We start from the raw sequence: 114256 nt of genomic DNA, 5'->3' as shown, positions 1-114256 counted from the left end.
GCGCTGACGCCGGCGGCGCCGGCGAGGAGTCCGGCCGCGGCGAGCAGTCCGACGAGCCCTCGGCGCATGGTCTGGTGCTTCACGTGGTTCCCCGTTCTTCGCACGGGTGGTCGTCCCGTGGCGGTGAGGCTGGATCCGTGCAATCTATGACGGGACGCGACCAACCGGCCATACTCTTCAAGGCTGTTCGAAGCGTAACCGCCGAGACCGACCTCATACCGGACGCTGCGCGACAGGGGCCCGAACAGCCTTGAGCTGAAGGTGTTCGGCCGGCGAGCGTTTCCAGCCGGTTGAGGATCTGTGCGGCAACGACCCGGGGAGGATGGGTGCGCCGACGCGCCTGGGGGCGAGGTAAGAGTTGATGCAAGAGTTGGTTTGCGTGAGTGCTGTGCTCCGCCGGGAGGTTTGGGTTTAGAGGAGCTGTTGTGGGGGATGGTGCCGTCTTGCGTGGTGTGCGGCTGGGAACGGGCTCGGCGGCAGGGCGGAGCCTTGGAGGCGGGGGACGGTGGGGGAGCGTCATCGGTTAACGCGCGTGCAGCGGTCTTTGGTTGGGGTGGTTGGTGGCGGTGCGCTCGTCATCGCGGGAATCGGCTTCGCGGGTTCCTACGCGGCCGTGCGCGAGCTGGCCCTCAAGAAGGGCTTCGGGAACTTCGCGTACGTCTTCCCGATAGGCATCGACGCGGGTATCTGCGTCCTGCTCGCCCTGGACCTCCTGCTGACCTGGATCCGCATCCCCTTCCCACTGCTGCGCCAGACGGCGTGGCTGCTGACGGTCGCGACGATCGCCTTCAACGGCGCGGCGGCCTGGCCGGACCCGCTGGGCGTCGGCATGCACGCGGTCATCCCGGTCCTGTTCGTGGTCTTGGTCGAGGCGGCCCGGCACGCGATCGGCCGGATCGCGGACATCACCGCCGACAAGCACATGGAAGGCGTCCGCCTCACCCGCTGGATGCTCTCCCCGCTCCCCACCTTCCTCCTGTGGCGCCGTATGAAGCTGTGGGAGCTGCGCTCCTACGAGCAGGTCATCAAGCTGGAGCAGGAACGTCTCGTCTACCAGGCCCGCCTGCGCTCCCGCTTCGGCCGCGCCTGGCGCCGCAAGGCCCCGGTGGAGTCGTTGATGCCGCTGCGCCTGGCCCGCTACGGCGTGCCGCTCGCCGAGACCGCCCCCTCCGGCCTGGCCGCCGCGGGCATCGAGGCGCCGATCCTGTTCACCCTCGAACGGGTCCCCGACCCGGTCCAGCCGGAAGGTTCTGCGCTCGAAGCGGCGGCAGACGGTGAACAGGAGGTGGCGGAGCTGGAGGAATCAGAGCCGCGACCGGTCCAGGTTCCAGCCGCCGCGCCCGAGCGGGTACTTGGGCCACGGGATTCGAGTGAGGATGCCGCCGAGCGGTTCGCGGGGGCCTACCAGGAGTTCATCGCGCAGTTCCAGGTCGAACCAACTGCCGCGCAGTGGGCGTTTTGGCTCCGTGACCAGTACGGCATCTCCACCGGGGCCAGCGATCCGCTTTCCGAAGCGCAGCTGCAGCCCCTGCTCCAGGTCCTCCAGAATCGGTGTGCGATTCCCGCCGTGGAGACCACCGGCGTCAAGGAGCCGCAGCAGACCGATCAGTCGTGGTACGACTACTTCTGCAGCGCCTGGCGCAGCTACGAGCAGGAGCGCGGCGACTACCCCGATGCTGGCGCCCTCGCGGCGTACGTGTACGAGCGGGACGGCATCACCGGCGCGGGTGAGGACTTGGACGACTTCGTGGTGAGCTTCCGGCGGCGTGAGTTCGACGACGCGGAGCTGCCTGCCGAGGAGGCTGTCGCCGATTCCGGCGAACAGGAAGTCGACGGACCCCTCCCAGAAGCAGAAGTTCCGTCATCGGTGCCCGCCGGCGCTGCGGCACAGGCCGCGAAGGAGCAGCGCCGTCCCCGGGTGGATGCTCCCATCGATGAGCCGCCGCCGGCGCCGGCGGGCGCAGTGGAAGAGCGCGTTGCCCTCACCACGGTCGATCGCTACTACCTGGCATGGGTGGAGTACCAGCAGCAGCGTGGTGCCGAGCCCAACGGTGATGACCTGTCGAAGTACTTGGGTGAGAAGGGCGTGGTCGGCCGTAACGGACGGGACGCCGCTGCAAGCACGCTACGCCGCTACCTGCTGCCCTTCCGGACCTACAGTGTCTGGGCCGAGCACCGAGTGCGCAGTGAACAGCCCTCGTTGAAAGCCGTCGCCGAGGCCTGCGCAGCCCGGGTAGTCACCCTCCAGTACAACGAGCCCATCACAGCGGCAACCATCGCAGAGCACACCGCAGACTTCGAGCGCCGCTGGCACGCCGTCATCCGCCACCGCACCGACGCCGTTGCGCGATCACGCTGAACGAATGCGCCGTGCACAGCCCACCGCGATCACTGGGCAGTACCCATTGCTGCACCAAGGGCGGCCCGCATGCAGGCACTCCGCGTTGCTTCCGACACGACCGTCATCGGGCTAACGCTGCCCGACCTGGATACGCGGCGGGCGATCCGGGAACACTCGGATCCCACAGGTGCCGCCGACCAGGCCGTGTATCACCGGCCTGTCCTCCTGCACATCCACGGCAACGGACAGTCGATCGGACTCCAACAAAACCTGGCCGCACGGGTCCTGGCGAGCCCTTGGCGGGGAATGAGTCTGTACCCGCTGCACGGACCGGTCGCCATCGCCGGCCGTAGCCAGGACGGGGGAGTGGCACCACTGGACGATGACCTTGCGCAGCACGTTCGCGCTGTTGCGTAGACCGTCCGGGAGACGTTGATCGAGTGGCAGGCGCGGCACCCGGCAACCAGCGAGGCGGCCATCGCCGAGCTCCTCGCCTACGTCTTCCGTGACGTGACCGCTGACCGGTAGTGCGCACCGTGCACCGCATTGTCCGCAGCGGCCTGTTGAAGTTCACTCGCGGCTGCAGCGGCCGCGTTTGGTGAGGGCGTCCGTGTGGCGTGCAGGGTCACCTACCTGGACGCCCTATCCAGGGGGAAACCTCGATCGAGCCCAAATTCGACGGATGGCGCTGCCAGGTCCGGGCCAGATGCTGTCTCGTCGTCCGCGGTCATCAGGCGGCTCCTCCGGGCATGGGGACGACGTTGGTGGTGTCCACGGCCCGGCGAACGGCCTTGGCGAGGCTGACGGCATCGCCTACGGCCCAGTAGTGGACGAAGAACAGGCGTGGTTCGTCGGTGAGGTTGTGGTGGTGCACCTCGACGAGTTCGACCCCGCCGTGCCGCAGGGCCACGAGGACGGGCTGTACCTCCTGGGCGATCATGACCAGGTCACCGCTGAGGGCGGCCCTTCCGCCGCCGAGCGGTTGGAAGTTGACGGAGGTGGTGGTGCCGAGTCCCGGAGGCAGGATCACAGGGCCGTCGGCGACGGTCTCGCGGCGGACATAGGTGCACTTGTAGATCTCGCCGTCGGTGGTGCCCTTGACGCCCATGGCGGCGTCGATCGCGGCGGTGTCCAGGTCGACGGGCGGCGAGGAGGTGGCGGGTTCGGCGGGCGGGGTGCCGGTGCAGTCGAATGCGGCGCGCAGACCGCGGGCGACGGTGACCGGATTGTGTCCGTGGGCATGCAGATGAACCCACCAGACATCCGGCTCGTGGGCGAGCAGGTGCTTGTGGATGGCGGTCTGCATGATCCCGTGCTCCTGCAGGACGTCACCGAAGTGCTGCAGTTCGCACTCGGTGACCACGGCGTCGCCCATCAAAAGCGTGCTGTGGTCTGCGTACCGGACGAAGGACACGTGCGAGCCCAGAACGAGCGCGGGGTTGATCCGGATGCCGCGAGAGAAGACCGTGAGGTCCCAGCGCGGCAAGCCCGTGTGGTACATGAACCGCTTTATGTCACCGGGGCGGCCGAGAGCCTTGCCCACGTCCGCCCAGTCCGCCAGCTTGGTCATTACCGGTTTGACCAGGGCGCGGGCCTGCGGTCCGGGGACAGGGCGCGGGCCCCGGCAGGCACCCCGGTGAGTACGGGAGCAAGGGCGGCCGCGGCCAGCACGCGGCGCCGGGAGCGGGTGTCCTGCTGCCGATCGTCATCCATGTCCTATGCCTCCTGGCGCGATGGAAGCACAGGAGACCTTGTGGACCGCTGATCGGCACGGCCGCATGCGGCCAGGTGGGCTAACGGCGTTGTCGGCTATTGAAGATCGGGGCCAGAACCGTGTGGCTGAGAACCCGAACGGCTGACTGGGGATGGTGGTTCGGCTGCTGGTGAACGCCAATCTCGGGCAGGACCCGTCCGCATATCCTCCGGACATGGTTGATCAACGCTCGGTCGACGTCGGCGAGGTCCGGCTGGCTTATCAGACGTCGGGTCCTCCGGATGCTCCGCCACTCGTCCTGTTGCACGCGCTGGGCGAGGATGCCACCGGCTGGGAGGCGGTTGTGCCCGCCCTCGCCCGGCGTCGAAGGGTGTATGCCCTCGATCTTCGCGGTCACGGCCGAAGCGACTGGCCGGGGGTCTACTCACTTGAACTCATGCAGGCCGATATGCTCCGGTTCCTGGACGTACTGGGACTTGGACCAGTGGATCTAATCGGGCACTCCATGGGCGGGATGGTGGCCTACCTGCTCGCGGAGGACCATCCGCAGTGGGTGAGTCGGCTCGTCCTGGAGGATGTGCCGGTTCCCCGCCCCCGGGAGCCCAACACCCCGGCCAAGCCGGACGGCGCCTTGACCTTCGACTGGGAGATGGTGCTGGCCGTCAGGCGGCAGATCGACCAGCCCGATCCCAGGTGGCTGGAGCGACTCGGCCAGATCACCGCCGAGACCCTCGTGCTCGCCGGCGGCCCACAGAGTCATGTTCCCCAGGACGGTGTCGCCGAGCTCGCCCGCCGCATCCCTGGTGGGCGAGTGGTCACCATCCCGGTTGGACACCTGATCCACCACGCAGCGCCAGAGGCGTTCACCGAGGCGGTTTCGGCGTTCCTGGAGGAAAACTTCCCCCCTGCTCGCCAAGTATGAGCGCGGTCACAGGCCGTGACGTGTGGACGGCCACATGGGTTCTCCGAATGTGACCAAGGAGTGGGCCCGTGCAGCTTTGTCCCATCCTGCCTTTACAGGCGTCTCGCGTGTACATCTCGGCGGTTTGATCGAGGAGTTGGTCGGGCCGTGGCAGGCCTGGCGGGAATCGGCATTGCATCAGCGGCGGGGAGGGAAGCGTCGCCGTGCCGCTGGGGCCAGCCGCAAGCACGAGCTGGTGTTCACCGACCGAGTGCTGGTCGCGCTGGTCCACTTGCGCACTCAGCTCCCGCACGCCGCGCTCGCCGAGTTGTACGGGGTCGGCCGCACCACCGTCACCGAGGCCATCGGCGAGATCCGCCCGCTACTCGCCGACCGATCAGTGCGCCGCCGAAGAAGCCGAAGGAAGACGCCCCGCTCGGTGACCAGTACGCCTGGCGTGAGCAACGGCGCCCGCCAGTCCGCGGCGCGGATCTGCGTCGAACACGCCAACGCGGAGCACAAGCAGTGGCGCCCACTGCAGCGATTCCTTGGCCGCCGCGAGCACCACCCAGTCACGCACCGGGCCATCGCCGGCCTGGTCTCCGACCGAGCCGCCCAGCGGCCCACCCGCCGCAAACCGAGCACCGAACTCGTGCCCGTCAGCCCGATGACCTGCTAAATCACCCACCAGCCGAACTCTCAGGTCATCACGCCTCAACATCAATAGCCGACGACGTCGTAACTGGCTGCCGCCTATGGACCGCAGCTATACAGCAGCTCGCCGCCGAGCCATCGAGCCGCTCCCAACCTACGACGCCCGCGCCGCCCCGACTCCGTTGATAGGCAGGTGAAACCGGCGCGGAGTCCCGGGATGCGGATCCACGGCGGGTACTGACAGATCGTGCCGCCCTTCGACCTTCCCGTCCCCCTGGCGCTGTGCCGTTCCGTCGATCACGTCCTTGGCCATCCCCACACCGCCGCGATCGAGCCCAAGTTCGACGGATGGCGCTGCCAGGTCCTCGCTGGCGCGGGCCGGTTGTGGAGCCGCCACGTCACCGACCTGAGCGCCTCGTTCGCGGACATCGCCGAGGCGTCGCGCGCGCTGCCGGACTGCGTCCTGGACGGTGAGCTGGTGGCCGTCCTCGACAGCGGTGAGCTGGCGTTCGGAAAGCTGCAGTCTCGCTCCGGACGCGGCCCGCGGTCCCACGTGGGCTTCACGGTTCACCTGGCCGCCTTCGATGTCCTGGCCGTCGGTGACACGGACTGGCGGCCGAAGCCGTACTCGGAGCGCCGCGGGCGGCTGCTGGACCTGCTGGAGGGCGGACCGCCCGTGATCCGCCCGGTTCCGGTCACCGGCAGCGTCGCGACGGCCCTGGACTGGGTGGGCGCCCTGGGCGGCGTGGAGGGCATCGTGATGAAACCAACCGCCTCTACGTCGCAGGGCGCGGCTCGGGGTGGCTGAAGTGGCGGCAGATGCACACCAGCGAGGCCGCAGTCCTCGGAGTGAGCGGCCGTACTCCCGCAACGCAGTGCTTCATCCTCGGCCTGCCGCACCGCGGAGGCCAGATGCGGATGCGGGCCGTGGGAGTGAGCCTCCCCCTCGGCCAGGCGGTACGCCACGAGCTGCTCCCGCTGCTGCGGCCGGCCGGGGACACGGAGGCGGAGCTGCCCGGGACCGTGGGCGGACTGCCCGGTGCCGATCCGGTGTACTACCGGCCCGTGATCCCCGACGTGGTCGTGGAGATCGAGGCCGACCAGACCGGCCCCCGCGAGTTGGGGCGGTTCCGGCACCGCCCCCGCGTGCTGCGCGTCCGCGGCGACCTCACGGCCGACAACCTGCCCTGCGCTCCCTGAGCCGCAGGGCCGGCGGCTCCGTCCGTGAGTGCGCGGTCACCGCACCAGGCGGCAGGTGCGCCAGCCTCGCCCGTCGCGTGCCACCCCACGGCGCGGGCCTGGCGGCGCAGCTCCACGCGCGCCGCCGGTGGTCCGTCCCGGGCCGGACCAGTACGGGTGAAACAGCAGCCGGCCGGACAGGGTCTGCAGGCGGCGGCGCAGTGCGGTGGTGTGCACCGGGTGCGGCACGGCCAGCACCGCATACGTGAGCTGCCACTCCGCCTGGAGCTCGATCAGGTCAGGGGAGAAGGGTGCGTGCTCCATGCCCATGATTAGGCCACGTGTTCGATTTTCTGCCAAGTCGATGCGCTGGCCTGCCACCGGCGCCCGTGTCCTGTGCCATCGGATCTTGAGCGCGTGCCATCGAATCTTGACGGCCGCGAGTGCGTGTCACCGAAGATTGAGCGGTGAGGGCCAGGCGCCCTCCGGCGAGCCGCGTATGTAGTCAGGCGTGGCGGCCGGGTCTACCTGACCGGGCCTTCATCTTCTCCTGGCTGCGCGTCAGGCATCGGGTGTACTGAGGGCTCTCTGGGGGTGGGGCCGGGGCCACGCTAGGGGGGGCCATGAGTACGGTGAGGAGCCTGCTCAGGTCATCCGTGGATAGCGCCAGGCCCAGGGTCTGCACGATGCGCAGAGCACAGTCCCGGATGGACTGAGCGTCCTTCTCGGGCGCCGCCATGCTCCCAATCTCGTCACACACTCGGCTGAACTGTTCAGCGCTGATCATCGGTCGACTTATCGGTTGCGCCATGGTGCGCTCCTCCTGGAAGAGCGGGCGGTTCCACCCGCTCTTCCAGAAAGCGCTCAGCACACCCCAACGGCAACTGGAGAGAACCAGCGCGCAGGCGCTCGACCAAAGCCGCTCAGACTTCGTTGGCACGCGCTCAACGTGCACTGTCACAGGACAGCCCGCCGTGGCTCGTTGGACCGTGTGTGACGACCGCTGAGATGACCGACGTCCTCGAGTGGGACGCCCGCACGCTCCTCGAGGAGTACGACGGCGGGGGGCCCGGGTGCGGGGGAGCGTCTCCTCGCCGAAGGGCTGGCCCGGGCGCAGTGAAGAGGGTCGGCCTTCCGGGCCTCGCTGCGCGATGTCCCGGAGTCCGTGCGGGCCGGGCGCCGGATCGACGTCCTCGGTCCGGCGGCGGCAGTCCTGGAGCCCGCCGACCTGTCCGGGGTACGGCCGGCGCTACACGGGTTTCTTCGTCACGACATGGATCGCAGCGGGGGGTAGTTCGTCGTGATCCCCGGCGGCTGGAGCAGGGGCGGGAGTTCGGGGCCGGGGTCCTCGGTGACGACGACGCCGGCGGCCGCATGGTCGAAGCCGGCGGGCCAGCGGGTGAGGTTGCTGGCCAGGGCGTCGGTCAGGCGTGCCTGGAGTAGGTCGGCCGTGCTCAAGTCGGTGCCGCGCAGGTCTGCCAGGCGCAGGTCGGATCGGCGGAAGACCGCACCGCGCGCGTTGGCCTTGCGCAGGTTCGCCTCGCGCAGGTCGGCCTCGGTGAAGTCGGCGTCCCACAGGTCGGCCTCGGCCAGCCGCGCGCCGCGCAGGTCGGCCAGTGCGCAGCGGGCGCGGCGGAGGATTGCGGTCTTGAGGTCGGCGTGCCGCAGGTTGACCGAGACCAGGGATGCCTGGGTCAGGTTGGCGTGGTACAAGCCTGCCGCCTCCATGCAGGAGCGGTCGAGATTGACCTCGGGCAGCCACAGCCCGTCGCAGTCGGCCCGGCGCAAGTCGCTGGCGCTGAGATTGACCCAGGACTGCTCCCGGCGCCGGCACAGCACGCCGAGGCCGGTCAGCGCCACCTGTGAGTCGGCGGCACGGGCCTCCAGCGGTGCGATGTCGTTGATGGGCACGTCCGCCGCCGGCGCGTCCGGCCCGGTGGGCGGCCAGGGCAGGTGCGTGCGCAGATACGCGGCCTGGATGGAGATGACGGCCTCGCGGTCACGGGCGGACTGCTCCGCGACCCGCCACAGCGCGTGGAGCCCGCCGACGCGCACATCCAGCTTGTCACTGCCGAGCTGATCGACCGCCCGGCTGAACCGGTCGGTGACGTAGCCCTCCTGGGAAGCGCGCAAGCCATCCTGGCTGACCCGGAGTTGCCGCCACGTGGCGTAGGCGCCGAAGAGCACGACCAGGCCGCCGATCATCTGCAGAAGAGTGGTCCGGACATCGTTCACGGCCTTCAGTCGATCCTGCGGCACGACGGCTGCCCCGGCGAGATCGTGGTCGACCACCACACCCGGCAGAATGACGAACACGGTTCCCAGAACGGCCAGTCCCACCACCCCGGCCAGCAGCGGCACGACGGCACGACGACCGACCGGCCGCTCGCGCCACGGCCGCTGGCCATGGTCCTGCGCCCCCGTCTCCATGGGCACGGGAGCCTATGCGCACCTCAGGAGACGATCAAGAGGGACCAAGTGGAGCGGCAGTACTGGGGTGTTCTGTGCTCGTCGGCTGGTCAACCATACTCATCGGTACGCCCACGGCTGCTGAAGATCGACAGCGTGGAACGATGGTCGCCATGTCTGGTCAGGTCTGGGTGTCACTCATATCGTTGGGCGGCGTTGCGCTCGGTGGCGTGCTGTCCTTCCTCGTTCAGTTCGCTACGCAGCGGTCGGCGGAACGAACGGAACAGCGGCGGCAGCAGACCGAGTTGTCGGAGGCCCGGCGGGCGGAGCGGCTTGCGCTGCGGTTCGTCGAGGTGGGGGCCGAGGCGGAGCGCGCCGCCTTCAGCCGACCGCGCGAATGGGACGACACCAGCGCCTGGTTCCTCACGACCCAAGACGCCATGAACCGGCTGTGGGTCGCCGAGCGGCTGATCCGTATCCAGTTCCCCCTTCCTGTGCATGACGCAGCACGCAAGTACTTCCTCGACCTCAACCGGACCGTGTGGGAAGGCTTGCCCGACGGCGAGAGCGTGCGTGACTACCTGGAAGACAACAGGCTGGCCTTTCTCGACGCGGCCCGAGCAGTCATGGGATAGCCCGCTGCGGACCCCGAAGCTTCCTTACAGGACAGCCCGCAGCAGCCCGGTTGCGGCTTCGACAGTTTCTGTTCCTGGCAGCTGACCACTGCCTCCGCCACTGCCTTGGCCCCGGGTCCGGCTGCGCGGCGCAGGGCTGCGGAATCCGGGCCATGCCCGGACAGTGGCCACACGGGGGTGGACTGTCACCATCTGTGCCCTCTCCCGTACAGTCCGTGGTGCCAGTACTCCGTTACGGCCAAGCCCAGCGGTTGACCAGGAGAAAGAAACATGGACACCGAAGCCACTCTCGGCTCCCTTCCGTACGTTCCCGGAACGGGGCGGCCGGTCCCCGAAGCCGAGCCCCAACTCGTGGAGCAGTGGCGATCGGGAGGAGGCGAACTGGTCGAACTGCTGTCCCAGGTGCGCGAGCGGTTCGGCGGCATCGCCGCGTTCCGCCTCGGGCCGGCCCCCACCGTTCTCGTCACCGCCCCGCAGGCGGTCCAGTACGTACTCGCCCGGCACCCGGAGCGGTACGTCAAGCGCTCCCACCGCGCCCGAGTGCTGATCGGCGGCGGCGTCCTCGCCGCCACCGGTGAGGCATGGAAGCGCCAACGCCGCTTGCTGCAGTCCCAGTTCACCGGTACCGGGATGCGCCGCTACGAACAGCGGATCACCGAGGCCGCCCGGACCACCGCCGGGCGCTGGGACGGCTACGCCCGTACCGGGCAGACCTTCGACGTCGGGCAGGAGATGCGCCGCTTCGCCCTGGACGCCATCTGGCGCTCTCTTACCGGGCACCCCCTCGACGACGGGACCGAGCACGAACTGGCCGCCGTGGCCGCCGTGGCGACAGCCCTACCGACTCTGCCCGCTGACGTCACCGACGCCCAGGACGCCGTTGCCGCCGATCTCGCCCGGATCGACGCGGTCGCCCGGCACGCCATCGAGGCCGCTCGCAGCGGGGCGGCCGGCCCCGACGGCCCGGGCCTGCTCCACGTCCTGACCGACGCCGCCACCGAGCGCCCCGAGTACACCGACCAGCTGATCCGCGACGAGCTGGTCACGTTGCTCGTGGCCGGGCACGAGACCACCGCCACCACCCTGACCTGGCTCTACCTGCTCCTCGACCAGCACCCCGCCGCCCGCGAACAAGTGCTCGCCGCCGGCGGCGAAGGCTCAGCTGGGCGCCGCCAGGCCATCCAGGCTCTGGTCCACGAGACGCTCCGGCTCTACCCGTCCGCCTGGATCCTGCCCCGCCACGCCACCGAGGACGACACCCTTGCCGGCTACGCCGTCGAAGCGGGCACCGACCTCCTGATCTGCCCGTACCTCACGCACCGCGATCCCGAACTGTGGCCAGACCCAGAGCACTTCGACCCCCGGCGCTTCCTCACCCCGGACGGCCGACCTGCCCACCCGGGCGCCTACTTCCCCTTCGGTATCGGTCCCCGCGCCTGCCTCGGTCTGCAATTCGCGCTCCGCGAATCGACCGTCGTGCTCGAACACCTGCTTCCGGTCCACACCCCGGCCTTCTACTCCACCCCCACGAAGGCGGTATACGGCATCACCGTCCGCCCCGACGGCCCCACCCCCGCAACCTTGGTATCGCCACTCACCTGAAGCGGAACGGTACGGAGGATGGGCAGCGCATCCTCAGAAGGGATTGAAAGAGCCCAGCGGGGACCGGTACTACGCATAGTCATTGACAACGGAGTTGCGGATCCTAGATGCGTGGAGGGTCCGCGAATTCGTGAGCACTGGTTCCTGCGGAAACGCCGGAATCCGGTGCTCGATGCGCACTCGTCGTGTCGGTTCAGTTACGGCAGCTGTAGATAGCCACTGCTGAGCTTTTGATCATGGTGCGGTGTCGGCGTATGCGTGCCATCGGTGGTGGCAGAGGCGGGCGCGGAGTTGGTGGCGGCGCCAGGTGGACCACCACAGCAGGTGTTTGGGGTCTCGCCGGGGCGATGGAAGGATCAGGGCCCGTAGCAGGCGGAGGAGTTCGTGGCTGCTACGGGGGGCGAGGTCGGCCTCAGCAGGATCGTTCCGGCCAGTCTGGGCGGCGCGTTCGAGGGCGGTGGTGACGGCCAGGAAGGCGTAGGCGACCAGGGCGATCACGCTCCAGCGGTGCCAGGAGTTCCAGCAGGTGACCTGGCCTTTGTCGAGGTGGCAGACTTCTGTCTGCACGTCTTTGGCGTGGAGCCTGACGACCCCGAAGATGGGACCTGCCCGAATGGCTGTGACACGTACCGTATAAACGAGGCCCATAAGCCTGTTCCGCAGGCCGGGAACTGACTGCCGGGTCCGGCCTGGAGCTGGCCTGCGGGCGCCCGGTCTGCCGTAGCCGGACGCGGGCGGTGACCGGCGCCGTCGGCGGGCTCCTGGTCAGTCCGTGTGCTGCTGCGGTTCGGACTGCCCGGTGCCGTTCTCGGTGAGAGCCGTGCGCGCGGCCTGCAGCAGTTCTTCGGAGAGCGGGTTGCCCCGGGTGGCACGGGCGAGGACGAGGGCGCCGACCATCGTGCAGAGCTGGGCCATGCCGTCGTCGTCGCCGGTGGCCAGCCGGGCGGCGCGGTTGCGTACCCCGTTGATGTAGTCGTGGCGGGAGTGGGCGGCCTGGTCGGGGTCGCGTCCCAGGTCGGCGGCGAATCCGGAGACGGGGCAGCCGTCTCCGGGGTGATCGCGGTGCCAGACCGAGAGGTAGTCCTCGATCATCCTCCGTCGGGCGGCCTCGTGTTCCCCGGCGTGTTCTCTGGCATGTTCCTCAAGGGCCACCGCCGAGTGTGCTGCCTCCTTGCCGAAGGCGTGGGCGATGGCCTCGTCGACCAGGTCCTCCTTGGAGGCGAACTGCTTGTAGAACCCGCCATGGGTGAGTCCGGCGGCCTTCATCAGGTCGGCGACGCTGACCGTGGTGCCTTTCTCGCGGAACATCCAGGAGGCGGTGGCGACGACCCGCTGCCGGTTCTCTTGTGCTTGCGCCCGGGACACGCGACCCATGGATCCACTCTCCTCAGATGAATGTCGCTTGCCATCTATCCTAGACCTCTGTTTAGATTTGTAGCGACATCTATTTGATGCCGCTGGGATCACCCGGCAGGTCAGGCAGGGACTTGCGCTGCCTCCCGCCGTCTGAGGACGACGGCCTCCGCCCGGCAATCGCAGAACCATCGACAGCACTGGAGACCCTGTGGCATCGCCGCCCACCCCCGCCGAGTCCTCCACGCCCGGGGCGTCCACCCCACCCGCGCCGACTGCCCAGCGGCGTATCTCCGAGGCGGTCCACCGCCGGCGCTGGGCCATCCTGGCCGTGCTCGCGTGCAGCCTCCTGGTCGTGATGCTGGACAACTCGATCCTCAACGTGGCGACGAAGACCATCGCCCAGCCCGCTCCCACCGGACTCGGCTCCACCCAGAGCCAGCTGGAGTGGGCGGTCAACTCCTACACGCTGGTCTTCGCCGGACTGCTCTTCACCGCGGGTCTGCTCGGTGATCGGCTCGGCCGCAAGAAGGTGCTGCTCTTCGGCATGGCCGTGTTCGGTGTGGGATCCGTACTGTCCGCGCTGTCGGACTCCTCCGGGCAGCTCATCGCCTTCCGCGCCGTGATGGGCTTCGGCGGCGCCTTCATCCTGCCCGCCACCCTCGCGATCATCATGAACGTCTTCGAGCCCGCGGAGCAGCCCAAGGCCATCGGCATCTGGACCGGTGTGGTCGGCTTCGCCATCGCCGCCGGCCCCATCACCGGCGGCATCCTGCTGCAGCACTTCTGGTGGGGCTCGGTCTTCCTGGTCAATGTGCCGATCGTGGTCGCCGCGCTGGTCGCGATGGCCGCGATCGTCCCCGACTCCAAGGACCCCCGGCCCAACAGACTTGACCCCGTCGGCGTGCTGCTGTCGATCGTCGGTCTGGCGGTGCTGGTCTACGGCATCATCAAGGGCGGCCAGCTGGGCGACTTCACCCGGCCCGAGGCGTGGGCGACGATCCTGGGCGGCCTGGCGATCCTCGCCGGTTTCGTGGTGTACGAGGCCCGCAGCGGCCATCCGGCCCTCGACGTCACCTACTTCCGCAACCGGCGGTTCTCCGCGTCCGTCGCCGCCATCGGCCTGGTCTTCTTCGCCCTCATGGGCGTCACGTTCTTCAGCGTCTTCTACAACCAGAGCGTTCGGGGCTACAGCGTCCTGCAGTCCGGTCTGCTGGTGGTGCCGCTGGCCGTGTCCCAGATGTTCTTCGCCCCGCGGGCCCGGCTGGTCGTCGACCGCTTCGGTATCCGCGCCGTGTGTGCCAGCGGCCTCGTCCTGACCGCTGTGGCCTTCGCCGGCTTCCTGCTGCTCGGCCAGGACACCCCCATCTGGGTGCTGGAGGTGTTGTTCTTCCTGATGGGCACGGGTATGGCCCATGTGATGCCGCCCGCCACCGTCATGATCATGTCGTCGCTGCCGCGGGAGAAGGCCGGCTCCGGATCCGCGATCAACAACACCTTCCGGCAGGTCGGTGGGGCCATGGGGGTCGCCGTGCTGGGATCGCTGCTGTCCACCACTTACCGCAACGGCATCGACGGCCACCTGGGCGTACTGCCCGCCTCCGACCGGCACGCCGCAGGTGAATCCGTCCAGGCGACCCTGGCCGTCGCCGAGAAGCTGGGACCGGCCGGCAGGGCACTGGTGCGGCCCGCGCACGACGCCTTCATCCACGCCATGCACATCACCGCCATGGGGTCGGCGGCCGTCGCCCTGGTCGGCGCGGTCGTCGTGCTGCTTTTCCTGCCGGGCAAGAACCCCGCCCCGGCCGTCGGCAGTGCCAAGTCCCAGCGCCAGACCGCCTGAGCCGGCCCACTGCACCGGCCCACGCCACCACCGGCGGTGCGGGCCGGCCAAGCCGGACTCCGCTGCGCAACGGCGTGCTGCAGTTCTTGCGCGCCCGAGGGCACTGTCACGTTGACTGGCCGTCGCAACCTGACCAGGGCCGACACCAAGGCGGCCCCGTCGCCGGACCTGGCCGGGACCACGCCGATTCCCGTGGGGCTCACGGGGCGCCGCGGGTGACCGCGAAACTGCGACGCGGGGGCAGGCGGATCAATCGGAAGAAGGTCGAGCGGATCTCCCCGGCGAGCTCGTCCTCGGCCGCCTGGCGCACCTCGGCGGCGGGCCGCGCGGCAAGCCAGACGTAATACGCCGATCGCGCCACCTTCAACGCCCGGCACAGCAGACTCACGCCGTAGCCGCCGGGATTGTCCTCGGATGCCTTCTCCGCGTCGATGAACCGGTAGCGCGCGGTTACTTCGTCTTCTGCTGCGCGAAGAAGGCGGTCGCTTTTCCCAGCACCTCGATCGTCTGTTCCTGCTCGCGGACCTTGCGCCGCAGCCGGACCAGCTCCTCCCGCTCAGCGGTGGTCAACACCCCGGCCGGTCCCTCGCCCCGATCGATCCCGGCCTGCCTGACCCAGCCCCGCAGGCTCTCGGAACTCACCCCGAGCTCTCGCGCGCTGCGCAAATGCAGGGCGTGGCCGGTGATGCGACGGGAGGCGCTCCTTGAGGCCCAGGCGTCCGGTCGTGCGGGTCGGATTCCGGCACCCGCTTTGATCGGCTAAGGAATAGCGCAACAGAGTCGCCCGCCGGCCTCGGCACGCAGCGGCCGCGGCGTTCACGCAGCCGGGAGTCCTGCTGAGCCATCCACCGCGACGCCAACTCGGCGCTGGGAAACCCAAGTCGGCGCTGGGAAATACCCGTGCAGATACGATGCGAGACAGCCGTACGGGCAAAGGATCGCTTCACAACCATCCAACCCATACGGCTCTCCTCACGTTCCCGACGCTCACGCCAATCTTCTGCGTCAAGCGAGAGTCCATCACTTCTTGTGGATCAGGCGTGCACAATGGGTGACCCACCTTCCTCCCCGTGGACGCGTTTGCGGGAGGTGGCTTCCTGCTGCGGTCACCGTGGCAGGCCAGAGCGGTCGCCTTGCCGTTCCCTCGCCGGGGCGGCCGCCTACCGTCCCGGCGGCCCTACCAGCGCATGCGGAGAGCGTCGAGTTCCGCGCGGCGCTCGAGAGTGAGTTTCGAGGCCCCTGCGGCGGGTGTTGTCGAGGAACCCACCCAGTTTGACCGGGACGCCCCCGATGTCTTCGACTTGCTTGCGCGGCACGTTCAAGTGCCCCTCGCGGGCGTGGAACTGACGAGCCGCAGTGAGATGGCCGGCCCACCGGTCGGCTTGCGTGCGGCGTGCAGGCGGCTGCTCCGCCTCGCCGGCGGGCTCAAGTCCCAGGGCGCTGTCGAGCATCCACTGCTGCGCGGGCGTCAGCGCATCCCAGCCGACCCACTGCGCCATCGTCCAGGCTCCGAGGTCGTCGCCCTGCACGAGCACCTCGCCCGCCCGTACGGGCAGCGCCCCGCCGGCCGGAGGTGGAAGCCCCGCTGCCAGTCGATTCCCCAGGCAGGGCACCACGCCGGATCGATCCCGTCCAACGCGTCCGTACGGCTCTCCGGCAGTTCCCCGGCACCGGGCCCCCTACATCGCCAGTTGCGCGCCGTTCAGGTCGGTGACCGCTGTTGCCAGACGGAGGTGAGCGCTGCGACGGGGTCGGTGTCGGCTGGTGCCGCGGGCCACCATTCGCCGTCGTCGTCCTGGAGGTAGGGGTACCAGCGGGCGTCGGGGCCCAGACGCAGCTGGATGCCCTGGCCGGGGAGGGTGAGGCGGTTGCGCCAGGCCCTGAGGGGGACAGGGGTGGTGGCCATCTCGGCGAGGGTCGTGGTCAGGGCGGTGCGGGCGGCCGCTATCACCGCTGGGTCGGGGGTGTGGGGTTGTTCGGCGACGGTGAGGCCGGTGGGACCGCCGTGGCGCCAGGCGCGGACGAGGCGGGCGAACGCGGTCGGTTTGGTGCCGGTGTTCTGGATCAGGTTATGGAACCACTCGGGTCCGGGGCTGCTCACGGCGATCCGTACGGCGTCCTGGTGCTGGGTCAGGTGCAGGCAAGTGGTGTCGCCGGACAACAGCTGCGTTGTGCGTGCCGCTGCGTCGGCCATGAGCCGTTCCAGGTCTGTGAGGGACAGGCCGCTGTCGGACGGTGGGGGGACCGGCAGGGCGGCGGCGTGGGGGGATGGTGCGGGGAGGTCGGGCAGCTTGGGGGTGTGTTCGGCCCAGGCGGCGTAGGCGCTGGCGGCGGGGATCCCGGCCGGGGCTGGCGGGGTGTCCGTCGCCGGGCTCGTGGTGCGGCGTGCGCGCAGTTGGGCGAGGACCTCCTCGCGGCTGCGACCGCGCAGCGCGAAGAGCACGAACGGGTCGGTGTCGATGGTCGCGGCGATGGCGTAGCAGAGCGCGGCGGCGTGCTTGCAGGGGTATCCCCAGTCGGGGCAGGAGCAGTCCGGGTCGAGTTCGGTGGGCTGCGGCAGCAGTGGGACGCCTGCCTGGCGGGCGGCGTCGACGAGTTGGGCGGGCATCTCGCCGTCGAGGAGCGCGGCGAGATGCCCGGCACGGGCCGCGACGGCATCCAGCAGTGTGTCCCACTGGGCGTCGGTGAGGACGGGCAGGTGGACCGAGGATCGGTAGGGGCGCGGCTGGCTGCCCTGGACAGAGGCCTTGATATGGCCGGGGGCGATGGTGGTCGGGCCGACCATGCCCTTGCGGGCGTAGGTGCGTCCGCGGGACAGACGCCCGGCGTCGAGAGTGGAGTCCTCCAGGGCGGTTACCCATGCCTGGCCCCACCAGGTCGCGGCGAAGGCGTGCCTGCCGCGGGCGGGCGCACGGCGCTGGCCGGGCAGCGAGGGGCTCATGACTGCCTCCCCAGGGCGACGAGTTCGGCGAGGTCGGCGTCGGACAGTTCGGTCAGGGCGGCCTCGCCGGAGCCGACGACGGCGTCGGCGAGCGCGCGCTTGGATTCCAGCAGCTTGGCCACCTTGTCCTCCACGGTGCCCTCCGCGAGGAGCTTGTGGACCTGGACGGGTTTGTCCTGGCCGATGCGGTAGGCGCGGTCGGTGGCTTGGTCCTCGACGGCAGGGTTCCACCAGCGGTCGTAGTGCACGACGTGGGTGGCGCGGGTGAGGTTGAGGCCGGTGCCTGCCGCTTTCAGTGACAGCAGGAATACCGGTACTTCACCGTGCTGGAAGCGGTCCACCATGTCCTCGCGTTGCGCGACGGGGGTGCCGCCGTGCAGGAGGAGGGTGGGGATGCCGCCTTCGGCGAGGTGTTTTTCCAGGAGGGCTGCCATCTTCGTGTACTGGGTGAAGACCAGGACCGACTCGCCCTCGGCGGTGATCGTGTCGATCAGCTCGTCGAGCAGGTCCAGTTTGCCGCTGCGGCCACGCAGCGGCGTGGACTGGCGCAGGTACTGGGCCGGGTGGTTGCAGATCTGCTTCAGTGCGGTGAGCAGCTTCAGCACCAGGCCGCGCCGGGCGATGCCCTCGGACTCCTCGATTTTCGCCATGGTCTCGCGGACCACCGCCTCGTACAGGCTGGTCTGCTCGGCCGTCAGCGACACGACGCGGTCGGTCTCGGTCTTGGCCGGCAGTTCGGGCGCGATCCCCGGGTCGGACTTCCTGCGGCGCAGCAGGAAGGGACGGACGAGACGGGACAGGCGCTCGGCGGCCTCGGGGTCCTCGCCCGTCTCGACCGGGCGGGCGTGCCGGTCGCGGAAGGTGGAGAGCGGGCCGAGGAGTCCGGGGGTGGTCCAGTCGAGCAGCGCCCACAGTTCGGAGAGGTTGTTCTCCACCGGGGTGCCGGTGAGGGCGACGCGGGCGAGGGCGGGCAGGGCGCGCAGCTCGCGGGCGGTGACGGCGTAGGGGTTCTTGACGTGCTGGGCCTCGTCGGCGGCGAGAAGCGACCAGGCCGTCTCGGCGAGGGCTTCGCGGTCGCGGCGCAGCACCCCGTAGGTGACCAGGACGATTTCATCGCCGGCCAGGTCGCCGAGGTGGCGGCTGCCGCCGTGGTAGCGGCGCACGGGCGTGGACGGCGCGAACCTGGCCGCCTCGCGCTGCCAGTTGCCGAGCAGGGAGGCGGGGCACACGACAAGGGTGGGGCCCGCGGTGGCGGGGTCGGTCTGGCGGTGCAGATGCAAGGCGAGGAGGGTGATGGTCTTGCCCAGGCCCATGTCGTCGGCGAGGCAGCCGCCGAGGCCGAGCTCGCACATCTCGGCCAGCCAGGCAAGGCCCCGCTTCTGGTAGTCACGCAATGTGGCCTTGAGCGCGGCCGGCTGCTCGGCAGGGGTACGGGATTCGGGATCGCGGATACGAGCGACGAGGTCGCCGAACTGTCCGACCGCCGCGCAGGGGATCGGCTCGCCCTCCCTTTCCACCTCGCCGGTCAGCGCGGCGCTCAGCGCCTCCATGGGGGTGAGCGGTTGCATCCGGCGGCGTCTGGCGCGGGCCACCAGCTTCGGGTCGGCGACCACCCACTGGTCACGCAGCCGGACGAGGGGGCGGCGGGCCTCGGCGAGGGCGTCCATCTCGGCGTCGGTGAGCGGCTCGCCGCCGAGCGAGATCTGCCAACGGAAGTCGAGGAGGGCGTCGGCGTCGAGAAGACCGCCGGCGCTGGAGCCGGGGGCGGTGCGCTGCCCGATCTCCCCGGTCGCGGTGAGTGCCTTGACCAGCTCGCGCGGCCAGTGCACGTCGATACCGGTCGCGCGCAGCGCGTCGGTAGCGTCGCCCAGCAGGTCGAAGGCTTCGTCGTCGGTCAGCCGGAGTTCCTCGGGGGCGGCGTCTTTCAGCAGCCGCTGCAGCGGGGGCCAGACACGAGCACCGTGGCGCAGCGCGAGCAGCGTCTCGGTCTCGGCACGCGGACCGAGCAGCCGCTCGACCTCGGCCGGCTCGCTCCACAGCCGTGCCGCCTGGACGAGGAGTGCTGGATCCGCCGCGGTGTGCAACTGCAGGACGGCCCTGAACTGCCGGCGCCGCCCCTCGGGCAGGTCGACGCGCAGCGAGACACCGACCTCGGCGGTGAGCGCAGCGGTGGTCTCTTCGGACCACTCGCGCAGGGCGGGCACGGCACGCACCTCACGCCAGGCGTACGGCAGTGCTCCCACGGCGAGTGACGCGGCCGGGGTACGGACCAGGTCGTCGGCGACCGCGTCGCAGAACTGGCGTACCAGGGCCGCCGGTTCGGCGATCCGCAGCGGTGGCGGACCCGGTTCCGGCAGGCAGTGGGCGTGCGGCGGGAACGCGGCGGCCAGGGAGTCCAGCGTCTGCCGCTGGGCGGCGGTGAAGGGGCCCGCCTGCCAGGTGTCGTAACCGGCGGGGGTGAGGGCCGGGTGGAGGCGGCCGTCGGCGAGCAGCCGCAGCGCGAACCGGGCGGCGGCCTGCCAGGCGATGGCGGACGGATGCGGCGGCCGCGCCCCCTGCAGGGCAGAAACGGCGACAGCGACGGGCAGCGCGTAACCCTCCACCCTGCGCCGTCTGACCGTGCGGCCGTGCGGCAGCACCAGTTCCACCGAGTCGGTCTCCACCCTCGGACGCATGCCATTGTCCTCGGCGACCGCCCCGGCAGGCTGCCAGAGCAGCACACGCCCGAGACGGGCCGGCTCTCCGGGCAGGAACACCGCCGCCCAGCCCCCATCGAGCAGCCCCCGTGCCCAAGTGGCAGCCTCGGGGGCGGCCAGCGACGGTGTGCTCGTCGTGCCCGTGCCCGGTTCTCGTACGACGATCCGTGCCACGCTCTTCCGCTCCATCGCCATCCGGGGCGGTCCTCACCGCACACGCCCACTACCGGACTTCACCACGCACTGTCACCCACCGGCAAGTTCGGGCCATACCGTCACGGTGGGGAGGAGATTTTACCGGCCGCGGGCCCGTAGAGGTCGGGCGGATGGGGACACCCCGCGAGCCAGGGCGGTCGCTGAGTCAGTGCTCATGGTCACCCGGATTTGCTCGGACAGTGCTCATGAGCACGCGGAATTGCTCAGATCGTGGACCCTGCATTGCGCACCGCCGTATCCGGGCCTTTGAGCAGTTCGTTGATAAGCAGTTCGGTCTCGATCTCTAGTGAGCAGTCCAAAGCGCGGTTGACCTGTTGGACGCGGGTGATGGCGGTGTGGAGGCCCTGTCGGTTTCCGGCGGCGTGCTCGATTCGCATCCAGTCCCGGTACAGCAGCTCTGCCGCGTCGTCCACGTCGAGACCGGTCGCGACGGCCTGTCGGGCCGCGCTGAGGTAGTGGTGCGGACCCGCGGGGGTGCGGTAAGTGGCCACGGTGTGCGCCACGTCGATGATCCGGGTGATCATCTCCTGCTGGTAGGGCTCGGCCCAGGGCAGGGGCCTGCCTCCAAACGGCCGGCCCCGCACCAGAGCGAGCGCTCTCTCCAGGCCTGGCAGGCCGGCCGGGCCCGGGGGCAGGGCGCGTCGGCGAGTTGAAGGAAGCGAGTCCAGTCGCAGCGCACGCCGGGGCACAGCCGGTAGGGGTCCTCGCCGGACTTGCGGCGCGGCACGTAGGGGTGGCCGGCGGGATCGCTGCCCAGGGAGCGGCGCAGCCCCTGCAGCCGGGCATTGAGGGTGCTCGCCGACCAGGGGCTGACAGGATCCATGTCAGCGCACAGCACGTCCGCGCTGCGCCCGGGCCGGAAGTACAGCAGCGCGGCGAGCTGGGCGATCCGCGGGCCGTGGCCGGTGCTGTCCACGCCCGTCACCTCGACCGGGCCCAGGACCCGGATCTCCGGCGCGTGCAGGTCGTGCGCCTCGCTCTCCTCAACCTCCTGCGCCGTGCTCTCCTCGCCGGAGTTCTCGCCCCCGTCCGTCTCCGGACGTGCGGGAGAGACGGGCGTCCAGCTCGCCCAGGTCGCGGGGCCCCCGGCCGTACGCACCCGTGGGTGGAGAACGTCGAGGCAAGTCAAACTGGTGCCGGATGCCGCGCAGGCATCCGCTGTCGGCGCGACCTTGCACACGGTCAATGACCGGGCCAACTGGGTGTCCGGGGTGGCTTTCGCCCGTGGTGTGCCGCGCGAGTACGAGCTGCGCAAGCACACCTACGCCGAGCTGAAAGCGGCCGGTCTCGGAGCGCAGGCCGCGCAGCACACGATCAGGAAAGTCGTGGACGCCTACACCACGCTGCGGGCGAACCTGCGGGCGGGGAACCTCGGCAAGCCCGGCTCGAAGCGCCGGAAGAAGGCCGAGTCCAAGCCGGTCGCCTTCCGCCCTGAGGCCGCGCACCCGTTTGACGACCGATGCTTGTCCTGGCAGTACGACGCGCAGACCGTCTCCATCTGGACCACCGTCGGACGACTCAAGAACGTCCGCTTCGCCTGCTCCCCGGACGCGCTGAAAACTTTACGGGAGTACCGCAAGGGCGAATCGGACCTGATCGAACGTGACGGCGTCTTCTACCTGATCGCCGTGTGCGAGGTTCCCGAGGCCGAGCAGTATGAGCCCGGCCAGTTCATCGGCGTGGACCTAGGCATCGCCAACATCGCCACCACGTCCACCGGATACCGGGCGGCCGGTCGCGGCCTGAACCGGCACGGTAAGCGGCAGCTCGACCTGCGGAAGAAGTTGCAGGCCAAGGGCACCAAGTCCGCCCGGCGACGGCTCAAGAACCGGCGCCGCAACGAAGCGCGGCACGCCGCTAACGTCAACCACATCATCGCGAAACAGATCGTGACCGAGGCTGAACGCACCTCGTCCGGCATCGCCCTGGAAGATCTGGGCGGGATCCGGCAGAGGGTACGGCTCCGCAAGCCCCAACGGGTCACGCTCCACTCCTGGGCCTTCCACCAGCTCGGGCAGTTCGTTGAGTACAAGGCACGCCGGGCAGGCGTCCCGCTGGTGTACGTCGATCCGGCGTACACCAGCCAGGAATGCGCCGAGTGCCACCACATCGAGAAGAAGAACCGGGTCGACCAGGCCCTCTTCATTTGCCGGAAGTGCGGGGTCGTTGCCCACGCCGACCGGAACGCTTCCCACAACATCGCCGCTCGCGGTGAGGCTGTGTGGATTGCGGGGCGTGAGTCACGCGTCCCAGCACCTTTCTAGGTGTCTGGACGGAGGAGGCCACACCACGGCCAGTGGTGCCCTACCGCCAAGCCCGCTCGTTAACAGCCGGGTCAAGTTGACTGCAGCCCCTACCTGTGCCTGGAGTTCGGCGAATTCGGGTCCGTCGTCAGGGCAGATGATGTCCGGGGTCGGGTGCTCCACAGATCTTGGCGTGCCGGATCAGGTCGGTGAGCCTCCAGTCCGCGCGGAAGCTGTCTCCCCGCACTTGTTCGACCTCGCAATACAGGTCGGCCACCCGCGGCCGCCGTCTGGAGGAGAGCAGCGTGTCGTGGCGTGAGGCGTAGACGCACAGGGAGCAGGAACAGCTTTCCGGACTAGGGAGGGGGGCAGCGATCGGACCAGATCGGCCGGGCCTAGGCTGCTTGCCATGGCGCGATTCGACGAGATCAAGGCGGCGTTCTGGGGCGACGGTGACTACGGCGTCCAACTGCCGCTCACCGAGGAAGCAATGAGGGAGGCCGAACGCGTGCTCGGCGTGACGCTGCCCGCCGTGCTGCTCGACCTTCTCCGTGTCCGAAACGGTGGCAGCGTTGCCCCTGGTCTCAACGCCTTCCCCACCCACCGACCCACGTCGTGGGGTGAAGGCCACGTGCCCTTTGAAGATCTGATGGGCGTCGGGCGACGCGAGCGGATGACATCGTTGCTCGACACCCCCCTATCTGGTCAGAGAGTGGGATCTGCCAACGTCGGTCGTGCTTCTCTCTGGTGACGGGCACTGCTGGATCGGTCTCGACTACCGGGGCTGCGGCCCGAACGGTGAACCATCGGTCACCTGGTTCGATACCGACCTCGACATCGAACTCGCACTTGCGAGTGACTTCAGGGCGTCGTCGAGAGCCTCACTGCAGGCAGCACCTTCGGTGGCGACCCTGGCGACTCCGCATCGGCTTGACACGGGCCTCCTCTGGGACAGAGCGGCGCTCATCGTACTTCTCCGGAGATGATCGGCATACCCAGGGAGACCGGGGTGCGGTTGCGGTTCCGGGTGAGGCGGTCGAGCGAAGCGAGTTTGTTGCGCGCGGCGTCGAAACTGATCTGGAGTCCTTGGACCTCGCCGAGCCAGCCGTTGGCGCGGGCTTCCTCGATGCGGTCACCGAGGTTGCGGATGATCTCTTCCAGTCGACGGCGCTGATGGGGGTCGCCACGGAGCATCGGACATCGAACGCAGGCTTCTCTGAACTTCGCTGCTTATGCACTTTGGTTGCCGTAGGCGCGAGCGATCAACATCGTGATGTGACTCAGGGGGATACCTGCCGATCCCGCTCCCCCTTGATCCCCGCAGCCGCGTCTGACTAGGTTTGCCGCCAGCAAGCGACGATCAGGCAGGTGGGGCGTATGGCGGGCTTGGATGGCCTGGTGCAACTGTTCGGTCCGCCACCGGTCCGAGCCCCATCCCCCGACGACTGGGCCGAGGTCGAGAGCTATGTCGGCTCAGCGCTGCCAGGCGACTTCAAGGCGTTCCTTGACGCCTATGGCACCGGTTTGATCTGCGGAGAGCTGGTGGTCTTCCACCCCTGCGGGTCCAGCCCACTGCTTGATCGGATGCGGAAGATCCACGAATCGTTCAGCCAGTCGTGGCGACGTGACTTTGACGAGTACCCATTCCGGTTCCACCCCGCCTCGGGCGGCCTGATCTCCTGGGGATACGACTACTCCGGCGACGAGCACTTCTTCTGGCCATGCGACCCGGACCCTGACCGCTGGAAGATCGTCACGAACATCAACGGGGCCGACCCCGAGGTCTTCGATGGACCGTTCACCGACTTCGTGCTCGCCTTCGTCAAGCGCCTGCGCGACGTGGACCCGCACCACGGGATCGACCCAGATGCCCTGGAGTTCCTTGAGCCGGAAGACCTGAACGAACTGGCAGAGCACGGCGAGATTGGTCCGGTCGGGCCGAGCTTTGAACCGTTCTGATCCGGCTGCCTCACGGGGGCCTGCCACTCTGAAGCAAGTGATGGGGCGCATTATCGGTCACTCCGCAGCATCGGCATCGGGAGGTCGACCGCCGCGCTCGTGGCGCTTCTGGCCAGCTGGGAGAGCTTGTCTTCGGCGCCGGCCAGGCTGACTCGAAGCCCCTCGACCTCGCCGAGCCAGCCTTCGCGCTCGGCCTCGGCGATTCGGGCAATGAGGTTGTCGCGGATCTCCTCCAACCGGCCGAGCTGGGCCAGGTCTGGCCGGAGGAGCGAGCAACGAACGTCCCGTTGACCGAACTAAGTTGGACGCTTCCTGGGCTCGTGCTGAGGTCAACGCATAGTGATCGCGTGGGGGGTTGCAGCTGCTGCTTCAACTCCGTGGTAACTGCGGGTGTCGGGGCGGATCTGGTCTGATCTCCTGCGACGGCAAGGGATGCCCGCTTGAGTGGGATTCCCAAGTTGGCGGCGGTGCCTGTCGGCAAGAGGAATGCGGACGTAGGTACCCCCGCACTTGTCGCGCCAGGGCAGGCAGCGGATGCCTGCCGCGCGCAGCTGGGCGAGCGGCGCGCTGTAGACGTAGCCGTCCGGCCGAGCGGCCGTACGCTCGTGTGGCGGCTTCGTGTCAGTTCAGGCTGAGCTCACCCACAAGCACACCGGCCTCAAGGACCTGTTCTACGCCCTGGTCAGGGGCCGCGCCCCCCTTCCCGAGACCGTGCCCGAGTCGGCGCGAGCCCGCGCGGACAAGCAGCAGCAAAACCTGACCCGCATCCGCGCCGAACGCGACGATCTGAGCAATGCTCAGGACTTGTGGATCAACCCCGGAGGGCACGCGGAGGGCGTACCTTCCCGAATGATCCTGTGATGGTCACCGAGTAGGCCCGCGTTCGCGGCGCGGGTCGGGAAGGCACGCCCGTGCTCAGCGTAGTGAGTGCCGAGGGTTCCACCGAGTCCGGCTCCATGATCGATGAGATCGTCCGCGAGGGCGCCAGGCGGATGCTCGCCGCCGCGCTGGAGGCGGAAGTCAACCAGTACATAGCCGAGTTGGCTGCCGAGCGTGATGAGCTCGGGCACCGCCTGGTGGTGCGCAACGGCCGCCACCGGCCCCGCACCGTGGTCACTGCGGCCGGCCCGGTCGAGGTGGCCGCGCCCCGGGTGAACGACCGGCGCGTGGACGAAGCGACCGGGCAGCGCAAGCGGTTCTCCTCGAAGATCCTGGCCCCGTGGTGCCGCAAGTCGCCGAAGGTGAGCGAGGTACTTCCGCTGCTCTACCTGCACGGACTGTCCTCGGGAGACTTCGTGCCCGCGCTGGAGCAGTTCCTCGGCTCGGCGGCCGGGCTCTCGCCGGCGACCGTGACCCGGCTGACGAAGCAGTGGGGCCAGGACCACGCCGCCTTCCAGGACCGGGACCTTTCGGGGTGCGACTTCGTCTACGTGTGGGCCGACGGCGTGCACCCCAAGGTCCGGCTCGGACAAGCCCACTCCTGTGTGCTGGTGCTGCTCGGGGTGCGACTGGACGGCACCAAGGAGCTGGTCGCGCTGGCGGAAGGGCTGCGCGAGTCGACGGAGTCGTGGGCCGACCTGCTGCGCGACTGCCGCCGACGTGGCATGCGCGACCCCGAGCTGGTGGTCGGCGACGGCGCGATGGGGTTGTGGAAGGCCCTGGCCGAGGTGTTCCCCGCCGCCCGGCACCAGAGGTGCTGGGTCCACAAGGCCCGCAATGTCTCGAACACCCTGCCGAAGTCCGCGCAGCCGGGCGCGACGAAGGCGATGCAGGAGATCTACAACGCCGAGGACCGCACGCACGCGGAGAAGGCGATCGAGGCGTTCGCGAAGACCTACGGCACCAAGTGGCCCAAGGCAGTCGCGAAGATCACCGACGACCAGGAAGAGCTACTGGCGTTCTACGACTTCCCAGCCGAGCACTGGGTCCACCTGCGGACCACAAACCCGATCGAGTCCACGTTCTCCACGGTCAAGCTGCGGACCAAGGTCACCCGCGGGGCCGGCAGCCCGGCCGCGGCCCTGGCGATGGTGTTCAAGCTCGTCGAGTCCGCCCAGGACCGCTGGCGAGCGATCACCGGAGCCCACCTCGTCGCCCTGGTCCGCTCCGGCGCGAGGTTCGAGAACGGCATCCTGGTTGAGCGCGGCGAGGCGGCGGCATGACCGGCACCCACCCCGACCTCGCCTTTGCCCACCGCCTGGCCGATGCCGCCGACACGATCGCACTGCAGCGCTTCAGTTCTGTCGACACCGCGTGGCGCGCCAAGAGCGATGGCAGCCCCGTCAGCATCGCCGACGAGCAGATCGAGCACACCCTGCGCAACTTGATCCAGCGAGAACGCCCCGACGATGGCGTGCTCGGCGAGGAATTCGGCACCTCCGGGCGCGGGAGACGTCGCTGGGTCATCGACGCCATCGACGGCACCGCCAGCTTCCTGGCCGGCGAACGAGAATGGAGCACCCTGATCGCCCTCGAAGAAGACGGGACCGTTGTGCTGGGGCTGGTCACCGCACCGGCCCTGCGTCGCCGATGGTGGGCAGCACGAGGAACCGGCGCGTGGACACAAGCCACGGATCCCGCCGCCTCCACAACCGTCCAGCGTGTGACCATCACTGGCGCGAGCAGCCTCGGCGAAGCGGCCGTCGGCATCTGGCCCCCGCCCGCGCGCTTGAGTCCATCCAATCTAGCCATCGCCGCCCGCCTCGCCGCCGCCGTCCGTCGCACCAGTCCGGAGACGGACTGGACCGACGCCGCACGTTCATCCAGCCCGATCCGTAAGCCCTCCACGGGCACCGGAACTTGCCACGGCGCTCTGCTGGTCGCCACTGGACAACTCGATGCGTTCCTCCTGCTCGGGCCGGCCCTGGGACATTGCAGCGCTCGTCCCCATCATCGAGGAGGCAGGCGGCACCTACGCCGAACTCGCCGACACCCCCTCCGCTGACACTGCGTCCGCTCTGTTCACCAACCCCGACCTCCATCAGCAGATCATCAACATTGCGAACCACAAGTTTTGACAATTGCTCGACGATCTCTGCGTAGCCAGGCGCAGCTCTTGGCCCGGATCGTCCAGGTCCTGGAGATCGAGAACCACCAGCTCAAGGAGGCCAACACGAATCTGCGCGGGCAGGTGGCCGTCCAGGGAGCAGTCCGCGACCTGACCCGGCGACGTCGAACCTGACTCCGCGCGACGAGACGCAGGGGCAACCCGACGCTGGATTCGACGCCTTTGTGCGAAATATGCCCCCGCCCGGTATCCACCGGGCGGGGGCATGGCACGGCCGGACCACATCACGGTCCGCGATAACTGACGGTTACCGCGTTGCGGTGGCCAGTGCCGCGCGGATGGTGTCCACGCCGGCCGGCTGGCCCTTCTCGTTCGAGTACGGCCCGTACGGTGTTCCCCACACCGGCGTGCCCGTCGCCTGCCGCCAGCTGTCGGCCAGCGTTCCCGCGTCCACCACGCTGTAGCCGATGGAGTCGATGAATTCGGTCACCGCCGCCTTCGCTGGTGCGGAGTCACCGGCGGTCGGCAGGTAGGAGCGGTCGGCCGCCCCTGCCGGGCGGGCGAGTGACAGCAGGTGCTTGAAGAAGATGTTGTTGATCGCCTTTACGAGCAGGGCGTCCGGGGCGTACCGCAGCAGCAGTTCGCTCGAGGTGAGGGATTTGTTGTCGAGCTCGGGGATGTGCCCGTCACGCTCGGGGCCGTAGTTGCAGGTGTCGATGACCGTCTTCCCGGCCAGTGGCGCGGCGGGCACGTGGGGGAAGGCGCTGACCGGCACCGTGACCACGACAATGTCACCGGCCGCTGCGGCCTCTTCGCTCGTCGCCGCGGATGCCCGCGGCCCCAGTTCCGCGGCCGTGTCCACGAGCGTTTCGGGACCGCGCGAGTTGCTGAGCACCACCTGGTGCCCGGCCCCGACAGCGAGTCGTGCGAGGGTCCTGCCGAGGCTTCCGCTTCCGATGAATCCCACAGTCGTCATTATCTCAACGTCCTTCAGAAGAGCCGAACTTGCCGGTTGCCGGGCTCGTTTCGATCCCGGTTCCCGCTGTCAGCCGGCGGGGAAATAGTGGCCGTTGTCCAGATCGGCGAGCAGGCCGGGCTGGGCGGGTTCCCAGCCGAGGGTCCGGCGGGTGATGAGGTTGGACGCCGGGTAGCTCTGCGTGACGATATTCGCGAGGAACCCGAAGTACCCCGGCGTCATCAGGGCATCGTTGGGAACGCTCACGGCGGGCAGGCCCAGGCGGCTGGCGATGGCCTCGGCGATCTCGCGGAACGGGATGGCCCCGTCCCCCACCGCGTGCCAGTATCTGCCAGCTGACCCCTTCTCCAGCGCCAGGCGGAACAAGGTGGCGGCATCGCGGATGTGCACGGCGTTCCACAGGTTCGCGCCGTCGCCGGGGTAGCCGACGAACCCCTTTTCCTTCGCGAGCGCGATCAGCGTGAGGAGGAAGCCGGCACGATCGGTCGTGCTGTGCGCGATGTTGGCGATCCGCACGACCGAAGACCGCACCCCCTGCTCGGCGAGGTCGATTACGGCCCTTTCCACGACGTTGCGGATCCGCAGGGTGCCTTTGTGCTCCTCGCCGGCGGGGAGGGCCGGGTCCTCCTCGGTGGCCGGCCGGCCCAGGTGCTGCCCGGGTGAGCCAATGCTCCCCGCCGTGACCAGCGGCTTTCCGGTTCCCGCCAGCGCCTCGCCGTACGCGAGCATGATCGGGAGCTCCGCAGCGGCCACGGCGTCCATCCCACCGGAGGGAAGCAGATCCTGCCTGTGGGCCACGTGGATGACGCCGTCGGACCCCGAGGCTGCCTCCTTGAGCCCGTCGAGATCCTGGAGGTCGCCGCGACGCACCTTCGCGCCGAGCGCGGACAGGGCCGCCGCGGCCGCGTCCGACCGGGCCAGGCCGGTGACCTCGTGCCCGGCGGCCATGAGGTCGGGGATGATGTACGAACCGGAATGGCCGGTCCCCCCAGAGACGAAAACGCGCATTTAACTGTCCTTGTGAGAGTAGGTGCAAGGTCTTTTCGTGCCGCAAGTGAACTGGCGTAACGCGGCACGAAAGGCAGGGGTAAGGGGTGTTCTCAGCCGAGAAGGGTGATGCCGAGGGAGAAATTGGCGTGCTTGACGGAGTGGTTCATGAGGCCCAGCTCCAGCAGGCCGACGTTCTCCAGTGCCCGCGCCATGAAAAGGTCCCCCGTGTCCCAGGAGCGCAGCCCCAGGCTCTCGACGAACGCCGACACGCGTGCCTTCGCCCGCGCGTCGTCGCCGGCGATGAACACGTCCAGAGGACGATCCTCGGCCGGGCCGACCTCCAGAACGTGGGAGAACACAGTGTTGAACGCCTTGACGACATGCGCGTCGTCGGGAGCCGCCTTGGCGATCTCCTGTGCGCCGGAACTGTCGTCGGGTACGACAAAGCCCTGCAGGTCGGGGGCTACAGGGTTGGTGATGTCAACGATGATCTTGCCGCGCAGTGCGTCCCCGTACTCCCTCACCACCGCCGCAGCGCCGGCGTACGGCACGGCGAGGACAACGATGTCCCCGGCCGGGGCGGTGCCGGCCGTCCCGACAGTGGCGCCGGCGAGCGCAGCGGCCAATTCCTTGGCCTTGGCCGGGTCGCGGCCGGTGATCTCGACTGCGTTGCCGCCGGCGAGCGCCCGGGCGGCCAGTGCGCGGGCCACGTTCCCCAGGCCGATAATGCTGATGCTGCTCATGGAGTTCCTGCTTTCTGGAGCTGGGATAGGACGCCATGCCCACCCCGTCGTTGTTAAGGGTTGTGTCGTCAACGCCGTCGAATGACGCGATGGGGGGCGTTCAATTCCTGATGTGCTCATTCTGGGCCTGGGCCTCCGATGTCGGATTCTTGTGCCGAATTCGCTCGGATTATTAGGTACCTATTCAGGTTGCCATTGGCCTGAGCGGGCGTCCAATACTTCTTTCAGCCGTGGCGATACCCTGGAGGCATCACCGACTGGGAGGCGCCATGGATCTGGACCTGCGCAAACTGCGTTATTTCGTCGCTGTGGCCGACCGGTTGCACTTCGGCCGCGCCGCCGATGAGCTGCACATCGCGCAGCCGGTGCTCAGCCGGCAGATCCGTGCGCTCGAGCAGGATCTCGGCGCCTCGCTGTTCACCAGGGATCGCCACGGCGTGGAGCTGACAGATGCGGGTCGGCAGCTGCTGGCCGACGCCGGTCCGCTGCTCGCCTCAACCCACGCGGTCCGCCGCCGGGTGGCCGCGGCCGCCGGCGGCAAGCGGCGGCTGATGGTCGGTTTCCGGGCCGGCGTTGCCGTCACCCCGGCGGCCCGTGCGTTCGAGGACCGGCACCCGGACGTGGTCGTGGACGTGCAGCGGATCGAAGGGGACGACCAGGCTGCGATGCTGCTCGACGGCCGCATCGACGTCGGCTACGTGCGGCTGCCCATCGACGAGGCCGGCCTGCGCGTCACCCCGCTGTACACCGAGCCGCGGGTAGCGGTACTGCCCGCCGGACACCGGTTTGCCGGCAAGGAGGAGGTCACCGAGGCCGACCTGGCCGGCGAACCGCTGGTCTGGCACGGTGACCCGAGCACGCAGCCCACCAAGCGCCCGCACCCTAATGCCGGGTACCCGGTGCGCGGGGTGGACGAGACGCTCGAGCATGTCGCGGCCGGCCGGGGCATCTCCTTCCTGGCCCGTTCGGCGTCCGTGTTCTACTCGCATCCAGACGTCGTCTATGTGCCCATCCCGGAACTGGCGCCCGACCAGGTGTGCCTCGCGGTGGCGGCATCTCACACCTCACCGGTCGTAGATGACTTCGTCACTGCGGCTCAGTCGACGGCCGAGATCACGTCAGAATGTGGGAACTACGAGATGTGGCAGCTTGGAGGCGATGCCGCCACAAGGCACGCTTGAGCACTTCGACTGACCCCGTTCATCATGCGCTGAAGAGTGAAATGGCCTGACGGAGTTGTGCTGTTGCGGCTGACCTCTGAGACGGTTCCGTTCTTCGGCCAGCAGTTGTCTGCGGGGGCCCGGAAGCACCTGAGACCGACTGAGCGTATTTCAACTTGAAGTTGCAGGTCGTGGGGCTGGTGTGGGTCGCGGCTGGGATGCTCGTGCCGGTCGGGGACGTGATCGGTAGGAGGTGATCGTCCGTCAGCGGTGGACCTCGGCGTTCGTCAGCACGAGGAGCGCCCGCAGCAGCGTGGTCGCGTGTCGGGCATTCATGCGGACCTTGGTGAGGATCCGCCAGTTCTTCAGGTCGGTGAAGCCGTGCTCGTTCGCCGCTCGCTCGCGGCTGACCAGCCGGTTCGCCTCCTTCTGGGCGGCGGTGAGCGGATGGCCGCGGGTCGCCCGCCGGCCGGTGACGATGACCGGGTCGTCGGGGTCGTCGTCCAGGCCGACGAAGCCGAGATCGGCCAGGGCACCCAGGCTGGCCTCCCGCAGGTGACCGGTGATCTTGTTGTGACGGGCGGTGGTGATCTCGCTGGAGCGCCCCGGTTCCGCGGCCGAGATCCCTACCAGGTTGCCGCACACGTCGGTCAAAGCGATAAACAGCAGGCCATGGGCCTTGTGCTTGCCCGAATGTGCGCCGTGAGGCGCTCGTTGTTCGAGTGGCGGTGAAAGGACGCCACCACCGTCCTGTCGCAGCAGGGCGGTTGAAGCTGGGGGCAGCCTGAACCGGGAGGTGCCGGGGAGGGCGGGAAGCAGCCCCGACAAAGCCGGGACGTGCCAGTACTGCCAGATGGTGCGGGTCCGGCAAGCGAGACGGAGAGGAGTACGCGAGGAACCGGCGTCTACGCCTCCTTAAGGCACGCCAGCTCGAACCTGGTGGATGAGGGCTGGATGCGGTGCGTCCCTGCTGGATATTCGGCTGGCGGGGAACTTCCCGGGTGGTCTATTTCGGTCGCGAGGGGAGGCCACGGTGAAGTGCTGCGGGGTAGCCGTGGCGAGGCCGCGGGGGCATAGCCGGGCTCCTACTCCGACGATCGAACAGCGAGCGAACACGGGAACCGTCCCGGTTCCGCCCTCCTGCCGCGTGTCCAGCTCGGGCGGAGGGCTGGGTCCATCGTCGGCCGATCAGACCGGGACGGGGCGGAGCCGCCGTAGTACTCCGAGCCGGGGAGAGCCCGGCACATGGGGAAGGGCGGCAGCGGTTTCGAGGAGGGAAGGAGGCTGCAATGCCGAAAGACGCACCGCTGAACAGTGGTGCTCCCGAGGCCCCGTTGGGGTCTCATCAGCGGGTATCGGGGATGCAGACCAAGCTTCACCGTTGGGCGGTGGCTGACCATGGCCGCAGGTTCGACGATTTGTTCAACCTCGTATGCGACCCGGCGACGCTGCTCGTGGCGTTCGAACGGGTCGCGGGCAACAAGGGAGCCCGGACCCCGGGTGTCGACGGCCTCACGGTCGTCAACGTCGAGCGGGAACTCGGTCTCCCGGGCTACCTGGAGGACCTGCAACGCGTACTGAAGACGGGTGAGTTCCGCCCGTTGCCGGTACGCGAACGCAAGATCCCCAAGCCCGGGGGAAGCGGGAAGGTGCGCAAGCTCGGCATCCCGACCGTCTCCGACCGGGTGGTCCAGGCAGCCCTCAAGCTGGTGCTGGAGCCAATCTTCGAGGCCGACTTCCTGCCGGTCTCCTACGGTTTCCGGCCCATGCGGCGCGCGCACGACGCGATCGCTGAGATCCACCGCTATGGCACCAGCGGCTATCGCTGGGTGCTGGATGCGGATATCGAGGCGTGCTTCGACTCCATCGACCACACGGCCCTAATGGACCGGGTGCGCGCGAGAGTCAAGGACAAGCGCGTGCTGCGGCTGGTCAAGGCGTTTCTCAAGGCTGGCGTCCTCACTGAGGGCGGCGGCCGCGAGGAGACCTTCACCGGCACTCCGCAGGGCGGCATCCTCTCCCCGCTGCTGGCGAACATCGCCCTGTCCGCGCTCGACGAGCACGTGATGGAGCCGTGGGAGCCGGGCGGGAGGATGTCCACCAGAGGCAGGCGGGCACATCATCGTCTCCACGGCCACGCGAACTGGCGCATCGTCCGCTACGCGGATGACTTCGTCGTCCTGGTCGACGGCAGCCGTGATGACGTCGCCCGTCTGCGCGAGGACATCGCCGACGTACTGCACCCTCTCGGGCTGAGGCTGTCACCGGCCAAGACGCAGATCGTGCACATGTCGGACGGGTTCGACTTTCTTGGGTTCCACATCCAGTGGCGCCGCAAGCGGGGCTCGAACAAGTGGTACGTCTACACCTTCATCGCCAAGAGGCCCATCCGGCAGCTGAAGGACAAGGTCCGTGCCCTGACGAACAGAACGTCGCAGCAGGACCCGGGGACCGTGCTGAAGAGGATCAACTCGATTCTGCGCGGCTGGGTCAACTACTTCAGGCACGCGGTATGCAAGACCACCCTGAAAGCCTTGGACCAGTTCGTATGGCGACGGGTGACCAGCTGGTGGATGGTGCTGTATCGCTGGAGGTGGAAGGACGTCCGCAGACGCTTCACCGACCGCAACGGCCGGTGGCACAAGCTCTCGGCGGACGGGATCGAACTGTTCCCCATGGTCTCGATCGCGGTCACCCGCTACCGATATCGGGGCAACACGATCCCCAACCCCTGGACACTCGACCACGCTTGAACGGCAGAGACCGTGGAGAGCCCGGTGCGGTGAGAGCCGCACGCCGGGTTCGGCGAGCGGCACGGAGAAACGGACCGGTGGCAACACCGGCACCGCGCTCCGTGCCGACTCAACAGTTCGGCCGGTTCTTGTCCCCGCTCCGCCAGCCGCTTCAGCTTCGCGCGCACCGCCTCCACCTGGCCCGGCAGGGTTCCCTTGCCCAAGGCGACGCTGACCTCACCAGCCTTGACCGGCTCGGCCGCCCGGGCTACCACCTGCATGATCACCTGATGGTCCTCGGGCAGCAGGTCCGCGTGTATGTCCGGCTCGCGCGGCGGAACCAGCAGCATCCCGCCCGCTCCCAGCGTGCTGGTCACCTGCTCCAGCTCCGCATCCATGGCCGGATGGTCCACACAAGCCGTCCCTCACGCCCGTGAACTCCCCATTTCCCACCGACCGTAGGCGCCACAGACCGTCACGGCGCACGTTTCCGACAAACCAGCCCCACGGCAGACGATCACCTGCTACCGATCACACACCCGACCAGCACGAGCAACCTCAATCCCACCCACACCAACCCCGTGACCAGCAACTTCAAGATGAAATGGCCTCACTGGGGTACAGCACCCTGTGATGAAGCCGGTCGGTCTTGACTGCACGGGCTTGTCCCAGTTCTGCGGAGATGCGGACCGAACAAGGTGGTGTAGTCACTGTGATCGTCAGCATGCCCGGAATGGGCCCGTTGCCGGGAGCGGAGTTCATCGCCTGCGGCGGAGGGGGCATGGACGCCTTCGGCGGTGCGGAACGGCTCGCTGGAGTCGCCGACGGGGGCATTGTTGTCCTCATCCAGCAGCGCACTAGGATTCCGGCAACGGCTTCGGAGTACCGGAGGATTGGGCCCAGGTCAGCAGTTCGGGGGCATGCAGCGCCGGTAACCATAGGTCGGCCCGAGTGGCGCCGTCGCCCTGCGGCCTGGGGCCGACGCCAAGAACCCGCAGTCCAGCGCGGTGGGCCGCTTCCACACCCGTCAGGGAGTCCTCGATGGCCAGGGCTCGGTGCGGGCGGACACCGCAGAGCCGGGCCGCCACGGCATAGGTGTCCGGGTGCGGCTTGGGGCGCACGCCGTCCCCGGTGTCCGGGACGACGATGTGCTGGAAGTGCGCGCGCAGCCCGGCCCGTTCCAGGCTGCCTTCCACCACCACCCTCGGGCAGTTGCTGGCGACGGCCAGGGGCAGCCGGCCGGAGAGCAGCCGGACGAGCTGGACTGCGCCCGGCATGGTCACCGGGTCGTCGGTGACCAGGGCCAGGAAGTGGTCGAGAAGCGCGGCCGTCAGGTCTTCCGCCAGTTCGGGCTTGTTCACTGTCCGCGCCATCAGCCGGCCACAGTCCTCGTAGTGCAGACCCGTGGCTTGTTCCGCGAATCCGGGAGGTGGCTGGAGTCCGTACTCCCGGAAGGCCCGGCTTCGGGCTTCCTGCCAGTGGCGTTCGCTGTCCATCAGTGTGCCGTCACAGTCGAAGACGACGGCTTCGAGCGACCAGGCGAGCAGGCCGTGGGGCGTGGTGGTCACAGGGGCTCCTATGCGGTCGTACGCATGAAGTGCGGCTTTCCGCCTATCCATAGGAAGCAGAAAGATAATGACGCTACGTTATTTCAGACTGATAAATCAGGCAATGACCCTATTTAGTGACTCGACTGCTCCGGGATCCTGACGTATGGCCGTGCGGCCGGGACAGCAGGCGATCGGCGATCGGGACCGTCAAAACCGCTGTTGCAACAGGGAGTTGACACATGCCACGGGACCGTCCGACACCTGGGGCGAACCGTGCTCCTTATCACTCGCCCGCACTTCCTTTCGGAAGAAATATGTAATTACCGCATGCGTGTGACCGCTTGTACTCCAGGCGTACGCTGGCGCACTAAATTCGTGACCGACGGAACAACCCAGCGAGGGCGGACGGGACGTTGCAGGAACGGGCGAAGGAAACCCGCAGATCACTGCTGGAAGCGGCTGCCCAGCTCTTCGCCGAACAGGGGTACGCGGCCACCAGCGTCAACGGCATAAGCGCCCGATCAGGCCGGACCAGCGGCGCCATCTACTTCCACTACGAAGGCAAGGAGGGCATCGCAGTAGCCGTCGTCCAGAGCCGGTTCGCCACCTGGTCGCAGCTCGCCGCACGCTACGCGGACGATTCGGTCCCCCCTCTCGAGCGGCTCGTCGCTCTCAGCTACGACATCGCCCATGCCCTCGCCGAGGACCCGGTGACGCGGGCCGGCGCCCGCTTGTGGGCCGAGCGCGCCACCATCAACGCTTCCCTTCCCCATCCATTCGCGCTGTGGTCCGCCGCCGCCACGCGACTGCTCGCGCAGGCCCGGCTCACCGGCCACCTGAACGCGCATCTCCGCCCCGCTCGCACGGCCCGGGCCTTGGTGCGCGCGTTCTTCGGGCTGTGCGCCCTTACCGAGGCGCTCGAAGGGACGGCCGTCGTCACCGAGCGCCTGACCGACTGGTGGCACCTGACTCTGCCGTCCCTCCAGTCACAGCCTGTGCGAGAGGATTCCCAGTGAGGCCATTTCATCTTGAAGTTGCTGGTCATGGGGTTGGTGTGGGTGGGATTGAGGTTGCTCGTGCTGGTCGGGTGTGTGATCGGTAGCAGGTGATCGTCTGCCGTGGGGCTGGTTTGTCGGAAACGTGCGCCGTGACGGTCTGTGGCGCCTACGGTCGGTGGGAAATGGGGAGTTCACGGCGTGAGGGACGGCTTGTGTGGACGATCCGGCCATGGATGCGGAGCTGGAGCAGGTGACCAGCACGCTGGGAGCGGGCGGGATGCTGCTGGTTCCGCAGCGCGAGCCGGACATGGACGCGGACCGCGCTGAAGAAAATCGCCCGCAAGGGTGGCGTCGTCGTGCTGCTCGACGGCACTCTCATCCGCACCCGCCGGCGCACCGGGGACAAGAACCGGCCGAAAACCCGACGGCGGGTTCCAGCCGGACGTGTTGGCTGCCCGCCTGTTGGCCTTCGTTTCGGGCTGGCGTGGCCGAGATGGGCCGCTCACTGATGATCAGCGTGAACGGTTCAGCTGGCTCGGTCCAGAAGTCAAGGCCGTGCTGCCCCGCGGGAGAGCACCGCGGTGGAGTGGATGAGGGGGGTGGCAAGTCTCCACCTCTGCCAGCTGCGTACGAGTTCTTCATGCGCCACCGCGTACGGATGTATGTGATCAGCCGTCCGTTCGAACCGGCGGCGCGTCAGCGCCCTGGGCCGAGACGACGGCCTCGAACTCCTGCAACCTTCGAGGGCCGCCATTCCCCGGCGGCTTCTGCTGCGGCCTTCAACAGGCGGGCGGGGCGGCCAGTTCCGTAAAAGCCGGCAATGCCAGGTGCCGGGCGGCCGGTATCGCGTGCCGGCCGGTGCAGCCGCGTGACCGGTAGCGCGTCCAGCCCGGCCGCGATGTGCCCCGTTAACTCGACACTTCCTCCCGTCGCCGGTCATCGCTGGCTGTGGCGGGGATGGCGTTGTCGATGAGGACGGCGGCGATGGCGGCGGCGGTGGGGAAGGCGTCGGCGTTGAGGACCCGGGTGCGGGCCGCGGCGCCGTCGATGAGCAACGCGAGCTGCTCGCCGAGCTGTTCAGGGTCGGCGGCGCCGGCTTCGCGGGCGGTGTCGGCGAGCCGCGCGGCGACGGCTTCCTTGTAGTCGCGCGCGTACTGGGACGCGGGGTGCTGGGGGTCGTGAAGTTCGACGGCGGCGGCAATGTAGGGGCACAGGGGAGTGGTGGGGGGGACGTCGAAGGCGGCGAGGAGCCGTTCGCGGGGCGTGAGGTCGGTGCGGTCGAACACGCCGGACAGAACGGAGGGGTCGAACCGGCGCAGGTACTCGGCGACGAGTTCGTCCTTGCCGGCGAAGTGCTGGTAGGCCGTGCGCTTGGACACCTGGGCCGCCGCGCAAAGCTGGTCCATGCCGGTGCGGTTGATGCCCTGCTCGCGGAACAGTTGCTGGGACGCGCTGATGATGCGCTCGCGGGCGCCCCGGCCGCGGCGGCGGCCCGTGGGGCCCTTCTCCAACTCCGTCATGGCTCCATCGTACCGCAGCTAGGTAACGACCGGTGTACATAGTTTGCGTCTCGCCCGCCTGCCCCGTACCGTAAGCACACAGGGCGGTATACATAACTCCGTCGCCCCAGGTACACACGGCACCACCGACTCAAGGGAACGACTATGGGAAAGCTTGACGGCAAGGTCGCGGTCATCACGGGCGGCACCACCGGCATGGCGCTGGCTGGCGCGAAGCTGTTCGTCGACGAGGGAGCGCACGTCTTCATCACCGGCCGCCGCCAGGACGCCCTGGACGAGGCCGTGAAGCAGATCGGCCGCAACGTCACCGGCGTCCAGGGCGACGCCGCCGACCTGGATGACCTGGACCGCCTGTACGACACCGTCAAGCGGGAGAAGGGAAGCCTCGACGTGCTGTGGGCCAGCGCCGGAGGGGGCGAGCCCGCCCCGCTCGGCGAGATCACCGAGGCCCACTTCGACGCCGCGTTCCACCTCAACGCCCGCGGCACCCTGTTCACCGTCCAGAAGGCCCTCCCGCTCTTCAACGACGGCGGTTCCATCCTCATGACCGGCTCCAACGCCTCCCTCGGCGCCTTCCCCGGCTGGAGCGTCTACGCCGGCAGCAAGGCCGTCCAGCAGGCCTGGGCCCGCGTCTGGCTCAACGAGCTCAAGGACCGCCGCATCCGCGTCAACGTCCTGACTCCCGGTCAGGTCGCCACCGCCAAGCAGGAAGAACTCTTCGACGAGGCCACCAAGCGCCAGTTCGAGTCCCTCATCCCCCGCGGCCAGATGGGCCGCCCCGACGAAATCGCCACGGTCGCCCTCTTCCTCGCCTCCGACGACTCCAGCTACGTCAACGGCATGGAACTCATCGCCGACGGCGGCACCACCGCCATCTAGACCGAACAACCACAACCAGGGCAGGACATCTCATGAGCAACATCAGCATCATCGGCACCGGGAACATGGCCCGCACCATCGCCGCGCGGGCGATAGCGGGCGGCAACACCGTCGAGGTCATGGGCCGCGATCACTCCAAGGCCGCTGACCTGGCCAAGGCTCTCGGCGGCGGCGCCACGACGGGAGAATGGGGCACCGCCCCGGCCGGGGACATCGTCATCGTGGCCCTGCTGTACGACGGCGTCGTGCCGGTCGTCGCCCGGTACGGAGACGCTCTCGCGGGCAAGGTCATCGTCGACATCAGCAATCCCTTCAACTCCACGTTCGACGGGCTAGCCCATCGCGAGGAGACCTCGATCGCGCAGGAAGTCGCCAAGGCCGCCCCGGCAAGCGCCAGCGTGGTGAAGGCGTTCAACACCATCTTCCGCCATGTCCTGGAGAAGGGTCGGCCCGACGTCTTCATCGCTGGCGATAATGCGCAGGCCAAGGCAAGTGTGGAGGCGTTCATCGAGACCCTCGGGCTGCGCCCGCTGGACGTCGGCGGCCTGAAAATGGCGCACTGGCTGGAAGGAGCGGGCGTGGTCACGGTGGGCCTCGCCAACCACGGGGTGGGGAACTTGGACTTCGCCCTCAGCATCACCGAACTTCCCGTCTGAGTTAACGGTTGACGGATCACCGAAAGGACTCGCCACGTGAGGCCGTGGCGAGTCGGCGGGGTAGCCGTCCTGCACGTCCTTCTCGAAGGCGAAGATCACTCCGTCAGGTCGATGACCGCTCCGTCCAGCCGTGCTTCGGCCGCCTCCAGCCCCCGGGCCGCCGGGCAGCCGTCGGTGAACTCGGCGAGCAGCCTGGTCACGCACGTTTGGGTCTGGCTGTTCGTCAAGGCCGTAGCCCGGTGGCGTGCGCCAGCTGGACGACCCACTGCGAGCACCGATAGTTCTCCGGGCGGATCACGCGCCGCATGGCTGTGACCTTGGGATTGATGCAGATCGGCTCACGCGTCCCGACCCGGGACACCTGCGCGTCCTGCTCACGCGGCTTCGCCGCCTACCGGGACACGGCATCACGCCGGTCCTGGCGATGACGTGAGCAGGCAGGTTGTTGCTGCGGGTCCAGTGGGTGTCGTGGCGGCGGGCGTAGTCGGCTCGGTCGGTGTGCCAAGCGGGGGGTTCTGGGTGACCAGTACCGACCGCGACCGGCTCGAGGACCACCGTCACGACAACACCAACCTCCCGCCTCTCCCCGACAGTCAGGAGGACGGCCCCGCCGGCGCGAGCCGACGACGGCCCACCTGCTGGCCGGCCACTGTCCCGCCGGCGTCCGCCCAGCACGTGCCTCCACGACTGTTGGACTGGAGCTCCTCCGCACACTGGTCCTTCGAGCCCCAGCCTTGCCGGCACTGCTCCAAGCCGACCAACCTCCTCGACGACCAGGGCGAGCCCTCCCACAAGGTATGCGCCGAAGCAGCCACTGGCGCCTGAGGAAGACCGCCGAGGCCGCCCCGGGACGGCGAACGAAGCTCAACTCGCCTCCCATGCAACGCCGTCAGGACCGACCCGGCTGTTGTCGTATGCGCGGGGATCGCCTGTTCGAGAGGGTGGCCAGGCAGATGCAGTAGTGGGCGGCGTGGTGGGCTGTTTCGGCGCTTGAACGGAAGAACCTACGGACTCCTGCGCGAGCCGCCTTGTCGCCACCGAACTCCCGGCCGGTCGCAGCCATCCGTCTGCGCCCGACCAAACGACATCCGCGTGTTGATGAGCCAGCCGGTATACGTCTCCTGCACCAAGGGATGCGCCAGCTCTTACTACAGCTCTTTCGGCTTCGGCTGCCCTCACCAGAATTCGCTGCTCGCATCACCGCTGGTCATCCCACGATTCTTCCGTGGTCGGGGGCCTGACATCCCCCTCAGCAACCCCCTGCACCCACCTCACATACACAAGTAAGGGAAGAAGGGAGGGGCGGGGGCGGGGTGCGCTGCCTCGGGGGATCCGGGCAGCCTGCGGGTAGCGGCGCGTCGGCGGGGCCTCCGCGCTGCAGGTCGCTCGGGTGACACCTGCTGCGGGAGGCAGACGCGGCAGCCCCCTGTATGTGCCTACGGTCACGGCCCCGCGGGGTGCTCCGTCGCGGTGACGGGGCCTGCATCAAACGCACTTGGCCTGGCCGCACGCACGCCCCGGATCTGCCGCGGCCTGCCGGGTGGGATGGCGAGGACGGGGGAGTGGCTTTGTAGGTATGGGTGCGGTGCCACTCGTAGTAGGGCTCGCGGGCAGGAGTCCACCAGGGTCGGCCTCGGGCGGGGTGGGGAAGGATCGCCTGCCCGTGATCGACAGCGTGATGACGGCGTGGCCGTCCCGTGGCTCGGAGCTGGGTGAGTGCGTCGGGTGCTCTGTTTCGGTGGAGACATCACTGCGTGGGTCTTTGCCCGCGTCGGGGAATCCGCACCCGCTCACGTGGTGCGCCGAACTCGAGGGTCGGGAGATCAGGTGCGTTTCCAGGTGAGGATGCCATTGCGGCGTGCGCCCCAGATCATGGCGGGCTCGGGCAGGATCAGCCGGAGTCTTTCGCCGTCCCAGTCGGCAACCCTGGTCAGGGTGGTGCCCACCCAGTTGGGAAACAGGCTGAGTTCTACGTGGTGGACCACGCGGTCACTCGTGGGGACCTCGTAGGTCCCTCCGTAGGCCAGGTAGCCGAGGGTCGCAGCGGCCAGTTCCTGGGGCAGTCCTTCCTCGAGCCGCCCCTGCCGGAAGTGGGGGCGTTCGGGATGCATGATCTGGGCCGACATGTGGCCGCTGGGGGTGTAGAGGATGAGCCCCTGGGGTCGCGGGCCGAAAGGCTCGATGACGTCGCCGCCGTCGATGTCGGTGGCCTCGTACGAAACAAGACGCCACGCGCCGACCAGGGCGCTGCGGAGTTCTTCGGGAGTCATGTCGTTCCTTACTGGCATCTGACGCAGCCGAGAAGTCTTTGGGGCTTGTTCTGTTCGCGTCCTGGGGAACCGTGGCTGCTCTGCGAAGCAAGGCGACGGGTCACTCGGAACCTCGGGGGCGCCGTCCGATGGCCGCGCGGCCGTGGCCTGGACTCGAAGCGCTGTGGGGTCGCTCGCCGCAGGTGTGCTTGCGGCAGGTCGCCCGTGCGGCGGGAGCGGCGACTGTGTCGGGGCCCGTGAAACTGAGCGTCCTTCGGTCCGTGGCATGCCCCTGTTGGCAGGCCTTCCGCAGGCATACCCAGAGGTGGGAGCGGCCCGAGCGATATGACTTACGGCCAACACGAACATTTGCCCATAAAGGCCCCACCTCTCCTTGACCTTCAGGATGACGTCCAACATCCTGTGTCTGGATGATACTCATCTTCCAGAGTGAGGAAGAAACACCGTGACCGACACCTACGACTCCAGCCGCACCGCGGTTTTGCTGGTCGACCCCTACAACGACTTCCTTTCCGAGGGAGGCAAGCTCTGGCCTGCGCTCAAGCGCGTGGCCACCGACGTCGGACTGCTGGACAACCTGCGCGCTGTCGTCGCCGCCGGCCGCCGGGAACACCTGCAGATCTTCTTCGTCCCGCACCGCCGCTGGCAGGAAGGCGACTACGAGGACTGGGACCATCCGAACCCCACCCAGCGGCTCGTCCAGCAGCGCCACACCTTCGCGCAGGGCACCTGGGGCGGTCAGTTCCATCCCGACTTCCAGCCCGCTGAAGGCGACACCGTCATCCACGAACACTGGGCCCAGAGCGGCTTCGCCAACACCGACCTGGACTTCCAGCTCAAGCAGCGCGGTATCACCCACGTCATCGTCATCGGCCTGCTCGCCAACACCTGCATCGAATCCACCAGCCGTTACGCCATGGAACTCGGCTACCACGTCACCCTCGTCCGCGACGCCACCGCCGCCTTCAAGCCCGAGATGATGCACGCCGCCCACGAGCTCAACGGCCCCACCTACGCCCACACCATCACCAGCACCCAGGAACTCCTGCAGGCTCTTGCGGAAGGAAAGCACTGAGATGGCACTGACCGGAGACATGCTGATCGGCTCGTCGTCCACGTCGGCATCCCAGGGCACGATGAAGGCCCTCAACCCCGCCACGGGCCGGCCGATCGAACCCGGCTTCGCGCTCGGCGGTCCGGCCGAGGTCGACCGTGCCGCCCGACTGGCCGACGAGGCCTTCGACAGCTACAACCGCATCAGCCCGCACGAGCGTGCTGCCTTCCTGGATCTGATCGCGGAGCGGCTGGACGGCATCAACGAGGAACTGGCCGAGCGCGCGGCACTGGAAACCGGTCTGCCCGTCGCGCAGCTCCGGGCCGAAGCAGCCAAGGCGGCCGGCCAGTTCCGGCAGTTCGCCGACGTTGTCCGCGCAGGCCGCTTCCACGGAGCCACCATCGACCCCGCCCAGCCGGAACGGCAACCGCGGCCGCGCATGGACCACCGCATGCAGAAGATCGCGGTCGGCCCGGTCGCCGTCTTCGGGGCGAGCAACTTCCCCATCTCCTACTCCGTCGCCGGCGGCGACACCGCCTCCGCACTGGCGGCGGGCTGCCCGGTCGTCGTCAAGGCGCACAACGCCCATCCGGGCGCATCGGAACTGATGGGACGAGCCATCCAGAGCGCCGCTGCCGACTGCGGACTGCACGAAGGAGTGTTCTCCCTGGTGCGCGGAGCGGGCAACGAGATCGGAGAGGCCCTGGTCGACCATCCGCTGATCAAGGCGGTGACCTTCACCGGTTCCGAGGGCGGCGGTATGGCGCTGTACCGGCGGGCACAGCTGCGCCCCGACCCCATCCCGGTCTTCGCCGAGATGACCAGCGTCAACCCGACCTTTGTCCTGCCCGCCGCGCTGGCGGCGCGCGGGGACCAGGTCGGCGACGGCTTCGCCGAGCGCATGCTCGTCAACGTCGGCCAGGCCTGCCTGAAGCCGGCCATCCTGCTCGCCGTCGACGGCCCGGGCTACGCCGAGATGCGCGAGGCGGCCGCCACACGAGTGAGCGCGATGGAAGCGCGCACCATGCTCACGCCAGGCATCCACGACGCCTACGCCCGCAACACACAGCGCCTGCACGACCTCGGTGCCACGACACTCACGCAGGGCCCGGAGCCCCAGGGCGCCTGGGAGGGCCGCTCTCAGCTGCTCGAGGTCGACGGGAACCGTTTCCTCGCCAGCCCCGCACTGGCCGAGGAGGTCTTCGGACCGGCCGCACTCCTGGTCCGCCTCAGCGGAATAGACCAGCTCCTCGAGGTGGCGCGAAGCTTCCGCGGTCAGCTCTCGGCCACGATGCACATCGACGAGCCCGACTACGACGACGCCGCACGGCTGCTGCCCATCCTGGAGCGCCGCACCGGCCGCATCGTGGTCAACGCCTTCGCCCATCCCCAGGAAGTCGGCCACGCCACCATCCACGGCGGCCCGTACCCGGCCACCACGGACAGTCGCTTCACCTCGGTCGGCATGAGCTCGATCGACCGCTTCCTGCGGCCCGTCACTTACCAAGGCTTCCCCGACGCACTGCTGCCCGACGCACTGGCCACGCGCAACCCCCTGGGGCTGTGGCGGCTGATCGACGGGCGCATGACCCACGACTGACGGACGCCCGCAAGGCTTGTCACACAGGGGACTGCACCGCGCAGGCCGGACCTCGGCCTGCAAACAACCGAACGGACAGGAAAGAAGCATGCGGATTCACGACAAGACCGCCTTGGTTACGGGCGCCAACCGGGGGATCGGCAGGGCGTTCGCCCGTGAGCTTGCCGAGCACGGCGCCACGGTCTATGCCGCGGCCCGCCGCCCCGAACTGATCACAGACCCGGGAGTGGTGCCGATCCAGATGGACGTCACCGACCCGGCCTCCATCACCAAGGCGGCCGAGGCCGTCGGCGACCTCTCGCTCCTGGTCAACAACGCCGGAACCGCTTTCGCTGCACCGGTGCTCACCGCGTCACTCGACGACGCCAGGCGCGAGATGGAGGTCAATTACTTCGGCACATGGGCTGTGACCCAGGCGTTCGCGCCGGCGCTGGCCCGCAACGACGGCGGTGCCGTCATCAACATGCTGTCCGCTGCCTCCTGGCTGGCTTTGGAGCAGGCACCCGGTTATGCGGCGAGCAAGGCAGCGCAGTGGTCGCTGTCCAACGCGATGCGGCTCGCCCTGCGCTCACAGGGAACCCGCGTGCTTGGTGTGCACGTCGGCTATGTCGACACCGACCTGTCTGCCCGTGTCGACCAGCCCAAGATCAGCACAGAGGAGGTCGCACGAGCCGCGATCAAAGCACTCCTCTCCGGCGAAGAAGAAGTGCTCGTTGACGAGTTCAGTCGTCAGATCAAGGCCGCACTGCCGAACGACATCGCCACGCTCTACCCGGCCCGGTGAGGATGACGCACGCACCAGCGGCGCCCGCAGTGATCACGCTGATGAAGCCGTCTCGGTAGCCCAGTGAATCTGAAGCAGACCGGTCTTTGTCCTGGTCCGCCGGGATCCTGCACTGCTGCTTCATTTCCCTCAAGATCGCGTAGCGGGCCGCTGGAACGCAACGTAGCGCTCGCCGTACGGTGCGGTGGTGGTTCGACGGTGCACATTGCGCCGAGGGTCGGCGCTCAGCCGCGTCGAGACGGCTCCGTCTTCGTGCGAGCGCTGAGGGCGCACCCGGGTCCAGGTCCGGTGCGGCAATCGGGCTTCGAGACGATCGGCAGGTGTCCTTGATTCTTTGGTACGCAGGCCGCGACGTGCCATCGCCGAGCAGATTGGGAGGCATCCCGTTCCGGCAGGCGAGGCTTGTAAGGCCCGGTCCCGTTAGTGAGGGTGGGGCGCGGGCCGGTGCGTTGATAGGTCCTCGCGTCTTGATCGGTACCGAGCTTGTTGATTGGCTGACCGGCAGGTCTGATCTTGGGCCCGTCGCATGGCCACTGCCCCTATCAGGACCGAGAGGCTCGTGCTCCGTGAGCCCGAGGCCCGAGACCGTGCGGTGTTCATCGAGCTGCTGGCATCGCCAGAGGTGCACACCTAACTCGGCGGCCCCGGCCACGAGGCGAGCTTGAGCGCGACATGCCCGGGGCGCCCGAGCGGTGGCCCGGGAGTTTCGTTGCTGATCTCGACGGGGCGATGATCGGCCAGATCCTGCTCAGGAGAGCAACGGGGCACCGTCGCCCAGCTGCAGCGGGGAAGTCGATCTCGGCTACCTTTTCCTGCCGCGAGCGTGGGGCTTCGGGTACGCCGCCGAGGCGTGCGCGGCGGCACTCGACTGTTCGACGGCGTCCTTCCCGGCGAGCCGGTGGGGCTCACCACCCAGACCGCCAACGTCGGCTCGATGCGCCTCGCGGCAAAGCCGGGGTTCACCGGGTAGAGAGGTTCCATGCCTGGGACGCCGAGCAATGGCTCGGCCTGCGGTCCCCGGTCGCGCCGTCCGATTGAGCTCGCGCTCGACAGCCGAATTCGCAAACTGGACAGCGTTGCTGGCGCGGGCCCAGCGCTGTCGAGACTCGCCACCATTTCACCAGGTGGAGACGGCCATGGTGCCTGCCGCCCGGACGCTCCCGCTCGACCGGGCTGGGAACCTCTTGGGCCTTTGTGAGCCGCCCTGTGAAGCCCGGCTCCTGCCGAAGCTACTTCTACTGGGCCCCGGCCTGGCCTGCAGCGAAGAACATCCCGCACCCTGCCTGGGTCCCCTGGCCGCAACTGCTCTTCCACCTGTTTCGGGCCGGGGCGAAGCAATGGCTCGATTCAGTGTCCACAGTTCATCCAACACGATTCACGCCCGCGACTGCCTCTACCCACGGCCACGCCGATGAGTAGCAAGCCGACAGCCACGTGATCAACAGCTTTTGACAGGGCCCCAGTAAGTGCCCCGTCCCGCCCCTGCTCCCGGTGTCGGTGGCGTGGGGGCAGAGCTCGACCTGCTGCAGGTTCGGGCGTTTACTTTGTCACACTTTAAACGCTCACGCTTTCCTCGTGCACCAGGTAATTTGTTGCCGGGTCGAGCTCCACGAGTGGGGTGGCCGAGAGTCGCGAAGGCCCTCCTGGCCGGGGCCGGACGCACATCAAGAGGCGGGCTCGGGTTCCGTTGCTGCATCGCTGAATCGCATTCGGGCTTGGCCACCAAAACACAGTCGACAGCCCAGGGCTCGAGAAAACCTTGGGCAACTCAAGGAGAAAAGATCATGAACAAACTCATACGGCGCATAGCGACCATGGGTGCTTCGATCGCGGTTGTCGGCGGGACCGTTCTGGCCGCCGAGGGTTCCGCCTCGGCCGTCGTGTTTGCGCCCAGTGGTCACCACGGGGCCATCGTCGCCGTCAGCACCGCCGACGCCCGCTACTCACCCTGGATCGCTGATCAGCTGGCACTCTTCGAGCACGGCAACGGCGGCGACTCCGGCCGTCGGTATCACTACGAGCACCCCGGGCACGACCACAGTGAGCGCCGTGAGCTCTGAAGGCGGCCGCAGCCCGGACATCGCCCGACCGGCAGGTATCCACGTCGGCGGGACACACCGCGAACTGTCGGCTGCCCGTTCTGCGCGAGTTCGTGGAGTGGTGGGCCATGTGCTTGAGCGCAGTGCCCTGGCGGAGCCGGCGGAAGGCGCGCACGCATTCGTGGCACTGGATCGTCCAGGCGTCCATGTGCCCGATCAGGTCATCCCGGCTGGTTCACTTCAAGCCCGGTGAGCTGCCTACGCCACGTGCCGACGGCGCTCACACCGCCAGTCCGCGCACGATCGCTGCGCTGGCCGCCCCACTGGCTGCCGGCTTGGCACGATCCTGTCCCGATACCTTCCTCACCTGCTCCTTCGCCGAGGGGGTGATCCGCTGCAGCACACCGCACGTCTCCTCGTCCACTGAAACCACCACCGCGGCGCCCCTCCCCGAGTTCTCGATCATGAACAGTGAGGGCCGGTCGGAGATGCGGATGCCGTACTGGAGAGCCCGCCCGAGTCCATGCAGCACACCTGCGCCGGCGGCTGAACGCCCGAGTTGCCGAGTGCTCGCCACAGACGGCCCGGACCCACCTTCGATTCCTGGCCTAAATCGCCTGTGTGTCCGGCGAGTTGCAGGACAGTGAACGACTGCCGCTGTGCCCTGCGCTTCACCGGCCTCCCGCACACCTGGAGTTTCGCGCTCTGCCGCGCCGACCGAGACGGCTACGCCGGCCAGTGCTTCCCGACGGACTGCTCGCAGGCAGCCTTGAAACTACCCGGACGGCGCCTGAAGCCTCTGCCGCGACAGCCCGAACGTCCGCAGAACAGCACTGACGCGAATCATGTTCAGCGTCTGGCAGTACGAGCAGCTCAATCCACCGACGCCGACGCATGTGTATGATGACCATCATCTAGTTGTCAGGGTGCGCAGGCGCTGCTTCTCGAAGGGAAGGCCGAGGATGGGGCACTCACAGGCGGAGAAGGCGGCATCCCGCGAGCGTGTGCTGCGCATCGCGGCCCGCAAGGTACGTGCGGAGGGCGTGACCCGCCCCGGCGTCGCGGAGCTGATGAAGGAGGCGGGACTCACGCATGGCGGCTTCTACAAGCACTTCGCCTCCCGCGACGACCTGATCGCCCAGGCCGCAGCCCGCGCCCTGGCGGAGGGCACGGCGAAGATGGAGAAAGCCGCGCAGAAGAACAAGCAGCAACCGCTGACCGGCCTGATCGACGCCTACCTCGGCAAGCAGCACCGCGACGCCCCTGCCACGGGCTGCGCCCTGGTCACCCTCGGTGCCGCGGCTGGGCGCAGCGACCAGCGCTTCAAGGCCGCCTACGAAAAGCAGGTCCGCACATACCTGGACCTGATCCCCGGCCTAGCCGACGGCGAGGAGGCACAGGCCGAGGCGGTGCTCACCCTCAGCGCCCTGGTAGGTGCCATGCTCATCTCCAGGGCCGTAGCCGATCCGGAATTCTCCGACGAAATTCTGGAGGTAGTCGCCGAACAGCTGAAGCGACGCGGGCTGGGAGCCGCGAACCCGGCTGCCTGATCCCCACCCACCGGCTTGAAGCGCGAGCGATCGCTTCAGATGCTGTCCCGGCTGATGCCTGCGAGGGCTTTTCGATCTTGAACGGTCTGTGTCGAACGGGATTCTCGATCGGGTGGTCGGGGCCGGGGCAATGCTCGCCATCGAGGCTGCCGCGGCAGCCGGCGGCGTGCAGCCCGTCATCTAGTTCACTGCCTTGTGCAGGAGGTGGGTGGTCGGTTCTCACTTCCTGATGGGCGGCGTCTGTCCGCCCTGTTGGAACGTCCACGGACTCGGGCGCCCAGCGCTGGCCTCGATGACCTGCCCCCCTCACCCGGGCCGTGTGGCCCACGGTGCCCAGCGCCTACATCGTGTGCCAGGAGGACCTGGCCATCATGCTGTTTTAAGAGGCATGGGCGAGCGCGCCCCAGGGAACTGGGAGGCTGCGCTCGGCACGATCGTCGTTCCTGTTGCAGCCCGGTGGAATCGGCCCGCTTCCTTCCGGGAGGAAGTCGCCCGGCCCACCTGCGAAACCCGTGGTCCCCTCTCATGTGAGGGCGTCACGTGAACCCGCCTTGTTTCACGTGGAGCGTCGCACGCCCGGGCTCGTCCCATGTCTTGCGGTTCCCGATGGTGATCTGCGGACTTTGGCTGTGACCGATCTCCATTCCGACGGCGCGGCAGCCCGGTTCCGATAGGTGGCCTGGCCGCGGGTGCTGGCTTACGTCACGGATGAGCACCGCACCGTAGGCCTTGATCATGAAAACCTTGCACGTTGATAGGAGAGTGTTGGTGAGCAGTGGTGACTCCCGCGGGCAGACCGCGACAGGCACCCTGATCGGCCGCAGCAGGGACCTGAAGCAGCTCCATGACCTGCTGGGTCTGGGAGCCGAAGGCGGAGCGCTGCTGTTGTCGGGCGAGGCGGGGGTCGGGAAGTCGGCACTCCTGGACGCGGTTGCTGAAGCAGCCTCGGTGGCTGGGGCCCGGGTGCTGCGCGCCACCGGAACACAGTTCGAGGCGGATTGCAGCTATTCGGGCCTCAACCAGGTTCTCTTCCCGCTTCAGGAGGCGATGGACTGTCTCGAGAACACATACCGCGACGTGCTCCGTGTCGCGTTGGGTTTTCAAAGCGGACCACCGCCGCAGAGGCTCGTCGTCTCCAACGCCACGCTGGCCCTGCTGCAGAAGGCCGCCGCCGACCAGCCCTTGCTGGTGATCATTGACGACCTGCCCTGGATCGACCGGCCAAGTGCCGCCGTACTGGATTTTGCTGCGCGGAGAATGACCGGCAGCGGGGTGAGTCTGCTCGCCGCGGCGCGTTCGGGATCACCGCCCCTGTACGAGAGCGGCGGACTGCAGGAGTACGCGCTGGCGCCTTTGGACAAGGAAGCTGCGGACCACCTGCTGACCAGCCGGTTCCCGGGCCTCGCCGGCAGGGTGCGCGAGCGTCTGATGACCACCGCTCAGGGCAACCCCCTGGCGCTGCTGGAGCTGCCGACGGCGCTGCGCGCGGCACAGCTTGCCGCGCTGGAGGAACTGCCCGCCGTACTGCCGCTGCCTCGACGCCTGGGAAACCTCTTCGGCTCCCGGATCGCGGGCCTGCCCGAGCGGTCGCAACGTCTGATCTTGTTGGCGGCGCTGGAGGGGACCGGCGATCTCGGCATCCTTCAGGCGGCCGCGCGCCAGGCTGGCCTCGGGGACGCCCTGGATGATCTCGCACCTGCCGAACGGGCTCACCTGGTGCACATTGACCTGGAGACCCGGCGGCTGAGCTTCCGCCACCCGCTGGTTCGCTCCGCCTCCGTGGAGACCTCCGCGAGCGGCGCGCGGCACGCGGCACACCGCGCGCTCGCCCACGCCCTGGCGGAGCAGCCCGAGCGCCAGGCCTGGCATTTGGGCGAGGCGACCCTGGAACCGGACGAGCATGTGGCCGCGCTCCTGGAACACGCCGCGTGCCTGACCCTGCAACGCGGTGACGCCGTGGGGAGTGTGCGGACGCTGATGAGGTCCGCGGCACTGACCCCGCACGGCCCCGAGCGCGGTCGTCGGCTGGCTGAAGCCGCCTACATCGGTGCCGAATCCACCGGCTCGCTGCACAGTGCCCAAGCGCTCCTCGACGACGTCCGGCAGGCCGGCCCGACTGTGCAGGTCTCCCTGCGCTCCGCCGCCGCAGAAGCTGTCCTGCTTCTCAACGGTGACAGCGACCTCGACACGGCCCACCGGCTGCTGGTCTGTGCCATCGAGGACACCCCTCACGAGTACGACGCGCGGGACGCGGCACTCATCGACGCCCTCCATCTTCTTCTGCTGATCTGCTTCTACGGCGGGCGGCAGGAACTGTGGCGCCCCTTCTACACCGCGCTGGAGCGGCTCAGGCCAAAGGTTCCGCCGACCCTGTCCGCAGCGGCCAAGACGTTCTCCGACCCGGCGCGCACGGGCGCTGCGGCACGTGAGGAACTTGAGCGGCTCCTCGCGGAACTGCCGCAACAGACCGATCCCGCCGAGATCGCGAGGACCGGTACGGCCGCTCTCTACCTCGATCGGCTGGGTGACGTTCGCGAAGCCGCCTGGCGGGTGGTGCGCCAGGGTCGCGCCGGCGGTCCGGCCCGCCGGCATCTGGCCGGACTGATGCACCTGTGCCTGGACGACTACCTCGTGGGCAGTTGGGACGAGGCGCAGCAACTGGCGGACGAGGGCAGCCGACTGTGCGACGACTACGGATACACCTTTTTCTCTTGGTACTTCCTCTCCATCCGGGCGATGGTCGCCGCGGCCCGCGGCGAAGAGGCGACCTGCCGAACGGCGGTCGACCGGATCACACGCTGGGCGACACCTCGGGGAGTCCACAGCGCCCTGCACTACGCCCACCACGCGGCAACCATCGCCGCCCTGGGAAGCAGTGACTTCTCCAGCGCCTACCAGTACGCGAGCGCCATCAGTCCGGCGGGTCGGCTCGCCTCGCACGTGCCGCACGCTCTGTGGGTGATGATGGACCTGGTCGAGGCGGCTGTCCGCACCGGCAGCCAGGAGGAGGCCGTGCGCCATGTGCGGGCGATGCAGGACGCCGACGTCGCAGCACTCTCTCCACGGCTCGCCCTCGCCATGCAAGCCTCCGCCGCGTTGTGTACACGTGAAGACGCCGCGGCCGTGCGATTGTTCAAGACCGCGTTGGACATCTCTGGAGCGGATCGGTGGCCCTTCGACTACGCCCGCGTACAGCTGTTCCTCGGTGAGCGACTGAGGCGTATGAGGGCGACGGAGAAGTCCAGAAAGCCACTGAGCGTCGCCCTGGTCACTTTCGAACGGCTCGGAGCCCGGCCATGGGCGGAGCGCGCAGGGAAGGAACTCCGCGCCGCCGGGGCAAACACGCGGCGTGCGAGACAAGAACGTACGCATGCGCTCACTCCGCAGGAGATGGAGATCGCCCGGCTGGCGGCATCCGGCCTGACCAACAAGCAGATCGCCGAACGTCTCTTCCTCTCTCACCGGACCATTGGCGCCCACCTCTACCAGCTCTTCCCGAAACTTGGCATCACCTCGCGGGCCATGCTGCGAGATGCCCTGGATTCCGATACGGCCTCCGACATCTGATCCCCCTGATTCCGCCCGGTCCCAGCCTCCGGGGCCGGGCACGGGCAACAGCCCCGGGATCACACATGCGGGTCCGCAGACCAAGCAGCCCTCTGTGCCGCCCCAGGACGGAGCTGCTACGCCGGACCCCCCTATCCGGCCAGTTCCTGTTCATGGTGGAGTGCGGGCCGCCGCCTCGTCATCCGTCACATGACCTGGCCACCGAACGGCCCTGCCGATTGCCTAGGTAACCCGACCACCGGACGGTCTGGGCCGGCGGGACGGCACACCCCCCTCTGGTAATTCGCCTTCGACAGATGCCGTAACCGACCCGCCGCAGCCGGACGCCGGGGGAATGGCTGACCGCCAGCCAACAGGCAGCCAACAGGCCCACACAGCTGGTCGTTGCCGACGCCCGGGTCGGCTTGGCCGAGGACTGCCCGCACCCCAGCCGACGGGAAACCAGCAGCACCGCTTTCTCGTTGGCCTTCCACCTGAACCACTGATCGGCTGCTCATGACCGCTCATGAAGACGTGAACCCGTACCTAGGCAATCGGCAGTCGGTCCTTGGCAACCGAAGTCATGTGACGGATTACCGAGACGGCAGCCCGCACCCAGTATTGAAGCGTCGGCCGAACAGGGACGGACGGCGCGAAAACACGCCACCGTCCGGCGGCGGAACACGACCAGGTTCACCGCAGGCGAAATCCCTGCGAGCCCGGCTTCGACGCCTGCCCTTCACGGCTTCCAGTGAACTCAGAAACCAAGGGAAACGAAACCAATATGTCTGATATTTCCGGAACCCCTGCGATCCGGCCATTCACGTTCGAGTTCTCCGACGCGGAGCTCGAGGACCTGCGTGCGCGGATCAAGGCGGCGCGGTGGCCTGAGAAGGAGACCGTTGCGGACCAGTCGCAGGGCGTGCAGCTGGAGACGATGAAGGAGCTCGCTCGGTACTGGGCGGAGGAGTACGACTGGCGCAAGGCCGAGGCCAAGCTGAAGGCGTTGCCGAATTTCACCACCGAGATCGATGGGCTGGACATCCACTTCATCCACGTCCGCTCCAAGCATGAGGACGCGCTGCCGCTGATCGTCACCCATGGCTGGCCAGGCTCGGTCATCGAGCAGCTGAAGATCATCGACCCGCTGGTCAACCCCACCGCCCACGGCGGCAGCGCCGCGGACGCCTTCCACGTAGTGATCCCCTCTATGCCCGGATACGGCTTCTCAGGTAAGCCGACCACCACCGGATGGGGGCCCGAGCGTATCGCCCGCGCCTGGGGCGAGTTGATGAAGCGCCTGGGCTACACCAAGTACGTCGCGCAGGGCGGCGACTGGGGCGCGATCGTCACCGACCTGATGGGTGCGCAGGAGCCCGAGGGCCTGATCGGCATCCACACCAACATGCCCAAGGTGATTCCGGCGGACATCGACGCCGCGCTCATCGCGGGCAACCCGCTGCCTGCGGGCCTGTCGCTCTCCGACGAGGAGAAGGCCGCTGTCGAGCAGCTGGACTTCGTCTACCGGCACGTCTACTACGCCTACATGATGGGCTCGCGCCCGCAGACCCTGACCGGCCTGGTGGACTCCCCGGTCGGCCTGGCGGCCTTCCTGCTCGACCACGACGCGGCCAGCCTGGCCCTCATCTCCCGGGTCTTCGCCGGAGTCACCGAGGGCCTGAGCCGTGACGACGTCCTGGACAACATCACCCTCTTCTGGCTGACCAACACGGCGGTCTCCGCGGCCCGCCTCTACGCCGAGAACAAGACCTCCTTCTTCGGCATCAACGACGTAACCCTCCCGGTCGCCGTGAGCGTCTTCCCCGACGAGCTCTACCAGGCCCCCAAGAGCTGGTCCGAGCAGGCCTACCCCAACCTCATCCACTACAACAGGCTCCCCAAGGGCGGTCACTTCGCCGCCTGGGAGCAGCCGCAACTGCTCGTCGATGAGGTCCGCGCCGGCTTCCGGCCGCTGCGCTAGACGACCGTCCCCGACCATCTGCGCACGCTCCCGGCCTAGGGCCCCAATGCCCGCCCCGCAGGGCCTGGGTCGGCGAGTACGGCACTAGACCGGGGCTGTCGAGGGTCTCGCAGTTGAGACCCTCGACAGCCGGAGGTGGGCACACAGCCTCCCGTCCGTGCGTGGTCGTAGAGCTGATAGTGCACTGCGCTCCCATCCACATCTCTGGGCGTCGATGCCCCTCGCTCGCCGGAACTCGCCGACCCGCGAAGGGCCGACACCATGGACCGGCAGCCTTCGAAGCCCTGCGGGGCCTCGGGTTTCCTGGACAAGGGCGGCATCGCCGGCCCGAAGCTCTCGCTGCCCCACCACCGCGCCAGCGACGGAGCGGGACGCAAAGGCAGCACCCACCGCCAGATGATCGTCGTGCAATGCCCGTTACTTCAGTGACAGCGGGTGTGCCATCGACTGCTCTGCCCAGACGCTCTTGCCTTGTTCCTGGAAGCGGGCGCCCCAATGGTCCGCGAGTGCTGCGATGATGAACAGTCCGCGGCCGGTCTCGTCGATGGTGCGGGCATGTTTGACGTGCGGGGCGCTGGTCGCGGCGTCGCTGACCTCGCAGGTCAGTTTCTGCTCCAGTATCAGGCGCAGTCGCAGGGGAGGGGCGCCGTAGCGGATTGCGTTGCCGACGAACTCACTGACGATGAGCTCGGTGGTGGACGCTGTTTCCTCGTCCACGCCCCACAGTTCCAGCTGGTGGCGGGTCGCTTCGCGGGCGAGCGAGGCTGCCTTGGGGTGGTCCGGCAGTGAGCGGGTCAGTACGTGGTCTGCGGGCAGTGCCTTGGTGCGGGCGAGCAGCAGCAAGGTTTCGTTGCTCGGGGAACCTCGGAACGCGGAGGCGATGGTGTCGCGTAGCTCAGACAGGGGCCTGGTGCTGGCGCCGTCCAGGAGCGGATGCAAAGGGCCGGATGGCGCCAGTACCTCGTCCGCGAGTGCGGCCGTGCCCATCGCCAGTGTGCTCCCTTCGGGGAGGCCGACGGTGGTGGCAGGGAATGGGGCGTTGTCTGTTCCAGTGAGCAGGGGGCCTGGTGAGGCGGGCAGGACGGCCGAGGTGCCGTCGGGGAAGACTGCGACTGGTTCCGGCAAGCCGGCACGGGCGATGGTGCAGGTGAGCTCGACCGGGTCGTAGATTGCGATGGCGCATCTGGCGGTGAGCGGCTCGCGGTCGAGGGGGTCCATGGGAGGCATCGCGGCGCGTGCGGACAGCAGGCGGGCCGCGGTGTCGCTGAGACGGGCCAGTAGCTCGTCGGGCGGCAGGTCCAGGGCCGCGAGGGTGTGAACGGCGGTCCGTAGCAGGCCCATGGTGATGGCTGCGGCGATGCCCTGCCTTGCGACGTCGCCGACGATCAGCGCGGTCCGCACGCCGGGCAGCGGGATCGCGTCGTACCAAGCGCCGCCGCCCTGGGGACTGGGAAGGTGCAGTGGAGAGATTTCCACGGTGGTCCGTGTTGCCGGAGGCCGGGGGAGAAGCCTGCGTTGAGCAGTGGATGCGATGATCCATTCACGCATGTACCGATGGGCGTTGTTGAGGCACAGTGCGGCATGAGCGCACATTGCGGATGCCACCATGACGTCGTCCTCCTCGAAGGGGGCTTCGTTCTGGTGGCGGTAGAAGCTGACTACGCCCAGAGCCTGGCCGTGCAAGGTCAGCGGCGCCACGATCATGCAGTGGGCTCCTGATCGTTTGATCACGGCGGCTCGGATCGGGTCGGCGGCCAGCCAGGAGCTGTCCTCCTCGATTGCGACGAGCCGCGGCCTGAGGTCGGACAGGATGCGCGAGTAGGGGGTAGCAGGGGGCAGGGGGCGAACGGTTGCGACCGGGGCTCCGCAGATGAGGCTCCGGGACGCCGTACGGCGCAGGGGAAGGTCCTGTGGGGCCGGGGTCGGGGGAGGGTCCTCTCCGCGGACGACGTCCTCGACCACCTCGACGTCGGCGCTGCCCGCGAAGCTGGGCACCACTGCCTCCACCAGCTCCCGGCACACGTCCATCACGTGCATCCGGTGCCCCACCTGGGCGCGGACCGTGTCCAGCAGCGCCAGGCGGTTGCGGGCGTTTTCCCGTTCGGTGACGTCGACCACGGGCACCACCAGTCCGAGCACATCGCCGTGGGAATCTTCCAGGCGGAAGTAGGAGACGGTGAAGATGCGCCTTCCGGGCCGACCCGGCACCTCGACGTCTCGGAGGAGCCGATCGACCACCGGCTCCCCGCTTTCGAGGACGCCTTGCGCCACGGCGGCTTCGTCCTCGGGGCGTTCAAAGGCGTACACCTCGGTGAAATACCTACCCACCAGGTGTTTTACCGTGCCTTCCTGCAGCCCGTGGGCGGGGGGCTCATGCGGACCACGCGCAGCTGGTCGTCCAGCACGTACAGTTCCACCGCGGACTGGGAGAACACGGTCTGCAGGACCGCCTTGTCCTGCCTTGAGACGGCATCCTCGGTTACGGTCACCTGCCACACCATGGAGGTGCCCTGCAGCACTGGCTTGACCAGCACAGCGGCCGTCTCGGAGAACCGTTTCCGCCGCCAGTCGTCAGACGTGGCGGCCTCGCGCATGAGCACGCTCAGAGACTGGCCGACAGCCTCCTCGGCGGACCATCCGAACAGCTCCTCCGCCAGGCGTCCCCACTCGACCACTCGGCCGCCCTCGTCAATGAGCGCAAGCACGTCATTGTCGGGCATCCCAAAGCACCTCCGCCTGGATCCCTGCCCACCCTGTGCCGGCGGCAGGCTCGTCCACCCGGCAGATACACCGGGCGGCTCTTCTCCAGAAAGCCCCGCCCTGGCTCATGCAGCAACCGGGCGCGCTAGGACGCTCACCGTCGTGGTACCAGCCCGGCACGGGCCTCGGCCGCGATCTGGTCCGAGACGTCGCTCGCGGCGGATCGGCGAAAGGCGGCAGCCGGGTCAGTCGTGCGCGGTGACGTTGGCGGTCAGACGCTCCAGGAGGGACTTGGCAGCGCCGACCTCCCAGTCGGCCAAGCCCACGGCCTTGCCTATGGCGGCGGGGATGGGGCGAGCGCGTTCGCGGAGCTCGGCCCCTTGCGGGGTGAGGGTGATCTGCACCGAGCGCTCGTCGCTTGCCTGCCGTTCGCGCCGGATCAGCTCGCGTGCTTGCAGACGCTTGAGAAGCGGCGTCAGAGTGCCGTAGTCGAGCTGCAAAAGCGTGCCCAGGGTCTTGATGGACAGGGCGCCGTGCTCCCACAGGACCAGCATCACCAGGTACTGGGGATAGGTCAGATCGAGCTCCTCCAGCAACGGACGGTAGCGGTTCGTCAGCGCCCGCTGCGCCGCATACAGGGCGAAGCACATCTGATCCTCGAGAAGCAGACTGCCCTCGGGCGCCTGGACCTGCTCGACGTCTGGTTCACTGCCCCCCTTGGACTCACTCATCACGACTCCTCTCTCCCGCTTGTCCTTCACTCACAAGGCTACGTCCAATCGAGCGCAACGGTTCAACGCCCAATCTTATATTGGACGCAAGGTAAACTGGTGACGGGTACATGGGGGTACCTCGCTACGCTCCGGCAGGAGGATTGGGGCCTCAAATCGCCCGCCGGCTGCCGTCGGCACCCTGAAACGATGCTTGCCACCCCGTCTCGTGGCAGCGCCGTGATCCCCCAGGCCACCGCCTTCAATGGGCAAGGCGCTGGTCACCATCGCCGCCTTTCGCTCCCGCAGGTGCGGGCGGGAGCGTGTCGGTCCGTCTCGGTCTTCCAGCACCATTGAGCAGGCCGCCCACGCCACCTTCGCTGACCACTGTCCCCGCGCAACCGGGATACGGTCTCGGTTGCCGCGCGGGGGTCTTTCCTGGGTTGCCCGGTGGCGCGTCCTCTCGGCGCGGGGGTGTGGTTGTCAGCCTCGGTGGGCTTCGAGAAGCCTGAGCCAGACTTCACCGAGGGTGGGGAAGGCGGGGACGGCGTGCCAGAGCCGCTCGAGCGGGACTTCGCCTGCGACGGCGATGGTGGCGGAGTGCACGAGTTCGCCGACGCCGGGGCCGGTGAAGGTGACTCCGGCGACGGTGCCGCGGTCGAGGTCGATGAGCATGCGGGCCCTGCCGCGGTAGTCCTCGCCGTACTGGTGGGCACCGGCGACGTGTGCGAGGTCGTAGTCCACGACCTTGATCCGGCGTCCGTTCTGCTCGGCCTCGCGGGTGGTCAGGCCGACGGCGGCGACTTCCGGGTGGGTGAAGACGACCTGGGGCACAGCGGCGTGGTCGGCGGTGGCGGCGTGGGCGCCCCACGCGGTGTCATCGACAGGCTCGCCGTTGGCCCGGGCGCCGATGACGGCGCCGGCGATCCGGGCCTGATACTTTCCCTGGTGGGTCATCAGGGCACGGCGGTTGACGTCACCCACTGCGTAGAGCCAGTCGTCGGCGATGGCCGTCACGCGGAAGGTGTCGTCCACGGTGAGCCAGTCACCGGGGGTGAGGCCGACGGTCTCCAGGCCGAGGTCGGCGGTGCGCGGGGCCCGGCCGGTGGCCAACAGGATCTCGTCCGCAGCCAGTTCACTCCCGTCCGACAGCGTGATCCGCACTTCCCGGTTGCTACCGCCCTCACGCACAAGGGAAGTCACGGAGACCCCGAAGCGGATGTCGACGCCGGCGTCGCGCAGTCCGTCGGCGACCATCTCGCCTGCGAACGGCTCCATCCGCTCCAGCAGCGCATTCTCGAGGACCAGCATGGTGACCTGGGAGCCCAGGGCCTGCCAGGCGGTGGCCATTTCGACGGCCACCACGCCGCCGCCGACCACGGCGAGGCGCCTGGGTACCTGGGCGGCGCTGGTGGCCTCGCGGCTGGTCCAGGGGTCGACGGCCTCGATTCCGGGCATGGGGGGCAGGGCGGCGCTGGTGCCGGTGGAGATGGCCACGGCATGCCGGGCGGTCAACTGGATGGTGTGGCCTTCGGCAGTCTGCACGGCGACCTGGCGGGTGCCGGCAAGCCGGCCATGGCCGCGGATCAGGTCGACGTCCACCGAGTTCAGCCATGCAACCTGATCGTCGTCCATCCAGTGCGAGGCCATGGCGTCGCGGTGGGCGAGGACCGCGGCGACGTCCAGGGGTCCGGTGACTGCCTGGCGCAGGCCTGGTATGCGGCGCGCGTCGGCGTGCGCCACCACCGGCCGGAGCAGGGCCTTGCTGGGGTCACAGGCCCAGTACGAGCACTCGCCGCCGAGGAGTTCTCGTTCGACGATCACGGTGCTGAGACCGGCGGCGCGGGCCCGTTCGGCCACGTTCTCACCGACCGGACCTGCGCCGATGACAATCACATCGTAGGTGCGGGTTTCGTTCATCACTGCTCCGTTCTTGCGTCACTAAGCCAGCTGTTCCGGCTTGCGTGCCTGTAGCGGTGTCTGCTGCACGCCGGTTCGTCGCCGAAGCGGCTTGATGCCTGGCCGGTGACGGTGCTTCGGTGGCACCCGAGGTCGAACTCCGGGTGTCTGATGGAAGGGCCGTGCGGCCGCGTGCTGGGTGTTCAGCCGCTGCCCGGTGGCCGGGAGGTCTGCCGCATCGCGGACGGATATGGCTGGTCAAGCTAGATCAGTCCGGGCGGTTGGCGCGGCCCGGTGGTGGCCGGACCGCTGGGCGGTGATGCTTGCCTGCACACCCAGCGGTCCGGCGTCAGCACCCGAGACTCGGGCTGCCCGGAGTACGTCGCCGTGTGCTTGCTGCCGGGTCCGGTTCGGGTTTGCCGGTGATGCACTCGGGTCGGGGGTCGTGGCCGGGGACGGTCACGGCCGACCGTGCCCGGCCGTGCCGGTGTGCTGTCAGCGGCCGGCGAGCCGCTGCTTCACCTCCTGGAGCACCCAGCCGTTGCCGTCCGGGTCGCTGAAGGTGAGGTAGGAGCCGTAGGAAGCGCGCTCGGGGTGCACACCGGCAAGCCGCTCCTGGCCGGGACCGTTGTGCACGGTGTCCCCGGCGTCGTGGCCGTGGTGGAGCAGGCCTCCGGCGTCGTGGAAGATCTCGCTGACATCGATGCCGCGGGCGACGAGGTCGGTGCGGGCCTGCTCGATGTCCGAGACGATGAGGTAGAGGCCCTGGGTCGAGCCGGGCGCGGCGGTGGTCATACCGTCGCCGAAGATGATCGAGCACTCCGAGCCCGGCGGTGTGAAGTGCACCACCCGGAATTCCTCGTTGGCGGTGTAGTCCACGTCCAGGCGGAACCCCAGGGCCTCGTAGAAGGCCTTGGCGCGGTCGACGTCCGAGACGGGCAGTACGAGGAGTTCAAGTTTCAGGTTCATTGGGGGGTGTCCTTCTTTGTGGTGTCGGGGAAGTTGTGCACTTTGGGTGCAGCCGGCCGATAGCCCGGGTGCAGCGGACGCAGGTATGTCCGTCGTCGCTGCTGTCGCGGTGGACAGGGCAATGACCCACGGGCCGCAACGCACGGGCCGGTGCTGACGAGCGGGCCGGGGACGATGCACCAAGAGGTGCCTGGGGCCTACCGCTCGCTGATGGCTTCGTTGCCGTGTCCGTCGCGAGGACGGAGCCTGCAGCGGGAGAGCGGTGTCGGAGAGCTGTCGTCTCCGGCCTGTGCCCGAATATACCGAGTGCACAAGCAAAGTTTGCGCGTGGAACCTGTGACGAAGGAGACAGCGACAGATGCCGTGGTGCCGTGCGCACCCCGTGGAGTCGTATGCCGGCCTGCGAAATGGGCTGATCGCATCATGTCTGGCGCGGCCGGATGTGATGGAGGGCACCCGTCGACCAAGCAAGCCTGTGGCAATCTACCTTTTGTGCGTTTTTCTTTTGCGTCCTATCCGTCGTTCAAAGCGGCCTCGTGGACCCACACGCCTCGCTCGGGCGACAGCCACGCCGCCGTGCACCTCTTCAAGAGCCTGATCGCCGCGGTGCTTGCGTGGGGTGCCACCATCCGCTGGATGCCCGTGCAGGACCAGTACCTTGCCGTGGCCGGTGCGCTGCTCCTGGTGAACACCTCCACCGTCTACCGCTCGGTGAACCGGGCCCTGCACAGCGCCTTCACCCGGATCGCCGGAACCGCGCTGGCGCTCTTGGTGGTCTGGCTGCTCGGCTCGGCCGTCGGAACGGTGGCCGCCGTCCTGGCGATCACCCTGGTCACCGCAGGCCGCCAGATCTCCGACGACCGTCTGCAAATCGCCTCCAGCGCGGTGCTCACCCTCGCTGCGGCCACCGCGGCCACCGCGGCCCCGGTCGGCCATGCGATCCTCGCGGCGATCGGCACCGTACTGGGCGGAGCAACCGGTATCGCGGTGAACGCTCTCGTCCTGCCGCCACTCCACCTCGCCCAGTCCGACACCGCCATCCGTGATCTCGCCGGGTCGATGGGCGCGCTGCTCCGCCAGATGGGCGGCGGCCTGTGCGAGCGCCAAGACCTCGACCGGGCCGACCTCTGGCTGGAGCAGGCCCGCGGCTTGGAGCGGCTGGTCGGTGAGGCGCAGCAGCACGTTGAGGAGGGCCAGGAGTCCTTGCGCTGGAACACCCGCTGCGCCTTCGGCCGCTGCGGCTCGGTTACACACAGTGAGCTATGGCACGCTCTGCGCGGTGTCTCATTCCAGATCCGCGGCATCGCCCGGACACTCGCCGACAATGCGGACGACGGGGGCGCCCGCTGCCTCGGCCCGGTCTTCCTGGAGCGCTACGCCGAGCTGCTGGAGCTGGCCGGCGATGCGGTGGAGACGTTCGTCGCACCGTACGGGCCGGAGCCGGCCGACCAGGACGCCGCCCGGAAGCGGCTGCGGGGGGCGTTGGAACGCGCCCAGTCCTGGCACGACACCATGACCAACCTGGTCGGGCACGGCACCCTGGCCCGCCCACATGCCTGGCACGTCTACGGATCGCTGATGACCGACCTCGAGCGGCTACTGATCGACCTCGAGCGCACCGACACCCACGCCCTGCCCGCCACCTGACCGGACCGTCCAAGCGGGTACACCCGGTGCCGACGAGATGGACCAGATGCCTGGACGCGTATGAGCCACCGGCAGACCAGTACATCTGCGGTCCGTCGTCGGGCGTCGGCCACTACAGGGCCAGCAGAGCTTGTTCGACGACCTCGGTCAGGGCCGGATGGATATACAGCACGTCACGTCCCACCTGATCTACCGTCAGCCCCAAGGCCATGGCCTGGATCAGCGGCTGTATGAGCGTCGCGGCCTGGGGGCCGATGATGTGAGCGCCGAGAATCGTGCGCTCGGCTGGGTCGGCCAGGACCTTGGCGAAGCCGGTGGTGTCCTCCAGGGCCCACCCGTATGCGGTGTCCGCGTAGTCACGGACACTCACGCGGTAGTCGACCTGGTGCCGGCGTGCTTCCTGCTCTGTAAGGCCGACACCAGCGATCTGCGGGCTGGTGAACACCGCATGCGGCGCCACCTTGTTCGTGAGCGTCCGCGCGTCGTCCGGATGGAGGATGTTGTGCCGCACGAGCCGTGATTCAGCGTTCGCCATGTGTTTGAGCTGGAAGTGGTTCACCGCGTCACCGAGCGCCCAGACGCCCGGCACGGACGTGCGATAGGCACCGTCGGCGGCTATGTGGCCGTGCTCGTCGAGTTCAAGCCCGCCGACGACGGCCCGCAGCCGGTCGGTGTTGGGCCTGCGGCCGACGCAGACCAGCAGCAGGGCAGCATCGATGACCTGCTCCCCGTCCGGGCACACCACGGTGGCGGCCACACCGTCCCCATGCGGTTCGACGGATGCGACCTCTGCATCGAGAAGCACACGATGCCGCCGGGACGCGAGTTCCGTGAAGCGCGCCGACACTTGCTCGTCCTCCGCCATCAGCAGACGCGGCCCGCGCTGCACGATGGTGATGCTGGTGCCGAAGGCGCTGAACACGTGGCCGAACTCGGCCGCGATGAAGCCGCCCCCGATCACGACCATGGACGGGGGCACATCATCAATCCGCATGATGGTGTCCGAGGTGTGGTACGCCACGGTGTCGAGGCCGGGGATGTCCGGTACTACCGGCCGTGACCCGACCGCTATGGCAAATGTGTCGGCGGTGATCCGCTCGTCTCCGACCTGGACCACCTTCGGGGCGACGAACCGTGCCTCCTCGGTGTACACGTCGACACCGTTCTTCCTGCGGTAGTCAACCGCACTCTCGTGCAGCGGATCGATGCGGCTGAACACCCGGTCACGGACGGCTTTCCAGTCGACGGGCGCGATACACGTGTGCACGCCAAGTCGCTCGGCCGCCCGTGCGTCCTCGGCCGCGTCCGCCGCGATGACGAACATCTTGCTCGGGATGCACCCGCGGTTGAGGCACGTGCCGCCGAAACGGTCAGGTTCGACAATGGCGGTCTCGAGGTGATCGAATTCCTCGTTGAGCAGCATGTTGCCGCTGCCTGCCCCCAGGACGACGAGATCGTAGTGACGCATGCCCGTCCGCCTTCCACAGGGGAGATGCCGACCGTGCAGTGCCCGGTCGGCAGAGCGCAGTCCACCAATCACAATTCTGGCTGGGACGTCCCCCTCCCACCAACAGCACGAAGACCAGGGCCGGTGGCCCTGCGCCCCTGCGGGTGAGGCGGACACGTCGCCTCCGCAGGGGCACGGTTGTCTGCGCGGATGGTGTCGCCCCGAGGTAGGGGGACCACGATGGTCGAGGTGGCCGGGCACTCGGCGCGGCTGCAGGTATCTGGTGCTCAAGGCGCGTCGGTCGCGCAGCCGGGGACGATGGTCGACCTCGCCCGCACGGCCTCCCCTCGGGCACGGTGACCTTTGCCACTCTTTACGTGCTCCAAATTAACTTGTGTACAAGGTGATGTGGCGATAGGTTTTTCGTGGGTTGGCGAGGACGGAACTAGCGCCCGTCGACTGCGACCACCTGTTGAGACAGAAGCGAGGACATCGCCGTGGTTTGAAGCTCGGACTCAACGTGCTGCCCGTCTCCGACGCGGATCGGGTGCGAAGGGTCTCGGCGAGGTGCTACTCCGGGGTGCGCTTCTGCCGCCGGATCGAGTACTCGATCATCTTCGGCGGCCGGATGGCCGCGCCTCGGCTCGCATCAGTGCCTGGTCTTCTGTATGGAGCACGTAGGTGCGGTCCCGCAGACTCGTGCGGTTACCTAAGTAATCGCAGCCTCTGCCTCGGTACCTGCAGCCATGTGACAGATTACGGGAATGGCAGCCGGGCCCTACTGTTAATGGAGTCGTCAGAACGGGAACGGGTGGCGCGGTGAGTCCGCGCTGGCCGCAGGAAGAGATGGCGGGCTCATCTCGGGAGGAATTCTTGGGAACCCGGCATCATTAACTCCAGATGCAAGGAACCCGGCGTGTATTCCACTCCCGGAACGCCGGTAGTCCGTCCCAGTCCCCGTTCACCAGGCGGCACTTGAGGACCTGAGTGTGCGGACCAAGACCGCGTGCTGGCCCAGGAGAGAGACGTCTCCGGTCAGTTGCAGAGCATGCTCCCGGCGCACTCTCCAGGGCCAGGAACTGGGCGAGAAAGGCCTACCCCAACGCCGGGGATGCTCCACTGCCAACCTTCGCCGCTCTTGGGCAGGCGAATTCACATATCCATTTGCATCGACGGAAGTGCTGCACAGTCCTTTCCGATAATCAATTGCACGACCAGGAGGCTGAAATGTCCGTCGCATCCACTACGATCCGCCCGTTCAAGGTCAATATCCCCGAGGCAGAGCTCAAGGAACTGCATGCACGTGTCGTGTCTGCGCGGTTGCCGGGGAAGGAGACCGTCTCCGACCTGTCGCAGGGTACGAAGCTGGAGACGGTGAAGCAGATCGCCGGTTACTGGGCGTCGGGCTACGACTGGCGCAAGGTGGAGGCGAAGCTGAACTCCTACCCGCAGTTCCTCACCGAGATCGACGGGGTGGACATCCATTTCCTCCACGTCCGTTCCAAGCATGAGGGTGCGCTGCCGCTGATCGTCACGCACGGCTGGCCGGGTTCGGTCATCGAGCAGCTGAAGATCATCGACCCGCTGGTCAACCCCACCGCGCATGGCGGGAAGGCGTCGGATGCCTTCCATGTGGTGATCCCCTCGATGCCCGGTTACGGCTTCTCCGGTAAGCCGACCACGACCGGCTGGGGCCCGGACCACATCGCCCGAGCCTGGGCTGAGCTGATGAAGCGTCTGGGCTACACCAAGTACGCCGCGCAGGGCGGCGACTGGGGTGCGGTCATCGTGGACCTGATGGCTCTGCAGAAGCCTCAGGGGCTGGCCGGTATCCACACCAACATGGCTGGTGTGGTTCCGCCCGCGGTCGACGCCGCGCTCTTCGCCGGAAACCCGGTGGACACCAGCAGCTTCTCCTCGGACGAGAAGCGGGCGGTGGAGCAGCTGGACTTCTTCTACAAGCGTGTCGGCTACGCCAACCAGATGGGCCGGCGCCCGCAGACCCTGGTCGGACTGACCGATTCCCCGCTGGGTCTGGCGTCCTACCTGCTTGACCACGACACGGCCAGCCAGGAACTGATCTCCCGCGCCTTCGCCGGCCACCCCGGTGGCCTGAGCCGCGACGACTTCCTGGACAACGTCACGCTGTACTGGCTGACGGACACCGCGGTCTCCGCAGCCCGCCTGTACTGGGAGAACAAGTTCCAGTTCTTCGGCAGCAAGGGCGTGACCCTGCCGGTGGCCGTCAGTGTCTTCCCCCACGAGATCTACGAGGCCCCCAAGAGCTGGGCCGAGAAGGCCTACCCCAACCTGATCCACTACAACACCCTCCCCACCGGCGGCCACTTCGCCGCCTGGGAGCAGCCCAAGCTCTTCGTCAACGAACTGCGCGAAGGCCTGCGACCGCTGCGCTAACCGCCAGCGCCTCTCCCCACGCCCCGCCGCCTCATCCGACAGGCGCCTGATTTCCCGCACCAACCGGCCGCCCCCGCATCCGCAAAAGCAGCGAGGCGAGCCCCTACCACCCCAGGAGATCCACCATGTCTGAGCTCATTCCGCCGCACTCCCGCCGGAAGTTCCTCTCCACCTCCGCTGCCGCCTCCGCCGCGGCGGTGGCGGGATCCTTCGGCCTCATCCCCGCCCAGTCGGCCGCGGCAGCCGACCTGCGCTCCGGCCACGGCACAGCGTCGGATCCCAGGATCCGCCCCTTCCGCGTCCACTTCCCAGAGCGGGACCTGGCCGACCTCCGCCGGCGTGTCGTGGCTGCGCGGTTGCCGGGGAAGGAGACCGTCTCCGACCTGTCGCAGGGTACGAAGCTGGAGACGGTGAAGCAGATCGCCGGTTACTGGGCGTCGGGCTACGACTGGCGCAAGGTGGAGGCGAAGCTGAACTCCTACCCGCAGTTCCTCACCGAGATCGACGGGGTGGACATCCATTTCCTCCACGTCCGTTCCAAGCATGAGGGTGCGCTGCCGCTGATCGTCACGCACGGCTGGCCGGGTTCGGTCATCGAGCAGCTGAAGATCATCGACCCGCTGGTCAACCCCACCGCGCATGGCGGGAAGGCGTCGGATGCCTTCCATGTGGTGATCCCCTCGATGCCCGGTTACGGCTTCTCCGGTAAGCCGACCACGACCGGCTGGGGCCCGGACCACATCGCCCGAGCCTGGGCTGAGCTGATGAAGCGTCTGGGCTACACCAAGTACGCCGCGCAGGGCGGCGACTGGGGTGCGGTCATCGTGGACCTGATGGCTCTGCAGAAGCCTCAGGGGCTGGCCGGTATCCACACCAACATGGCTGGTGTGGTTCCGCCCGCGGTCGACGCCGCGCTCTTCGCCGGAAACCCGGTGGACACCAGCAGCTTCTCCTCGGACGAGAAGCGGGCGGTGGAGCAGCTGGACTTCTTCTACAAGCGTGTCGGCTACGCCAACCAGATGGGCCGGCGCCCGCAGACCCTGGTCGGACTGACCGATTCCCCGCTGGGTCTGGCGTCCTACCTGCTTGACCACGACACGGCCAGCCAGGAACTGATCTCCCGCGCCTTCGCCGGCCACCCGGGTGGCCTGAGCCGCGACGACTTCCTGGACAACGTCACGCTGTACTGGCTGACGGACACCGCGGTCTCCGCAGCCCGCCTGTACTGGGAGAACAAGTTCCAGTTCTTCGGCAGCAAGGGCGTGACCCTGCCGGTGGCCGTCAGTGTCTTCCCCCACGAGATCTACGAGGCCCCCAAGAGCTGGGCCGAGAAGGCCTACCCCAACCTGATCCACTACAACACCCTCCCCACCGGCGGCCACTTCGCCGCCTGGGAGCAGCCCAAGCTCTTCGTCAACGAACTGCGCGAAGGCCTGCGACCGCTGCGCTAACCGCCAGCGCCGCACCGCGGACGGCCCAAGAAACCGGCCACAGCCGACGACGTGCACAGTCCGCGCCCCACAGGTGCGGCCGGGCGGCTCCATCCCAGTCGCCGCCCGGCCGCACCGAACCGGGCTTCTTCCCTCAGCCCCGGCTGCCAGGCGGTCCACGGCCTGCGGCCGAAGCCGAAACCGGCTTCACCTCCACCGACCAGCAGCTTTGGTACCGATTCGGCATCCGAGCCCGTACGGGAACGAGAACCACATGTTTGAGAACCGTGCCCTGGAAATCCTGATTATCGCGGCTGTCGTGCTGCTGCTCTTCGGAGCGAAGCGACTGCCCGAGACCGCACGCGGACTGGGCAAGTCCCTGCGCATCTTCAAGTCCGAAGTCAGCGCCATGAAGACGGACACCGCCCGGGCGGACACCGCGCAGCCGACCACCGCGCCGCGCGCAAGCATCCAGGCCGTACCGGCCGAGAACAGCGGCAACCGGGTGGACGTCGAAGCCGAAACGACGAACCGAGTCTGACCGCGCACCGCCGCCGCACTCGCCGGCCACGAGAAACCGAGGGCATCCGGTGAACGACCCCCAACACACAGAAGCCACCGCTTTTGAGCAACCGCAGCATGCGCCCATGGACGTCATGCCGTTGACGGAGCACCTACGGGAGCTGCGCAACCGTCTGGCTGTCTCGGTGCTGGCTCTGGCGGTGACCACCGTCGTCGGATGGCTGGCCCATGACTGGCTGCTCGAGCGGATCACCGGACCGGCCTGTGCTCTGCCCCATGTCCACGGGGTAGGCCGGCCGACCCGGGAATGTCCGAACGGTCTGCTGGTCAACACAGGGATCCTGTCCCCGCTGTCGCTGAGTTTCAAGGTGGCGGTGTCGGCCGGGTTCGTCATGGCCGCCCCGGTGTGGAGCTACCAGGTGTGGGCCTTCGTCGCGCCGGGACTGTACAAGCAGGAGAAGAGGTACGGGCTCGGCTTCAGCGCGGCGGCCGTCCCCCTGTTTTGCCTTGGCGGATACCTCGCCTACGTGGTCTTCCCCAAGGCCCTGGAAGTTCTGGCGGGCTTCAACCCGCACGCCTTCTCCCTGTCGCTGCCCGGCGACGAGTTCCTGGACTTCCTCCTGCGCATGGTGCTCGTCTTCGGCCTGTCCTTCGAACTGCCGCTGTTGCTGGTTTTGTTGAACTTCCTGGGTATCTTCAGCGCCGCGGCTCTGAGGCGACGATGGCAGGTCATCGTCTTCAGCGTCTTCGTCTTCGCCGCGGTCGCCACCCCGACCGGCGATCCGATCACCATGACCGCCCTGGCCGTGCCCATCAGCCTGCTGTTCCTGCTCGCCCTGGTTGTGGCGACCGTCCACGACCGTGCGAAGGCTCGCCGCAGGGCTGCCGACCCCGACAATGGGCTCGGCCCGGATGAGGCCTCCGTGCTGGCTCCGGCTCCCTCCCTGGTGGTCGCCGCCGGCCCGCACTCCCCACAACCGGTCCGTAACGCTGACCCCGAGGTGGTCCAGCCCACGGCCGCCCATCCCGACGACACCGCATGACCGCCGCGCTCGCAGAGCCTGCGGAAAATCCCCGGAACACGCCACAAAAACCTGTCCGAACGTCTGAGGAGACATAGGGTGATATTCGATGTGAGTCCTCTCGAGGTGGTCACTCTCGCCGTCGCCGCCGTGTTCATCTTCGGCCCGGACAAACTCCCCAAGATGATCAGCGAGGCCATGCGGGTCCTCCGCAAGTTCCGTGATGTTTCCGAGAGCGCCAAGCAGGACATCCGCAAGGAACTGGGCCCCGGGTTCGAGGAATTCGACTTCCAGGACCTCAACCCCAAGGCCTTCGTCCGCAAGCAACTGGCCGCTCCCGGCAACGACTACGGCCAGAACGACATCCAGGGCCTGCGCCACGACATCGCGGAAAACACCCGGGAAATCACGGCATCGATGCAAGCCCTTCAGGCATACACACCGAACAGCACCGACGACCGGCCCACTACATGACCGCGAACTCCACCCCCGCAGATCACCACCGAGCAGGGCCATGCTCAGGCTCAGCGACAATATGCCTCACTGCGCCGGTGACCATCTCTGGTGCGCCCTATCATTTCCCGCCCTGGAACTGCTTCTGGACTCGTCATGACGACGAGAGTTCAGCGGTAGTCGACGGGTGAAATGATCACTTATCCCAAATTTGAAGGATGACGTCATGGCCTACGATATCGACAAGTCAGACGCCGAGTGGCGTGCAGAGCTCACCCCCGCTGAGTACAGGGTGCTGCGTGGCGCTAGGGATGAAGCGCCGTTTACGGGAGAGTACACCGACACGAAGGTGGAGGGTGTGTACTCCTGCAGGGCGTGCGGTGCTGAGCTCTTCACTTCTGAGGAGAAATTCGATTCTCGTTGTGGCTGGCCTTCGTTCTACGATCCCAAGGACCTCGACTCTGTCGAAGTGGAACGGCATCAACCGCCCTTCGGCCAGGAAGCTCCCGTGGTTCGGTGCGCTCGATGCGGCTCATATCTTGGAGAATTGTTCGAGGGTGAGGGATTTGCCACGCCGACAGACAAGCGATACTGCATCAACAGCCTCTCTCTGCGACTGAAGCCTGCCGATTCCGAATGACCTGACCAGCTCGTCAGGCCCGAGCAGTGCATGCACATCGAGCCGATGCCGTCGCAGGTGTGCGGGTGCCGGCGCATCATTCACGCAGTCGCGGCATTGATCGCTGATCTTCGGCGTGCTCAACGTCAGCGCCGGCGTCTCTTCATCTGCGAGGGCGGGAGGGTGTCCGTGGTCCACTGACACGGGCGGTGTTCGTTGCGCAACTGCGCGGCCTTCTTTTACGAGGCCGCGCAGAGGCACTTCTCCGTGGCGCCGCAGGGAGGGCAGCGCAGGCGGCTCCGGTCAAGGTGGAGGAAAAGCCGGGGTCTCCATCCCGCCCCTTCGGCAATCGTCATCCCCGGCGCTCGTGGCGGGAGCTGCCGCCGGTGTGTCGCAGAGCGGGGCAGCAGGTTGTCCGGGACCGTCCGGCCGATCGGCCCGAGCAGGGGAGTGTCCGGTTCGGTGGCGTGTATGTGCCCTGGTCGGCGGCAGTCTGCAGCCGACAGCGGTGGGTCAGCTCAGCGTCGCGTCCAGCAGCACACCGGCGGCGGCCCGTGCGGCGGCACTCGCGCCGGGGTCGTGCTCACTTCGGGCGGACAAGACGGCGCCGTCGTAGACCATGTGCAGGGCGCGCGCGAGTGCCTCCGGGTCGGATGCGCCAGCCTGCTCGGCCAGCTCGGTGAACAGGCTGCGTACCCACGCCCGGTAGTCGCTCGTGGCTCGGTCCACCGTGTCACCGGGCCGGGCCTCGGCGTTGGCGCGGACGAACGGGCATCCGCGGAAGCCGGACTCGGCGTACAGAGCTCCCTGCGCGTCGAACACCGCGAGCAGGCGTTCTCTCGGCGTCTCGGCAGCCTGGACCGCCGCCGATATGCGCGTGGCGATCTTTTCGTGCCTGCCCTTCAGATAGGCCTGGATCAGCTTGTCCTTGCTGCCGAACGTGTTGTACAGGGATGCCTTAGCGACGCCCGCATGCTCGATGACCCGGTCGATGCCGACCGAGCGGATGCCCTCGTCGTAGAACAGCTCGTCTGCGGCGGTCAGTAGACGCTCACGTGCGGATGACTTGGCCGTGGCCCTCGCCATCTCCATCATCCCTCTCATTAGACAGGTCTGTACAGAATACAAGAAACCGCGGCTGATGACGCCGGAAGGCGAAGCGGGCCGAGGATCTCGTCCTGCTGCTCGTCGTGGTCACCCGGCTCATCGACAGCCGCGCCTGAGTGCCCACCCTGTCCGGTCGTTGGATCAGTCGCCGAGCGGCACGCCGGGTCCGCATCAGCGCGAGCAGTGCCACTGCCGCCAGCACGATCACTGCGGCACCGTAGTCCCGGGTCGCGCCCAGCAAACCCGCGCCGTGCACGGTCAGGAAACCGGCCACCACAACGGGCACACCGAAGCCGAGGTACGACACCACATAGAGCAGCGACAGCGAACCGGCCCGCTCGTGCGGCGTGACCTGTGGCACCACCGTGCGGATGCTGCCCTGGAAGCCGGCACCGAAGGCGGCCCCCGCCACCGCGGTGCCGACAAAGAACAACGGGAGCGACACCACGGCGAGCGCGACGAGGGTGATAACGACGCCCACAGGCAGCGAGCCGATCCCGATCAGCATCATCGTTCTCGGCTGAGCGTTGCGCAGCACGGCTACCGCGACTCCGGCGACGCTGGCCAGCACGAACACGCTCAAGCCCCCAAGTACCTCGGCGTTGCCGTCGGTCAGCGTGGCGACGAGCGCGGGGCCCAGCGCGCCGTACAGCCCGGCCAACGCCCATCCGGCGAACAGCACGGGAGCCGCGGCCAGCACGTGTGCACGGACCTTCCGCGGCAGCTTGATCTCGGGCCTGAGGCTGGCCAGCGCACCAGGTGCCGGCGTGACCGTCTCACGCATCAGGGCGACGCCGATCGCCTGCAGCGCGAACACCGCCAGCAGCAGGAAGTAGACAAGATGCGTGGGCGCGGGCAGGTAGCGCACCAGCAGCGCCGACACAAGCGCGCCGCCCCCTGTGCCGATGGTCGGCGACACCGCATTGGCCAGCTGGCCGCGCCTCGCGTCGATGTCGAGCATGCCTGCGCCGACCGCGCCGATGGCGGCGCCGGTCGCCACGCCCTGTAGGACGCGGGCGAGTAGCAGCGAGGGCACGCCGTCAGCCGTGGCGAACACCACCATCGTCGCGACCTGAATCAGCAACGTCACCAGCAGGACGGGCTTGCGGCCGACGTGGTCGGACAACTTGCCCAAGGTCAGCAGCGACATGAGCACGGACAGGGCGTAGACACCGAACACCATGGTGGTCGTGATCGGCGAGAAGCCCCATCGCGCCTGGTACAGGGCGTACAGCGGCGTCGGCGCGCTTGACGAGGCCAGCAGTGAGACGAACACCGAGGCCAGCAGGTACAGCGCCGATGGGCCGGACAGGCGCTTGCTGGGCTGGGATCGGGTGCCGGCATTCAGCCCGCCGTCGATCTCGCTGTTGCGTACGGACTGGCTCGCCTGGGTCGCACCCGGCGTCATGGTGCGGCTCATGTGCATCCCCAACCTTAGGTAGACAGGTCTGTATGGTCGCCAACTTTAGACAGATCTGTCTAAGCCGGTCAATGTCAGCGCTTCACCGCCGCATCGTCGGCCCGGCGGGGCGTGAGTGGTTTCACGGCCGCTGCCGGGGTGCTCTTCGGTGGCATCGCGGCTTTGATACCTGCGGCCAGCCGGTCCGCAGCGGCTTGCCGGATCGGTGCGGTGGCGGCGACTAGCCGCCTCGGTGCGGTCCCCGCTTCCCCCGCCCCGGCTCTCCTGGCCGAGACCGGCTGCGCCCGGTCACCCAGTTCTCCCGCCGTGGACGCCAGGCTCGGTTCCGCTCCCCGGGCGGCGAGCGCAGGCGTGACGCCATCGTGGGGAGGCTTTCATTTCCGCCGGCGGCAACGCCCAGGGTTGAGGCTGCCTGTGATGACGTCTGTGCTCGCGGTGGGCCGCGCAACGGAGCCCTGTACGGACTCGGCAAGCCGCTGGGTCCGCGTTCTGTGGCGCTGCTGGCCGACCGCACCGCCTGCGACCCCAAGCTCCACCTGAAGAATCGGCAGCCTGCCGGCCCCGGCGCCCTGACCTCGGCCATCACCGGCCGCATGGCGATATGGGCCGTGAGGCGCAGGCTACTAGGGACCTCTCCGCTTGGCTCGTCTCCGAGCCGCCTGATTCCGGCCGGTGCTGTGCTGCGTGGGCCAAACCGACCGCGAGTAGGTCGCCACCCTGTGGTGGGTCTCCCTTGTCGTCGGCGCGGCCGCCGCCCTTGAGGCTCTGGAGCGGCTGCGTGAGGACCCAGGGCCGGCGGAGCCCGGGTGATCGCCACCTTCAAGCAGGCTTGTGACCAGGTCATTCCATTCATGGGATGCGACTACGGGTGGGAGAACTGCCCACGCCTGGCGGTGTGGCACGGCGCACTGGCATTGACCCGATTAGACAAGGCTGTCTAGAGTTGACAGTCATACAGACCTGTCTACCTAAGGTTGGGAGATGCACGTGCGCCAGGCCATCACCCCGGGTGCGGCCCAGGGGGGCCAGTCCGTGCGCAGCAGCGAAATCGATGGCGGGATGTCCCATCGGGAGATTCTCTCCGCGATGTCCGGGCTGCTGCTCGGGCTCTTCGTGGCCATGCTCTCCTCCACCATCGTGGCCACCGCGCTGCCGACGATCCTCCGCGACCTGCACGGCGGTGAGTCGGCATACACCTGGATCGTCGCCGCCACCCTGCTCTCCCTCACCGCCACCACCCCCCTCTGGGGCAAGCTCTCCGACCTGGTCAGCAAGAAGCTGCTGGTGCAGCTCGGCCTCGGCACCTACGTGCTCGGCTCCATGCTGGCCGGGCTCTCCCAGAACATCGGTGAGCTGATCGCCTGCCGGGTGCTCCAGGGCGTCGGAGTGGGCGGCGTCAGCGCGCTGGGCCCGGTCTGCGTGGCGGCCATGGCCACACCGCGCGAGCGCGGCCGCTACAGCGGCTACTTCGGCCTGGTCTTCGCGCTCGGCACCGTCTCCGGACCGCTCATCGGCGGCGCCATCGCGGATACCTCCTGGCTCGGCTGGCGTTGGTGCTTCTACGTCGGCGTGCCGTTCGGCATCCTCGCCCTGGTGCTGCTGCAGAAGACCCTCCACCTGCCCACCGTGAAGCGGCGGGTGAAGGTGGACTATCCCGGCTCGGCGGTGATCGCCGCGGCGGTGAGCCTGCTGCTGGTCTGGGTCACTCTGGCCGGGGACAAGTACCCGTGGCTCTCCTGGCAGACCTGTGCGATGGTCGGCGGCAGCCTAGCGCTCTTCGCGGTTGCGGTTCTCGTGGAGCGGCGGGCCGCGGAGCCGGTCGTGCCGCTGCACCTTTTCCGCCACCGGACGGTCACGCTCGCGTGTCTGGCCTCGCTGACCGTAGGCGCCGGCATATACAGCCAGACCACATTCCTCGGCGAGTACTTCCAGCTGGCCCGGGACGAAACACCCACCCTGTCCGGCGTCTACACCCTGCCCATGGTGCTCGCCCTCGGCATCGCCTCCCTGTTGACCGGCCGCCTGATCACGCAGATCGGCCGGTGGAAGATCTTCCTGGTGCTGGGCGCGGTCTGCCTCGCCGCGGGCTTCGCTCTGCTGGGCACCGCCCGCACGGAGACCGCGTACTGGCAGGTGGCGGTCTCGATGACCCTCTCGGGACTCGGCATCGGCATGATGATGCAGAACCTCGTGCTGGCGGTGCAGAACACCGTGCCTGTCCGGGAACTGGGCTCGGCCAGCGCGCTGGTCGCCTTCTTCCGCACGATGGGCGGCGCGAGCGGCGTCTCCGCGCTGGGCGCGCTGCTCAACAACCGGGTGAACCACCAGGTGGCGCAGGACCTGCTGGCAGGGAGAGTGCCGGTGGCCGCGGCGCAGTCGCTGAAGAACTCGGCGATCCCGGACCTCAGTCTGATCCCGCCGGGTGTGCGGCCGTTCATCGAGGACGCCTTCGGCAAGGGCGTGGGCGCGGTCTTCCTCGCCGCTGCGCCGTTCGCGCTGCTGACGCTGATCGCCACCCTCTTCATCAAGGAGGTGCCGATGCGCTCGGTCGCCTCTCACACCCCGACAGCGCCTGACCTACCGTCGCCACGGTGCTGTAGCTCGTGACCTTGGTCCAGCCGATGCGGGTCCGGTGGGTATTGGCATCCGTGGGAATGCCGGTGGCCGTCACCGCCGCCCTCGGACGCGCGCCAATGATCGCCCGACCTCGCCCCCAGTACCTGCCACGAACTTCTGCGCCTGCTCGAGCTCGCGGAACGTTCGCCTTGGTTCCTCTCGTACGCCTTCTTGTCCCAGGGTCGCCCCCACCTTCCCCGGTATATCCCGGGTCGGACCGCCGCGCGTCATATCACTGTGATTACCCTCTCGCGACCATGCGAAATCGATCGGCTTTCATTCGATGTTAATTAAAAGAACCGATTGGTTTACACCCTGTGTCGAAGTCAGGGAAACCGTAAATTCCAGGCCGTGGCGGATATTGAGCCAGGTCCTGTAATCGAAATAAGTATCAAAGGAGCAGAACATGTCGTACACGCACGTCACCGCACCCACGCAGTACGTGGAGGCGGGAGGGGTCCGGCACGCATACCGCCGGTTCGGCAAGCCGGGGGGCATTCCGCTGGTGTTCCTGGTGCACTTCCGCGGTGGGATGGACAACTGGGATCCGGCGGTCACTGACGGGCTGGCCGCGAACCGGGAAGTGATCCTGTTCGACTATGCGGGGGTGGCCGGGTCGAGCGGCGAGGTGCCGGAGACGTTCGAGGCCTTCGGTGACGACAGTGCGGAGGTCATCCGGGCGCTGGGTATTTCGCAGGCCGACGTTCTCGGCTTCTCCATCGGCGGTTACGTCGCGCAGGAGGTAGCGCTGCGCCACCCCGAGCTCGTGCGCCGGCTCGTGCTGGTCGGCACGGCACCGCGTGGCGGCGAAGCCGAAGGCCGGGATCCGAAGGCGCTGAAGGTGGCCGCGAACCCGGTGCCGACCATGGAGGACTTCCTGTTCCTGTTCTTCGAGCCGACCGAAACCAGTCAGCAGGCCGGCAGGGATTTCTGGGCGCGGCGTCACCAGCGCACCGTCGACGTCGACCTGCTGAGCGGGCCCGAGGTGACCAAAGCTCAGGTCGCGGCCATCACGGCATGGCGCGAGCCCGTCGGTGAGGGGTTCAGCCAGCTGAAGACCATCCAGCAGCCCACTCTGGTCGTCAATGGCAGCCACGACATCATGGTGCCGACGATCAACTCCTACATCCTGCAGCAGCACATTCCGAACGCGCAGCTGGTCATCTACCCCGACTCCGGGCACGGCGCGCTGTTCCAGTACCCGGAGCTGTTCGTGAGCCACGTGTCCCGGTTCCTGGACAGCGAACCCGCCTTCCGCTGACCGGCGCGGCGGCAAGCCGCAGCCGAACGCCAAGGCGCTGGTGTCGAGACGGCCGCCTACTGGCCCGCACATCGAGTGGGCTGCGGCCCCGTTGGGGTACGAAGCCGAACGGCTTTTGTCAAGATCATAATCCAATCGAAATAAGTATCAAAGGAGCAGAACATGTCGTACACGCACGTCACCGCACCCACGCAGTACGTGGAGGCGGGAGGGGTCCGGCACGCATACCGCCGGTTCGGCAAGCCGGGGGGCATTCCGCTGGTGTTCCTGGTGCACTTCCGCGGTGGGATGGACAACTGGGATCCGGCGGTCACTGACGGGCTGGCCGCGAACCGGGAAGTGATCCTGTTCGACTATGCGGGGGTGGCCGGGTCGAGCGGCGAGGTGCCGGAGACGTTCGAGGCCTTCGGTGACGACAGTGCGGAGGTCATCCGGGCGCTGGGTATTTCGCAGGCCGACGTTCTTGGTTTCTCCATCGGCGGTTATATCGCCCAGACTCTGACGCTGCGCCACCCTGAGCTCGTGCGCCGGCTCGTGCTGGTCGGCACGGGACCGCGGGCAGGAGAATTCGAGGGCCAGGACCCAAAGATCTATGAAGTGGCCGGGCACGATCCGGAGATCACCGACGATGGGTACCTGTTCCTGTTCTTCGAGCCGACTGAAACCAGTCAGCAGGCCGGCAGAGACTTCTTGGCGCGGCGCCACCAGCGCACCGTCGACGTCGTCCCGCTGAGCTCGATGCAGGTCGCCAAGGCCCAGGTCGGGGCCATGGCCAAATGGCGCGAGCAGGTTGGTGAGCGCTGGAGCGAGCTGAAGACCATCCAGCAGCCCACCCTGGTCGTCAATGGCAGCCACGACATCATGGTGCCGACGATCAACTCCTACATCCTGCAGCAGCACATTCCGAACGCGCAGCTGGTCATCTACCCCGACTCCGGGCACGGCGCGCTGTTCCAGTACCCGGAGCTGTTCGTGAGCCACGTGTCCCGGTTCCTGGACAGCGAACCCGCCTTCCGCTGACCGGCGCGGCGGCAAGCTGTGGCGCCGGAGAGCGGTGATGAGCCGATCGGCCGGTGAGCGGGGCGGGTCGGTCATGCTCGCCCCTCCACAAACGCTCCGGTGCGCTCCGCCGTGACCGGGCAGCCGTCCGCGGGTAGCGCGAAGGGCCCAGACGCCCGCGCGTGTCGGGCCGCCCGGAAGCTGGATGGTGCGGCCGTCTCTGTCGGTGCCCTGCCTCGCGCCGGCAACCTGGTAGAGGCACAGCCATGGTTCCCGATACCAGGGCCGCCCCCACGCAGAGGTCCTCAGTGCCGCTCAGGGCCAACCGGTTCGTTGGCTTCGCAGGAGTCGCCCGCGGCTTCCAGTGTGTGCGGGGCGATGAGCGTCGTTGCCGGTGGCCCGTCCGGCTGCCTGGACTGCCTCGCCGACGACCTGCTCGGCCTGGGCACGGACCTTCTCGCTGGCGACCGTGCTGCGCACCTTCCCCGGTTCCGGTCCAGGCACTGGCTGTGCGGTGAAGAAGGGGCACCACCTTTGCGGGGGCGCAGCGCCAATACTCCGGCACGGCCGGGTGGATAGAGGGTCGGTGGCCACGCCCAGGTCGACCGCGAGCTCTACCTGCCTGACAAAGGCCTTCTGTACGCGGACAGGATGCACCCCAGTTGAACGCACGCGTATCCCGGCCGGCTCGACGGCCGGGACGTAAGAAGCTGTTGTCTTTCCGGGCTTGAGGACTGCGTTTCCGCTGGTCGGGCATAGGGTCGGCGATCCCGTGGGAGTTGTGGCCTGGTGTGCTGTCGCTGCCCGGGAGGTCGTGGATGCCGTCGGTGGTTGGGCTGTTGGAGCGTGAGCTGGGTGCTCGCCGCCGTGTTGACGAGTTGCGGGAGGAAGTCGACCGCGTCCAGGCAGAGTTGGCCGTGGCCGAGCGGGAATGGAAGGAGTGGGCCATCGCCTGCTCGCGGGTCGGCGAAGTGCTGGCCCCGGCGGACGAGAGCGGGCAGGAGCAGCGCCGGTCAGCCGCTGGGGCGGACCACCCCGACCATGGGTCTGGCCGTGCCGTGCTCACCCCCGACCACGGCTGGTCAGCACCGCCGGAGGAGTGTCAGCTGCGGCGGCCTTGTCACGTCTGCCGATGCCCGGACACGGTCCAGCGGACTCGCTGGTCGGGTTCACGAACGGGGCGCCATACGGGTGCGGAGGGGCCGTGGTGGAGCAGGTCGGCCAGCGACGCCGCGATGATGGGCACGTCCTGCAGGAAACGGGGCGGCGCCAACTGCCTGGCGGCCGCACACAGGGCGGTCACCCGGTTCTCGACGCCGGCGGGTCCGGTGCCGTCCGGGACGAACAGCAGCCGCGGGAACAGTGGGTAGTGCCGCCGCCAGTCCTCCAGTTCCGGCTTCTGACCGATGGACGGCCGGCGGCGCCCCCGGACCGTGGGCACGTAGCGGTAGAGGCGCTCGTACGCGGACAGCTTGGCGGCGAGGCGTTCAGGGCCCATGGTGGCCCGGTCGACTTCCACGAACGCCCGCAGCATCGCCCCGTTGTCACCGTCGACGGGACCGCGCCAGAGACGGTCCTGGAGGGCCGGTGCCCGCGCATCTCGGGCCATTCGGAGGCGAGTTGCTCCGCCCACCGCAGCACCCGTTGCCCGGGCGGTTAGCGGACCGGGGGCTTGGCGGGCTTGTCGGTGGGGTTAAGGGTCTGTCTGTCCTCGTTGGCAAGGATGTCGGCCCATTCGGGGGGCGGCGAGCATGTCCTGGAGCATGAGGGTGCTCACGAAGGCGAGGGCGTATCGGCGTGAACGTACACATCACCCTCGGCGACGTCGTCGACCTCCTCGGCCCGCACGACGGAGAAGCCGGCCAGCCGCAGGATCCCGATCAATGCCGTCTGCATGAGTAGAACGACCTCGGCGTAGCGCTTCCACTCCGGCGCCGCCGGGTCCTGCCGTTCTGCCACTGCCCGCATACCGGCCTCTCCAAGTTCTGGGGCGTTCCAGCGGACGTAGAGGCCTCCGGCGTACTCACCCTGGCTGTCGACTTCCACCCAGACGCCGGGCTGTTTCGGTACTCCCGGACGCTCGACATAAGCGGGAAGACCGGCGCGGTGGAGTTCTCGGCAGACCCGGCCTGCCAGGTCGTACCCATCGGCGATGATTTCCTCCGAAGCGTACGGGTGACCGTGCGCCTTAGTATTGGCTCGACTCTCGGGGTCTATATACGTCACTGGGTATCTCCTGGAGTGAGGTCATCTCTGATGATACGGATGTTGGAAGCCGCAGTTCCTCCGGTTGGCCAGAAACTTACTTCTCTGGCCGACAGCGATGCGTTTCCGTACGCATAAAGGGGGCGCCAAAAGTTCAGCTCTCCGACGCCCCCCTTCGTGCGTCACTCAGACAGATTTTGCTGTGTGGAGCGTGCAAACTTTCCACGCTCGAACGTGTCGAGCATGTACTTGATCATTTGGGCTGATCCAGGTCCGTCTGGAGTTGAGTAGGTTACCGGGATGCCTTCCATGAGAGGGGAGCACCTGGCATCGCAAGGGCTGCGTTCGCTGTAGAGTTCCTTGATCTGGTTCTTGTTGAATCCCTTTTCTTCCAGCTTTTTTACGATCAATTTCTCGGAATTAAGCCCCAGGGGGATATTCGCAAAGGCGACAAAGTCATCCTTCGCGCCGGTTTTCTTAGCCCATCCTGGAACCCATGCAACCGCGACGTTCCGTCCGAACTTGTACCTGAGTCCGCTGCCTATCCGGAACTTGTAGGCAACAACGGCCAAGTCCGTACTGGCGTACGGGATAATCTTCGCGCACGCGCCGCCTGCAGAGAGTGCGAATGCTGCCTTGCCGCGCTTCGTGCACGTCTCGTACAGCTGTCGGAGGACCCTAGCGCCGATTCCTTCCTTTGCCAGCGGCGACAGACCTTCCAGGCTGCGTAGTGCCTTGAAGGCGTCTTCGAAGTCGATGCCTGTCCTGGCGGCGGCGTCGAGCGCCTTGACAGCGCGTGAGATCGGGGCGAGCAGGCCTTCGATCGGAACGTACGTGGCGATGCTCCAGGCGCAGGCGGTCTTGCTGCCGTGCCAGCAGTCCATCAGGTCTTCGGCGGAGAAGGAGAACAGGATCGCCCCGGGCACATCACCGAAGAGGCTCTGCCATCCGGCGCGGACGATGTCCTTGCCGGAGAATTTGTGCGTCCAGTCGTCGATCTTGATGTTCTTCAGCGTCGCCCGCTGGAGGAACTGCCACGCCGTCTTCGGGCACCCGTCGGCCGTGGCCTGGGCCTGGTCGTCGGTGCACAGGTAGAAATCGGCCTCGTAGGTGACGACCAGGTCGTACTTCGCGTTGCAGCCTTGGAAGGCCGCTTCCGGCATCCCCGGGCAGGTGCCGATCTGCTTGCTGCTGACGATCTCGATGGTGGACTCGTCCGGGACGGCGAACACACCGGGAATGCCCGTACCAGCCCCTTGGGATGCCTCCTTGTTGGCTTCCTCCCGTTCGGTGCGGTCAGCGGTGTCCTGGGCTTCCTTGGCGTACTTGTCGGCGTCCTTGGCGTCCTGTTCGGCCCGGTCGGCGGCGGCGCGGGCGGCTTCGGCATCGAGTGCGGCTGCGTCGGCGGAGTCGCGGGCGTCCTTGGCGTAACCCTCGGCGTTGCCGGCCGCCTTGTCGGCGGCTGCAGCGTCGGCGGCGGCCTGCCGGTCGTACTCGATGGTGCGGGCCAATGACGCCTGCGCCGCCGCCGCTGCCTTGGCGGCGTCGGCCGCGTAGCCCAGGGCGTCCTTGGAGTAGGTGCGGGCGTCGGCGGCGTACTTGGCGGCGTTCGCCGCGTGGGTGTACGTCTCCTTGGCGTCGCCCTTGGCCTGATCGGCGAGGTTCTTGGCGGCGTTGGCCTCGGCGGCGGCGTCCTGGGACGCCTTGATCGCGTCCGCGGCGGCGCTGGTGGCCGTCCGTACCGCCGCGTCCGCCTTGAGCTTGGCCGCCTGCGCGGCGTCCGCGTCGGAGCGGGCCCGCTTCGCGGCTGCTTCCGCGCGGGTGGCTGCGGCGTCGGCCGCGGCCTGCGTGGCGGCGTCCGCCTCAGAACGGGCCCGGCCAGCCGCCGCCTCGGCGTTGTCGGCCGCCGTGTCCGCCGCGGGGGCGCGGTCTGCTGGTCGGGCAGGACGGTCCCCGCTGGGAGGTGGTGGCCGGCGTGGGCCTGCAGTCGGACTCCGGCGTTGGTCCGCCACATGATCATTCTGTGGCCGTCGAGTTTCACCTAGTAGCTCCAGTCCGTGCTGGTGGGCAGTTCCGGTACGGACTGTGCGAGGGCGACGGAGACGGGCCAGTCCACCCGTCCAGCCTGCGGCCGTGTCGACGGTGATGCCCGTTGGTGTCGTCGGGGAGCGGGCCGCTCTGGGTGAGGCGCTGAATGGTCGAGGAAGAACCAGATCAGAGCGCATGTGGCGACGTCGGGCCGTTCCAGGCAGATGCGTTCTTCGAGCTTGGGGCAGGGCGGTTTGACGATGAGGATGAGCACTGACGGTCGCACACCCGGTCGGCGGCCCCTGTGAACGGATCCGTCAGACGGGTTCGGTGTTGAGGGCGCGCCCGGCGGGATGGCGGGTGTGAGCCCACGCCGGCAGGGCGGTCAGCGCTCCGACTGCCGTCAGGATGACGAGTGCGGTGGTGAGCAGCCACGACGCTGGGGGCGTGACCGTGTCGCCGAACAGCCAGTACAGGCAGAGCCCGGCCGGGATACCCGCCGCCAATCCGGGCACGGCGGACAGCAGTTGTGCGACGCAGAGCGCTGAGACGGCCTGGCCGGGAGTGGCGCCGAGGGCACGCGTGATGGTCAGGGCGCGCCGGGCCTGCACGGCGGTGCTCCAGCCGAGAAGCACGGTGTTGAGCGTGGACAGCGCACCTAGCGCGAGCGTGACGGCGAGCAGCACCTGGCCGGTCTGGTCGGTCCGCACTTCGATGGGGCCGAACCGCACAAAGTCGGGGGCCGCGTTCAACTCGGTGTGCCAGGTGAGCACCGCGGTGACCATGATGGTGGTGGCGGCCGTGCTGGCGGAGGCCAGGGCGGCGCGGCCGGGCCGACGGGCGAGCAGCCGTACGCCGAGCAGCAGCGACGTGGGCAGGTAGGCCGTCATGGCGTTCAGCCGCGGGCGGTGCGTGAGCAGGTGCGCCGGGTCGGCCAGGGCGTGGACGGTGCTGGCACGGGCGGCGCGCAGGACGGGGCCGAGCGTACCGGCGAGGGCGACCACGACGGCGAGGAAGACCGTGCCGACGACGCTGTCGGTGCCCGGGGCACTGACGGTGTTGAGCAGCCCAGCACTGGGATCGGCCAGTTCGGGTGCGGCCACCGTCCCGGCGGCCAGTCCGAGCGCGGTGGCCAGGACGGTCAGCAGCAGGTACTGCGTCAGCAGTACGGCGGTGACGGTGCCGGGGCCCGCGCCGACGGCCTTGAGCAGTCCGGCACGCCGCCGGTCGCGGGCGGCGCGTAGGGCGGTGAGTGCGGCGAGGGTGACGATCGCGGCGACGGCGAGCAGCCAGCCGCCGATGACCAGAGTGGGCCGGGTGAACCGGATCATGGCCATGTCCGTGTGGAGGACGTCCTGCCAGTAGTGGTAGCTGAGCTGGCCGTCCGCCCCGCTGGCCTGGACGGCCGCGGATCTGCCGAAGGCTTCGGTCGCGGCAGGGTCGGACAGCTTCAGGTGGATCAGGTGGACCACGGGCGCATCGCCCGCCGCCGCGTGGGCGTCGGCGGTGGTGAGCCAGACCATGCCGCCGGCATCGGACGGCCCGACCTGCGCTGGGTCGCCCCAGGGATACACCGAGGTGGCCGCGCTGACCGCGGTCCCGACGACCGGGTAGCCGCGCCCGCCGACGGTGATGCTGTCACCGACATGCATGCCGAGTGACTGCGCAAAGCCGCGCTCGATCACCGCACCGCCGGGGCGCACCCAGCTGCCGGCGGTCACCAGCGGTCGGTCCACGGCGGACCGTGAGCCGCCGCGCCCCTCGACCGCGGAGTGCGCGGAACGGCCGTTCGCCCGGATGGTGGTGTCGAACGCGAAGAACGGGCCACCGAGCGCGGTCACGCCGGGTGCATGGGCGAGGCGCGCAGCGATGCCGGAAGGGTCCGGGTCCGTCGTCGAGACCATCACGTCGGGGCCGGCGGTGGCCGCGCGGGTCTTCGCGTAGGCGGTGGCCACGGTGCTGTCGATCGCCAGACCGAGGGCCAGGGCGGCGGTGGCGGCGGTGACGGCGATCAGGAACATGACGGCCTCGCCGGGACGGCGGCGCAAGTCGCGCGCGATCAGGCGCCATATCAGCAGCAGGCGTCCCACGGTCACTCCTCCCAGCTCAGCAGCGCACCGAGCCGTGTAGTGTCGCCGTGGTCGCCGCCGCTGTCCAGGCGGGTGTCGTCGGCCAACGCCCCGTCGCGCAGGGAGACGACACGGTCCGCGGTGGCGGCGACGCGCTCGTCATGGGTGACCACGACGAGGGTCTGGCCGACGGCGCGCAGTTCGCCGAAGAGGCGGAGGACGTCGTGCGTCGCGGCGCTGTCGAGGTTTCCGGTGGGTTCGTCCGCGAGGACAACGAGTGGCTCGTTGACCAGGGCACGGGCGATGGCGACCCGCTGCCGCTGCCCGCCGGAGAGTTCCGAGGGCAGATGCCGGGCCCGGTCGGCGAGCCCGACCCGGTCCAGGAGCCCGGCGGCACAGTGGCGGGCGGTGCGCGGTGAGGCGCCGGTGAGCAGCACGGGCAGCTCGACGTTCTCCGCCGCGGTCAGCTCGTCCATCAGGTGAAAATCCTGGAAGACGAAGCCGACGACCCGGCGCCGCAGCCTGGCCAGCGCCCGCTCGCCGAGGTGGTCGATGCGCTGCCCGCCGAGCCACACCTCGCCGTCGCTGGGCCGGTCAAGACCGCCGAGGAGCTGCAGCAACGTCGACTTGCCGCAGCCGCTGGGCCCGGTCACCGCGAGCGTCTGCCCGGCCGGCACGTCGAGGTCGACCCTGTCGACGGCCCGTACCAGGCTCTCATCCTCCCCGTACACCCGCGACAGGCCGACCGCCCGCAGTAGCGGCCCGTCCGCAGCACCGGGGTGGCGGCCGACCAGTCCGGCGCCCGGGCTGTCGTCCGTACTCCTCCGCCGTGACCGGCCCCTGACCCGCGGCACGTCCCTCGTCATCCGATCCTTCCGCCTCTCCCATGCGGGGCGCGGGCGGACCAGGTCCGCTCACACGCCTCCAGCCAGCGCAGATCGGCCTGCAACCGGAGCGCGATGCCCTCCAGGAGCAGTCCGGCCTCCGAGTTCGTGTCGTGAGCGAGGACGACGTGCTGGGCCTCGGCGAGGTTGCGCATCAGCTCCCGCCGTCGCGTGTCCACGAGCACGAGCGGATCGGCCAGACCCGACTCGGCGGCGGCCACCAGCTTCAGGTGGAACTCCGCCACGTCCGCTCTGGGCCCGGCGCTCTCAGCCATCCACGCGGCCACCCGTTCCTGCCCGGCCGCGGTCGGCGCGTACACCTTGCGCCGCGGGCCGCGCACCGGCGCATCCTCACGCTCCAGGACGACCAGCCCCGCCTTCTCCAGCCGGGTGAGCGTGACGTAGACCTGACCCGCGTTCAGCGTCTCGCCCAGCGGTCCGAGCGCCGCCGCCAACCGCATGCGCAGGTCGTACCCGTGCGACGGCTCCTTGACCAGCAGCGCCAGCACCACGTCCTGCAACAGACCGCCCTCCTCTGCGACGCACTATAGATAGCGGTTATCTAATAGGAACGTCAAGCCGACCCTGAACCCCATCTGCGGTTGGGAGGGCGCACCGCCTCCCCACTGCTGCAGCACGTCACACGGTGGTTCTCGGTCCCGAGACGAGACCGTGGCCCAGTACGACGCACGCGTGTCGGCCACCATTTGACCGCGCTCGGACCTTCAAGAAACCTTCGTCTTCTGAAGATCGCACGCGCCAGTTTCGACCGGCAGCCAGAAGCTGGAATGGCAGATCGGTGTCCTCGCCGCCGCCGACTGGCGGACTGGCTGCCCCTGCACCTACACCGCCGGCCGGTGACCCCCGTGCACGAGTGAACGAAGGCGTCCCGAGATCGACCGCCCGGCGGCCCAACTCCGCAGCTACGGATAGCCGGGATCACCAGTAATCGCCCGGGCGCTGGTCGCACACCTGGGCGTCGGGCTTGCAGTGGGTGCAGGCACGCACGCCCGAGGTGAGAAGTCAGCGTGCTTCGTCGCGCGTGACGGCGGCCGTGGCAAAGTCCAGGTGTGCGGCCAGCCGAGTCCAGGCTGATGGCCACCGGAAATCCAGGTGCATGGCCGTCTGACCAGTGGTGTTCCTGATCACTTCTTTAACTGGAGGGGCCCCTCCGCCCGTTTGCTGGTGTTTGCGCGCATCAGCTACGGCCGGAGAGGTCCTGTGACGAAGTCTGACACGGAGATTATGGAAATCCTTGAGGCGTACGACCTGACCGGGACGGTCTGGTCGGCGGCGAACTTGACGGGGCACGATCCGAAGACGGTCAAGCGGTATGTCGAGGCCCGCAACGGCGGGCGCAATCCCTATGAGCGAGAGCCGCGGCCGAAGATGATCGACGCGTTCCTGGAAAAGGTCGAGGAGTGGGTCGAGCAGTCGAAGGCGACGATCCGCGCCGATGTGGTCCACGAGAAGCTCGTGAAGATGGGCTACCGAGGCAGCGAACGCTCGACGAGACGGGCGGTGAATACGGCGAAGACCGCGTGGAAGGCGGGCAAGCGCCGGACGTACCGGCCGTGGATTCCCGAGCCGGGCCGGTGGCTGCAGTTCGACTGGGGTGAGGGGCCGCGCATCGCGGGGCGTCGGACCTGGCTGTTCTGCGCGTGGCTGTCCTGGTCGCGGTTTCGGGTGGTGATCCCGGTCTGGGACTGCACGTTGGGCACGTTGGTGGCCTGCCTGGACACCACGCTCAGGCGGATCGGCGGGGCGCCGACGTATGTGTTGACCGACAACGCGAAGACGGTCACCGTCGAGCACATCGCCGGGATCCCGGTACGTCATCCGCAGATGGTCGCCGCGGGCCGTCATTACGGCTGCCAGGTGGTCAGTTGCGTGCCCTACGACCCCGAGTCGAAGGGCGGTGCGGAGGCCACGGTCCGTATCGTGAAGGCCGACCTGTGCCCACCAGCACAAACCTGCTGGCCGCCTACGATACCTTCGCCGAGCTCGCGGATGCCTGCCTGACCTGGTGTGATGCGGTGAACTCGCGCCGTCACCGGGCGACCGGGCAGATACCCGCGAGCCGTCTGGACGTCGAACGCACCACGCTGCATGTCCTGCCCATCGAGCCGTTCGCGCTCGCACTGGGCGAAGAACGGCTGGTCGGCTCGGACCGCACCATCAGCTTCAACTCGGTGCGCTACTCGACCCCGCCGGGGTATACCGGAGTGAGAGTGTGGTGCCGGGTGGTCGGTGAGGAACTCTCCATCACCGCCCGCACCAACTCCGGTGACCTGCTCGAGATTTGGCGCCACCAGCTTTCCACTCCGGGTGTTCCGCAGATCATCGACGCGCACTACCCCGACCACCCGGACGGCCGCAGCATCCACCAGCCGAGGCTGCAGCCCTGCTCGGAGGCGGAGATCGCGTTCGTGGGCATCGGTCCCGGGGCCGGGCGCTGGCTCAAGGAGGCCGGACCCGCCGGCGCCACCCGCATCCGCGCCAAGATGGCCCGCGCGGTCGAGCTCCACCGTCCTGGGCAACGACAAAGTCGACCAGGCCCTCGGTCTGGCGGCCACGGCCGGGCGCTTCGCCGACAGCGACCTGCTCTCGATCCTGGGACACATCGCCGACAGTAAGCCCGCCGGCGAGATCGTCCGCGCGGACGAGTCCCACTCCGTCCAGAACGGAACCATCGGCTGGCAGGCCTTGGGCCAGTAGGCAACGGCCCCAAGAAAGTTGAAGCCCAGCCGAGCGGGGTCAGTCGCCGATGAACCACAGATACAGGTGCAGCCCACGCTCGACGACCTGGCACAACTCGCGGGCCTGAGCGACCCATTCACCACCGCAGGCGGCCGGAAGCCGGTCGAGTTCCGCCAGCAGCAGCGGCATTTGCCGCTGGTTGAACACCGCATCCCCATACGGGGTCAGGGCGAAGAGCATCGGGAAGTCCGCCGGGTCCAGATCCGCGAAGTCAGCGGTCCACACCACACCGGCCTTGGCGCGAGCCACGACGTCCCCGCTGTCACCACGCACCGCCATATTGATCACCCGCCGAGCCTATCGGCGGTTACCTCGACCAGCGAAGGAATATACGACTGTGACGTTTCCCCAGGCCCCGGCCCTGCCCGAGGAGTTGGACAGGCTGATGCGCCGGATGCGCCTGCCCTATATGCGCAAAGCCGCTCCCGACGTGCTGGCCACCGCCCGCGCGCAACGCTGGGACCCCGCCGAGGTCCTGCGACTGCTGATCGCTGAGGAGGCCACCGGCCGCGACGCCGCCACCCGGCGTCTCCGCCGGCACTCGGCGAACTTCCCCACCGGCAAAACCCTGGGCTCCTGGCGGGCCGAGGACTCCACCATCCCCGAACCCACCCAGAACTCCCTGACCACCCTGGAATGGATCGGCCGCGCCGAGAACTTGGTGATCGCTGGCCCGTCGGGGACGGGCAAGAGCCACTTCACCGAGGGCCTGGCCCAGGCCGCGATCGAAAGCGACCTGCGAGTGTCCTGGTTCACCCTGGAGACACTCAGCGCCGCGATCGGCAAGTCGAAGGTCGACGGGTCCACCGCACGGACCGTCGCCCGGATCTGCCGGGCCGATTTGATCGTCATCGATGACATTGGCCTGCTGCCCGTCGGGGAGGACGCCGCCGAGGCGTTCTACCGGATCATCGACGCGGCCTACGAACGCCGGTCCATCGCGGTGAGCAGCAATATCCACCCTTCGGGCTTCGACACGATCATGCCGAAGACTCTCGCGGGCGCGAGCACTGACCGCCTCATGCACCACGCTCACCTCGTGACCACCACCGGCGACTCGCACCGCCTCGCCGAGGCCCTCGCCGGGAAAGGAGTGGTCCCCTTGAACTGACCCCCACCCCGGGAACACCATTGGCCGCACGTCTGGGTTTCTGATGGCCACCAGCCTGGACACCCCGCGGCCACTCACCTGGGCATCTCAATGGCCGTTGACAGCGCGGGAGAGAGGCGCCGTAGCGGGCCGAGTAACCGGAGGCGACGTGCAGGTGCGCATTCCCGGGGGGCGACACGTCCACCTCCGATCACACGCGCCTCAGTTCAAGCCGCATGGCTGGAACTGTCGCTAATGTATCGAACGTAGTTCGAACAACGCAGCTCTTCTATCGTGGGCGTCGCTCCCGTACGAGGTGTGACCGGCCCGGGCAGCTATCGCGCCCCGGCCTGCGCAGATCTGCTTGGCTCGCAGTGGCGCGTCCGTGCTGGCCAGCAGGGCGAGCACGGGCCAGTCGCCCTCCGGGGGGCACCTCGCCGGTCGCCAGGTTGACCCCTGGCGTGACGGGCGCGGACAGATCGTCCGGATTCGCATCTCCGGAGCGGGACGGCTCGAACTGCAGCGTTGGAGAGATGTGTTTGGCGCCCAGAGTGGCCGGGGTCTCTCGGGTGATCTCCAGCCGGGACAGCTCGTCCTCGGCAGCCGCAATCCCGTGTACTCGAGGTAGCTGAACAGCAGTCCGTCCCGCAGGAAGATGGAGTAGTTGCCGATGTTGGCCCGCTTGAGGGCCGCCAGTGCCCGTCGTGGAGGCGGCCGCGGGAGAGGCCAGATAGGCGACCTCGTCGGCACTGACCAGGCGGCCGTGCGGCTGCCTGGCCGCCAGCGCCGCGCGCTCCGCCGCCGGGTCGTTCGCCCGCTCAAGGAGTCGGCCGACCCACGGCCTGGCCGTGGACGGCGGCATGGACGGACTGCTGCTGCGGAAGGAGGGCTGATCGGGATGGAGCGCTCGGCGCCGACCCGGTCTCTCGCGAGTGGTGGGCGTTGACCGACCCGTGCCAGCAACCACTGGACACCGTGACCGAGGGGCAGTGGTGGGCTCCCGCCGAAGAGATCTTCCACCTCGGCTGAGGTTGGTGAGGGGTCCGGCCTCCAGTGCGGCGGTCAGCTCGATGCAGTCGCCGACGGTGATGTCCCCCTGCAGGAGTCGGCGGCGCGACACGCCCGGACACTTCGGGGCGCCGAGATTGTCGCCCACTACTTTTAGCAACTCGCCTGCGAGCGGCCCCGTCGGTCCGTGAACTGGGTAGTTCGGATAAGCCTGCATCCGCTGCCCCGTTCTCCAGGTGGATCCTCGCCAGAGGCCACGCCTCATCGAGATCATCCAGAGCCTCCGCGAGCGCATCACCGAGGCCCGCGCCAACGGCTGGCTCGGCGAGGTTGGGGGACTCCAGGTCAGCTTCGATGCTGCGATGGCCAAGCTCAACAGCCTCAAGCGATCTCCAACCGATGGCCGGCCGCAGCTGGTCGACCTTGGCATGCCGGTCTTCACCGACCATGCACCCTCGCCCCGGCAGGGACCGGGAGGGCGCGGATAACCGGCCCTGATCCTGTCAGTGAGCGAGTTCGGCTTGGCGAAGGCTGCGGAACACCGCCGGGGTCGCCCACCCGCGCAACGTGGCGTGAATCGTCGAGCGGAATGCGGTCTCGGCCGTGGCGGCGTCGAGGGCCCCGGCCAGTTCGAGAGTCACCAGTCCGTGCAGGGTGGCCCAGATCGACAGGGCGATCGACGTTGCATCGCCGACGAGGACGGACGCCGCCAACGCGCGATCGATCGCCGCGAGGAGCGGAAGGATCGGGTCACTGGCACCGACCTCCCCCGACGGGTCGAAGGACTGCACACCACCGAACAGCACCGTGTACAGATGGGTGTGTCCGCGCCCCCAACGACGGTAGGCGACAGCCAGCGCATAGAGGTCGGCAAGAGGGTCTGCGGAGGTCTTCACCGCCGACAGGTCCTGGAACAGGCCAGCGACGGCTCTGTCGCGCACCGCACCGATCAGCCCGTCCTTACCGCCGAACAACGAATACACCGCCGTCGTCGACGCCTCGGCAGCAGCGGCCACGGCGCGGACCGTGAGCGACTCCCGCGGACGGGTGGCAAGCATCTCGGTCGCGCACTCCACAAGCCGCTCTTTGACGGCCTCGTCGTTTGTTCTCGGCCTACCCACGGCCAGCAGCCTACCTCGGTTTGATAACGTCGTTTTGAAACGACGTTCTGAAACTGTCGGAGGTCCGCTATGCCCACGCTCGCCATACGTCTTGTCCGCTTCACCGGACGCTTACTGCTGGCCCTGGCCGCCGTCGCGATGCTGGTCGTCGTCTTTCTCGCACTGATCGCCCTCACAGACGGGGCAGGCTCGGGGCTCGCCGCATGGTTGACGACCCTTGGAGTCGGGGCTGTCCTCGCGACGTGGCGGGGCCGGCGCCGCACTTGGCCGGCACGGCTCGTGCCGTTCCTGCCGGTGGCTGTCGCGGCGGCGTTGACGGCGGCGGTCTGCATCCCGACCGTGCCGACGGCCCGGCGGTACCCGCCCGTCCTGCCGTTCGTGACCACGCAGCACTGGAGCCTGACCACGGGCAGCCGGGTCGCGGCGTACCACTACCCGCCCGCGCACCCCAGTCTCCGGCATCCCATCCCGCTCGTGTACCTCAACGGCGGGCCAGTCCGTGGCATCTCAGTGCTCGACCACCGGTTCCTGCAACTCCTGGCCCGCCAGGGCTACGACGTCTACGCCTACGAACAGGCCGGCGGCGGACGCAGCGACCTGCTCCCCATAGGCCAGTACACGATCTCCAGGCCGGTCAGCGACCTTGCCGCTTTCATCGACCACCTGAACAAAGGCAAGGTCGACATCCTCGGATTCTCTTCAGGCGGGGCCGTGCTCACCCGAGCCCTGGCCGACCCGCGCGTCGCCGGACGCTTGCACCGGGCGATCATCGCCGAGCCCGGCCCCATGGATGGCCCCACCGCACACATCACCGGGCACAAGGGCCGAAAATCCGCTCGCGGCCTCGCGCCGGCCCCGACCGGACCGCGATCGACACACGTCCCCCGGTACGCCGTGGCATTCGGCCTCATGCGGCTCGGACTCCTTAGCCCCGACACAGGACTGATCGGACAGGCCGAAGGCGACAACGCCTTCACCGCCGCAGACCTCGGCAGCGACACCGCATCCGCATACTGCGTGCGCGACGCGCACCGCATCCCCGCCGAGGACACCGCACAAAACTTCTCCTTCAGCCCCGCCGCCAGCCTCCGCATCCAGCAGACGGTCAAGGACTCACCCTCCATCGCCTCACAACTGAGGCAGTCCCGGACCCCCGCGATGCTGATGATCGCCGAGTGCTCCTCCCAGATCCGTCAATGGGAGACCACCGTCCTTACCAATGACCCCGCCATCCAGCGCACGCAGTACATGCCCGGAGTCGGACACCACATGTGGAACGGCCTGGACGACAACAACGACCGAGCCGCCGCCGTCATCACCGCGTTCCTTCAGGACAAGCCAGCACCCCTGCCGAACTACCCGACTCGCGACGAGATCCCTACCTTCCTGCGCGATCACAAATGAAGACGTTGAGGCCCGTCACCGGCAACGGCTGGCGAACCCTCGAAGCCGTCCGGGCCCTGAGTCAGTCACTGCCAGGGACGAGCTCTTAGTCCGGAAAAGGGCATGCGGCCTCACCGAGCTGCTTGCCCGCGAAGTGCGCGACCGCGGCCGTGAGGTCGAAGTCGAGCACCTTCACGTCCATCTGCCGCGCGTGCTCAAGACGCCCGCCAACGGCACCGCCCACCCCAGCCCCACGCAGGAGGCCACCCGATGAAGCGTCCCTTCCACCGCTGCGGCCACGCGCCCGGCGCCCTAAGAGGCCATCTCATTTGGCTCGGTCGGTAGGGCGCCGGCCCGGCCCGCGAGGGCGAGACCGATCGCAGCCAAGGTCGAGCGCAACCGCTCGGTCCGCTGGCCGTGCTTTCGGGTCAGACCGGGTATCTGCTCGACGAACGTGTGACGTCCACACTCGGCGTTCCGGCAGGTGAACCGGCGGACCCGCAGCTGGAGTACGACGCTTCGTCCCACACTCGGAACATCAGCGGGAAACCGCAGGTAGGAGCGGTGAACCCGGCAGGACCACGTTCCGCAACCCGGACACGAGGCACCCGCGGCGGTGCACTGCACACCAACACGCGCTATCGCGATGTTCACGTCCACCGACAGCACCGCGACGTCGTCGATCGACGGGAACAGCAGCTCCTCCAGTCGGAGCAAGGCCTCTTTCACAGTCCCGAACTGTCAGGTCAGTCACTCCTGCCACTGCTCGTTTTGAGGCAACTTCCGGAGGCTCAAAGGAAGTTCAGCGGTCACTCACCGTGCACGGGCCACACAACCTGAACCAGAACCTGAGATTGGACAGCAGATGTTCATGACTTGGGAGGCAGCACAGCACACCGAGCATTCGAACGCTGACTGAGCCACCTGCCGCCGTCAGAGACGACGGTCAGCACACGCGTGCGCTGCGTTGCTCCTCCACGGCGGTGGCCGGTGCTGTTCCCACGAGGATGAGAAAACACGTTGGCTTGCCGGGGTGGACCTCGGGGCTGCGCGGAGCGTCTCCCGCGTGGTGCTCCGGCTCCCCGCCGGCTGGGGCGCCCGCACCCAGACGCTGTCCCTGCAGGCCGGCGCGGACGGCTCCACCTTCACCACCGTGAAGGCCGCAGCCGCCTACGCCTTCGACCCGGCGGCGGACAACACCGTCACCCTCACCTTGCCCGCCACCGTCCAGCGCTGGTTCCGGCTGACGGTCACGGCCAACAGCGGCTGGCCGGCCGGTCAGCTCTCGGAGTTCGAGGTCCGGAGTTCGTAGCACCAGACCCGGGTGCGCGCGGGGCGGTGCGTGCGCGCGGCGCTGCCCCGGGCAATCATGCTGGTGATCGAGAAGCGTCCCGCCTTACGCCGTGGAGGATGACCCGTGTCGAAGCCGCCCCTGCCCGAAGCCGCCGTCGCCATGCTGGAGAAAGCCAACCCCGCCGTCATCTGCACGCTGCGCCGGGACGGCCAGCCGGTGTCCGCGGCCACCTGGTACCTGTGGGACCACGGGCGTGTGCTCATCAACATGGACGAGGGGCGCGTCCGGCTCCAGCACGTGCGCAACGACCCCAGGGTCTCGCTCACCGTGCTCGACGAGGGCGGCTGGTACACCCATGTGACCATCATCGGCCGCGTCGTCGACCTGCAGGAGGACACCGACCTGTCCGGCATCGACCGGCTGTCCCGCCAGTACCTGGGCAAGGACTACGGGCAGCGCGACCGGCGCCGCTACAGCGCGTGGATCGAGATCGACCGCTGGCACGGATGGGGTGCGCTGAAGGACAATGAGCAGCCCGGCTGACGCGGCCGCGGATCCATACGCGGATCCGTGCGCCCTGACCGCCGTACGACATACGGCGGTCAGGGCGCACGCGGTGCTCCCCGCCGCCGCCGGCGTGCGGGGAACCCTTCAGCACACCTTGGTCCGGCTGCCAGCCGTTCGCAGCCCGTGGATGCGCGCGATCCTCAAGAAGCTCGCCCAGGGCGGATCGGCAGCCTGTTCTGATCGCCTGGCAATCGAACAGCGCCAGACTCTCCTGCCTCCCCAACCGGTTACTCAGCGTGCCCTCACCACACAACCTGAGCCAGAACCCGAGTTGTGACGGCGGTTGTACACGGGTTTGGGAGGCGCCCGTTTCCACGGTCGGGTGATGTTCACGAGTTTTGAAGGCAGTGGGGGGCTTGCCAGGCCAGCATCGGAGTGTTTCCGGTGAAAGGTCCTGGTCATGCCGCAGATGTCGAAGGTCGAGCTGTACGCGGCGATCCGGCGGGACCACCGGGCCGGCGTGACGATGCGGGAGCTGGAGCGCAAGTACAACGTCGCCTGGCGGACGGTGCGCAGGGCTCTGGACTCGGCGTGGCCGGAGCCGCGCAAGCCGTTGCCGCCGCGGCCGTCGGCGCTGGATCCGTACAAGGCGGTGATCGACGGGATCCTGCGGGCGGACCTGGACGCGCCGCGCAAGCAGCGGCACACGGTCACGAGGATCTTCCACCGTCTGGTCGAGGAGCACGGCGCGAACGTGTCGTATCCGATGGTCAGGCGGTATGTCGCCGACCGGAAGCCGCAGATCGCGGTGGAGGCGGGCAAGGCGCCCATCGAGGCGTTCGTCCCGCAGACCCATCCGCCCGGCATGGAGGCGGAGGTCGACTTCGGCGACGTGGCGGTGCGGCTCGCGGGCGAGCTGGTGGACCAAGACCTTCACCGACCCACGTCTCTGCGCGGCCATCGTCGACCGGCTCACCTTCAACGGCACGATCATCGAAACCGGCACCGACTCCTACCGCCTCGCCTCCACCCGGGCCCGAGCCGAGGAACCCGCCAAGGCCGGCTGACACCTGCAGGCCCCCAGCCGACGGCCCGCCGTCCTCACGGGCGGCGGGCCGTCAAAGCATCAACATCACCCGGATGCCGGGTCGTCCGGGTGCTCAGTGCGTTTATGGGCACGTCGCAAGAGGTGCCTCGCCAGCAACGTCACCCAGACGGCCAGAAGGACGGCCGCGATGCCCCTCAGCCAGGGCGGGGTGCTGCTGCTGGCTGCTGTTAGTGCATAGAACAGGATGCATACGCCCATCCACCCCGGACTGCTGAAGAACTCAGCCCTCGGGTTGCGTGTCGCCCCCACCCTCCACCTGCCCTCTCCAGTCTCCGCGCAGGCCACTCCAGCCGAAGTGAAGTTGCCATGACAGAAGGATATGGCCGCCGGACGACTGCTTCTGGGCCGAAGGCTCCTCCGAGCAACGGCCTGTCAGCCGCTGCGTCAGGCACTGACGTCATTTCTGGTGGACATCCACGAGCCTCAAGATCACCAACTGCTGCCCAAACCGGCGCACAAACGCTGCTGCTTGAAGTGAACGAAGCCACGTGGCAGCAGCCTGGATGCGCACTCGGAAGAAGAAGCACGCGAGGACCGAGAGCAAGGACTGATATCCGCCTCAGCCGAGTGAGAGCGCGGGAGCACAGCCGGGGGAGGTCGGGCGCCGCACTCCTCCACTCCAGCAGAAGCCTGGTCGGGTCAGCGCAGGCGGACCACGGTGACCACTGCATGTCGGGTGGTGCCTGCCACGACTTCCATGACGACCTTCCCGCTCACGGGTGTGTAGGCGTCGCCGCCCTGCGTGTATGCGCGCCTGGGCTGGGGGACCAGGCGCGGGGCGATCCGGGTGGGCAGGGTCGTGGTCAGGCGCTGGGACAGCGCGACGCGCCCGTCGGGGAGCCGTACGGCGAGTGCCCGCGGCTGGCGCGCGGTGCCGGTGAACCCGGCGAGGGCCGCCTCGATCGTGTCCGCGTGGCGGATCTTCAACCACTCCGGCGCGGCCGGCCCGGTAGGGGGAAGTGGTGCGTTTGGCGACGATGCCTTCGATAGCGACCCCAACGAGCTGATGCCATAGCGGTTACGCGCCCTGAAGAGCCGTCGCCACACTGACGGGCCGGGCCCCAAAGGAGACCGGCCTGTCACGTCGCTGCGTCAGGAACTGGTACAGCAGCACGAGCGGTGGTTCCCCCGAGGACGACTCCTCAGATCGGCCCCCCGGCTCCCCGGGGTGCGCTGGCGCCGTCCATGGATGCCGGATTCAGTGACGCCAACAGCTTCACCAGCAGTGAGTGCACCTGCTCCTGCTCCAGCGGCGTCAGCGCTTCCAGAGCGTCGGCGTGGGTGGCGTCCACCACGCTGCTGGCCTCCGCCGAGAGCCGCAGGCCCGCCTCGGTGGCGTGCAGTCGGTGCGTGCGCCTGTCGCCGGGGGTAGTCCGGCGCTCCAGAAGCCCCCGCTCGACCAGCCCGTTGACCGCGGTTCCCATGGACTGAGGGGTGATCGCCGTCCTGCGCGCCGCGGTCGCACTGGAGACACCCGGATCGAGGATGGCCTGAGTCAGGGCGCTGTTCTGGGCGAGGGTCAGTTGGAACGGACGCAGTGCGCGCTCGACCCGGGACGCCACGATCTGGCCGATCTGCCAGGCCACATGGCCCGTGCGCTGGACGGAATGTTTCACGCGGCGGATCCCTTTGTAAGTCAGCTGATTATGATGTACAAGATATTATCAGTTGGCTTCTATTCTAGGAATCTGTTTGCGATGGCACTGCGCTCCTCGACCCCAAAGTCTCACAAGCATGCCCTGGACGTGGCCCACCCGCTGCCCCGCCCTGGAACCGCACGCGCCGTCCTGGGCCCCGTAGCGGTCGTCCTGCTGATAGGCACAGTGTTCGTCAGCGTCTATCTCGCCGCCTTCCACGCGCCACGCCCTCATGAACTGCGCGTGGGGACGACGGAGGTCGGCACACATCAGGCGCAGCTGCGCCAGGGCCTCGCGCGCGCCGTACCGGGCGGCTTCACACTCGAGACCTACCCCGACGAATCCACCGCCCGACGGGCTGTCCAGGACAGGTCCGTGTACGCGGCCTACCTCGGCAAGGGGAACCTGCTCTACGCCAGCGCCAACGGAGCCGGCGTCACCGCCACCGTGACCACCGCTTTCGGCGCCGTGGCCCGTGCGGAACACCATCACCTCTCCGTCGAGGACGTTGCCCCGTCGGCGGCGGAGGACACCCGAGGACTCTCTGCCTTCTACGCGGCCTTCGGCCTGGTACTGGCCGGATACCTCTTCGGCATGACGACCTACCAGCTCGCACCCCGGCTCACGTTCCGCTGGCGTATGGCCAGCCTGGCCTTGTTCGGAGCGATCGGCGGCATCATGGTCGCGGTCATCGGCGGGAGCGTGGGGTTCGGTGCGCTGCCCGGCGCCTCCCTGCCCCTCGCCCTCGTCGTCGCGCTGATGGGCGCCGCGGTCGGCGGCACGACGATGGTGCTCCTGCGACTGTTCGGCTCCGCGGGCGTCAGTCTTGCCTCGATACTCCTGCTGATCCTCGGCAATGCCAGCAGCGGCGGGGTCCTGCCCGCGGCGTACCTTCCGTCCTGGCTGCACCCGCTCTCCGAGGTCCTGCCCGTCGGGGTGGGCGTCCGCGCGATGCAGGGGCTGTCCGGGTTCCAGAACGACGGTTTGACCCGCGCCCTGGTGATCCTCCCGCTGTGGGTGCTCGGCGCCGTCGCCGTGCTCTACCTGAAGGACGTGTTCCGACGCGAGGCTCCGAGTGCCGCGCAGAACACGGCCGAGCCTCAGTACGCGGTAGCCCTTCCGGTCGAGGAGGTCGGGGCCGACGCCGAGCCAGCGCGGCAGGCCGGGCCTGGCGGTCTTTCCGGTCTCGGCGGCGGCGGTTTCGATGAGGCGGCGCAGCAGCGCGCGGCGTGGTTCGGGTGAGCGCACTCCGCGCTGTGGGGTCCGATTGAGTCCGACCATGCCCCCTTGTCCAGGTTGGCACCGGCTGTCGTGGAGGGGTGTTCCCCCTTTGACGAGTCTCGCTACCAGCCGCGAACAGACCGCGGACTCGGCCGCCGCTCCGCACGGAGCGGCGAGGGAGACGAGACGATGACGTACACCGCCAGCACCGCTGCTCGGAGACGGCCTGGAGCCCAGTGCCTGCCATGAGGTGTCTTCTCCACGCGACAGCCGGGGAGAAGAGGTGCAGTCGAGCAGAAGCCTGTGGTCGGGTCAGCGCAGGCGGACCACGGTGACCACCGCATGCCGGGTGGTGCCTGCCACGACCTCCACAACAACCTGACCGCTTACGGGTGTGTAGGCGTCGCCGCCCTGCGTGTATGCGCGCCTGGGCTGGGGGACCAGGCGCGGGGCGATCCGGGTGGCCAGGGCTGTGGTCAGGCGCTGGGACAGCGCCACGCGTCCGTCGGGGAGCCGTACGGCGAGTGCCCGCGGCTGGCGCGCGGTGCCGGTGAACCCGGCGAGGGCCGCCTCGATCGTGTCCGCGTGGCGGATCTTCAACCACGCCCCGGTGCGGTTGGCCCGATAGGGGGAGGTGGTGCGTTTGGCGACGATGCCTTCGACGCCCTGGTCGTGGAGGGTGTCGTACCAGGTGAGTGCGGTGTCGCGGTCGGTGGTGGCGGAGACGGCCTGGATCGGGGTGGGCGCGGGCAGTTCTGCCAGGAGGTTGCGGAGGGCTGCGCGGCGCTCGTTGTACGGCCTTGCTCGTATGTCCCCGTTCGGCGGTGGCAGTTGCAGGGCGTCGAAGGCGATGTAGTGGGCGGGGCGTTGGGCGGCGAGGCGGTGGGCGCGGGTGGGGGAGGAGGCGGCTCGGGCTTGTGCGGCCTCGAAGCTGATCCGTCCGTCCTCGGCGACGATGACAGCCTCTCCGTCGAGGACGGTCCCGGCCGGGAGGTGGTGGCCGGCGAGGGCGAGGTCGCCCCATGCGGCGGTGACGTCTCTCCCGGAGCGGGCCTGCAGCCGGACCCCGTCGCCGGTCCGCCACATGATCATTCGGTGGCCGTCGAGTTTCATCTCGTAGCTCCAGTCCGTTCCGGTGGGCAGTTCCGGTACGGACTGCGCGAGGGCGACGGAAACGGGCCAGTCCACCCGTCCAGCCTGCGACGGTGCCAGTGGCAGCGCGCGCCGGCGTCGTCGGGAAGCGGGCCGTGTCGGGGGCTCCTGGGCTGGTGGGGCTCGGGGTTGTTGTGGAGGTCTGTGATGCCCCGACCGCTGTGGAGCGGCGCGATCGGCTTTGAGCTGGTGACCATTCCGGTGAAGCTGATGAGCGCCACCGAGGACCGCTCGGTCCGTTTCCACCAGGTCCATACCGAAGACCTGGGCCGGGTGCGGGTGCGCAGTTCTGCGAGGCGGAGGACCGCGAGGTGTCCGCGGGCGAGATCGGCAAGGGGTTCGAGGTCTCCAAGGACACGCTGGTCGCGGTCACGGACGAAGAGCTGGAGCGGATGCCGCTGCCGACCGCGAAAGCGATCGAGATCGTCGCGTTCGTGCCGGCCGCGTCGATCGATCCGGTGCGGCTGAGCGGCGACAGCTACTTCCTGCAGTACGACGGCCCCGTGGCGGCGAAGCCGTACGCTCTGATCGCCCGGGCGCTGGTCCGCAACACGAAGGTGGCCGTGGCCAAGCTGGCGTGGCACGGGCGTGAGCGCCTGGTGCTGCTGCGGGTGCGGGACGGGGCGCTGGTCGCGCACGTGCTCAAGTGGGACGATGAGGTGCGCGACCCCTCCGAGCTCGCCCCGAAGGACATCACGGTCACGGACTCCGAGATCGACGAGGCGCTGCAACTGGTCGACTCGATGACGACGGACGACATCTCCGGCTACCAGGACGAGTACCGGAAGGCACTCGAGGTGGTCATCGAGGCGAAGGCCGAGGGCCGGCAGCCACCCAAGCCGACCGAGGAGGCCGAGGAGACGGGCGGCCAGGTCGTCGACCTGATGGCGGCCCTGCAGGAGAGCGTCCGCAAGGCCCAGGCAGCGCGCGGCGAGGACGCCGCCGATGCCGAGGTCCACGAGATGCCGAAGAAGACGACCAGGAAGACGGCGGGGAAGGCGCCCGCCAAGAAGACGGCGAAGAAGACGGCGGCGGCGGCGAAGAAGACGGGCCGGGGGCAGCGGGGCGCCTAGGGCACGCCTAGGGCACGCCTAGGGCGTGTCTCCTGATGCGTGAGCGCGTGGCCGGAACCGATCAGTCCAGTTCACCCGCAGGGGTGGCAGGTGCGCCGGGTATCGGCCACACCGGGTGCTCTGACCTTTCCTCATCCCGTCGGCAGGGAAGTCTGAGCGGTGCTGACCAGCGGAGAGTGTGAGAGCTGGCGCGTCCCACGAAGGAGAAGAGAGGCCACGTGATCGGCACCATGATGAGGTCCCTGCGACGGCCGGCAGCGGCCGTAGCTGGCGCAGCAGTCCTTGCCTCCATGATCGGAGCAGCTCGGCCCGCGCAGCCCGCTTACCACCTCATCCAGATCAAGACGTCCACGGGCAAGTGCCTGACCATCAGGAACCAGAGCACCAGCGACGGCGCCTCGCTTGAACAGAACCGGTGCCAGAATCTTCCCGCCCAGCGCTTCAAGAGCATGAACGATGGCGTCGCGAACCCGACCCACGAGATCAGGACGTTCGCGGACAAGTGCCTGACTATCTACGGCACATCCGGGGGTAACGGGATCACTTGGCCGATCATCCAGCAGGAGTGCAGAGAGGGTTCCCTTCATCAGCGCTTCACGTACTTCGCCGAACACGGTCAGCCGGGCATCGGGTTCAGGTCGCTGTCCATGGGACTCTGCTGGACCGTGACCGGCGTCAGCGACGGTGCCAGGATCGAGGGCGATACGTGCGACGGGTCCGACTCTCAGCGCTTCACACTCGTTGATGTGTGAGGCCGCGCCGATGCTCCCCCGCAGCGACACGGTCCGCCTAGTAGGACTCCGTTATGTCTTTCTCTCGGTCCTGTTTGAGGGGATGCTGTGGGGTGTGGATGCATTTGAAGTGAACCGTGCTCGGGCGAAGTTGGCGTTATTCGTGGCTGATGTGTTCGCGTCGGTGCCGCGCAAGGATCAGCGGGCGAAGGGTGACTGCTATCTGCGGGGGCTGATGCTGGACGGGCGGCGTAAGTCGATCCAGGCCATGGCGGAGCGGCTGGCGGATGGCAACGAGCAGAACCTGCAGCAGTTCGTGAACCAGTCGACCTGGGATCCGGTGCCGGTGCGGCGGCGGATCGCGGAGCGGATGGTGCCGCAGATCGGCCCGGCTGCCTGGGCGGTCGATGACGTGTCGTTCCCCAAGGACGGCCGGATGTCGGTGGCGGTCGCGCGCCAGTACTGCGGGGCTTTGGGCAAGCAGGCCAACTGCCAGGTCGCGGTGAGCGTGCACGCGGTCTCCGACACCGCGTCCTGTCCGCTGCAGTGGCGGTTGTTCGTGCCCCAGGAGTGGGCGCACGATGCCGGACGGCGGAAGAAGACCGGGATACCGCCAGGGGTCGGGCACCGGGAGAAGTGGCGCCTGGCCCTGGACACCTTCGACGAGCTGGCGGGGTGGGGTCTGGTGCCGCCGGTGGTGGTGGCCGATGCCGGCTACGGGCAGAACGCCGACTTCCGGGCCGGCCTGAGCGAGCGGGGCATCGGCTATGTCGTGGCGGTCCGTTCGGACGTGACCCTCCACCCGCACGACGCGCAGCCCACCGCCCCGGCCTGGTCCGGAAACGGCCGCAAGCCGCAGCCCCGCTACCGGCACAAGCCGTCCTCGGTGGCCGCGCTGGCCGCCGGCCACGGACGACAGGTGTTCACCGAGGTGAGGTGGCGTGAAGGCTCCCGCGGGCCGATGCGCTCGCGCTTTCTGGCGCTGCGGGTGCGGCCGGCCGGCATCAGGGCCCGCCTGGCCCGGGCCGCCGCCATCGCCGAACACGGCCACTGGGACGGTGTCCTGCCCGAGGTGACGCTGCTGGTCGAATGGCCCCCGGACGCCCCAAAGCCCACCGACTACTGGCTCACCAGCCTGCCCGCCGACACCCCGGTGGCTGAACTGGTCCGCCTGGCCAAGATCCGCTGGCGGATCGAGCACGACTACCGGGAACTCAAGCACGGCCTCGGCCTGGACCACTTCGAGGGACGTTCCTGGGCCGGCTGGCATCACCACGTCACCCTGGTCACCGCCGCCCACGCGTTCCTCACCGAACAGCGCCTGGCCCCAAAAGCCGATACAGCGGACTCACCCTCTACCAGATCCTCGACGCCATCCAAGACCTGCTGAACTGCTGGACCGGCACCTGCACCACCTGCCACCGCCCCTTGCCCAGAACAACCACCACCAGCCCAAACCCAAGAGCCAGAGCAACCTAACGGATTCCTACCAGTTTCCGTCTCCTTGGTCAGCGTCGGGTCCAGATGAGGATGCCGGCGAGGTAGAGGGCGGCCTGGTAAGCGATGGAGACCTTGTCGCGTCGCGTGGCCAGGCCGCGCCTGTGGCCTTGAGGCGGTTGATGCATCGCTCGCCGTGGCGTACCCGAGCCTGATCCCCGCCATGGCATATAGGGGCTCCCTTCCGGGGATCCCCGGGGCATGCGCCAGACTCCCGCCATGAGCACCATGCGACGCCGCCTCGGCACGGGCCCGACCGCCACCAGGAGCACGCCGTCCGCGGAGGAGTCCCCACGGCTTCTGCCCGTCGAACGAGTTGACCTCGGGGAACTCCCAGAGGCTCCAGAGCAGAGCGGTCCAGAGCTGACGCGGTCGCACCGGCGGCCGCTTCGCTCTCCTGCTGCGGGGACTGACCCCGACCACACCACCGTGTAGGCATGACACAGGCCCGGCCGCGACAGGTCAGCTGAGCTCCTGGCGCACATCGAGGTAGCTGCGCAGCCGTACGCCCGGCTCGCCGGGCACCTGTGTCGTACGGTCCGTCGTCGCGGTCGCCCACCGCGCGGCGAGTACTTCCTGCAGGGCAAAGGCCGTCTGGTCGTCGGCGGCCGCGACTTCCACGACGGCGATCCCCGGCTCCGCCACATGTACTTCGCTGATCGGTCCCATGCACGGCACTACGCGCAGAGCCCGGCAGCGGTTCTCCGATCCTGGGGTCTTCACGCGACCGGGTAGGCCCGGGTACGGCGACGGCGGGTGGCTAGGCTTCACCCATGCTGACCAGCGAAGACGAGTCGTACGAGGCCGTCAGGCGACTGGCTGCCGGAGTTGCTCTGGACCAGGCGCTCGATGTGACGGATCCGGAGTCCTGGATCGGCCTTGACTTCGGGGTACGCGAACTGGCCTGGCAGCGGCCGGAGCTGTTCCACTCGAACGCGTCGCCGTCCGGGCGGCGGCTGAGCTGGGATCCGGATGCGTCGCTGCCCACCGTCACTTGGCACCACAGACCCGGTGACGCCGAGCTCGCCCTCGCCCTCTGCCACCCCGACGGCCGGATCCGTGAGGCCGCGCTGGACCATACCGAGGAGCGGCCCGCGCTGCTTGCGCTGGTCGTCATCCGCTGCGCGGACTGGGCGGAGCCGGTACGCGAACGGGCCCGCGTGCTCCTGTCCGAGACGCCCCCGCACCAGCTGGCCGCGCACGCCGCGCTGACCCTGCGGATCGGCCGCCGCCCCCGGGGCGGCTTCGCCCAAGAGCTGCTGACCGGGGCGCTGCGCGCGGGCCCTGCCGCGCAAGCCGAGGCGCTGCTCGACAGCGGCGACCGGGCCACGGGCCGCCTCGCGTACCGCATCGCCGTCGAGCGGCGGCTGCTCCCCGCAGCGCGGCTCGCTCAGACCGCCGCCCGCCACCGCGACGTCGTAGTGCAGGACCTGTGCGCCGAAGCTGCCGTGGCCGCCCTCGGCGAGGGCACCTTCGACGAGTTCAGCGAGGTCGTGATGCAGCTGCTCGGGTCCCGGCAGCCCCGGGTCAGGTCGGCGGGGGTGACCGCGCTGCGCCGGGCCGGGCGGCACGCCGACGCCGAGCCGTACCTCACCGATTGGTCCGCCGTGGTACGGGCGTGCGCCCGGTGGGTGCTGCGACAGGGCGGCACCGACCCGGCGCCGCTGTACCGCGCGCTGTGTACCGACCCCGCAGCCCGGCCCGCCGCCGCAGTGGGCCTCGGCGAGTGCAGGGTGCCTGAAGATGCGGACCTGGTCCGGGCACTCCTCGCGCACCCGGTCCCCGGCGTGCGCGCCTGCGCTTTGGCGGGGCTGCGGGCGCTGGAGGCGGTACGCGTCGATGACATACGACCCCTCCTGGACGACCCGTCAGCGGCGGTGGTCCGGCAGGCGACCGCCGCCCTGTTGCCGTGGGCCGACTGCGTACCGCAGGAACTGCTGCGCGGGCTCCTGGCCGAGGACCGCCCGCGCCACCAGCGGATCGCGGCGGTCCGGCTGCTGCGGGCCGTCGGGGTGCACGCCTGGATTGCCACACGGCTCTGAGCCGATCCGCCGGACAGGCCCTAGACGGAGGCGTCTGCCCGCTTCTGCTCGTGATGGTGCTTGAGCGCGTCGCGGGCGGCCAGTACATCGCCGGGAGCGAACTCGGTCCAGTACGGGTGGCACACGAGAACCTCAGCGAGTTCGAGTTCCCTCGCCCGCAGCCGGGCGATCTCCGCGGCGTCCTCCGGGTCCCAGCCGGGCGAGGCGGGACGGGACGCCGGCCGCCACGCGTTCTCGTGTGTCTCCCGCGCGTCCATCGACTCCACCGACCACGGCACCCTTTCGAAGAGGGCCCGGAGGTCGGCGCGGACCTGATCAAGCTCGTCCTGGGCGTCGATCAGCATCGGGGGAATTTCGTACGTTGCCACGCCCCTACGGTACGTCTGTTCGAACCGGATCTCCGCCCGCCCAGGACGGATTGCGGCAGCTCCTGCGCCCTCGTATTGTCCCCGTCGGCTGGTTGATCGGCTGCTGATGGCTACTCACGCAACCGCTGGAGTCAGCCTCGGGACTGCCTTGCAACGCCGACGGGCACGGCCCGACACGGGCCACCGAACGGCGCTGCGGTCGGCGCCGCCGGTGGCACAGTGGTGCCATGTGCGGCCGCTACGTCTCCACCCGCAGTCCCGAGGACCTGGTCCAGCTCTTCCAGGTCACCGACTGGCGTGCCGAGGAGGCGCTGGCGCCGAACTGGAACGTCGCCCCGACCGACAACGTGTGGGCCGTCCTCGAGCGCGTCCCGCGCGACCAGACCGATGCCCCCGCGGTGGAGCGGGAGTTGCGTCCGCTGCGCTGGGGCCTGGTGCCGTCCTGGGCGAAGGACATGAAAATCGGCGCGCGGATGATCAACGCGCGGGTGGAGACCGTGCACGAGAAACCCGCCTACCGCCGCGCATTCGCCAAACACCGCTGCCTGCTGCCGGCCGACGGCTTCTACGAATGGGAGCAGGCCAAGGACCCCGATACGGGCAAGGCCCGCAAGCAGCCGTACTTCATCCATCCCGAGGACCAGCAGGTGATGGCGCTCGCCGGCCTGTACGAGTACTGGCGCAACCCGGAGGTCAAACAGGACGACGACCCAGCCGCCTGGTTGACGACCTGCACCATCATCACCACCGAGGCCACCGACACGGCCGGCCGCGTTCACCCCCGCATGCCGCTCGCCCTCACACCGGACCACTACGACTCCTGGCTCGACCCCCACCACCAGGACCCCGACGAACTGCGGGCGCTGCTCACCCAGCCCGCCGACGGCCACCTGGACGCCCGGCCGGTCTCCACGGCCGTCAACAACGTCCGCAACAACGGCCCCCAGCTCCTCGACGCGCTCACCCCATAGCTGCTGCCGGACGGCGGCGGAGAACGGTGGAGTACTTGGTGTCGCCCAGGCCGGCTGCAACGGCCTGGGCGAGCTTCTCGGGGGTCACGGGGCCATGCGGTGAGCGGCGGATCGGTCAGTCGAGAGGTTCTTCCTCGACGACGATCAGTAGTAGTCGTTCCGGGTGCGGGCCTCCGTCGGCCCCCGGGCACGATCATGGGTTTCTTCGGGCCTGGCGCTCCGTCGCCGCGGTCAGCTCGTGAGGAAGGCAGCCTTGCGCTGGTCGCACGTGCTGCGACTTTTCGGGGTAGATGACACCGCGGTGCCGGGCTGAGCTGGCCCCCTGGTTGAGCCTGTTCGCACTACTCGACACCGGAAGGTCGTTCTGTGTTGCCACCTGAGGCTGTTTTCGCGTGGCGGGCAGACCTCAGCTCTTCACGGCTTCTGCGATCTGCAGGGCGGCCTGGGCGGGCGTGAGGTGCGTGGTGTCGACGACCTCGGCCTCGCCGTGTAGCCACGTGCGGGCCGCCTCGGCGTAGGGCTCAAGGTATTCGAGACGGAATGGGGAGGGGCCAAGAACAGTGTCCCCCTCGATGCGCCCGCGGAGGGTGTCTTGGTCAGCGTGGAGGACGAAGTGCCGTACCGGGATGGCATGTTGGGCGAGGCCCGTGCTGATCTCGCGCCAGTACTCCTCGACCAGGACGGTCATGGGCATCACCAGAGTGCCGCCGGTGTAGTCGAGTACGCGGCGGGCGGTCTCGACGACGAGCGGCCGCCACGGCGGCCAGTGCTGGAAGTTGCCCGTCCAGGGCAGCCCCGGCGTGATGTCCATGAGTGTCTCGCCGACCTTCTCGGCGTCGAACACCCGTGAATCCGGGATCAGCTGCTGCACGAGTGCACTGGTCGTCGTCTTGCCTGCGCCGTGGGTGCCGTTGAGCCATACGATCATGGAACCCCACGCTAACGCCGTGCGGGCCGCGGGAACGGGCACAGCAGAAATCCGGTACGGCTTCGGCGTTGGGTGCGGCTCGTTTCGAGGGACGACGTTGACCCAGCAGTGAGGGCGAACTGCTGCGGGTCGAAGTCGGGGTAGATGCGTGCGTGCTCCTGGCGGGTATGGAAGCGCCAGTAGTGTTCGAGGTCGCCGTTTCTCCGGGGTCATCTCCGCCAGAACCTCGGCTACCGTCTCCCGAGCGATCCGCAGCCGCTCCAGCCCTTCCCGGGCCGCACTCAGCCGCCCGGACACCTCGGCGAGCTCGGCTTCCAGCGCCTCCACCCGCTTCCGGGCAGTCGCCTCGCGGGCTTCCAACTCCTCGAACAGCGAGCCCATCCACCGCTCCTCTCCCCGCTACCACGGTAGAGACGAGCAGACCAGAGTGGGAGTGGCTGTCTCATTCGGCGACGGCTACGGACGGATGACGATGCTGCTGAGAGTGCCGTTGCCCCACACCGTGGTCTGCATCATCATCCGGCCGTCCAGGGAAGCCACCGTGAATTCCGGAACGAAGCGATCAGTGAAGAGGGTCGCGAAGCCGCTCCGCAGCAAGTCCACCTCGCTCCCCACCAGGTCCCACTCATCGAGTAGTTGGACCCGGAACCACACCTCGTAGAGCTCATCATCTGAATCTTCCCCGAGGCGTGCGCGGCCCACAGCCAGGAGAAACTCACGCTGGTCGTCGAGGAGCCCGTACTCCGTGGCCAAGCGGTGCCAGCCCGCGTTGACCGTGTCTGCGAAGTCCGGAGCATCCAGGTCGGCGACTTCGTCCGGGTCGGAATCGAAGCGCCCGTGCTCGGGCCGGGCGCTCGCAGGCGACACGTACTTCGGCAGTGGGGGCAGCTGAACCTCCTGCTGGACCCGTTCGACGAGTCGAAGCCCGGCAGGTCCGAGCAAGTCACCAATTTCGGTATCAGTCAGAATCACGGCAGCACAGTAACTGCAGGTCACACCGCCCACACTGGATTTTCGGGTGTCCCAGGAACCCAGGCGGCTACGACCCGCTGGTCACGAGTTCCCTCGAGACGAGCCGCACCCAACACAAATACAGGGGCCCCGCCGATGCATCGGCGGGGCCCCTGTGCCTGAGTAAGAGGTGCTGCCTGCACTATACCCAGGCTCAGCCACGATCACCGTCCCGAACTGCTCCTTCTAGGTCACGCATAGAGGTGCGTCGCCCTGAGCGGGTGACGTCTGGGGCGCGCCTGAACTGCGGGTTTCCGAGGGTGGCGCTTACGAGCTACGCCATGGTGGCGGCCACGGTCTCCAAGACGGCGCGCTGCCGCGGGTCGATGGGTACAACGGCCTGGCGCAGCGAGTGAAGCGTGGTCCCTTCGGCACACAGCCTGCACAGCCCGAGGACGGGGACCGGGACTCCTGCCTCGGACACCAGCTGCGATCATCCGACCGTCGGCCTAGGTGGCCCGTCCGGGCGGCAAACTACCCCCGGACGGTAGAGTCACCGATGGTGCAGAATTGCGATCATGAAGTCACCATGAACCACTCATTGCATGATCAGACACGCGATGCGTACGCTCTGCGCCGCCACCCTCGTGGCCGCTCCCCTCGCCCTGACCGCGACGCCTGCACAAGCCCTGACTTCATGTACGGTCAACGGCCTTCCCGTGTCCGGTACGACCGTCACTGGTACTGCCGGCCCCGACTACATCAGCTGCGGCGCTCTTGCCGTGGGCGATAGCGTCGACGGCTTGGGCGGGGGTGACTACATCGTCATCAACGGCATCGTTGCCGGCACCGTCGACGGCGGCGCCGGCGGTGACTCCATCACGGCCAACGCCGGTACCACGGCGACCGGCAGGATCCTCGGCGGCGCCGACGGCGACTTCATCTCCGTCGGCCCGAACGCCGGCACCGTCGACGGCGGACTCGGGTCGGACTTCTGCCGAGTCGCTTCCGGTAACCCCCCCATCAACTGCTGACCAGCAACGGGTTCGGCGGGCCAGCCAACTGCGACGCTCAGAGTGGCCAGATAGCGCGCCACAAACGCGGCGGCCACCCGGCCCGCTGCTCCCGCTCGGCGCATTCCGTCACCTCCGGAGCCGCATTTCGTCGTTTCCCCCACCCGCGAGGGGGCCCAGCCGTGCATCGGCTGGGCCCCCTCGCGGGTGGGGAAACACCGCTCGTGGCCGTATCGATCTCCGCCGTCGTCCTGGTTAAGGGCGGCTGTCCGTGTCGGCTCGATGCTGGCCTGCACCCTGTTCGGCCTCACCCTCGCCGCCACCGGCCTGGCCCCGGCCATCAACAGCAGCCTCGCCTCGCCAGACTGATCTCCAGCTTCTGACCGGAGGGAACTATGCCTCTGTCCAGGGCGGGTCGGGGGTGTAGTTGAGTTCGTCGCAGAAGCGGCAGTCCCGCTCCGAGGGGATCTCCCACTTGTCGACCCAAAAGCCGACCTGCTTGCCCACGAAGTAGTTCTCCCCGCCGCACCACCCGCAATCGAAGACGAACTCCACCCGATCCCCTTCCCCGCCCCAGTTCCTTCGAGGATGCCGGGGATGCGGGTGCGGTGGCTACCCGCCCGTTCCTGCCAGCACCCATCTCCCTCAATGCGCGACGGCGAAGGGCGCCGCCGGAGAACGATCCTGGCGGCGCCCTTCGGCGTGCCTGGAGCCCTGATGCCTCAGACCACGTCCTCCCCTGCCATAGACCACCCCGCCCCGACCCTCCAGGCCGCCGCGCCGCCGGTGGAACTGTCCCTCGAGGAGCGACTCGCCCTCATTGACGCGGCGATGACCGTACGGCTGGACGAAGCGGCCGTCGCCTACGAGGTCAACACCGCCCACATCCCCACCGAGCCCGTCGACCTGGCCGACGTCATCACCGGCCCCCTCGGCACCGGCACCGGCCCCGCCCCGCTGCCGGACCTGTACCCGACCCCGGTCGCCGCCCTCCTGCAGCGCGCGCACCACCGCCTCGTCAGCGGCGGCTGGTGCAAAGACGCCCTGGTCGACGCCGACGGAGCCCGCTGCATGCTCGGAGCCATCCGCATCGAGGCCCGCGGCGACGACCGCCTGGAAGCCGACGCGGCCAGCATGCTCCTGGACGCGATCCGCAGACAGTTCGGCGGCGACGTCGAATCCGTGCCGTCCTTCAACGACGCACACGGCACGTCCCGCGTCCCGGTCCGCATGGTCGGCCAGGCCGCCGGCCTCGCCGACGCCCGCGGCCTGTAACGCCGCCCCGGACCACCTGCCTCGTACCCGAACCCCGCTCTACGGGTCGGGCGCGGGGCAGGCCGCCCGGCCTCAGCACTGCCCGCCGACATCCAAGGAGATGAGTCGTGGCAAAGGGTCCCGCCGTCATAGGTGTGCTGACCGAACCGCCCCAGCCGACCTGGTGGAAGGCCAACCGGCACAAGGTGCTGCTGGTGGTCGGCCTGCTGGTCGGCTACTGGATCGGCACCCATCTGCACGGCGCCCCGGCATCACAGCCGGAGTCCCCCAGCCCGGGCCCGCAGCACGAGCGCACCGACCCCGGCCCGGCCTGACCCGACACCTTTCTGCGCCCCGCCCGCCGCTCCGTCCGGTGCGGGGCGCAGTCCTGTCTGCCCACCGCGATCTGGAGGACCTGCCCGTGCTCATCCCCCGCCCGCGCCGCCGGATAGGCCGGCCCCACCCGCAGCGGCCCGGCCCCCGCTACCCGCACCGCCCTGCCCGCATCGCTCCGGCCTGGAACCGGTGATGGACAAGCCCACTTTCAGCGGAGACGTGCTGCTGGGAACTGGAGTTCCAGCGGGTTCGGCAGGCCCCGTAGCGACCGCATTGCCGCATGTGCGCAGGTGAACATGCTGCTTGGCACGGTTGGGCGACGGCGGCGGGTTCTCGCAGTTATGGGCAGATTCCGCGAACGGATCCAGCATCCTGCCCATCCCCGCAGGAATCCGGAAGTTGCTGCCTAAGCAATCCAGTCCTCGCCGTGCCGATGGCGGTCCAGCTCCACGGTTGCGAACTCGTCCGTGGCCGCATCGGCCACCACACCCAGTCTCCGGAGGGCCTGCGAGATCGGGCTGCCGGCGGATCCGAACGGCTGTCCCTCCAGTACATGGAGTGGTCCCAGTACGACGGCTCCATCAGCCCAGACGGCAGCGTGGGACCCGCTGGGTCGTGCCATCCGCTTCCCACTTCGCGTAGTAGTCATAGACGGTTTTGTACGGCGGGAAGTCGTGCGGCAGGTACTCCCAGGGAATGCCGGTTCGGTTGACGTAGAGGATCGCGTTGACGATCTCCCGTAAGTCGTGGACCCGGGCCGCCGTACCGGGGCCGGTCCGGCCGGCTCGCCAGGCCGTGAAAACCGGTTCGATCAAGGCCCAGCGAGCATCAGAGACATCACTGCGGTACGGGCGACGAGCGTTCACGCCTCGCTCAACGACAGCCATCCCCGACAGTCACAAAAACATCCCTAACTACCAACTACCTAGATCAGATGCCCTCTTAACCTCGGGCTTTCACGAGGAGTGCTGTCCGGCTCGTGATCGAGAAAGCAGAAAGTGCCTCTGAGGTGCAGCGACAGGACTTGCTGAGGGTCCTGCACGTGGTAGGGGAAGTGGCACTTCCAGAGTGAAGAAGAGCAGAGGGTCCGACCGGCGTGTCCGTGCCGAAGGCGGCGGCAGCGGGGTGGTTTGTGCCAGGCCGGGGCGGTACTGCTGGTCGAGACAGTCCGCACGTCAGGTCTGATCGGTGCGATATCGGCGGCGTTGGCGCCGTAGCGCAAGCCCCGGGCCGGGGACGATCCGAGCAAGACCCTGCCGGATGTGGCTCTCGACGCTCTGGCCGCATCCGGGCCTAGGCCAGGCCTAGGGCCCTCGTGGCGATTTGCACGGCGCGAGTAAAGGTGCGGACGCGGGTCCGGGAGATAGCCGGAGCGAGCAGTCCGGCCGCAGATAGCCAGGTCATCGTGGACATCGACGGCGTACTGGCCCTCGCACACTCCAAGGAGCAGGACGCCACCGCGACCTGGAAGAAGCCCCCAGGCAGCACCAGGACCTGGTACGGAGCCAACGCACGAAATGTCTTGCCTACGGCTGTCAGAGATCTCCGGCTACTTCTTCCTGACCGGCTCGACGTCGAACAGCCCATCCGCCATGCATCACCTCGCATGAATGATCACGAACCAGCGGCGGGTTGCCAGCTATCGAGGCAGGCTCCAAGCCCCTACACGCCCACCTGCCTTGACAGCACAGGGGGCGGGGACCCACGCTGGAAACTATGGAAACCACATCAGTTTCGAAAGTTTCCAAGGGTGACCAGCGTCGGGCTGACGTGATTGTGGAGGCGGCTGGCCGGCTGTTCTTCGCGCCGGGTTTCGCGCGGGTGACCATGGACGATCTCGCTCGTGAGCTCGGGATGAGCAAGAAGACGATCTACCGTCATTTCCCGGACAGGCGCAGCCTGCTGGCCGCGGTGCTGGAACGGACGTTCGCGGGGGTGGAGCGCACGCTGGCGGCGGCAGTCGAGGACGCAGAAGGGCAGCCGTTCGGTATGCGGGTCCAGCGGTTTTTGATCGCTGCGGGCAGTGAGCTCGGGCGGATCGGCGCGGCTCAGCTCGCCACCGGACGCGGCGGCGACGCGATGCTCCGCCAGTATGTGGAGCAACGTATGGACGCGGTGGTCTACCAGCGGCTCGACGAACTGTTCAGGGAAGGCTACCGGCGGGGACTGCTGTCGGCGCCACCTGCGCTGCTGGGTGAGATCACCCGGGGTGCGTTGGAGCGGCTGGTCACCTCCCGGTTGCCGCGCGAACTCGACTGGACAGCGGCCGATCTGCTGCGGGCGACCGTCGACACGGTGCTCTACGGAGCGATCCGCTCAGGACACGCTGACGAACAGCTCCGGGCGGTCATCCCGTCGGCCCGCGATGATGAGAAGGCGGCGGGCTCATGACCGGGGCAACCGGCAGGGTGGCATTGGGGACAGGGGCCAGCAGCGGAATCGGCGCAGCCACCGCACGCCTTCTGGCCGTGCGGAGGATGCGCGTGGTGGTCAGCTACCTCCGCAACAGCACGGCGGCCGAACGGGTCGTGACCAGCATCGAGGCTGCGGGCGGCCAGCCATGGCCGTGCAGGCCGACGTGCGCGAGGTAGCTGCGATCGACAGCATGGTCGAGCAGGTCCGGGCGGCATGGGGCGGCATCGACGTGCTCGTGCACAACGCGCTCGGCCCGTACGCGGTCACGTTGTTTCGGGACATGGCGTGGAAAGAACTGGGCGGCAAGCTCGACGCCGAGATGCGTGCGGCGTTAGCGGTTACCAAAGTCGTCTAGCCCGCCACGACCGCACAGGGCTGGGGACGCATCGTCTATCTCAGCACCGGCCTCAGCCGCCGGCCCTGGGAGAACAGGATCGCACTCGGGACGGCCAAGGCCACACTGGAGCAGTTCGCCCGGTGCCTCGCCCAGGAACTGGACCCGCAGGGCATCACGGTCAACGTCGTCGCGCCCGGGCCGGTGGAGGACACCCGAATGGCCCGCATGCCGGATGTCTTCGACGACGAGGACAAGCAGCGGCAGGCGGCCGCCCCCTGGGCTGCCTGGCACACCCCGCCGACGTCGCCCAAGCGGTCGCCTTCTGCTCCGGCGAGGACAACTCCTTCATGACCGGCACCACGGCCGCGGCCAACGGCGGCATGGCCATGTACTGCACCCGTTGTCCTGCGCGCACGGGGCCATAGCGTCCCGGTCTGGCCAACGGCCGGACCGCATCCGGCACATCGTCACCCCAAAGGAAGACGTTCATGCACACGATCGATCTAGCCTACGTCGGGCGGGGCCCGCACGAGGAACTGGTCACCTACATCGCGACCAGCATGACTTCTACGCCGACGAGGGCGTCCACGTCGCACTGCGCGACGGCTGCACCTGGGACGCGGAGCGGCTGCGCCGCGGCGCAGCCATCGGACTCGGCCGGACACTGCTGTCCCGACTTGGCGATGGAATCCCCTGGGTCGCGCTCAATGTCAACACCGCCCGCCCGCTGTTCTGGTTCCTCGCCCGCTCCGGCCTGACCTCCCTGGCCGACCTGGCCGACCAACGGCTGGCGGTAACCCCTCCTCACACCGGCCCCGGGGTCTTCACCCGGATCATTCTGCGCCAGGCCGGTCTCGACCCGGACCGCGACGTGCAGAGCATCGTCCGCTGGCCCGGCGACCACAGCATGGACCTG

General features: G+C 68.4%; 101 protein-coding genes and 10 pseudogenes (2 of these 111 only partly in view). 60 read left to right on the top strand and 51 right to left on the bottom strand.

Annotation, left to right across the window (positions count from 1 at the left end):
* Nucleotides 1–83: the 5' portion of a hypothetical protein gene (locus AAFF41_RS01500; RefSeq protein WP_343323292.1), read on the bottom strand. The gene continues 295 nt to the left of window position 1, outside the view; only the first 83 of its 378 coding nucleotides appear in the window; its start codon is at nt 81–83; its stop codon lies off the left edge, out of view.
* Nucleotides 84–532: 449 nt separating this feature from the next.
* Between AAFF41_RS01500 and AAFF41_RS01495 the strand changes: the two are divergent.
* Nucleotides 533–1208 (top strand): annotated as a pseudogene (locus AAFF41_RS01495) (DUF2637 domain-containing protein); the annotation flags it as partial.
* 1863 nt (nt 1209–3071) lie between these two features.
* Here the strand turns inward: AAFF41_RS01495 and AAFF41_RS01490 are convergent.
* Both AAFF41_RS01490 and AAFF41_RS01485 read right to left on the bottom strand, forming a co-directional pair.
* A complete protein-coding gene (locus tag AAFF41_RS01490) occupies nt 3072–3911 on the bottom strand; it encodes a DUF1259 domain-containing protein (protein ID WP_343323291.1) in 840 nt (279 codons plus the stop codon).
* Nucleotides 3911–4054 (bottom strand): hypothetical protein, encoded by a 144-nt coding sequence (locus AAFF41_RS01485; protein ID WP_343323290.1) that lies wholly within the window; start codon nt 4052–4054, stop codon nt 3911–3913. Before AAFF41_RS01485 ends, AAFF41_RS01490 begins: the two co-directional genes overlap by 1 nt.
* A gap of 170 nt (nt 4055–4224) precedes the next feature.
* On the opposite strand from AAFF41_RS01485, the gene AAFF41_RS01480 reads away from it, so the two are divergent.
* From AAFF41_RS01480 to AAFF41_RS01465, 4 genes are all read left to right on the top strand, one after another.
* A complete protein-coding gene (locus tag AAFF41_RS01480) occupies nt 4225–4977 on the top strand; it encodes an alpha/beta fold hydrolase (protein WP_343323289.1) in 753 nt (250 codons plus the stop codon).
* A 235-nt stretch (nt 4978–5212) separates the two neighbouring features.
* Nucleotides 5213–5635, top strand: coding sequence for a transposase family protein (locus AAFF41_RS01475; RefSeq protein WP_319754238.1), 423 nt, complete (start codon nt 5213–5215; stop codon nt 5633–5635).
* A 222-nt stretch (nt 5636–5857) separates the two neighbouring features.
* Nucleotides 5858–6418, top strand: a complete 561-nt coding sequence (locus AAFF41_RS01470) for an ATP-dependent DNA ligase (RefSeq protein WP_343323288.1) — start codon at nt 5858–5860, stop codon at nt 6416–6418.
* Between the two features lie 11 nt (nt 6419–6429).
* Nucleotides 6430–6810, top strand: a complete 381-nt coding sequence (locus AAFF41_RS01465; protein WP_343323287.1) for a hypothetical protein — start codon at nt 6430–6432, stop codon at nt 6808–6810.
* 36 nt (nt 6811–6846) lie between these two features.
* Here the strand turns inward: AAFF41_RS01465 and AAFF41_RS01460 are convergent, their stop codons facing one another.
* Both AAFF41_RS01460 and AAFF41_RS01455 read right to left on the bottom strand, forming a co-directional pair.
* On the bottom strand, nt 6847–7113 hold the full coding sequence (locus AAFF41_RS01460; RefSeq protein ID WP_343323286.1) for a hypothetical protein: 267 nt from the start codon (nt 7111–7113) through the stop codon (nt 6847–6849).
* 942 nt (nt 7114–8055) lie between these two features.
* Nucleotides 8056–9219: a pentapeptide repeat-containing protein gene (locus AAFF41_RS01455; protein ID WP_343326232.1), complete on the bottom strand. Its 1164-nt coding sequence runs from the start codon at nt 9217–9219 to the stop codon at nt 8056–8058.
* A gap of 143 nt (nt 9220–9362) precedes the next feature.
* Between AAFF41_RS01455 and AAFF41_RS01450 the strand changes: the two genes are divergently transcribed.
* Nucleotides 9363–9833 carry a hypothetical protein gene (locus AAFF41_RS01450; protein WP_343323285.1) on the top strand — a complete coding sequence of 157 codons (471 nt, stop codon included), beginning with the start codon at nt 9363–9365 and terminating at the stop codon, nt 9831–9833.
* Nucleotides 9834–10103: 270 nt separating this feature from the next.
* Complete coding sequence (locus AAFF41_RS01445) at nt 10104–11435, top strand: cytochrome P450 (RefSeq protein WP_319754242.1); 1332 nt, start codon at nt 10104–10106, stop codon at nt 11433–11435.
* Between the two features lie 234 nt (nt 11436–11669).
* On the opposite strand, the gene AAFF41_RS01440 is transcribed toward AAFF41_RS01445, so the two are convergent.
* Together AAFF41_RS01440 and AAFF41_RS01435 are read right to left on the bottom strand one after the other, a co-directional pair.
* The gene (locus AAFF41_RS01440; protein ID WP_319754243.1) at nt 11670–12002 is read right to left on the bottom strand and encodes a hypothetical protein; all 333 of its coding nucleotides are present in this window, start codon (nt 12000–12002) and stop codon (nt 11670–11672) included.
* A 198-nt stretch (nt 12003–12200) separates the two neighbouring features.
* On the bottom strand, nt 12201–12809 hold the full coding sequence (locus tag AAFF41_RS01435; RefSeq protein ID WP_343323284.1) for a TetR/AcrR family transcriptional regulator: 609 nt from the start codon (nt 12807–12809) through the stop codon (nt 12201–12203).
* A gap of 190 nt (nt 12810–12999) precedes the next feature.
* On the opposite strand from AAFF41_RS01435, the gene AAFF41_RS01430 reads away from it, so the two are divergent.
* Nucleotides 13000–14631, top strand: a complete 1632-nt coding sequence (locus AAFF41_RS01430; RefSeq protein WP_415926067.1) for an MFS transporter — start codon at nt 13000–13002, stop codon at nt 14629–14631.
* A 199-nt stretch (nt 14632–14830) separates the two neighbouring features.
* Here the strand turns inward: AAFF41_RS01430 and AAFF41_RS01425 are convergent, their stop codons facing one another.
* From AAFF41_RS01425 to AAFF41_RS01400, 6 genes and pseudogenes are all read right to left on the bottom strand, one after another.
* Nucleotides 14831–15019, bottom strand: coding sequence for a hypothetical protein (locus tag AAFF41_RS01425; RefSeq protein WP_319754245.1), 189 nt, complete (start codon nt 15017–15019; stop codon nt 14831–14833).
* Nucleotides 15020–15081: 62 nt separating this feature from the next.
* Nucleotides 15082–15297, bottom strand: a complete 216-nt coding sequence (locus AAFF41_RS01420; protein WP_343323283.1) for a transposase — start codon at nt 15295–15297, stop codon at nt 15082–15084.
* A gap of 494 nt (nt 15298–15791) precedes the next feature.
* The gene (locus AAFF41_RS01415) at nt 15792–16082 is read right to left on the bottom strand and encodes a helicase associated domain-containing protein (protein WP_343326231.1); all 291 of its coding nucleotides are present in this window, start codon (nt 16080–16082) and stop codon (nt 15792–15794) included.
* A 251-nt stretch (nt 16083–16333) separates the two neighbouring features.
* Nucleotides 16334–17572, bottom strand: coding sequence for an SWIM zinc finger family protein (locus tag AAFF41_RS01410; protein WP_343323282.1), 1239 nt, complete (start codon nt 17570–17572; stop codon nt 16334–16336).
* Nucleotides 17569–20457, bottom strand: a complete 2889-nt coding sequence (locus tag AAFF41_RS01405; protein ID WP_319754251.1) for a DEAD/DEAH box helicase — start codon at nt 20455–20457, stop codon at nt 17569–17571. The genes AAFF41_RS01410 and AAFF41_RS01405 overlap by 4 nt, the downstream gene beginning before the upstream one ends.
* 230 nt (nt 20458–20687) lie before the next feature.
* Nucleotides 20688–21460 (bottom strand): annotated as a pseudogene (locus AAFF41_RS01400) (bacterial transcriptional activator domain-containing protein); the annotation flags it as partial.
* Nucleotides 21461–21614: 154 nt separating this feature from the next.
* Here AAFF41_RS01400 and AAFF41_RS01395 point away from each other — a divergent pair.
* Both AAFF41_RS01395 and AAFF41_RS01390 read left to right on the top strand, forming a co-directional pair.
* Nucleotides 21615–22748 (top strand): RNA-guided endonuclease InsQ/TnpB family protein, encoded by a 1134-nt coding sequence (locus tag AAFF41_RS01395; protein ID WP_343326230.1) that lies wholly within the window; start codon nt 21615–21617, stop codon nt 22746–22748.
* 388 nt (nt 22749–23136) lie between these two features.
* Nucleotides 23137–23478, top strand: a complete 342-nt coding sequence (locus tag AAFF41_RS01390; RefSeq protein WP_319752821.1) for an SMI1/KNR4 family protein — start codon at nt 23137–23139, stop codon at nt 23476–23478.
* Nucleotides 23479–23690: 212 nt separating this feature from the next.
* Here the strand turns inward: AAFF41_RS01390 and AAFF41_RS01385 are convergent, their stop codons facing one another.
* Nucleotides 23691–23921 (bottom strand): hypothetical protein, encoded by a 231-nt coding sequence (locus tag AAFF41_RS01385; protein ID WP_343323281.1) that lies wholly within the window; start codon nt 23919–23921, stop codon nt 23691–23693.
* A 183-nt stretch (nt 23922–24104) separates the two neighbouring features.
* On the opposite strand from AAFF41_RS01385, the gene AAFF41_RS01380 reads away from it, so the two are divergent.
* Nucleotides 24105–24686: an SMI1/KNR4 family protein gene (locus tag AAFF41_RS01380; protein ID WP_343323280.1), complete on the top strand. Its 582-nt coding sequence runs from the start codon at nt 24105–24107 to the stop codon at nt 24684–24686.
* 50 nt (nt 24687–24736) lie between these two features.
* On the opposite strand, the gene AAFF41_RS01375 is transcribed toward AAFF41_RS01380, so the two are convergent.
* Nucleotides 24737–24922 carry a hypothetical protein gene (locus tag AAFF41_RS01375; RefSeq protein ID WP_319752824.1) on the bottom strand — a complete coding sequence of 62 codons (186 nt, stop codon included), beginning with the start codon at nt 24920–24922 and terminating at the stop codon, nt 24737–24739.
* Nucleotides 24923–25304: 382 nt separating this feature from the next.
* Between AAFF41_RS01375 and AAFF41_RS01370 the strand changes: the two genes are divergently transcribed.
* From AAFF41_RS01370 to AAFF41_RS01355, 4 genes are all read left to right on the top strand, one after another.
* Entirely contained in the window at nt 25305–25547 is a 243-nt protein-coding gene (locus AAFF41_RS01370) for a hypothetical protein (protein WP_343323279.1), read from the top strand.
* A 50-nt stretch (nt 25548–25597) separates the two neighbouring features.
* Nucleotides 25598–26848, top strand: coding sequence for an IS256 family transposase (locus AAFF41_RS01365; RefSeq protein ID WP_319752826.1), 1251 nt, complete (start codon nt 25598–25600; stop codon nt 26846–26848).
* A complete protein-coding gene (locus tag AAFF41_RS01360; RefSeq protein WP_343323278.1) occupies nt 26845–27630 on the top strand; it encodes an inositol monophosphatase family protein in 786 nt (261 codons plus the stop codon). The genes AAFF41_RS01365 and AAFF41_RS01360 overlap by 4 nt, the downstream gene beginning before the upstream one ends.
* Before the next feature lie 111 nt (nt 27631–27741).
* Nucleotides 27742–27867, top strand: a complete 126-nt coding sequence (locus tag AAFF41_RS01355; protein WP_343323277.1) for a hypothetical protein — start codon at nt 27742–27744, stop codon at nt 27865–27867.
* A 133-nt stretch (nt 27868–28000) separates the two neighbouring features.
* Here AAFF41_RS01355 and AAFF41_RS01350 read toward each other — a convergent pair whose 3' ends face one another.
* The 3 genes from AAFF41_RS01350 to AAFF41_RS01340 form a co-directional block, all read right to left on the bottom strand.
* Nucleotides 28001–28660, bottom strand: coding sequence for an NADPH-dependent F420 reductase (locus AAFF41_RS01350; protein WP_319752889.1), 660 nt, complete (start codon nt 28658–28660; stop codon nt 28001–28003).
* Between the two features lie 78 nt (nt 28661–28738).
* On the bottom strand, nt 28739–29677 hold the full coding sequence (locus tag AAFF41_RS01345) for an SDR family oxidoreductase (RefSeq protein ID WP_319752829.1): 939 nt from the start codon (nt 29675–29677) through the stop codon (nt 28739–28741).
* A 92-nt stretch (nt 29678–29769) separates the two neighbouring features.
* A complete protein-coding gene (locus tag AAFF41_RS01340) occupies nt 29770–30402 on the bottom strand; it encodes an NADPH-dependent F420 reductase (RefSeq protein WP_319752830.1) in 633 nt (210 codons plus the stop codon).
* A 269-nt stretch (nt 30403–30671) separates the two neighbouring features.
* Here AAFF41_RS01340 and AAFF41_RS01335 point away from each other — a divergent pair, with 269 nt between their 5' ends.
* A complete protein-coding gene (locus AAFF41_RS01335; protein WP_319752831.1) occupies nt 30672–31583 on the top strand; it encodes a LysR family transcriptional regulator in 912 nt (303 codons plus the stop codon).
* A 243-nt stretch (nt 31584–31826) separates the two neighbouring features.
* Here the strand turns inward: AAFF41_RS01335 and AAFF41_RS01330 are convergent, their stop codons facing one another.
* Nucleotides 31827–32390 carry a transposase family protein gene (locus AAFF41_RS01330; RefSeq protein WP_343323276.1) on the bottom strand — a complete coding sequence of 188 codons (564 nt, stop codon included), beginning with the start codon at nt 32388–32390 and terminating at the stop codon, nt 31827–31829.
* 560 nt (nt 32391–32950) lie between these two features.
* Here AAFF41_RS01330 and ltrA point away from each other — a divergent pair.
* The gene (ltrA, locus tag AAFF41_RS01325) at nt 32951–34315 is read left to right on the top strand and encodes a group II intron reverse transcriptase/maturase (protein WP_487007376.1); all 1365 of its coding nucleotides are present in this window, start codon (nt 32951–32953) and stop codon (nt 34313–34315) included.
* On the opposite strand, the gene AAFF41_RS01320 is transcribed toward ltrA, so the two are convergent.
* On the bottom strand, nt 34261–34692 hold the full coding sequence (locus AAFF41_RS01320) for a hypothetical protein (protein WP_343323274.1): 432 nt from the start codon (nt 34690–34692) through the stop codon (nt 34261–34263). The genes ltrA and AAFF41_RS01320 overlap by 55 nt on opposite strands.
* Before the next feature lie 459 nt (nt 34693–35151).
* Nucleotides 35152–35862, bottom strand: a complete 711-nt coding sequence (locus AAFF41_RS01315; protein WP_343323273.1) for an HAD family hydrolase — start codon at nt 35860–35862, stop codon at nt 35152–35154.
* A 395-nt stretch (nt 35863–36257) separates the two neighbouring features.
* On the opposite strand from AAFF41_RS01315, the gene AAFF41_RS01310 reads away from it, so the two are divergent.
* Nucleotides 36258–36860, top strand: coding sequence for a ScbR family autoregulator-binding transcription factor (locus AAFF41_RS01310; RefSeq protein WP_343323272.1), 603 nt, complete (start codon nt 36258–36260; stop codon nt 36858–36860).
* Nucleotides 36861–37750: 890 nt separating this feature from the next.
* Here the strand turns inward: AAFF41_RS01310 and AAFF41_RS01305 are convergent.
* Nucleotides 37751–38362, bottom strand: coding sequence for a TetR/AcrR family transcriptional regulator (locus AAFF41_RS01305; protein ID WP_319752835.1), 612 nt, complete (start codon nt 38360–38362; stop codon nt 37751–37753).
* Nucleotides 38363–38506: 144 nt separating this feature from the next.
* Here AAFF41_RS01305 and AAFF41_RS01300 point away from each other — a divergent pair, with 144 nt between their 5' ends.
* From AAFF41_RS01300 to AAFF41_RS01290, 3 genes are all read left to right on the top strand, one after another.
* Nucleotides 38507–39241, top strand: a complete 735-nt coding sequence (locus AAFF41_RS01300) for an SDR family NAD(P)-dependent oxidoreductase (protein ID WP_343323271.1) — start codon at nt 38507–38509, stop codon at nt 39239–39241.
* A 32-nt stretch (nt 39242–39273) separates the two neighbouring features.
* Entirely contained in the window at nt 39274–39897 is a 624-nt protein-coding gene (locus tag AAFF41_RS01295; protein ID WP_343323270.1) for an NADPH-dependent F420 reductase, read from the top strand.
* A gap of 519 nt (nt 39898–40416) precedes the next feature.
* A complete protein-coding gene (locus AAFF41_RS01290) occupies nt 40417–40722 on the top strand; it encodes a hypothetical protein (RefSeq protein WP_319752838.1) in 306 nt (101 codons plus the stop codon).
* A 998-nt stretch (nt 40723–41720) separates the two neighbouring features.
* On the opposite strand, the gene AAFF41_RS01285 is transcribed toward AAFF41_RS01290, so the two are convergent.
* Complete coding sequence (locus AAFF41_RS01285; RefSeq protein ID WP_343323269.1) at nt 41721–42167, bottom strand: lipocalin-like domain-containing protein; 447 nt, start codon at nt 42165–42167, stop codon at nt 41721–41723.
* 445 nt (nt 42168–42612) lie between these two features.
* Here AAFF41_RS01285 and AAFF41_RS01280 point away from each other — a divergent pair, with 445 nt between their 5' ends.
* From AAFF41_RS01280 to AAFF41_RS01260, 5 genes and pseudogenes are all read left to right on the top strand, one after another.
* The gene (locus AAFF41_RS01280; protein WP_343323268.1) at nt 42613–43242 is read left to right on the top strand and encodes a cysteine hydrolase family protein; all 630 of its coding nucleotides are present in this window, start codon (nt 42613–42615) and stop codon (nt 43240–43242) included.
* A gap of 1 nt (nt 43243) precedes the next feature.
* Nucleotides 43244–44821 carry an aldehyde dehydrogenase (NADP(+)) gene (locus AAFF41_RS01275; RefSeq protein WP_319752841.1) on the top strand — a complete coding sequence of 526 codons (1578 nt, stop codon included), beginning with the start codon at nt 43244–43246 and terminating at the stop codon, nt 44819–44821.
* 88 nt (nt 44822–44909) lie between these two features.
* The gene (locus tag AAFF41_RS01270) at nt 44910–45605 is read left to right on the top strand and encodes an SDR family oxidoreductase (protein ID WP_319752842.1); all 696 of its coding nucleotides are present in this window, start codon (nt 44910–44912) and stop codon (nt 45603–45605) included.
* A gap of 494 nt (nt 45606–46099) precedes the next feature.
* Nucleotides 46100–46643, top strand: a pseudogene (locus AAFF41_RS01265) (GNAT family N-acetyltransferase).
* A gap of 746 nt (nt 46644–47389) precedes the next feature.
* Nucleotides 47390–47665, top strand: a complete 276-nt coding sequence (locus AAFF41_RS01260) for a hypothetical protein (RefSeq protein WP_343323267.1) — start codon at nt 47390–47392, stop codon at nt 47663–47665.
* Nucleotides 47666–47924: 259 nt separating this feature from the next.
* Here AAFF41_RS01260 and AAFF41_RS01255 read toward each other — a convergent pair whose 3' ends face one another.
* Nucleotides 47925–48221 carry a hypothetical protein gene (locus AAFF41_RS01255; RefSeq protein WP_343323266.1) on the bottom strand — a complete coding sequence of 99 codons (297 nt, stop codon included), beginning with the start codon at nt 48219–48221 and terminating at the stop codon, nt 47925–47927.
* A gap of 385 nt (nt 48222–48606) precedes the next feature.
* Here AAFF41_RS01255 and AAFF41_RS01250 point away from each other — a divergent pair, with 385 nt between their 5' ends.
* The 3 genes from AAFF41_RS01250 to AAFF41_RS01240 all read left to right on the top strand — a co-directional run bounded on the left by AAFF41_RS01250 (nt 48607) and on the right by AAFF41_RS01240 (nt 54721).
* Nucleotides 48607–49194, top strand: a complete 588-nt coding sequence (locus AAFF41_RS01250; protein ID WP_319752844.1) for a TetR/AcrR family transcriptional regulator — start codon at nt 48607–48609, stop codon at nt 49192–49194.
* A gap of 768 nt (nt 49195–49962) precedes the next feature.
* A complete protein-coding gene (locus tag AAFF41_RS01245; RefSeq protein ID WP_343323265.1) occupies nt 49963–52761 on the top strand; it encodes an ATP-binding protein in 2799 nt (932 codons plus the stop codon).
* 763 nt (nt 52762–53524) lie between these two features.
* Nucleotides 53525–54721, top strand: coding sequence for an epoxide hydrolase family protein (locus AAFF41_RS01240; protein ID WP_343323264.1), 1197 nt, complete (start codon nt 53525–53527; stop codon nt 54719–54721).
* A gap of 417 nt (nt 54722–55138) precedes the next feature.
* Here the strand turns inward: AAFF41_RS01240 and AAFF41_RS01235 are convergent, their stop codons facing one another.
* The 5 genes from AAFF41_RS01235 to AAFF41_RS01215 form a co-directional block, all read right to left on the bottom strand.
* A complete protein-coding gene (locus AAFF41_RS01235; RefSeq protein WP_343323263.1) occupies nt 55139–57049 on the bottom strand; it encodes an ATP-binding SpoIIE family protein phosphatase in 1911 nt (636 codons plus the stop codon).
* 8 nt (nt 57050–57057) lie between these two features.
* Nucleotides 57058–57441 carry a PAS domain S-box protein gene (locus AAFF41_RS01230; protein ID WP_343323262.1) on the bottom strand — a complete coding sequence of 128 codons (384 nt, stop codon included), beginning with the start codon at nt 57439–57441 and terminating at the stop codon, nt 57058–57060.
* A gap of 225 nt (nt 57442–57666) precedes the next feature.
* Entirely contained in the window at nt 57667–58152 is a 486-nt protein-coding gene (locus AAFF41_RS01225; protein WP_343323261.1) for a MarR family winged helix-turn-helix transcriptional regulator, read from the bottom strand.
* 462 nt (nt 58153–58614) lie between these two features.
* Nucleotides 58615–60051, bottom strand: coding sequence for a dihydrolipoyl dehydrogenase family protein (locus AAFF41_RS01220; RefSeq protein ID WP_343323260.1), 1437 nt, complete (start codon nt 60049–60051; stop codon nt 58615–58617).
* A gap of 474 nt (nt 60052–60525) precedes the next feature.
* Complete coding sequence (locus tag AAFF41_RS01215; RefSeq protein WP_319752851.1) at nt 60526–60999, bottom strand: VOC family protein; 474 nt, start codon at nt 60997–60999, stop codon at nt 60526–60528.
* 492 nt (nt 61000–61491) lie between these two features.
* On the opposite strand from AAFF41_RS01215, the gene AAFF41_RS01210 reads away from it, so the two are divergent.
* The gene (locus AAFF41_RS01210) at nt 61492–62646 is read left to right on the top strand and encodes an aromatic acid exporter family protein (protein ID WP_343323259.1); all 1155 of its coding nucleotides are present in this window, start codon (nt 61492–61494) and stop codon (nt 62644–62646) included.
* Between the two features lie 112 nt (nt 62647–62758).
* Here AAFF41_RS01210 and AAFF41_RS01205 read toward each other — a convergent pair whose 3' ends face one another.
* Nucleotides 62759–64114, bottom strand: coding sequence for a mycothione reductase (locus AAFF41_RS01205; protein ID WP_343323258.1), 1356 nt, complete (start codon nt 64112–64114; stop codon nt 62759–62761).
* Between the two features lie 1206 nt (nt 64115–65320).
* Between AAFF41_RS01205 and AAFF41_RS01200 the strand changes: the two genes are divergently transcribed.
* The 6 genes from AAFF41_RS01200 (at nt 65321) to msrB (ending at nt 70575) form a co-directional block, all read left to right on the top strand.
* A complete protein-coding gene (locus tag AAFF41_RS01200) occupies nt 65321–66508 on the top strand; it encodes an epoxide hydrolase family protein (RefSeq protein ID WP_343323257.1) in 1188 nt (395 codons plus the stop codon).
* Between the two features lie 125 nt (nt 66509–66633).
* On the top strand, nt 66634–67959 hold the full coding sequence (locus AAFF41_RS01195) for an epoxide hydrolase family protein (RefSeq protein WP_343323256.1): 1326 nt from the start codon (nt 66634–66636) through the stop codon (nt 67957–67959).
* 253 nt (nt 67960–68212) lie between these two features.
* Nucleotides 68213–68479: a Sec-independent protein translocase subunit TatA gene (gene tatA / locus AAFF41_RS01190; protein WP_319752855.1), complete on the top strand. Its 267-nt coding sequence runs from the start codon at nt 68213–68215 to the stop codon at nt 68477–68479.
* Nucleotides 68480–68585: 106 nt separating this feature from the next.
* The gene (tatC, locus tag AAFF41_RS01185; RefSeq protein ID WP_343323255.1) at nt 68586–69503 is read left to right on the top strand and encodes a twin-arginine translocase subunit TatC; all 918 of its coding nucleotides are present in this window, start codon (nt 68586–68588) and stop codon (nt 69501–69503) included.
* A 90-nt stretch (nt 69504–69593) separates the two neighbouring features.
* Nucleotides 69594–69956, top strand: a complete 363-nt coding sequence (locus AAFF41_RS01180) for a Sec-independent protein translocase subunit TatB (protein ID WP_343323254.1) — start codon at nt 69594–69596, stop codon at nt 69954–69956.
* Nucleotides 69957–70161: 205 nt separating this feature from the next.
* A complete protein-coding gene (msrB, locus tag AAFF41_RS01175) occupies nt 70162–70575 on the top strand; it encodes a peptide-methionine (R)-S-oxide reductase MsrB (RefSeq protein WP_319752858.1) in 414 nt (137 codons plus the stop codon).
* A gap of 492 nt (nt 70576–71067) precedes the next feature.
* On the opposite strand, the gene AAFF41_RS01170 is transcribed toward msrB, so the two are convergent.
* Both AAFF41_RS01170 and AAFF41_RS01165 read right to left on the bottom strand, forming a co-directional pair.
* The gene (locus tag AAFF41_RS01170) at nt 71068–71640 is read right to left on the bottom strand and encodes a TetR/AcrR family transcriptional regulator (protein WP_343323253.1); all 573 of its coding nucleotides are present in this window, start codon (nt 71638–71640) and stop codon (nt 71068–71070) included.
* Entirely contained in the window at nt 71606–73081 is a 1476-nt protein-coding gene (locus tag AAFF41_RS01165; RefSeq protein WP_343323252.1) for an MFS transporter, read from the bottom strand. Before AAFF41_RS01165 ends, AAFF41_RS01170 begins: the two co-directional genes overlap by 35 nt.
* Before the next feature lie 1059 nt (nt 73082–74140).
* Here AAFF41_RS01165 and AAFF41_RS01160 point away from each other — a divergent pair.
* The 4 genes and pseudogenes from AAFF41_RS01160 to AAFF41_RS01145 all read left to right on the top strand — a co-directional run.
* Entirely contained in the window at nt 74141–75688 is a 1548-nt protein-coding gene (locus AAFF41_RS01160) for an MDR family MFS transporter (RefSeq protein WP_343326229.1), read from the top strand.
* Between the two features lie 451 nt (nt 75689–76139).
* Nucleotides 76140–76958 (top strand): alpha/beta fold hydrolase, encoded by an 819-nt coding sequence (locus AAFF41_RS01155; protein WP_343323251.1) that lies wholly within the window; start codon nt 76140–76142, stop codon nt 76956–76958.
* Between the two features lie 162 nt (nt 76959–77120).
* Entirely contained in the window at nt 77121–77978 is an 858-nt protein-coding gene (locus AAFF41_RS01150; RefSeq protein WP_319752862.1) for an alpha/beta fold hydrolase, read from the top strand.
* Nucleotides 77979–78775: 797 nt separating this feature from the next.
* A pseudogene (locus AAFF41_RS01145) lies at nt 78776–78956 on the top strand (hypothetical protein); the annotation flags it as partial.
* Between the two features lie 121 nt (nt 78957–79077).
* Here AAFF41_RS01145 and AAFF41_RS01140 read toward each other — a convergent pair.
* The 6 genes from AAFF41_RS01140 to AAFF41_RS01115 form a co-directional block, all read right to left on the bottom strand.
* Nucleotides 79078–79566, bottom strand: a complete 489-nt coding sequence (locus AAFF41_RS01140) for a hypothetical protein (protein WP_319752896.1) — start codon at nt 79564–79566, stop codon at nt 79078–79080.
* A 164-nt stretch (nt 79567–79730) separates the two neighbouring features.
* Complete coding sequence (locus AAFF41_RS01135) at nt 79731–80183, bottom strand: hypothetical protein (protein ID WP_343323250.1); 453 nt, start codon at nt 80181–80183, stop codon at nt 79731–79733.
* Nucleotides 80184–80344: 161 nt separating this feature from the next.
* Nucleotides 80345–82174 carry a nucleic acid/nucleotide deaminase domain-containing protein gene (locus AAFF41_RS01130; RefSeq protein ID WP_343323249.1) on the bottom strand — a complete coding sequence of 610 codons (1830 nt, stop codon included), beginning with the start codon at nt 82172–82174 and terminating at the stop codon, nt 80345–80347.
* A gap of 333 nt (nt 82175–82507) precedes the next feature.
* Nucleotides 82508–84280 (bottom strand): FtsX-like permease family protein, encoded by a 1773-nt coding sequence (locus tag AAFF41_RS01125; RefSeq protein WP_319752866.1) that lies wholly within the window; start codon nt 84278–84280, stop codon nt 82508–82510.
* Nucleotides 84281–84282: 2 nt separating this feature from the next.
* Nucleotides 84283–85125, bottom strand: a complete 843-nt coding sequence (locus tag AAFF41_RS01120; RefSeq protein ID WP_319752867.1) for an ABC transporter ATP-binding protein — start codon at nt 85123–85125, stop codon at nt 84283–84285.
* Nucleotides 85122–85655 (bottom strand): PadR family transcriptional regulator, encoded by a 534-nt coding sequence (locus tag AAFF41_RS01115; RefSeq protein WP_319752891.1) that lies wholly within the window; start codon nt 85653–85655, stop codon nt 85122–85124. Before AAFF41_RS01115 ends, AAFF41_RS01120 begins: the two co-directional genes overlap by 4 nt.
* A gap of 733 nt (nt 85656–86388) precedes the next feature.
* Here AAFF41_RS01115 and istA point away from each other — a divergent pair.
* Nucleotides 86389–87861, top strand: a pseudogene (istA, locus tag AAFF41_RS51300) (IS21 family transposase).
* Nucleotides 87862–87900: 39 nt separating this feature from the next.
* Here the strand turns inward: istA and AAFF41_RS01100 are convergent.
* Nucleotides 87901–88182, bottom strand: a complete 282-nt coding sequence (locus tag AAFF41_RS01100; RefSeq protein WP_319752892.1) for a hypothetical protein — start codon at nt 88180–88182, stop codon at nt 87901–87903.
* Nucleotides 88183–88288: 106 nt separating this feature from the next.
* On the opposite strand from AAFF41_RS01100, the gene istB reads away from it, so the two are divergent.
* The gene (gene istB / locus AAFF41_RS01095; RefSeq protein ID WP_425526226.1) at nt 88289–89014 is read left to right on the top strand and encodes an IS21-like element helper ATPase IstB; all 726 of its coding nucleotides are present in this window, start codon (nt 88289–88291) and stop codon (nt 89012–89014) included.
* Between the two features lie 673 nt (nt 89015–89687).
* Here the strand turns inward: istB and AAFF41_RS01090 are convergent.
* Nucleotides 89688–89849, bottom strand: a pseudogene (locus AAFF41_RS01090) (short-chain dehydrogenase); the annotation flags it as partial.
* A 44-nt stretch (nt 89850–89893) separates the two neighbouring features.
* Here AAFF41_RS01090 and AAFF41_RS01085 point away from each other — a divergent pair.
* Both AAFF41_RS01085 and AAFF41_RS01080 read left to right on the top strand, forming a co-directional pair.
* Nucleotides 89894–90022: pseudogene (locus AAFF41_RS01085) on the top strand (L-rhamnose mutarotase); the annotation flags it as partial.
* A 215-nt stretch (nt 90023–90237) separates the two neighbouring features.
* Entirely contained in the window at nt 90238–90489 is a 252-nt protein-coding gene (locus tag AAFF41_RS01080) for a hypothetical protein (protein WP_343323246.1), read from the top strand.
* A 15-nt stretch (nt 90490–90504) separates the two neighbouring features.
* On the opposite strand, the gene AAFF41_RS01075 is transcribed toward AAFF41_RS01080, so the two are convergent.
* Entirely contained in the window at nt 90505–91122 is a 618-nt protein-coding gene (locus AAFF41_RS01075; protein ID WP_343323245.1) for a TetR/AcrR family transcriptional regulator, read from the bottom strand.
* 69 nt (nt 91123–91191) lie between these two features.
* Here AAFF41_RS01075 and AAFF41_RS01070 point away from each other — a divergent pair, with 69 nt between their 5' ends.
* Complete coding sequence (locus tag AAFF41_RS01070) at nt 91192–92526, top strand: alpha/beta hydrolase (RefSeq protein WP_343323244.1); 1335 nt, start codon at nt 91192–91194, stop codon at nt 92524–92526.
* Nucleotides 92527–92817: 291 nt separating this feature from the next.
* Here the strand turns inward: AAFF41_RS01070 and AAFF41_RS01065 are convergent, their stop codons facing one another.
* Nucleotides 92818–93132: a transposase family protein gene (locus tag AAFF41_RS01065; RefSeq protein WP_343326228.1), complete on the bottom strand. Its 315-nt coding sequence runs from the start codon at nt 93130–93132 to the stop codon at nt 92818–92820.
* A gap of 340 nt (nt 93133–93472) precedes the next feature.
* On the opposite strand from AAFF41_RS01065, the gene AAFF41_RS01060 reads away from it, so the two are divergent.
* From AAFF41_RS01060 to AAFF41_RS01045, 3 genes and pseudogenes are all read left to right on the top strand, one after another.
* Nucleotides 93473–93817, top strand: coding sequence for a discoidin domain-containing protein (locus tag AAFF41_RS01060; RefSeq protein ID WP_319754634.1), 345 nt, complete (start codon nt 93473–93475; stop codon nt 93815–93817).
* 105 nt (nt 93818–93922) lie between these two features.
* Complete coding sequence (locus AAFF41_RS01055; RefSeq protein WP_343323243.1) at nt 93923–94342, top strand: PPOX class F420-dependent oxidoreductase; 420 nt, start codon at nt 93923–93925, stop codon at nt 94340–94342.
* 884 nt (nt 94343–95226) lie between these two features.
* Nucleotides 95227–95373, top strand: a pseudogene (locus tag AAFF41_RS01045) (ATP-binding protein); the annotation flags it as partial.
* Nucleotides 95374–96053: 680 nt separating this feature from the next.
* Here AAFF41_RS01045 and AAFF41_RS01040 read toward each other — a convergent pair.
* Nucleotides 96054–96341 carry a hypothetical protein gene (locus AAFF41_RS01040; RefSeq protein ID WP_319754636.1) on the bottom strand — a complete coding sequence of 96 codons (288 nt, stop codon included), beginning with the start codon at nt 96339–96341 and terminating at the stop codon, nt 96054–96056.
* A gap of 215 nt (nt 96342–96556) precedes the next feature.
* On the bottom strand, nt 96557–97030 hold the full coding sequence (locus tag AAFF41_RS01035) for a MarR family winged helix-turn-helix transcriptional regulator (RefSeq protein WP_319754637.1): 474 nt from the start codon (nt 97028–97030) through the stop codon (nt 96557–96559).
* A gap of 129 nt (nt 97031–97159) precedes the next feature.
* Here AAFF41_RS01035 and AAFF41_RS01030 point away from each other — a divergent pair, with 129 nt between their 5' ends.
* Nucleotides 97160–98293: an ABC transporter permease gene (locus AAFF41_RS01030; protein ID WP_319754638.1), complete on the top strand. Its 1134-nt coding sequence runs from the start codon at nt 97160–97162 to the stop codon at nt 98291–98293.
* Nucleotides 98294–98584: 291 nt separating this feature from the next.
* Here the strand turns inward: AAFF41_RS01030 and AAFF41_RS01025 are convergent, their stop codons facing one another.
* On the bottom strand, nt 98585–99460 hold the full coding sequence (locus AAFF41_RS01025; protein WP_343323242.1) for an ATP-dependent DNA ligase: 876 nt from the start codon (nt 99458–99460) through the stop codon (nt 98585–98587).
* Between the two features lie 275 nt (nt 99461–99735).
* Between AAFF41_RS01025 and ku the strand changes: the two genes are divergently transcribed.
* The 3 genes from ku (at nt 99736) to AAFF41_RS01010 (ending at nt 102618) form a co-directional block, all read left to right on the top strand.
* A complete protein-coding gene (gene ku / locus AAFF41_RS01020; RefSeq protein ID WP_425526087.1) occupies nt 99736–100497 on the top strand; it encodes a non-homologous end joining protein Ku in 762 nt (253 codons plus the stop codon).
* Between the two features lie 218 nt (nt 100498–100715).
* Complete coding sequence (locus AAFF41_RS01015; RefSeq protein ID WP_343323241.1) at nt 100716–101249, top strand: RICIN domain-containing protein; 534 nt, start codon at nt 100716–100718, stop codon at nt 101247–101249.
* Between the two features lie 94 nt (nt 101250–101343).
* Nucleotides 101344–102618, top strand: coding sequence for an IS701 family transposase (locus tag AAFF41_RS01010; protein ID WP_343323240.1), 1275 nt, complete (start codon nt 101344–101346; stop codon nt 102616–102618).
* A 569-nt stretch (nt 102619–103187) separates the two neighbouring features.
* Here the strand turns inward: AAFF41_RS01010 and AAFF41_RS01005 are convergent.
* Nucleotides 103188–103394, bottom strand: a complete 207-nt coding sequence (locus AAFF41_RS01005) for a DUF6207 family protein (RefSeq protein WP_343323239.1) — start codon at nt 103392–103394, stop codon at nt 103188–103190.
* Between the two features lie 104 nt (nt 103395–103498).
* On the opposite strand from AAFF41_RS01005, the gene AAFF41_RS01000 reads away from it, so the two are divergent.
* The gene (locus AAFF41_RS01000; RefSeq protein WP_343323238.1) at nt 103499–104767 is read left to right on the top strand and encodes a hypothetical protein; all 1269 of its coding nucleotides are present in this window, start codon (nt 103499–103501) and stop codon (nt 104765–104767) included.
* A gap of 20 nt (nt 104768–104787) precedes the next feature.
* Here AAFF41_RS01000 and AAFF41_RS00995 read toward each other — a convergent pair whose 3' ends face one another.
* On the bottom strand, nt 104788–105135 hold the full coding sequence (locus AAFF41_RS00995) for a hypothetical protein (RefSeq protein ID WP_343323237.1): 348 nt from the start codon (nt 105133–105135) through the stop codon (nt 104788–104790).
* A 227-nt stretch (nt 105136–105362) separates the two neighbouring features.
* On the opposite strand from AAFF41_RS00995, the gene AAFF41_RS00990 reads away from it, so the two are divergent.
* Complete coding sequence (locus tag AAFF41_RS00990) at nt 105363–106106, top strand: SOS response-associated peptidase (protein ID WP_319750876.1); 744 nt, start codon at nt 105363–105365, stop codon at nt 106104–106106.
* A 406-nt stretch (nt 106107–106512) separates the two neighbouring features.
* Here the strand turns inward: AAFF41_RS00990 and AAFF41_RS00985 are convergent, their stop codons facing one another.
* Nucleotides 106513–107034 carry a P-loop nucleotide/nucleoside kinase family protein gene (locus tag AAFF41_RS00985; protein ID WP_319754470.1) on the bottom strand — a complete coding sequence of 174 codons (522 nt, stop codon included), beginning with the start codon at nt 107032–107034 and terminating at the stop codon, nt 106513–106515.
* A gap of 456 nt (nt 107035–107490) precedes the next feature.
* Nucleotides 107491–108006, bottom strand: a complete 516-nt coding sequence (locus AAFF41_RS00980; RefSeq protein WP_319754469.1) for a hypothetical protein — start codon at nt 108004–108006, stop codon at nt 107491–107493.
* 584 nt (nt 108007–108590) lie between these two features.
* Between AAFF41_RS00980 and AAFF41_RS00975 the strand changes: the two genes are divergently transcribed.
* Entirely contained in the window at nt 108591–109019 is a 429-nt protein-coding gene (locus AAFF41_RS00975) for a hypothetical protein (protein ID WP_343323236.1), read from the top strand.
* A gap of 372 nt (nt 109020–109391) precedes the next feature.
* Here the strand turns inward: AAFF41_RS00975 and AAFF41_RS00970 are convergent, their stop codons facing one another.
* Nucleotides 109392–109553 (bottom strand): hypothetical protein, encoded by a 162-nt coding sequence (locus AAFF41_RS00970; RefSeq protein WP_343323235.1) that lies wholly within the window; start codon nt 109551–109553, stop codon nt 109392–109394.
* Between the two features lie 162 nt (nt 109554–109715).
* Between AAFF41_RS00970 and AAFF41_RS00965 the strand changes: the two genes are divergently transcribed.
* Both AAFF41_RS00965 and AAFF41_RS00960 read left to right on the top strand, forming a co-directional pair.
* Nucleotides 109716–110273 (top strand): DUF6197 family protein, encoded by a 558-nt coding sequence (locus AAFF41_RS00965; protein ID WP_343323234.1) that lies wholly within the window; start codon nt 109716–109718, stop codon nt 110271–110273.
* Between the two features lie 107 nt (nt 110274–110380).
* Nucleotides 110381–110587 (top strand): hypothetical protein, encoded by a 207-nt coding sequence (locus AAFF41_RS00960; RefSeq protein ID WP_319754778.1) that lies wholly within the window; start codon nt 110381–110383, stop codon nt 110585–110587.
* 603 nt (nt 110588–111190) lie between these two features.
* On the opposite strand, the pseudogene AAFF41_RS00955 reads toward AAFF41_RS00960, so the two are convergent.
* Nucleotides 111191–111454, bottom strand: a pseudogene (locus AAFF41_RS00955) (transposase); the annotation flags it as partial.
* Between the two features lie 850 nt (nt 111455–112304).
* Here AAFF41_RS00955 and AAFF41_RS00945 point away from each other — a divergent pair.
* From AAFF41_RS00945 to AAFF41_RS00935, 3 genes and pseudogenes are all read left to right on the top strand, one after another.
* Entirely contained in the window at nt 112305–112979 is a 675-nt protein-coding gene (locus AAFF41_RS00945) for a TetR/AcrR family transcriptional regulator (RefSeq protein WP_343323233.1), read from the top strand.
* Nucleotides 112976–113691, top strand: a pseudogene (locus AAFF41_RS00940) (SDR family NAD(P)-dependent oxidoreductase). Before AAFF41_RS00945 ends, AAFF41_RS00940 begins: the two are co-directional and overlap by 4 nt.
* A 49-nt stretch (nt 113692–113740) precedes the next feature.
* Nucleotides 113741–114256, top strand: partial view of an ABC transporter substrate-binding protein gene (locus AAFF41_RS00935; RefSeq protein WP_343323232.1) — the 5' portion only. The gene runs 216 nt beyond the window's last position; 516 of the gene's 732 nt are visible here — the first part of the coding sequence; its start codon is at nt 113741–113743; its stop codon lies beyond the right edge, outside the window.

It is taken from the genome of Streptomyces mirabilis (assembly GCF_039503195.1).
Taxonomy (GTDB): Bacteria; Actinomycetota; Actinomycetes; order Streptomycetales; family Streptomycetaceae; genus Streptomyces; species Streptomyces mirabilis_D.
The sequence above is the reverse complement of the archived record's forward strand: the minus strand, read 5'-3'. Positions and strand labels throughout refer to the sequence as shown.

What these genes read in the sequence shown, in the direction of transcription:
- msrB (WP_319752858.1), top strand. Translation starts at nt 70,162, where the DNA reads ATGGCCTACGATATCGACAAGTCAGACGCCGAGTGGCGTGCAGAGCTC.
- AAFF41_RS01100 (WP_319752892.1), bottom strand. Translation starts at nt 88,182, where the DNA reads ATGGCGGTGCGTGGTGACAGCGGGGACGTCGTGGCTCGCGCCAAGGCC.
- AAFF41_RS01415 (WP_343326231.1), bottom strand. Translation starts at nt 16,082, where the DNA reads ATGCTCGACAGCGCCCTGGGACTTGAGCCCGCCGGCGAGGCGGAGCAG.
- AAFF41_RS00990 (WP_319750876.1), top strand. Translation starts at nt 105,363, where the DNA reads ATGTGCGGCCGCTACGTCTCCACCCGCAGTCCCGAGGACCTGGTCCAG.
- AAFF41_RS01340 (WP_319752830.1), bottom strand. Translation starts at nt 30,402, where the DNA reads ATGAGCAGCATCAGCATTATCGGCCTGGGGAACGTGGCCCGCGCACTG.
- AAFF41_RS01230 (WP_343323262.1), bottom strand. Translation starts at nt 57,441, where the DNA reads ATGCCCGACAATGACGTGCTTGCGCTCATTGACGAGGGCGGCCGAGTG.
- AAFF41_RS01270 (WP_319752842.1), top strand. Translation starts at nt 44,910, where the DNA reads ATGCGGATTCACGACAAGACCGCCTTGGTTACGGGCGCCAACCGGGGG.
- AAFF41_RS01220 (WP_343323260.1), bottom strand. Translation starts at nt 60,051, where the DNA reads ATGAACGAAACCCGCACCTACGATGTGATTGTCATCGGCGCAGGTCCG.
- AAFF41_RS01380 (WP_343323280.1), top strand. Translation starts at nt 24,105, where the DNA reads ATGGCGGGCTTGGATGGCCTGGTGCAACTGTTCGGTCCGCCACCGGTC.
- AAFF41_RS01295 (WP_343323270.1), top strand. Translation starts at nt 39,274, where the DNA reads ATGAGCAACATCAGCATCATCGGCACCGGGAACATGGCCCGCACCATC.
- AAFF41_RS01005 (WP_343323239.1), bottom strand. Translation starts at nt 103,394, where the DNA reads ATGGGACCGATCAGCGAAGTACATGTGGCGGAGCCGGGGATCGCCGTC.
- AAFF41_RS01225 (WP_343323261.1), bottom strand. Translation starts at nt 58,152, where the DNA reads ATGAGTGAGTCCAAGGGGGGCAGTGAACCAGACGTCGAGCAGGTCCAG.
- istB (WP_425526226.1), top strand. Translation starts at nt 88,289, where the DNA reads ATGCGCCGGATGCGCCTGCCCTATATGCGCAAAGCCGCTCCCGACGTG.
- AAFF41_RS01465 (WP_343323287.1), top strand. Translation starts at nt 6,430, where the DNA reads ATGCACACCAGCGAGGCCGCAGTCCTCGGAGTGAGCGGCCGTACTCCC.
- AAFF41_RS00965 (WP_343323234.1), top strand. Translation starts at nt 109,716, where the DNA reads ATGCCTCAGACCACGTCCTCCCCTGCCATAGACCACCCCGCCCCGACC.
- AAFF41_RS01385 (WP_343323281.1), bottom strand. Translation starts at nt 23,921, where the DNA reads ATGCTCCGTGGCGACCCCCATCAGCGCCGTCGACTGGAAGAGATCATC.
- AAFF41_RS01490 (WP_343323291.1), bottom strand. Translation starts at nt 3,911, where the DNA reads ATGACCAAGCTGGCGGACTGGGCGGACGTGGGCAAGGCTCTCGGCCGC.
- AAFF41_RS01460 (WP_343323286.1), bottom strand. Translation starts at nt 7,113, where the DNA reads ATGGAGCACGCACCCTTCTCCCCTGACCTGATCGAGCTCCAGGCGGAG.
- AAFF41_RS01260 (WP_343323267.1), top strand. Translation starts at nt 47,390, where the DNA reads ATGAACAAACTCATACGGCGCATAGCGACCATGGGTGCTTCGATCGCG.
- AAFF41_RS01250 (WP_319752844.1), top strand. Translation starts at nt 48,607, where the DNA reads ATGGGGCACTCACAGGCGGAGAAGGCGGCATCCCGCGAGCGTGTGCTG.
- AAFF41_RS01160 (WP_343326229.1), top strand. Translation starts at nt 74,141, where the DNA reads ATGTCCCATCGGGAGATTCTCTCCGCGATGTCCGGGCTGCTGCTCGGG.
- AAFF41_RS01335 (WP_319752831.1), top strand. Translation starts at nt 30,672, where the DNA reads ATGGATCTGGACCTGCGCAAACTGCGTTATTTCGTCGCTGTGGCCGAC.
- AAFF41_RS00945 (WP_343323233.1), top strand. Translation starts at nt 112,305, where the DNA reads ATGGAAACCACATCAGTTTCGAAAGTTTCCAAGGGTGACCAGCGTCGG.
- AAFF41_RS01170 (WP_343323253.1), bottom strand. Translation starts at nt 71,640, where the DNA reads ATGGCGAGGGCCACGGCCAAGTCATCCGCACGTGAGCGTCTACTGACC.
- AAFF41_RS01345 (WP_319752829.1), bottom strand. Translation starts at nt 29,677, where the DNA reads ATGCGCGTTTTCGTCTCTGGGGGGACCGGCCATTCCGGTTCGTACATC.
- AAFF41_RS01150 (WP_319752862.1), top strand. Translation starts at nt 77,121, where the DNA reads ATGTCGTACACGCACGTCACCGCACCCACGCAGTACGTGGAGGCGGGA.
- AAFF41_RS01485 (WP_343323290.1), bottom strand. Translation starts at nt 4,054, where the DNA reads ATGGATGACGATCGGCAGCAGGACACCCGCTCCCGGCGCCGCGTGCTG.
- AAFF41_RS01320 (WP_343323274.1), bottom strand. Translation starts at nt 34,692, where the DNA reads ATGGATGCGGAGCTGGAGCAGGTGACCAGCACGCTGGGAGCGGGCGGG.
- AAFF41_RS01435 (WP_343323284.1), bottom strand. Translation starts at nt 12,809, where the DNA reads ATGGGTCGCGTGTCCCGGGCGCAAGCACAAGAGAACCGGCAGCGGGTC.
- tatA (WP_319752855.1), top strand. Translation starts at nt 68,213, where the DNA reads ATGTTTGAGAACCGTGCCCTGGAAATCCTGATTATCGCGGCTGTCGTG.
- AAFF41_RS01285 (WP_343323269.1), bottom strand. Translation starts at nt 42,167, where the DNA reads ATGACTCCCGAAGAACTCCGCAGCGCCCTGGTCGGCGCGTGGCGTCTT.
- AAFF41_RS01390 (WP_319752821.1), top strand. Translation starts at nt 23,137, where the DNA reads ATGGCGCGATTCGACGAGATCAAGGCGGCGTTCTGGGGCGACGGTGAC.
- AAFF41_RS01070 (WP_343323244.1), top strand. Translation starts at nt 91,192, where the DNA reads ATGCCCACGCTCGCCATACGTCTTGTCCGCTTCACCGGACGCTTACTG.
- AAFF41_RS01275 (WP_319752841.1), top strand. Translation starts at nt 43,244, where the DNA reads ATGGCACTGACCGGAGACATGCTGATCGGCTCGTCGTCCACGTCGGCA.
- AAFF41_RS01140 (WP_319752896.1), bottom strand. Translation starts at nt 79,566, where the DNA reads ATGGCCCGAGATGCGCGGGCACCGGCCCTCCAGGACCGTCTCTGGCGC.
- AAFF41_RS01410 (WP_343323282.1), bottom strand. Translation starts at nt 17,572, where the DNA reads ATGAGCCCCTCGCTGCCCGGCCAGCGCCGTGCGCCCGCCCGCGGCAGG.
- AAFF41_RS01405 (WP_319754251.1), bottom strand. Translation starts at nt 20,457, where the DNA reads ATGGAGCGGAAGAGCGTGGCACGGATCGTCGTACGAGAACCGGGCACG.
- AAFF41_RS01120 (WP_319752867.1), bottom strand. Translation starts at nt 85,125, where the DNA reads ATGACGAGGGACGTGCCGCGGGTCAGGGGCCGGTCACGGCGGAGGAGT.
- AAFF41_RS01000 (WP_343323238.1), top strand. Translation starts at nt 103,499, where the DNA reads ATGCTGACCAGCGAAGACGAGTCGTACGAGGCCGTCAGGCGACTGGCT.
- AAFF41_RS01200 (WP_343323257.1), top strand. Translation starts at nt 65,321, where the DNA reads ATGTCCGTCGCATCCACTACGATCCGCCCGTTCAAGGTCAATATCCCC.
- AAFF41_RS01450 (WP_343323285.1), top strand. Translation starts at nt 9,363, where the DNA reads ATGGTCGCCATGTCTGGTCAGGTCTGGGTGTCACTCATATCGTTGGGC.
- AAFF41_RS01215 (WP_319752851.1), bottom strand. Translation starts at nt 60,999, where the DNA reads ATGAACCTGAAACTTGAACTCCTCGTACTGCCCGTCTCGGACGTCGAC.
- AAFF41_RS00975 (WP_343323236.1), top strand. Translation starts at nt 108,591, where the DNA reads ATGATCAGACACGCGATGCGTACGCTCTGCGCCGCCACCCTCGTGGCC.
- AAFF41_RS01445 (WP_319754242.1), top strand. Translation starts at nt 10,104, where the DNA reads ATGGACACCGAAGCCACTCTCGGCTCCCTTCCGTACGTTCCCGGAACG.
- AAFF41_RS00985 (WP_319754470.1), bottom strand. Translation starts at nt 107,034, where the DNA reads ATGATCGTATGGCTCAACGGCACCCACGGCGCAGGCAAGACGACGACC.
- AAFF41_RS01455 (WP_343326232.1), bottom strand. Translation starts at nt 9,219, where the DNA reads ATGGAGACGGGGGCGCAGGACCATGGCCAGCGGCCGTGGCGCGAGCGG.
- AAFF41_RS01305 (WP_319752835.1), bottom strand. Translation starts at nt 38,362, where the DNA reads ATGACGGAGTTGGAGAAGGGCCCCACGGGCCGCCGCCGCGGCCGGGGC.
- AAFF41_RS01360 (WP_343323278.1), top strand. Translation starts at nt 26,845, where the DNA reads ATGACCGGCACCCACCCCGACCTCGCCTTTGCCCACCGCCTGGCCGAT.
- AAFF41_RS01165 (WP_343323252.1), bottom strand. Translation starts at nt 73,081, where the DNA reads ATGAGCCGCACCATGACGCCGGGTGCGACCCAGGCGAGCCAGTCCGTA.
- AAFF41_RS01195 (WP_343323256.1), top strand. Translation starts at nt 66,634, where the DNA reads ATGTCTGAGCTCATTCCGCCGCACTCCCGCCGGAAGTTCCTCTCCACC.
- AAFF41_RS01205 (WP_343323258.1), bottom strand. Translation starts at nt 64,114, where the DNA reads ATGCGTCACTACGATCTCGTCGTCCTGGGGGCAGGCAGCGGCAACATG.
- AAFF41_RS01240 (WP_343323264.1), top strand. Translation starts at nt 53,525, where the DNA reads ATGTCTGATATTTCCGGAACCCCTGCGATCCGGCCATTCACGTTCGAG.
- AAFF41_RS01300 (WP_343323271.1), top strand. Translation starts at nt 38,507, where the DNA reads ATGGGAAAGCTTGACGGCAAGGTCGCGGTCATCACGGGCGGCACCACC.
- tatC (WP_343323255.1), top strand. Translation starts at nt 68,586, where the DNA reads ATGGACGTCATGCCGTTGACGGAGCACCTACGGGAGCTGCGCAACCGT.